Origin of the sequence: Duganella sp. (assembly GCF_039595735.1) — a bacterium.
In the GTDB taxonomy this organism is placed as follows: Bacteria; Pseudomonadota; Gammaproteobacteria; order Burkholderiales; family Burkholderiaceae_D; genus Rugamonas.
In genome coordinates, this window is the sequence record NZ_JBCNLB010000003.1 from 284752 (window position 1) to 400094 (window position 115343).

Below are 115343 nucleotides of genomic sequence, written 5' to 3' on the forward strand. Positions count from 1 at the left end.
CCGACCTGGCCATATCGCTTTATTTCAAGGACGCGCCGGCACGCCAGACCGGCCATCCGGGCGCGCGCACCACCACCTTCCTCGCCAAAGGCAACCGCATTAATGACGCGCAGTGGGACGACGCGGGCAAGACCACCCGCTGGTATGCGCTCAGCGATGTGGAGGTGCTGGCCCCACGCAAGGTCGGCGCGCTGGTGGCCATCGGCGACTCCATCACCGACGGTTACGGCGTACCGCCCGATACCAACACCCGCTGGACGGACGTGCTGGCAGCGCGCCTGCGCAACGAGAAACTGGCACTGGGCGTGGTCAATGCCGGCATCGGCGGCGGCCGCATGCTGCGCGATGGCCTGGGCCCTAACCTGGCGGCGCGCTTTGATCGCGATGTGCTGGCGCGCGCAGGCGTGACCCATGCGCTGGTGCTGATCGGCGTGAACGACATGGGCGGGCAGCACCGCAACACGCCCGACACGCCGGCCGACCGCCAGCAACTGCTGGCAGACCTGAAACTGGCGCACCGCCAGCTGGCCGAACGCGCGCATGCGCACGGCATCTGCCTGATCGGCGCCACCGTAACGCCATACGTTGGCAGTGATTATTACCATCCGGAGCCGGAGAACGAGGCAGATCGCCAGGAACTGAATCAATGGATACGCACCTCCGGCGTGTTTGACGCTGTAGCAGATTTCGATGCGGCCTTGCGCGACCCCGCCAGGCCGGATCGCCTCAAGCCGGTGTACGACTCCGGCGATCACCTGCACCCTTCCCTGGCCGGCTATCGCGCGCTGGCCGAAACCGTGCCGCTGGCGGCACTCAAAAAAAAATGTGGAGACAATAAATGAACGCAGTCCGTAGCGCGCTATCGGCGCTGATGGCGGCCGCCTCGCTGGCCGCGCCAGCAAGTGCAGCCACCTATACCAACCCGGTGCTCAGCGGCTTTCACGCCGACCCGAGCATCTGCCGCGTGGGCGGCGACTATTATCTGGCCACCAGCAGCTTCGAATACTTCCCCGGCGTGCCGATCTACCATAGCAAGGATCTGGTCCACTGGCGCCAGATCGGCCACGCGCTCACGCGCGCCAGCCAGCTCAATCTGAAAAAGACGCGCAGCTCGCAAGGCATCTACGCGCCCACCCTGCGCTGCCATAACGGCGAGTTTTACATGGTCACCACCAATATGGAGGGCGGCGGCGCCTTCTACGTCCACACCAAAGACCCCGCGGGTGAATGGTCGGAGCCGGTGTGGCTGAACGACCCAAGCTTCGCCATGGACCCGTCCCTGTTCTTCGACGATGACGGCAAGGTCTATTACACCCGCCACGGCGGCGGCGAACGCGGCGGCGTGTATCAGGCCGAGATCGACCTGAAGGCCGGTAAGCTGCTGGAAGCGCCGCGCCTGATCTGGTCCGGCACCGGCGGCGTGTGGCCGGAGGGGCCGCACCTGTACAAGCAAAATGGCCAGTACTATCTGATGATCTCCGAGGGCGGCACTTCGTATAATCACAGCCTGACCATGGCGCGCTCCACCTCGCCATGGGGACCGTTCACCTCCAACCCCGCCAATCCTATCCTGACGCATCGCGGCCATCCCGAGCTGCCGCTGCAAGCCACCGGCCACGGCGACCTGGTACAAACGCCGGAAGGCAAATGGTGGATGTCGCTGCTGGGCATCCGCCCGATCGACCATAAGCACCACCTCGGCCGCGAGACCCTGCTGACGCCAGTCGAATGGAACGAGCAAGGCTGGCTCACAGTAAACAAGGGCAAGCCGCTGGCGATTGAAATGTCGGCCGACGGCCTGCCGCCGCTGGCGCCATGGCCCGCCGAGCCGGTGCGCGACGACTTCACAGCGCCCAAGCTTGGTCTGCAATGGACGCAGCTGCGCGGCCCCGGCGACGGCCTGTGGTCTCTGAGCGAGCGTCCCGGTTACCTGCGTCTCAAAGGCAGCAGCGTCACCATGAACGACATCGCGCAGCCGGCTTTCATCGCGCGCCGCCAGGAACACATGCGCATGCGCGCCGCGACGCAGCTGGAATTTGAGCCGTCGGCCGCCAGCCATGCCGCCGGCCTGGTCCTGCGTCAGAACGAAAACAACTACTATGAATTGCGCATCACCGGCACGCCCCAGCGCAAGCTGGAACTGCTGGCCCGCGCGCGCGGCGTCACCACGCTGCAGGCCTCCGCGCCGCTGCCGCCCGGCCCTGTGGTGCTGCAAGTGGAATCGTGGGCAGACCGCTATGAGTTCAGCTACAGCAGCGCAGGCGCGCCGCTCAAGCAGATCGGCAGCGTGCCAACCGCGCCGCTGTCATCGGAATCGGCAACCGGCTTCACCGGCGTCTTCATCGGCATGTATGCCGAAGGCGCCCGTGAGCAGGCCATGCCCGCCGCGGATTTTGCATGGTTCGACTATCAGCCACTGGAAAAGTAAAACGAAATGAGACAACGCATCTTTGCCGCCGGGGCCATGTTATTGGCCCTGATGACGCACGCCCTGCCCGCGCAGGCGCTGGGCCAGAAAAAACTGGCCTGGTTTGACGCGCCGCCCGCCGATGCGGTGGCGCTGGCCCGCAATGGCCAGGCCGCCAGGCTGTATGTGGATCCGGCCGACTATCATGGCGTGCTGCGCGCCGCCGGGGACCTGCAGGCGGATATCGCCCGTGTCAGCGCCGTCAAACCGGCGCTGAGCACTACCGGTGCGCCGGCCGGCACGGACGTGGTCATTATCGGCACCATCGGCAAAAGCGCGCTGATCGACCGGCTGGTGGCGGACGGCAAACTGGATGTCTCGGCCATCAAGGGCAAGTGGGAAGGCTGGCAGGTCCAGACCCTGCGCAAGCCGCTGCCCGGCGTGGAGCGCGCGCTGGTGATCGCCGGCGCGGACAAGCGCGGCACCATCTACGGCATCTATGAGATGTCCGAGCAGATCGGCGTGTCGCCGTGGAACTGGTGGGCCGACGTGCCGGCCGCGAAGCATGCCAGCGTGTACGCCTCGGCCGGCGCGGCGGTGAGCGATGCGCCGGTGGTGCAGTATCGCGGCATTTTCCTGAACGACGAGGCGCCTGCGCTGACCGACTGGGTAAAACAGCGCTACGGCGGTTTCAATCATCAGTTCTATGAAAAAGTCTATGAGCTGATTCTGCGCCTGCGCGGCAATTATCTGTGGCCGGCCATGTGGGGCAAGGCGTTCTACGATGACGACAAATTGAACGGCAAAGTGGCTGATGACTACGGCGTCGTCATCGGCACCTCGCACCACGAGCCGATGATGCGCGCGCACGATGAGTGGCGCCGCTACGGCGGCAACAAGCCATGGGACTACAACCGTAGTGCCGACGCGCTGCGCGAATTCTGGACGCAGGGGCTGCGTGTCTCGCAGGGACAGGAAAAGCTGATCACGCTGGGCATGCGCGGCGACGGCGACGAGCCGATGTCGCGCGACGCCAATGTCTCGCTGCTGGAGCGCATTGTCAGCGATCAGCGCAGCGTCATCGCCAAAGAGATTAATCCCGACGTCACCAAGGTGCCGCAGGTGTGGGCGCTGTACAAGGAAGTACAGGACTACTACGAGAAAGGCATGCGCGTTCCGGATGACGTGACCCTGCTGTGGTGCGACGACAACTGGGGCAATATCCGCCGCCTGCCGACGCTGGATGAACGCAAGCGCGCCGGCGGCGCGGGAGTGTACTACCACTTCGACTATGTCGGCGGTCCGCGTTCGTACAAGTGGCTCAACGTGACGCCACTGCCCAAGGTTTGGGAACAGATGCACCTGGCCTGGCAATATCAGGCCAACCGCCTGTGGATCGTCAACGTGGGCGACCTGAAACCGATGGAAGTGCCGATCGAGTTCTTCCTCACCTATGCCTGGAATCCCGCGGCATGGCCAGCAGAGCGTCTGCCGGACTATCTGAAACTGTGGGCCGCGCGCGAGTTTGGACCGGAGCACGCGGACGATATCGCCGATATCGTCGCCAGGTACGCCAAGTACAATGGCCGCCGCAAGCCGGAGCAGCTGGAGCCCAATACTTATTCGCTGGTGAACTATAACGAAGCGTCGCGCATCGTCGATGAGTACAAGGCGATTGCGGCGCGGGCGGAAAAAATATCCGCCGCCCTGCCCGCAAACAAACGCGACGCCTTCTACCAGCTGGTGCTCTATCCCACCAAGGCCAGCGCCGTGGTGAATGAGTTGTACGTCACCGCGGGCCTGAACCGCCTGTATGGCATGCAAGGCCGCGCCGCCACCAACGACCTGGCGGCCAAGGCACGCTCGCTGTTTGCCGAGGATGCGGAGCTGGCACGCCGCTATCAGGAAGACATCAACGGCGGCAAGTGGAACCATATGATGTCGCAGACCCACCTCGGCTACACCTACTGGAACCAGCCGCCGCGCAATGTGATGCCGCCGGTGACCGAGATGCAGGTGCCGAAAGCCGCCGACATGGGCGTGGCGGTGGAAGGCAGCGAGCAGGTCTGGCCGGGTCCGGGCGGCGATGCGCTGGCCCTGCCGGCGCTGAATGTGTTCGAGCGCGAGGCGCGCTTTATCGACATCTTCAACCGCGGGCAGCAGCCGTTTGACTACAAAGTGGTCGCCAGCGAGCCGTGGATTACGCTGGACAGGCCTTCCGGCAAGGTGGTGCGCGAGCAGCGCGTGCTGGTCAACGTGCGCTGGGCCGACGTGCCGCAAGGCGTGCGCACCGCATCGCTGACCATTACGGGCGCTGGCGGCAAGACAGTGGTGAAAGTCCCGGTGCACAAGCCGGCCGGCGCCGCTGCGCTGAAGGGCTTTATCGAAACTGGCGGCGTGGTGGCGATGGAGGCCGAGCATTACACCCGTGCCGTTCCGGCCGGCCAGCGTACCTGGCTGAAGGTGCCGGATCATGGACGCACCCTGTCCGGCATGACGGTGCTGCCGGTGGACGCGCCAGCGGACGCCGCACCCGCGATGCGGCTGGAGTATGAGATGCAGCTGTTCAGCGCCGGCAAGTTCGAGGTACAGACCACGCTGGCGCCGACGCAGAAGTTCCAGCCGGGCGAAGGCCTGCGCTATGCGATCTCATTTGACGACGAGGCGCCGCAGATCGTCAACGTCCATGCGGACAGCAGCGAGAAGGCCTGGGAGCGCAGCGTCTCGGATGGCGCGACGGTGCTGGTGTCGCGCCACCAGATCGACAAGCCGGGCCAGCATACGCTCAAGTTCTGGGCGCTGGATTCGGGCCTGGTGCTGCAAAAGCTGGTGGTCAACGCCGGCGGGCAGAAGCCGAGCTACCTCGGCCCGCCGGAAAGCCCACGCCAGTAATCAGGCGCGCGGCGGCATCGCATTGATGGCCGCCGCAATCGCGTCGCGCAGCGGCTTGGCGCGCAGTTCGGCGTCAAACGGGGTAGGACGCATCTTCTGTCCATCGGTGCGCGGCGCCTCGTCCCAGCCCTGCAGCCAGCTGACGTGGTCCGCCATCCCCCACAGCAGGAAATCCTTGCACTGACGATAGCTGAGCGTCACATCCAGATAATCCTTGGCCAGCGCCGCCACACCCGCGTCGCGCACCTTGACGTCGGCCGGCAGCTTGCGGTCGTTGACGTCGAACTCCGTAATCAGGAGATCCAGCCCCATGCCCGTGACCTCGTCCAGGAATTTGCGCCAGTCCTGCTGATAGCGCGCGCTGCTGCTCTCGTCCCAGGAGCCGATATGGCTCTGCAAGCCCAGCGCATGCACCGGCGTGCCGCGCGACTTCAGGTCATGCAGCAGTTTCAGCACGCCCGCGCGATGCCTGGCGCTGCCCTCGTCACCGCGCATGTAATCGTTGTAGACCAGTTGCGCCTTGGGCGCCCGCTCCTGCGCCAGGCGGAACGACAGATCGATCTGCTCCAGCGCCCCCATGCGCTCGGTGAAGACGTTCGAACGCAAGCCGCCCGTCTTCGGATCGACCGCTTCGTTCACCACGTCGTAGCTATGAATGGCGCTGCCAAAATGATCACAGACCGTCACGATATGCTTGCGCAGCAGCGCTTCCGCCGCCTTGGCCGGCTGCGCGCCGAAGTCATATTCATTAACCCACTTCGGCAGCCACTTGGCCTCCTGCCACACCAGGTTATGGCCGCGCACCAGCATGCCCTGCTCTTTCGCCCACGCGTACATGGCGTCGGCGGGACCGAAGTTGTACTGCCCCTGGCGCGGTTCCAGCGCCTGCCACTTGCCCTCGTTCTCCGCCACCAGCATATTGCACTCGCGCGCCATCAGCGCCTTGTAGGCCGGATCGTGGAAGTAGCGGCCACCGATAGCGTTGCCGACATTCAGACCTTTGCGCTTGCCCAGCACCTTCAGGGGTTCCGGCATATCGGCGGCGTGCAGCGGGGCTGCGCTGGCGGCGGCCATCATGGCCATAAAGCTGCGACGGGAAATTTTCATGTTTTGTCTCACTCCTCGTTGGAATTGTTCACTAACATCGTGGCATAATGAAATGGTTACGCTATCATAAAATGGAGACATCATGCGGTTTTTCCTTCCAGCGGCCTTGATGGCGCTGTTGCTGTCGCTTGCATCGACAGTATTTGCGGCCGACGAAGACGGCTATGATTTGTGGTTGCGCTACCGCCCGTTGACCGGCGCAGCCCACGCAGCCGTCAAATCGCAGGCGCGCAGCATCGTGCTGCCCGGCGCCGCAACGCCAACCGCGGATGCGGCATTGGCAGAACTGCGCAAGGGCCTGGCCGGCATGCTGGGGCAGGCGCCATCGTCGGCCGCGCGCATCGGCGATGGCGCCCTGCTGCTTGCCACGCCTGCACGCCTGCCGGAACTGAGCGGCGCCGCGTCGCCGCTGCGCGCCGAACTGGCCGCGCTGGGCAAGGAAGGCTATCTGCTGCGCGCCACCCGCGTTCAGGGCCGCAGCGTCACCCTGATCGCCGCCAACAGCGACATCGGCCTGCTGTACGGGACCTATGCCTGGCTGCGCGGCGCCGCAACTGGCGCCAGGCCCGACGCGGCGTCCGCGCCCAAGCTGCAACTGCGCCTGCTGAACCATTGGGATAATCTGGACCGCAGCGTGGAACGCGGCTACTCCGGGCAGTCGATCTGGGACTGGTGGGGCCTGCCGGAGATCAAGGACCAGCGCTACACCGACTATGCCCGTGCCAACGCCTCGCTGGGCATCAACGGCACCGTGCTCAATAACGTCAACTCCAAGCCGGAAGTCCTGACCGCGTCATTCATCGCCAAGACCGCCGCCGTGGCGGACATCCTGCGCCCTTACGGCATCAAGGTTTACCTGTCGGCGCGCTTCTCGACGCCGCTGGAACTGCATGAGACCAGCACCGCCGATCCGCTCGCACCGGAAGTGCAGCAATGGTGGAAGAACAAGGCCGACGAGATCTATAAAGCCATCCCCGACTTCGGCGGCTTCCTCGTCAAGGCCAACTCCGAGGGCCAGCCCGGCCCGCAGGACTACCACCGCACCCACGCCGACGGCGCCAACATGCTGGCCGCAGCCGTGGCGCCGCACAAAGGCATCGTCATGTGGCGCGCCTTCGTCTACGCGCCCAAAGGCGCCCACCTCGACGACGACCGTGCCAAGCAGGCCTACGAGGAATTCAAGCCGCTGGACGGCAAGTTTGCCGCCAACGTGCTGGTACAGGTGAAGAACGGCGCCATCGACTTCCAGCCACGCGAGCCGTTCCACCCGCTGTTCGGCGCCATGCCGCACACGCCGTTGATGATGGAATTCCAGATCACCAAGGAGTACCTCGGCTACTCCACCGACATGGCCTACCTGGGCACCATGTATGAAGAGACGCTGGAATCGGACACCCATACCGGCAAGACCGTTGCACAGACCCTGAGCGGCATGGCCGGCGTGGCCAACATCGGCAGCGACCGTAACTGGTCAGGCTCCCACTTCGACCAGGCCAACTGGTACGCCTACGGCCGCCTGGCCTGGAACCCGCAGGCCAAGGCCAAAGACATCGCCGCCGAGTGGGCCGCCCTCACCTTCAGTCCGGACCAGCGCGTGGCCGCTCCTATCGTCGACATGATGATGATCTCGCGCGAAGCCGTGGTGGATTACATGACGCCACTCGGCCTGCACCACATGATGGGCACCAGCCACCACCACGGCCCGGCGCCTTGGGTCGATAACCTTGAGCGCCCGGACTGGAACCCGGTCTACTACCACCGCGCCGATCGCAATGGCATCGGTTTTAACCGCACCGCCAGCGGCAGCAACGCGCTGGCGCAGTATGCGCCGGAGATCGCGCGCCAGTACGCCGATCCACGCACCACGCCGGAACAACTGCTGCTGTGGTTCCACCACCTGCCATGGGACTATGTGATGCCGTCCGGCCGCACCCTGTGGGCCGAACTGTTGGCCCGATACGACAAGGGCGTCGCCGGGACCCGGCAGCTGCATGCGCGCTGGGTTGCCCTGAAGCCGCTGATCGACGCGCGCCGTTACGCGGATGTCGAGCAGCATCTCACGCGCCAGATCAATAACGCCGTCCTTTGGCGCGACGCCTGCATCGCCTACTTCCAGTCGGTGTCCGGACTGCCGCTGCCGCCGGGCGTGCAAGCACCCGCGCATCCGCTGGAATACTACAAGGCCTTGCGCTATCCTTATGCCCCAGGTCGTGGTTAAGTCCCGCTTGTGGTAAAGTCCGGGGCTTAACCTAGCTTTATATTATTGAGGACAGATGACGAAAACTAAGGTGAAACCGGCGCCCGTACCGGCCGTGCAGAGCCGCTCGCAGGCCCCCACCATGGCCGATGTGGCCAAGCTGGCGGGCGTATCCCCGATGACGGTATCGCGCGTGATGAACGGCGACACCAACGTCCGCGAAAAAACCCGCAACCGCGTCGACGCGGCCGTTGCTGCCCTCAACTACGTTCCCAACCAGGCCGCGCGCCGCCTTGCCGGCTCGCGGCCAATACGCGTCGGCTTCCTGTATTCGAATCCGAGCGCGGGCTACCTGAGCGAATTCCTGGTCGGCCTGCTGAACCAGGCCAGCCCGAATAACGTGCAGCTGGTGGTGGAAAAATGCGAAGCCGATGAACACGGCGTCGAACAGGCGCGCCGCCTGATCGCCAACGGCGTGGACGGCATCATCCTGCCGCCGCCGCTGTGCGACGTGCACAATCTGATCGACCTGATTGCCGCCTCCGGCACCCCTGCCATCACGGTCGCCTGCGGCCAGCCCGACCCGCGCGTCGGTGGCGTCAGTATCGATGACTACCAGGCCGCATATGCCATGACTTGCCACCTGATCGCGCTGGGTCACCAGCGCATCGGCTTCGTCATCGGTCATCCGAACCAGAGCGCCAGCGCGCGCCGCCTGGCTGGCTTCAAGGCCGCCATCGCTGAAAAGAATGCGCAGAACGCCAGGGAACTGACTGTCCAGGGCCTGTTCACTTATCGTTCCGGCCTGGATGCGGCGGAGCAGTTGCTGGGACTGGAGCAGCGCCCGACCGCCATTTTCGCCAGCAATGACGACATGGCCGCCGCCGTGGTGGCCATCGCCCATCGCCTCGGCCTGGACGTGCCGGGCGACCTGACGGTGGCCGGCTTCGACGATACCGCACTGGCCACCACCATCTGGCCCGAGCTGACTACCGTGCGCCAGCCAATTGCCGACATGGCGGAAAAAGCCGTGCAGATCCTGGTGCGCCTGATCCGCGCCCAGCGCAACGGCACGCCGGAAGCCCCCGAACACGTCGTTATCGAGCACGCACTGATACGCCGCCAGTCCGATGCTGCACCACGTTTGCGGCCCAAACACTAAAACCATATCGAGACAATGAACAAACTCCCCTTGCTGTTGATCGCCGCTAGTGTTATTTCCTCTTCCGCCTACGCCGCCAGCAGCACGCCGCGCATCAGCACCGCCACCGGCGCGGTGACGGGCGTGCAGGAGGCTTCGGGGGTCAAGTCGTTCAAGGGCATCCCCTACGCGGCGCCGCCGGTCGGCAAACTGCGCTGGGCGGCGCCGCAAGCGGCGGCCAAATGGAAGGGCACGCGCAAGGCCGATCACTTCGCGGCGCGCTGTATGCAGCTGCCGCTGTTCAGCGACATGGTGTTCCGTTCCGATGGGGTGAGCGAAGACTGCCTGTATCTCAACGTCTGGACCCCGGCCAAGTCAGCCAGGGAAAAGCTGCCGGTACTGGTGTACTTCTACGGCGGCGGCTTTGCGGCCGGCGACGGCTCGGAGCCGCGCTACGACGGCGAGAGCATGGCGGCCAAGGGTATCGTCACCCTGACCATCAACTACCGCTTGAATGTCTTCGGCTTCCTGGCACACCCGGAGCTGAGCAAGGAATCGCCGAATCATGCTTCCGGCAACTACGGCCTGATGGACCAGGCGGCAGCCCTGCAATGGGTGAAGAACAATATCGCGGCCTTTGGCGGCGACCCGGCGCGGGTCACCATCGCCGGCGAGTCGGCCGGCTCGTTCTCGGTCAGCGCGCAGATGATCAATCCGCAGGCCAAGGGTCTGATCGCCGGCGCCATCGGGGAAAGCGGTTCGCTGCTGAGCGCCATGGGCCTGGCCCCGCTCAGCTTTGCCGAGCAGGTTGGCGCCACCTTTGCAAAAGACGCAGGCGCGCCAACGCTGGCCGAACTGCGCGCGCTGCCGGCACAGCAGCTGCTGGACGCCACCAAGAAGCCGGGCACCTGGTTCTCCGCCATCGAAGACGGTTATGTGATCCCACGTTCGCCGGCAGCGATGTATGCCGCCGGCGAGCAGGCCAAAGTGCCTTTGCTGGCGGGCTGGAATTCGTATGAAGGCCACTACAGACAAATCCTGGGCGACGCCGAGCCCACTCCGGAGAACTTTGCCGTCGCGCTGCAGAAGCTCTACGGCGACAAAGCCGCCGCCGCACAGCAAGCCTACAGCGGCGACGTGAAGCAGGCCGCGACCGAACTTGCCAGCGACCGCTTCATCGGCTATGGCACCTGGAAGTGGATCGATGCCCACGCGCGCACCAGCGGCAAACCGACCTACCGCTATTACTACACCCGTCCACGTCCCGGCCAGGAAGGCGCCGGACACTCGGTGGAAATCGAGTACGCCATGGGCAACCTGGCGGGTAATAAAGTGTATGCGTGGACCGACGACGATCGCACCCTGTCGGCGCAGATGCAGAACTACTTCGCCAACTTCATCAAGACCGGCAATCCTAACGGTGCCGGCCTGCCGGAATGGCCGCAGGCCAGCGCCGGCGCGGGTTCCCGCCTGATGAAGCTGGACGTGCCATCGACCGCCATCAGCGCGACGGACGATGCCCATTACCGCTTCCAGGAAGAGTTCCACGCAGCCCAGGCCAAGCGCTGAAACCAGTTTAATTTTGCGTTTGTATTTTATTGTATCGGCAGGTAATCATCTGAAAACCTGCTATACAATTTATCCTCTTATCCAGAGGAAACAACCACATGCGCAAAAAAATTGGCTTCCTGGCCCTTTGCCTGACGGTGTCCGCTTACGCAGCGGAGCCGTTCGACGACAAATTCCGTCAACTCGACGAAATTCTGCCGACGCCTAACGTCTACCGCACCGCCTCCGGCGCGCCCGGCCACGCCTACTGGCAGCAGCGCGCCGACTACACCATCAGCGCCACGCTGGACGAAGCCAAGCGCGCCCTCACCGGCAGCGAGCAAATCACCTATCACAATAACTCGCCAGATACGCTGAGCTATCTGTGGGTGCAGCTCGACCAGAACATCTACAAGAAGGATTCCGACGCCCGCATGATGCTCACCCAGCCATCGCGCGAGGCGTGGGCCAAGCCATCGTCGCCGGACGACGGCTACAAGTTCGAAGGCATGCGCGCCATCCTGGCCGGCCGCGAATTCGATGGCGGCTTCAAAATCAAGAGTGTGGGCGCCAATGGCCAGCCGCTCAGGCACGTCATCAACCGCACCATGATGCGCATCGACCTGCCGACGCCGTTGAAGCCGGGTGAGAAGTTCATCTTCAATATCGACTGGTCCTACAACATCAACGAACAGCAGGTGCTGGGCGGCCGTTCCGGCTACGAGCACTTTGAGGAAGACAAGAACGACCTGTTTGAAATCGCGCAATGGTTCCCGCGCATGGCGGCCTACTATGACGTCTACGGCTGGCAGCACAAACAGTTCCTCGGCACTGGCGAATTCACGCTGGAATTCGGCGACTACGATGTGCAGCTGACCGTGCCGGCCGACCACGTTGTGGCCTCCACCGGCGAACTGCAAAACCCGGACGACGTGCTGAGCCCCGTGCAGCGCGAGCGCCTGGCCAAGGCCAGAACCGCGACCTCACCGGTGCTGATCGTCACGCAGGAAGAAGCCGCCAGGGCTGAAAAATCGCGCAGCAGCGCCACCAGAACCTGGCACTTCAAGGCCAACAACGTGCGCGATTTCGCCTGGGCTTCCAGCCGCAAGTTCATCTGGGATGCGCAAGGCTACAAGAAGGATTCCACCGACGTGATGGCGATGTCCTACTATCCGAAGGAAGGCAATCCGCTGTGGGGCAAGTACAGCACGCAGGCCATCATCCATACCATCGACAAGTACAACAAGTACAGCTTTGATTATCCATATCCAAGCGCGATATCTGTCAACGGTCCGGTGGGCGGCATGGAATATCCGATGATCTCCTTTAACGGCCCGCGGCCTTCCAGGGACAAGAAGACCGGCGCGCTGACCTGGTCTGAGCAGACCAAGTATGGCCTGATCGGCGTGATCATTCACGAGGTGGGCCACAACTACTACCCGATGATCATCAACTCGGACGAACGCCAGTGGACCTGGATGGATGAGGGCTTGAACACCTTCGTGCAATATCTGGCCGAACAGGAATGGGAAGACAAGTATCCGTCGCGCCGCGGCGAGCCGCGCAACATCGTTGACTATATGCGCAGCCAGAACCAGGTGCCGATCATGACCAACTCGGAGTCGCTGCTCCAGGTGGGCAACAACGCCTACGCCAAGCCGGCCACCGGCTTGAACATCCTGCGCGAAACCATTCTTGGCCGCGAGTTGTTCGACTATGCCTTCCGCGAATACGCGCAGCGCTGGAAATTCAAGCGCCCTACGCCGGCGGATTTTTTCCGCACCATGGAAGACGCTTCCGGCACGGACCTGGACTGGTTCTGGCGCGGCTGGTTCTACACCACCGAGCCGGTGGATATCAGCATCGACGGCATCAGCGAGTATGGCGTGAGCAGCAAGAATCCTGAAAAGGAAAAAGCGTGGAAGAAGGCGCAGAAGGAAGCGGAGCCTGTCTCGCTGTCCGAACAACGCAACAAGGCCCTGCCCAAACGCGTGGACGCCCATCCTGAGCTGAAGGACTTCTACAACGAGCATGACGAATTCACCGTCACCAACAAGGACCGCAACAACTACGCTGAAGCGATCGAGAAGCTGGAGCCATGGGAGAAAAAGCTGCTGGATCAGGGCAAGCACCTGTATCTGGTGGACTTCTCCAACCTGGGCGGCATGGTGATGCCGTTGATCCTGGAGATTGAACTCAAGAGCGGCAAAAAGTACGTCGAGCGCATCCCGGCCGAAGTATGGCGCTATAACTCGAAGAAGATCACCAAGTTGATCGTCACCGACGAGCCGATGGTCGGCCTGACCCAGGACCCGTATTGGGAAACCGCCGATATCGATACGTCCAACAACGCGTGGCCGCGCAAGGTAACCCAGTCCCGCCTTGAACTGTTCAAGACCGAGCGTGACAAGAATAACCTGATGCGCGACTTTAATACGCCGCTCAAGAAAGATGAGAAGAAGTGATGCGCTTACTGCGCCCTGTTGTGGCGATCATGCTGGCTGCGGCCAGCATGACGTCCCACGCCCACAACTTCCACATGGGCATAGCGGACATCAGCTACAACCAGCGCACCGGCAGCACCGAGATCGTGCACACCTATACAGCGCACGATCTCGCCACGCTGCTGACCAATCTGTATGGCCGTCAGTTCGATCTGGGCCGCGTCGACAGCGAGGCACCGCTGCGGCGCTACGTGGAAAAGCAGTTCACCGTTGCCGATATCAACGGCAAGCGTTTGCCGCTGCAATGGGTGGGTGTGAAAGTGGATGCGGACAGCGTCGTCATCTTTCAGGAAATACCAGCTACAAGACTGGCAAAAGGCAGCCGCATACACAACGCTTTGCTGATAGACTTCCTGCCTTCGCAAAAGAACACCGTCAACCTGCAAACCGATGGCACCATCAAAACTCTCTTCTTCGATCAAGACAGCATTGATCAGATCGCCCCTTAAGTACGCGCTGTTATTGGCTTTCGCTTCCGCGCATGCGGATGACCAGATCCTGCAAAGAGTGCTGGTGGATGGTTCGCGCACCAATCAGCTGGGCGTGGCCGACGCGGCCAGCGCCGGCACGGTGACGCAGGAGGAACTGGCGGCGCGCACGGTCTATCGCCCCGGCGAGATGCTGGAGGCGGTGCCGGGTCTGGTGGTCAGCCAGCACAGCGGCGAAGGCAAGGCCAATCAGTTCTACCTGCGCGGCTTCAATCTTGACCACGGCACCGACTTGCGCACCACAGTGGACGGCATGCCGGTCAATCAGCGCAGCCATGCGCATGGCCAGGGCTGGACCGACCTGAATTTCCTGATACCCGAACTGGCGGTGCGCCTCGATTACAAGAAAGGTCCCTACTCCGCCGAAGAAGGGGACTTTGCTTCGGCCGGCACGGCGTCGGTGGTGTATGCGAATCGCCTGCTGCAAGGTGTGGCCAGCGCCTCTATTGGCCAGAATGGCTACGGCCGCGCACTGGTGGCGAACTCGCTGGATACAGAGCGCGGCAGCCTGCTGTATGCCATCGAGGCGATGCACAATGACGGCCCGTTCACGCATCCCGACGACTACCAGAAACTGAATGCCGTGCTGCGCTACAGCGAGGGTTACGCCAACAACGGTTTCAATGTCAGCCTGATGGCCTACAAGGCTGACTGGAACTCAACCGATCAGATTCCGCTGCGTGCCGTGCAGGATGGCCAGATCGGCCGCTACGACGCCATCGACAATACAGATGGCGGCAAGGCCCATCGTTACAGCCTGTCTGGCGCATGGCGGCGCACCGCCGAAGATAGCGCATCCAGGGTGAATGCCTACATCATCGCCAACCAGCTGGACCTGTGGTCCAACTTCACCTACTTCATGGACGACCCGGTGCATGGCGACCAGTTCGCGCAGCCGGACAAGCGCGTCACCAGCGGCCTGAATGCATCGCACAGCTGGCATCATCACACCGAGACCGGAAACAGCGAAACCACCATCGGCGTGCAGCTACAGAACGATAATATCTTCAATGGCTTACACAACACGCAGGCGCGTCGCACGCTGTCGGTGACGCGGCAGGATCACATCGTCGAATCCAGCGCCGGGCTTTACGTGGAAAACAACACACGTTGGAACCCAGCTTTTCGCACCGTGGCTGGTGCGCGCCTGGACAGCTATCGCTTCGACGTGCAGAGCGGCCTTGCAGCCAATTCCGGCAAGGCGAATGATCATCTGGTCAGCCCGAGTCTTAGCCTGATCTACGGCCCCTGGCAGACGGCCGAGGTGTACGCCAACTTCGGCAGCGGCTTCCACAGCAACGACGCACGCGGCGCCACCATCACCATCGATCCCAAGACCGGGCTGGCAGCCGACAAGGTGACGCCGCTGGTACGCTCGCGCGGCATGGAACTGGGTGCGCGCAGCGCCTGGCTGCCGGGTTTGCAAACCTCGCTGTCTGTGTACCGTCTGGATTTCGACTCGGAGCTGGTCTACATCGGCGATGCCGGCGCCACAGCGGCCGGCCCGCCCAGCCGCCGTTATGGCGTGGAGTTCTCCAACTACTACAAACCGCTGAAATGGCTGTCCGTCGATCTGGACCTGGCCTATGCACGGGCACGCTCGCGCGGCTATCAGGAAGCCGGCAGCTACATACCCGGCGCGATTGAAGGCACTGGCCAGCTGGCGCTGACCGTGGACAATGGCGGACCATATTCCGCCTCGCTCAAGCTGCGCTACTTTGGTCCGCGTCCGCTGATCGAAGATAACAGCGTGCGCTCCGGATCGAGCATGACGCTGAACGGGCGCTTTGGCTGGAAGATCAGGAAGGATCTGGCGCTGGAGCTGGAAGCCTTCAACATCACCAACCGCCGCGACTCCGCCATCGACTACTACTATGAATCGCAGTTGAAGGGCGAAGCGGCTGCCGTAGCGGACATCCACTTCCACCCGATCGAATCACGCTCACTGCGTGCCACGCTTGTCAAGAACTTCTAGCATGGGCTTCCTGAAAAAGTCGGTGGCTCCTGCCTCTTTCAGATCGTCAGCCAATTTGAACACGTGATCTGCGAGGTAAGCTCGAAGCTTGCTTTCGTCCTCGTTCGCAAAAAACATCCGAATGACCTCCGCTGAGGCGGTGACTGGGCCATCAACATCGGCTTCCCCCGAAATGCAAGCCGTGGATGGGTATGGGTATGTATCCGCCTGCGCGTGCCGTTCGTGATCTTGCTCCGTATAGACTTGAAACTGCCTTATCGCCGCACACTCATAGGTATTGATAGCGACGTCATTGCCACGGCTGGCATGCCCTTTGGCGTAAGAGTCCTGGATCACGTGCAAAATAGCGCCTAACGCAGCCTTTCGCACAATAAAGTTATTTCCGTAAGTGTATTCAGCGCACGTTGCAGATCCCCAAGTGCAGGACAAAGCAAAAGGGGTCGACATCTGCCATGGCGAGCTGTCCTTTTTTTGACAGGGAAATTGGGCTCCGCCATCCAGATCTTGAGGAGACATCGCATTGACGAATTTTGACCTCGGCTCTTTCGCAAAGAATTCGCAATAGTCCTTATCGTTATAGTATCCCGACGAATCTTGCTTGTTGACCGCCACCCTGTATGCAAACACTGACCAGTCCAAGATCGCTTTCTGCGTCTCCTTCGCGGATTCTCCCTTCAAGCCTTCCATGGCATGCATGAATTGCAGACTTCCGTAGTGGCTAGAGCAACGGAGCCCATCTTGAATGCCCGCTCGATATTTCTTACATTGGTCTACTACCAGGCGAAAAGCCCACAAGGCAGCGCGCGGAATCTTCGTGACGCTCAACTCACGTACAGGATCATCGGGCCAAACTACCGCACGCCTCACATCGTCAACTGTCAGCAGATTCAATCCATTTACGCTGCCCAGGTAAACGTCTGGCGCTGTCGAAAAAGTCTTCCCATCACACGAAAATCGATGCTTCCCGGGGTTCGACGTAAAACACAAGAGCGCCTGCTCCGCCATCCGCTGATGCACATCGTCTTTGATATTCAGGAACTCAAATTGATAAGCAAAGGCGATTTCCGGGAACTGAACAGCAATGAGCAGGCAGAGTGTTTTTCTTATCATTTCCACCCTCGCTGGCGTGTGTTGATTAATACCAGATTTTCCTACAAACGGATTACCCGAAACATCACGAAATGTCACTCCCTTATGTCGCTCACAGCGCGTCGATAGCACCACGCTCATTCAACATGGCGAAGCCGCGCTGGTGCCATACCGGGTAGGCCGGCGGCACGTCGCTGGCCTGTTCCAGCAGCGCATTCTGCTCAGGCGTCAACGACCAACCGGTGGCGCCGATGTTCTCGATCAGCTGCTTCTCGTCGCGCGCGCCGATGATGACGTTGGAGACGGTCTTTTTCCCCAGCAGCCAGTTGAGCGCAATCTGCGGTATCGATTTGCCAGACTGCTCGGCCACCACATCCAGCGCTTCGATAATGCGGAACAGGCGCTCCTCTTCAAAGTGCGGCCCGGTGCCGGCGATATCGTGCGCGCGCGTGCCCGGCTTTGCCGGCTGGCCGCGACGGATTTTGCCGGTCAGCTTGCCCCAGCCCAGCGGACTCCATACCACCGCGCCGACACCCTGATCTTCGGCCAGCGGCGCCAGCTCCCATTCATAATCGCGGTTCAGCAGCGAGTAGTAGATCTGATGCGCGACGTGGCGCGGATAGCCGTAGCGGTCCGCTGTGGCGAGGGACTTCATCAAATGCCAGCCGGAGAAGTTGGAAGCGCCGATGTAACGCACCTTGCCGGCGCGGACCAGCTGATCCAGCGTGGACAAGGTTTCCTCGACTGGCGTGTTGTAGTCCTGTCCGTGCAGCTGCAGCAGGTCGATATGTTCCACTTGCAGGCGCTGCAGTGATTTGTCGACCGCGTCGATAATATGCTGGCGCGACGAGCCATAATCGTTGGGCCCCTGGCCGGTGGGGAAAGTGACCTTGGTCGAGATCAGCAAGCGATTGCGCTTGCCTTTGATGGCTTCACCGAGAATTTTTTCGGCCAAGCCATCCGAATACACATCGGCGGTATCGAACATGGAGACGCCATGTTCAAGGCAGACATCGATCAGCCGCGCGGCGCCGCCGGCATCGGTACTGCCCCAGGCTTTGAAGAAATCGTTACCGCCGCCAAAAGTCGCTGTGCCAAAACTCAGTTCAGGCACGCGCAAACCAGATTTTCCGAGACGCTTGAAATTCATCGCTACCCTCCAAAGAAAAACGCACCACGGCAGCGTGGTGCGCTGGACTTTGATTGTAGCGCGCTCTCAAAAAGCGTGCAGCACGCCCGCGTTAGAACTCTTCCCACTCATCGCCGGAGGAAGCCGCCTTGACTTTCGGCGTGGCCGGCCTGGCGGCGGGCGCAGCGGGCGGTTTGGCGCGTGTGGATTTCGGCAAGGCCGTTACCGTGGCCCGGCGCGGCGCCACAGGCGTTGCAGGCACGTAGGCTGCTTGCGATGCATTGATCTTGAACGCGCTGACGACTTGCTCCAGCTTGTCCGCCTGATCGCGCAGCAGCGTTGCGGCGGCGGCAGTTTGCTCAACCAGTGCCGCATTCTGCTGCGTGGTCTGATCCATCTCGGTGACCGCGCGGTGCACTTGCGCGATACCGTCGTTCTGCTCCTGTGTCGCAGCGCTGATTTCGCCCACGATGTCGGTCACCTGCTTGATGCTGGAGACCACTTCATGCATGGTGCTGCCGGCCTGCTCCACCAGCCTGGTGCCCGAGCCAACCTTCTCCACCGAATCGTCAATCAGCGCCTTGATTTCCTTGGCCGCGGCGGCCGATCGCTGCGCCAGATTGCGCACCTCGGTCGCCACCACGGCAAAGCCACGGCCCTGCTCACCGGCACGCGCCGCTTCCACAGCGGCATTCAGAGCCAGAATATTGGTCTGGAACGCAATGCCATCGATAACAGAAATGATATCGACAATCTTGCGCGACGATTCATTGATCGAACCCATGGTCACGACTACCTGTTCCACCACGGAGCCGCCTTGCGTAGCCACCTCGGACGCCGAACGTGCCAGTTGGTTGGCTTGACGCGCGTTGTCGGCGTTCTGGCCAACGGTGGACGTCAGCTGCTCCATGCTGGCCGCAGTCTGCTCCAGCGCCGCCGCTTGCGAGGAGGTACGCTGCGACAGGTCGCCCGTGCCAGCCGCGATCTGCTGCGAGGCCGCACCGACCGCGCTAGTGGACGCACGCACGGTTTCGATGACGCCTGCAATCTGCACCAGCAATTTGTTGAACGCTACCGCCGTATGGCCAATTTCGTCCATGCGCTCGACCTTGATCTGGTGGGTGAGATCCAGCGACTGGCTCACATCCTCCAGCGTGCCACGGATCGACTCCAGGCTGCCCTTGATGGTGACGTACAGCTGCCATGCCAGCGCGCCAGTGACCAGCACCGCCAGCACAATCACCGTCACCAGCAGGCGGAAGGCGAAGTTGTAAGCGGCCACACTCTCCTCGCGCACATCCTCGATCAGCTTATTGTTATAAGCGATATGATCGTCAAAGGCTTTTTTGACGGCAGCCGCCGAGGTGGCCAAAGGCGTACCCGCCTGCAGCGTCGCGCGCACCGCGTCCATGTCGCCAGCATGCGCACCGGCCAGGAACGGCACCAGCGCCTGGCGATAAGCAGCCATGGCAGCCTTGTCGGCGTCCAGCATTTTGCGGTCGGTATCGTCAACGATGCGCTCTTTCTCGTACAGCGCGACTACCTCGTCAAATTTGGCATGGGCGTCATTGTAGGCTTTATCCAACGCGGTTTTATCTGCCAGATTGGAGAACACCGACAGCCGATAACCAGCCAGACGGCTATCAGCAAGATAGCCCTTGGCCATATTCAAACCGGCGATGCTGGGAATCAGATTGGTTTGTACCTTGTCCAACCGCTGCTGCGCGCGTGAAAGCTGCGTAAGACCGGCGGCACCGACAAAGATCAGCGCCACCAGCGCCAACGACAAAGTTAATATCAGTCGCTTCGTAATAGTCATTGTGACTTTTCTCATGTAAGTGGAGGAGATTCGGCCGTCTATGCGGCCTGAATCGAGTATAACTTATGAGAAGTCAGTATCGAAGTCAAACGACGTGAAAGCCATGCGTGCTGTCGCGCCCAAGCTGCCCCACCAGCCCGAACTCCCAATCCAGGTAAGCCTGCATGGCTTCCGCGCGGTTATCCGTCCCTTCGTATGGCCGGCGATATCGGTCGATCAGCGGCGACGCCAGACGCGTTGCCCCCATCTCGACCGGCTTGCCTGCCGCCAGCCACGCCGCCGTGCCGCCGGTCAGCACCAGCACAGGCAGCTTGGTCAAGGTGCGCAGATCGGCGGCGGCATAGCGGGCCAGCAGGCTGCTGCCGCAGCTTAGTACGTAACGCTGCACACCATCCGGCAGTTGCGCCAGTGCCGCCGCCAGTTGCGACCGCAGCGCAAACCACGCCCCCGGAATATGCCGCTTCTGATAGTTGACGCCCGACGTGAAGTCCAGCACTGCAATCTGCTGCGGCGCCTGTTCCAGCCACTGCGCCAGCGTCTCGACGTTAATCTCCTCGACCTCCGGCTGCGGCGCCACCTCGTCCTTCCACGCGCCGGCGACACTGAAGTCTTCGGGCCGCAAGCCGTCGACCACATAGACGTCGTTATTCATCTGCCGCAGCCAGTGCGCGGTGAGGTTGGCACGCACGCCGTCGCTATCCGCCAGCACGATGCGTGCGCCGCGTACCGGTGCAAACTGTTCGGTCTCCTGCACCAGCTGGCCGCCCGGCGCGGAACGGAAATGCGGCAGATGACCGGCCCCATATTCGCCAGGGCTGCGCACGTCGAAGAAATAATTGGTACGGGTACGATCGGCATGCAGCGCCGCCAGCTGCGCGCGCTCAATCCGCGCCACGCCGGCACGATCGGCCAACGCGCGCGCATCGCGCGCCGCCGTCTGTCGATTGGCGTCTGACGCCGGCGGATAGCTGCGCGACTGGCCATGCTCCAGCTCCTGCTGCGCCAGCGTCCAGCCGATGGTGCCGTTGCGCAGCGCGGAGACCGGATTCGGCACGCCGGCATTAATCAGCGATTGGGTGCCAATGATGCTGCGCGTGCGGCCAGCGCAGTTGACAATGATGCGGGTCGAGGGATCAGGTGCCAACTCGCGTGCCCGCAAGGCCAGCTCGGCTCCTGGCACGCTGATGCTGCCGGGGATGCTCATGGTCTGATACTCGTCGTAGCGGCGCGCGTCCAGGATGACGATGTTCTCGCGCTTGTCGATCAGGGCTTTCACCTCTGGTGCGGACAAGGATGGCGTATGGCGCTCGTGCTCGACCAGCTCACCAAAGGACTTGCTGGGCACATTCACATCGCGGAACAACTCACCGCCGGCATCGCGCCAGCCGGTGATGCCGCCTTCCAGGATCGCCACATCAGTGTAGCCCAGTTGATGCAAACGCAGGGCCGAGGGCAGCGCCAGGCCTTCGCCATCGTCCAGCACCACGATAGGCACATCGCGGCGCGGCAGCTTGGTGCAGGCATCAATCTCGATGCGGCCATACGGGAAATTGGCGGCGAACAGCGGGTGCGCCTGCGCGTGCGGATCTTCCTCGCGCACATCCAGCAGCGCGATCTCGCGCCCCGCCAGCAGTCCGGCCCTCACCTGCTGGTAGCTGCGGTAAGGGACCTGCGGCGCGTAACCGGAGCGGAACGGCTTGACCTGCCCGTCCTGCGTGTAGACACTGCGGTCCACCGCGCCGATATCCGCACCGTAGACATGGATGCCGATCGATACGCGATCGCTGTAGCCATTGTAGACCTGATGGATGTCGCCCAGAGTGGGCGATACCGCGACCACGGTGCCTGTCTCCAGCCGCTGCGGCTCGCCATGGCGTTCCAGCCTGCCGTCGGGGGTACGGCGGAAGTCATGCGAAATCTCGGCGCCGCGCAGCAGGCCTATCAAGCCCCACACGGTATGATCGTGTATCGGGGTGGATTGCCCCGGTCCCCAAACGAAGCTGACCACCGAAAAGCGCGCGGCCGGGTCGCGGTACAGCAGGTACTGGCGATAGAACTGCGGGTGAGGCGCCGCAGCCTCCGGCGGCAACCAGTCGTCATGCGCAATCAGCTCACGCAACAGGGCCGAGCCGCGCTCGATGGTCTGTGCTTCATCCTGTCCGATCAGGCATTCCAGTTGGGTGACGAAATGCTGCAGGCGTGCCGGCAAATGTACTTCACTCATTGTGTCTTCTCCTTACGCGGCGTTCAGATTACCACGTAAGGTATCGTGCCGATATGCGATTGCGCTATATCCAAATTCGAAAGCGTTCCTTTTAATGGCTGGCGGCGACGGCGTACTATCAAGCGATAACCATCTTCAGGAGCTGATCATGCAACGTCGTACCGTGCTTTCCTTGTTGACCTTATTGCCGCTGGCGTCATGGGCGCAGAAGGGTCCGTCCACGCTGCGCATTGGCTATCAGAAGTCGTCGACCTTGCTGACGGTGCTGAAAGTGCGCGGGCAGCTGGAGCAGGATCTGGCACCACTGGGCGTAAAGGTGACCTGGCATGAATTCTCCAGCGGTCTTCCCTTGCTGGAAGCCCTGAATGTCGGCGGTGTGGATCTGAGCGCGGATGTGGCAGATACCGTGCCGGTATTTGCGCAGGCAGCCGGTGCGCAGCTGACCTACTTCGCGCAGGAGGCGCCCTCGCCCTCGGCACAAGCCATCATAGTGCGAGGCGACTCACCGATTAAGAGCATTGCGGATTTGAAGGGCAAGAAGATAGCCGTGACCAAAGCTGCGGGCAGTCATTACCTGTTGATCTCAGCGCTGGACAAGGCGGGTTTGCGCTTCAAGGATATCGAACCAGCTTATCTGACGCCAGCCGATGGCCGCGCGGCGTTTGAGCGCGGCAGCGTGGCCGCCTGGGTGACATGGGATCCTTATCTGGCTGGCGTACAGAATCAGTCACAAGTACGCGTCCTTGCCGACGGCCGTAACGTCGCGGACTACCAGCGCTATTATCTCGCCTCGACAGCATATGCGGAAGCGCGGCCGGACGTGCTGGCGGTGGTGTTTGAAGCGCTGCGCAAGACTGGGCGCTGGGTCAAGCAGTCCCCAAAAGAAGCAGCAGAGCTGCTGGCGCCAGCATGGGGTCTGGATGCGAAGACGGTGGAATTGGCTAACAGCCGCCGCAGCTACGACGTGCGCCTGGTAGTGAAAGACGCGCTGAGCGAACAACAACGCATTGCGGATGCATTCTACGGCGAAGGCCTTCTGCCCCGCAAACTTGACGCTACCGCCGTACCGCTCTGGCGCTTGCGCTGATTCACGATCGCCTGATACAGTCTGATGGAGCCCACTCCAAGGAATCAACGTGAAGACTTATCATGGCAGTTGCCATTGCGGGGCCGTCCGGTTTGAAGCAGACATTGATCTGAGCGCAGGCACCCTGCGCTGCAACTGCTCTATCTGCACCAAAATACGCTACTGGCCGGCCATCGTTCAGCCGGAGGCTTTTCGGCTTCTGGCCGGTAGTTCGGAGCTTACGCTGTACCAGTTCCACACCAGAACGGACCAGCATCTGTTTTGCCGCCATTGCGGCGTACGTTCTTTCGGTATCGGCCGCTCGCCACGATGGGGTGAGTTCTACTCAGTAAACGTCACCTGCCTGGACGACGTCACGCCGGAGGAATTGGCAAACGCGCCGATTACTTATCTCGACGGGAAGAACGATAATTGGGAAACGCCACCGGCCGAAACGCGCCATCTGTAATCAGCCAAGCAGGAACTTGAGGCGATCATCGGCCCTGGATGCGGAAATCTCCAATATCTCTGCATCCACCACCTTGGCGACGACGAAAGGATCTTGGGCAACGCGGGCTTGCAGTTCTTCCAGCGTCGCGCCATTGACGACAATTGCCCCGCCCCGGCGTGGCTGCAGACTTCCCGCCAGCAAGAAGACGCCGTCATCGAAACCTTTCTTCAACCAGGCGTTGTGGCCATCCATGTGGCTTGGAGCTTGATCTTTTTGTTCAGCGAATTTGAGCAGCACGATATGCATACAGTTCCCCTCCAATCAGTGTTTTCCCGCCGCGACGGCGGCAAGCCATAGATTCATTTGCTCGACTTCCGATTTGATGAACGCCTCGTCATGAAAGGCATTCGCCAGCGCCGCCACGCCCTGGCTGCGCGCCAGCAGGTGCATGGATAAGGCCTCAGCGTGCTTTTTACAGCCCATGGCACAGAACTGCTGCGCAAGCCAGCTGCGGAATAGCGTGAACAGGGAATTGGCCTGCGGCTGCAAGGCATGATCCAGCTTGGCCAGTTCTGCGGCCAGCGTGCCAACCGGGCAGCCATGCTGCATGATCTTCACGCGGTTGGCGATCAGCATCCGATTGAAGCAACGGATGCGCTCCTCTGGCGTGCCGCTTTCCTCAGCCCAGCGATCCAGCATGGTCTGCGTGCGCTCAAGGCGCAGCGCGATGACAGCTTCCAGAATGTCGTCCTTGGCTTTGAAATGATGATAGAAATTCCCCCGCGAGATACCCACGGCATCCGCGATATCGGCAAACGAGGTGCTTTCAAAACCGCGCTCATAGAAAAGCCGGTCGGCAGCGTCGACAATTTGTTCACGTTTTTGCATCGTGAACCGATATTAGGACAATTGTCCTAACTTGTCAATAATGCTGGATACCCTGCCGCCACAGCTTCGGACTCCAACTGGACGATGCGGTCGTAATCAGCATCAGGACGATGCTGGAAGGCTTTAATGCGGACTGCGGCCATGTGCTCGCGCAGTCGCGGGCTGGGTGCCAGCAAGGCGTGGCGCAGTTGTAATTGCACTTCTTTCAGCACGCTGCGCGCGGTAATCAGCGGCAGGCCAGGCGAGGATGCGGAGTACTGCAGGATCTTGATGCCGTCGGTGATCTCCGGCAGTTCATCGCGCAGATAGCCAAAAGTGACGCAGTCGATGGCGGCGATGTCCGCGTCCCCTTCGCGTACCGCGCCCAGGCTGGCGACATGGCTGCCAGTCCATTTCACCTTTCCGAAGAAGCGGCCGTTGCGAACCAGTGGCGCCACCGCGTGCCGCAGCACGTTCATGCCGCTGTTGGAGTGCCGGTCGTTGACGGCAGCGGTCAGGCCGCGCGCTTCGGCCAGCGTATTCACGCCATCCACAGCACGGGTGACGATGACACTGGCGTAGTTGCTGCCATCGCAGCCGGGGAAATCGAAACACGGCGTTGCCAGCAAAGTCGCCACGCCGCGCAGGAAGCTCACGTAGGGATAGCCGCAAGTGTGGCCGACCAGCAGGTCCGGGCGACGCCACAAGGCCGGCAGCTCCGGTTCGCGCAGCAGCTGCGCTTCATCGCGCACACCGGCATCGACCAGCAAGGTCGCCAGCAAAGCCTCATACTCCCGCTGCAAGCGCGGGGTGACGTTATACATAGGCAGGGAGACGGTCCAGCTCATGGCATGCGTGGATGTACAGGTGCGTCGATGGGACGAAAACCGTAGCGGCGCATCAGTTCTCCATAACCGTCGATCTGGAAGCCGCCGCTGCGCGCATTATAAGCCTCGCGCCGTCCCTCATACACAAGCGGCAGCAGATACCACGGCAGCGATGGCAGGTCATGGTGCACGAGGTGCAGGTTATTGTTCAGGAAGAGGATGCGAAATACCAGCCCGGCATCATTCAGCACAATGCGCTGCTTGTGGTCCTCGGCCGGACGATGCTCGTAGTAGGAGCGGATCATAGCCAGCGATTGCGCAGGATACGAAATCGCCAGCAGATACCAGATCGCGGATACGCCAAACGCGGCCTTCACCCACCAAAGCAAGGCGGCCAGCATCAACAGGTGCCGCAGCCACAGGCCGGCATGACGGAAGTCGCCGCGCAGCATCTCGCGCACAGCGCCGCCCCAGGTATTAGCAATCGACAGTGCGGGCCCGATGATCAGCCGGCCGCAGAAAGTCTTGTTCACCCAGTGCAACGCGCGCAGCGGACGGCGCATGGCTTGCCATTCGGCCGGCGACACATAGGTGCTTTCCGCGTCCAGCTCCGGCAGCGTGAGGTCGAAGTCGTTGTGGTGGCGCAGATGGCTCTCCCGGTAGATCTCATACGGATACCACACGGCCAGCGGCGCATAGCCAAACACGCGGTTCAGCCACGGCCAGGGCGTGGGGTGGCCATGTATCAGCTCGTGCTGGAGCGACATGTACCAGGCGCACCACCAGATCATCAGCAAGGTGGCCGGCGCGACGCCCAGCACGGGCCAATATGCCAGCGTGGCGAGCCAGCCGCCGTAAATCACCACGATCAGCAGCCAGGTCGGCCACTCGCCGCGCCACAAAAGGCGGCTGCGCTCCGTGCTGACTTCCTTCCGTTGTACGTCATCGATCCAGGCTTGCATATACAAATCTCCTATGGCCGAGTATATGCAAGCGAGGACCAGATTAAAACGAAGTAAAACAGCTTTCCTTATGCAGTTTTTAGACGCCAGGATCGCGCACTTTCTCCACCTGGTCGAACTCCACGTTGAACCATGCGCCGCCGACCGCTTCCGCCTTGCGGATGTACACCGTCTGCACGATATCGCGCGTGGCGGCGTCGATGCTGACCGGGCCCCGCACGCTGGTCCAGGCCATGCCCTTCATTGCTGCCAGCAGCTTGTCGCCGTTGCTGTCGCCGTTGGTCTGCTTGAGCGCCTGATACAGCATGTGCATGCCGTCATATGCCCCGACTGAATGGAAGTTCGGACGCATGCCCTTATTCGCCTTGGTGAAGGCATCGACGTAGGCCTTGTTTTCAGCAGACGGATGGGCGGCGGAGTAATGGTGGCTGCTCACCACGCCGGCGGAGGCCGGACCGATGCTGGTCATCAGATCGTCATCCAGCACATCGCCGGTGCAGATCAAACGGATGCCGGCAGCAGCGAGGCCGCGGTCGGTGAACTGCTTGAGCACCGCCGCGCCCTCGCCCGAGGGCACGAACACGAACAATGCATCCGGCTTCAAGTCCTTCACCTTCGCCAGGAACGGCGCGTAGTCCGGATTGCGCAGCGGCGCGCGCAGGCTGTCCACTACCTTGCCGCCCGCTTCAGTAAAGCCTTTGACGAACACCTTCTCGGCATCCAGGCCGGGACCATAGTCGCTGACGAAGGTCACCACGCTCTTGATCTTGTTCTTGCCGGCCCATTGCGCCATCGGAGCGGTGACCTGCGCCAGCGTAAAGCCGGTGCGCACGATGTAGGGCGAGCGTTGCGGGATGACCGAGGTGGCGGCGGCCATCACGATCATCGGCACCTTGGCCTGCGTGGCCACCGGCGCGGCGGCAAAGGCCAGCGGCGTCAGGCCGAAACCAGCCAGCACCTGCACCTTGTCGCGCGCCACCAGCTCCTGCGCCAGGCGCTTGGTGACGTCCGGCGAAACGCCGCCGTCGTCCTTCAGGATGATTTCCACCGGACGGCCGCCGGCCACACTGCCGTTCTGCTGCATGTACAGCTTGACGGCCGCTTCGATCTGGCGGCCGGTGGAGGCGAATGGGCCGGACATCGGCACGATCAGGCCTACCTTCAATGGTTCGGCAGCGCTGGCAATCGCCGGCAGCACGCCGGCCGACAAGGCGGCCGCGCCCAGCAGCAGTTGACGGCGTTGGTGGTTGATGTTGTTTTGATCCATGGTGTCTCCTCTTCTCTTTTTATAAATCCAGCAGCAGGGTGGCGCTTCTGGAACGCGAACAGCAAGGTGTGAACTGGTCGTTGGCTGCCTGTTCCTCTTCGGTGAGATACAGGTCGCGGTGGTCCGGCACGCCATCCAGCACGCGCGTGAGGCAGGTGCCGCAGACGCCCTGCTCGCACGATGCGGGCACGAACACGCCGGCGTCACTCAGCACTTTCAGCACGGTGACGCCGGCCGGGATGGTGTAGCACTTGCCGCTGGAAGCCAGCTTGACTTCAAACGGCTGATCGCCGTCCTGCGGCGCAGCAGCCGCCGCGCCGAAGTATTCGAGATGCAGCTGCTCATGCGGCCAGCCTGCCGCCGTGGCGCTGGCTTTCACGTGGTCGATGAAGCCGGACGGGCCGCAGAAGTAGATGTGCGTTTCGCGCGGAAGCCCGGCCAGCAATGCCGGCAAGTCGAGCGGCTGAACGCTGTCATGATGGAAGCTGACCTGTGGCGCATACGGCGCGCTGAGGATGCGGTCGCGGAAGGCCGTGCGTTCCGGCGAGCGGGTGCTGTAATGCAGTTCAAATTGCGCGCCCTGCGCCGACAGCGTCTCCGCCATCGCCAGCAGCGGCGTGATGCCGATGCCGCCCGCCAGCAGCACACTGCGCGGCGCTTCCACCAGCGGAAAGTGATTGCGCGGCGCGCTGATCGTCAGCTTTGCGCCAGCCTGGATTTTTTCGTGCATGGCTTGCGAGCCGCCGCGCGAGGCTGGATCGCGCAGCACGCCGATCAGGTAGCGATGCCGCTCGTGCGGCGGATTGCACAGCGAATACTGGCGCACCAGCCCCGGCGCGACATGCACGTCGATGTGCGCACCGGCGCTAAAAGGCGGCAGCGGCGAGCCGTCCACGCTCACCAGCTCGTAACTGCAGATGCCTTCCGCTTCATTGGTGCGGCGTTCCACCCGCACTTCCAGCAGTTCGCTACTCATGACTGCTTCTCCTGCTCCAGCCATTGATCAAGGATGCGGCGCGACTGTACGCCGCCGGCGTCGATATTCAACATCAGCAGCTTGCGCTCCGGGTAGCGCAGGATGTTCTGCTGCTGCAGTTCCAGCATCTCGCGGTCTTCAGCGAAGATCTTACCCTGTCCTTCGCGGATGGTGGCGGTCAATTCCTTATCTTCGGGCTTGAAGTTGCGCGCCATGCCCCAGAAGTACCAGTGCGAGGTTTCGGTCTCCGGCGTGATGAAATCGACCACGATGCTGGAAGCCTTGTGCTCCGGCGCGGCATCATAGCCGCCCTTGCCGGCGTGCGCCACGCCGACCTCGATCATCACATGGCTGGGCGGCGAGAAGCGGCAGATCTGCCAGCGGTCGACCGGCACGTCGTCGGCCAGGCCATTGCCGCGCAGGGCCGCGCGCCAGAACGGCGGCGCCATGATGTTTTCCATGTAGCGGCTGGTGATCACCTGCTCGCCCTCGACGCGCGTGTTCACCGGCGCCTCGTCGATTTCCTTCTGGCCGATGCTGGATGCGTGCACATAAGTCTCGTGCGTCAGGTCCATCAGGTTATCGATCATCAGGCGGTATTCGCAGTTGATGTGATACAGGCCGCCGCCATACGCCCATGCCGGATTGTCGGCCCATTCGAGATGGTGGATCAGCGCCGGATCGGCCTTCTCCTTGTCGCCGGTCCAGACCCAGATAAAGCCGTAGCGCTCTTCCACCGGGTAGCTGCGGATGCATGGGAAGCCGCGCACGCGCTGCCCCGGCATGCTGACCACCTTGCCGTCGCAGCCCATTTCCAGGCCGTGATAGCCGCACACCAGCTGCCCTTCGCGCACAAAGCCCAGCGACAGCGGCGCGCCGCGATGCGGGCAGAAGTCCTCGACTGCGGCCACCTTCCCTTCGGCGCCGCGATAGAACACGATCTTCTCGCCGCAGATGGTGCGGCCCAGTGGTTTGGTCTCGATTTCATCCGGGGTACAAGCCACGTACCAGGTGTTTTTTGGGTACATCTTTGTCTCCTTGTGATTTAATATTCAGTACACTGAATATAGTAGAGTATAGTGTTCCGGAGTACAAGCAGAGAATCTCACATGCCAGAAACCGAAAGCAAACTCATCAACCTTTACGAACATCCGGGCCACTTGCTGCGCCGCGCGCAGCAGATCTCGGTGTCGATTTTTTACGACGAAATGGGTTCCGAACTGACCCCGGTGCAGTACGCGATGCTGCGCAATCTGGAAGCGCATCCGGGCATCGATCAAGTGTCGCTTTCGGCCGCCAGCGGCATCGATACCTCGACCGGCGCCACCGTCTGCGCGCGCCTGGAAGAGAAAGGCCTGTTGGAGCGCAAAGTGATCCCGACCAATCGCCGCCAGCGTGCGCTCACCATCACGCCGGCCGGCGAGCGTTTGCTGGAGGAGCTGATTCCTGGTTCGCAGCGTTTGCGCCGCCGCCTGCTGGCACCCCTCACCGGCCCCGAACAGCTGCAATTCATGGAACTGCTGAGCAAACTCGTACAAGAAAACAACGAACAAAGCCGCGCACCGCTCGCGGCGCGCGATACAGTGCGCTAATCGCACAGTGGGGTGTTAATCGCATACCTGTTGCGCTAGCATAGTCCTTACCGGACATCCGGTGCCAGCCATATAAGACAGGAGACAACAATATGAAATTGACACACTTGGCCGCCCTCGCCCTGCTGGCGGCGGCGCCTGCCGTTTATGCCCAGGAGGCCGAGCGCGCGGCAGCCATTGCGCTGGCCGACAAGGCGGTCGCCAACATCCAGAAAAAAGGCGTGGAAGAAGCCTGCAAGGATTTTGCGGACCCCAAGAGCGGCTATATCCAGGGCGAGGTGTACGTGGTGGTGCAGGACATGCAGTGCAAGATGGTCTGCCATGCCACCATTCCGCGCATGAACGGCAAGGACATGATTGAGCTGAAGGACGCCAACGGCAAATACTTCACCAAGGAGATGCGCAATGTCGCGCAATCCGGCAAGCCAGGCTGGGTCGATTATGTCTGGCCGAATCCGACATCGAAGGTGCTGGAGCCGAAGTCCGCCTACGTGCGCAAGGCGGATGACAAGTACATGGTCAGTGTTGGTATCTATACGAAAAAATAGATCGAGGGGGACATCATGAAATTCAGCCATATCACCGCAGCCCTTGTGCTGGCTGCCGCCCTGCCCGCGTTTGCGCAGGACAAACAGGACGCCATCGCGCTGGTGGACAAGGCCGTCGTCAACATCCAGAAGAAAGGCATCGACGAAGCGTGCAAGGAGTTTGCTGATCCCAAGGGCGGCTATATCCAGGGCGAGCTTTACGTGTTCGTGCACGACGCGGCGGGCACCATGAAATGCCACGGCACCAATCCCAAGCTGAATAACAAAGACATGACGCAACTGCGCGACGCCAACGGCAAGTACTTCTCGAAAGAGATGCGCGACCTCGCCATGAGCGGCAAAACCGGCTGGGTGGATTATGTGTGGGTGAACCCGGTGAGCAAGGCGCTGGAGCCGAAGTCCTCTTACGTGAAAAAGGCCGACGACAAGTACTGGGTGGGCGTGGGTATCTACACCAAAAAATAAGCCATGTCGTTCCGGCGAAGGCCGGAACCCATGGAACGCATGCGATAACACAGCGTATATATTCCATGGGCCCCGGCCTTCGTCGGGGCGACATTCAGGCGACGGCGACCAGTTTATCCAGCTTGTCGCCGTCGGCCAGCAGACTGGCGCTGTCCGAGTCGTGCACGATGCGGCCGCGATCCAGCACGATGGCGCGCTGCGTCAGCGACAGCGCCAGGCGCGCATGCTGCTCCACCACGATCACCGACATGCCCTCTTCCTGCACCAGCTTGCGGATCACGCGCACCAGCTCCTGCACGATAATCGGCGCCAGGCCTTCCATCGGCTCATCCAGCAGCAGGATGCGCGGATTGGTCATCAGCGCACGCGCGATCGCCACCATCTGCTGCTCGCCGCCGGACAACTGGTTGCCCATGTTGTTGCGGCGCTCAAACAGGCGCGGGAAGATCTGATAAATCTTCTGCAGATTCCACGGTCCCGGCCGCGCCACCACCGTCAAATGCTCCTCCACCGTCAGCGACGGGAACATATGGCGTTCCTGCGGCACCCAGCCCAGGCCTGCGCGCGAACGCTTGTGGGTCGAGACGCGCGAGATATCGCCGCCGGCCCAGCGGATGCTGCCCTTGTGCAGGCGCGTCAGGCCCATCAGCGTCACCAGCAGGCTGGTTTTGCCGACGCCATTCCGGCCCAGCAGCGCCAGCGAATCGCCTTCCTTCAGGGTGAACGACACATCCTCCAGCACGATCGATTCGCCATACCCGGCGGTGACCTTATCCAACACCAGCAACTCAGTCATGTTCCGACTCCCCCAGATAAACTTCCTTGACGCGCGGGTCGGCGGCGATTTCCGCCGGCGTCCCCTCGGTCAGCACCTTGCCGCCCACCAGCACCGTGATGCGGTCGGCGAAGCGGAACACCAGTCCCATATCGTGCTCGATGAACAGCACCGTCACATCGCGCGGCAACTGCGCCAATACTTCAAACAGCTCCTTGCTCTCGGCCTGCGGAATGCCGGCCGCCGGTTCATCCAGCAGCAGGATGCGCGGCTTGGTCGCCAGCGCCAGCGCGATCTCCACCAGGCGCTGCTTACCGTAAGCCATGCTGCGCGTGATGCTGTTGGCCTGATCGCTCAGCTTCAGCGTCGCCAGCAGCGCCATCGCTTCCTCAATCACTTCAGGATGATTGGCCACCGTTTTCCACCACACGTTCTGCAAACCACGCCGCTCGCTGATCGCCAGCGCCACCGATTCCAGCACCGTCAGGCCGGCGAACAGGGTGTTGAGCTGGAAGGTGCGCGTCATGCCGCAGTGGACGCGCTCATGCTGCGGCAGATGCGTGATGTCCTCTCCGCCCAGATACACCTTGCCGCTGCTTGGGCTGAAGGCGCCGGTGAGCAGATTGATGAAGGTGGTCTTGCCGGCGCCGTTAGGGCCGATCAGCGCGTGGCGCGCGCCCGGTTCAAACGTCAGCGACACATCGCTGTTGGCCACGAACGCGCCCCAGCGCTTGCTCAGGCCTTCGGTACGTAAAGTGATATCGCGGCTCATGGCTGCTCCTTGCGTTGAGGTTTCACCAGTTGCAGCAGACGTTCCAGGCCGCCGAGGATGCCGCCGCGCGCAAACAGCACGATCAGCACCAGCAGCAGGCCGATATAGAACTGCCAGTAAGTCGGATTCAGGCCGGCGATGTAGTCCTGCGCCAGCATGAACACCGCAGCGCCAACCAGCGCCCCATACAGGCGGCCGGTCCCGCCCAGCACCAGCATGATGACCAGTTCAGCGGAACGCGGGAAGCCCAGCGAATCCAGGCCGACGAACTGCGTGGTCTGCGCCAGCAGCGCGCCGGCCAGGCCGGCCACCACGGCGCCCAGCGTGAACACGGCGACCAGGCGGCGATTCACGTTCACGCCCAGCGACGGCATGCGGCGCACACCTTCGCGGATACCGATCAGGCTCAGACCAAATGGCGACTTCACCACACGGCGCAGCACCGCAAACACGATGAACAGCACGGCAAAGCTGTACCAGAAGGCGACGTTGCCGTTCAGGTCAAACTCGAAAGTGCCAAACAGCTTGCCGACCATCATGCCGGACAGGCCATCGACGCCGCCGGTGATGAAGGCCGCCTTGTTGGCCGCTTCAAACAGCATCAGGCCAATGCCCAGCGTGACCATCAAACGGGTCAGGTCCTGCCCGCGCACCACCAGGAAGGCGGTCAGCAGGCCGGCAATGCCGGCCACCACGCCGCCGGCCAGCAGGCCGCTCAGCGGCTCGCCCCAGCCATGCACCGACAGCAGGCCGGCAGTGTAGGCGCCCAGACCAAAGAAGGCGGCATGGCCCAGCGAGACGATGCCCGCATAGCCGAGGATCAGATCGAGCGACACCGCGAACAGGCCGACAATCATGATCTGGCTGATCAGCACCAGATAGCCGGGAAAGGCGAAATACGCGGCAATCGGCAGCAGCCAGAAGACAATCTCCAATGGCTGCCAGCGGTCATGCGGCAATTTAGGGACAGGCAGCATGGCGGCGACCTTGGCGACAGGCTTGGTTTCAGTATCAGCAAAAGCGTTCATGCTTTCCTCCGCATCAGGCCAGCAGGGAACAGGATCAGCAGCACGACCATCAGCGCATAGATCACGAAGGCGCCGATTTCCGGCACATAGTATTTACCGGCGACGTCAAACACGCCGAGAATGGCAGCCGCCAGCAACGGGCCTTTGATGGTGCCAGCACCGCCCACCGCAACCACCAGCAGGAAGTAGACCATGTATTTGACCGGGAAGGTTGGATCCAGGCCCAGCACGTCGATACCCAGGCCGCCGCCCAGACCGGCCAGGCCGGAGCCCAGCGCAAAGGTCAGGCTGAACACCAGACTGACGTTGATGCCCAGACCCGCAGCCGCGGTCTGATTGTCCACCGAGGCACGGATTTGCGCGCCAAAGCGGGTACGCTCGATCAGCAGGCCCAGAGCGATGGTCACGATCACCACCACGCCGATCAGGAACAGGCGGTACGAACCGACATCAAGCCCCAGCAGCGACACCTGGCCGCGCAGCCAGTCCGGCAGCACCACCGGCTGTTGCGTCGGGCCGTAAATGTAGGTGGCGCCGGCCACCGCCATGAAGGTCAGGCCGATCGAGAACAGCACCTGATCCAGGTGACTGGCCTTGTACAGGCGGCGATACAGCAGGCGCTCCAGCACCAGCCCCACCACCGCCGAAGCGATGAAGGCCAGCGGCAGCGATGCCAGGAACGGCACGCCAAAGCGCGACAGCAGCGACACGCTGACGTAGCCGCCCAGCATGGCGAACGCGCCGTGCGCCAGGTTAATAAAGTTCATCATGCCCATCGTGACCGACAGGCCGACACTGATCAGGAACAGCAGACTGCCGTAGGCGATGCCGTCAAACAGCACACCGGCGAAATTGGCTAGCATGACTGCCTCCCGCTTTGATTATGTTTTTTCATTTTGTCTCCACTACTTCCTGCAACTAAAAACTACACTTTTTCGATAATCATCGCAATTCCCTGCCCCACGCCGATGCACATGGTGCATAGCGCGTAACGGCCGCCGGTGCGGTGCAACTGGTAAGTGGCGGTCGTCACCAGCCGCGCGCCGCTCATGCCCAGCGGGTGGCCCAGCGCGATCGCGCCGCCGTTAGGATTGACGCGCTGGTCGTCATCCTTCAGGCCCAGTTCACGCAGCACGGCCAGACCCTGCGCCGCAAATGCTTCGTTCAATTCGATCACGTCCATCTGCTCCAGCGTCAGGCCGGTCTGGCGCAGCAGCTTTTGCACTGCCGGCACCGGGCCGATGCCCATCACGCGCGGCGCCACGCCGGCGGTAGCCATGCCGACGATGCGCGCCAGCGGTTTCAGTCCGTGCTGTTTGGCCGCTTCGCCGCTGGCGATCAGCACCGCGCAGGCGCCGTCGTTGATGCCGGAAGCGTTACCGGCGGTGACCGTGCCATCGGCGCGCACCACGCCTTTCAGCTTGGCCAGCGCTTCGGTGGTGGTGGCGCGCGGATGCTCATCCTGCGCGAACACCACAGGATCGCCTTTTTTCTGCGGCAGAGATACCGGCACAATCTCCTGCTTGAACACGCCCGCTTCGATGGCGGCGGCGGTCTTGTTCTGGCTCGCCAGCGCAAACGCGTCCTGGTCCGCGCGGCTGATCTTGTAATCGGCGGCGACGTTTTCGGCGGTCTCCGGCATGGTCTCGGTGCCATACGCTTCTTTCAGCGCCTTGTTGACGAAGCGCCAGCCCATGGTGGTGTCTTCGATTTTGGCGCTGCGCGAGAAGGCGCTATCAGCCTTGCCCATGACATAAGGCGCGCGCGTCATCGACTCCACGCCGCCGGCGATAATCAGGCTGGCGTCGCCGGCCTGGATCGCGCGTGCGGCGGTGCCGATGGCGTCCATGCCCGAGCCGCACAGCCGGTTGATGGTGGTGCCCGGCACCTCTTGCGGCAGGCCTGCCAGCAGCAGCGACATGCGCGCCACGTTGCGGTTGTCCTCACCCGACTGGTTGGCGCAGCCGTAGAACACATCGTCCACCTGATCCCATTGCACGCCCGGATTGCGCTCCTTCAGCGCGCGCAGCGGAATCGCGCCCAGATCGTCGGCGCGCACATCCTTCAGCGCACCGCCGTAGCGGCCGATGGGTGTGCGGATCGCATCGCAGATAAATGCTTCAGTCATCTCATTGTCCTTTCAGCAGCGGCGCGCCGGTGGCGGCCTGCAATTCTTCAAACGTCAGGCCGGGCGCCATCTCGCGCACGGCCAGACCGTCGGACGTCACGTCCAGCACGGCCATGTCGGTGTAAATACGGTTGACGCACGCTACGCCCGTCAGCGGATAGGTGCACTCAGCAACGATCTTACTCTCGCCGGTCTTGGTCTGGTGTTCCATCATGACGAACACCTGCTTGGCGCCCAGCGCCAGGTCCATGGCGCCGCCCACCGCCGGAATCGCATCCGGCGCGCCGGTGTGCCAGTTGGCCAGGTCGCCCTTGGCCGATACCTGGAAAGCGCCCAGCACGCAGACGTCGAGGTGGCCGCCGCGCATCATGGCGAAGGAATCGGCGTGATGGAAGTAAGCGCCGCCGGTCAGCAGCGTCACCGGCTGCTTGCCGGCGTTGATCAGGTCATCATCCTCCTGGCCCGGCACCGGTGCGGGGCCCATCCCCAGCAAGCCGTTCTCGGAGTGCAGGAACACTTCACGGTCGGTCGGCAGATAGTTGGCCACCTTGGTCGGCAGGCCGATGCCGAGGTTGACGTAAGCACCTTCCTGAATGTCTTGCGCGACGCGGGCGGCCATCTGGTCGCGGGTGTAACGATTAGTGCTCATGCCGATTCCTTCACCACGCGTTGTACGAAAATGCCCGGCGTGACGATCACTTCCGGATCCAGCTCGCCCAGCGCCACCACATCCTGCACCTGGGCGATGGTGACCTTGGCGGCCATGGCCATGATGGGGCCGAAATTGCGCGCGGTCTTGCGGTACACCAGATTGCCCCAGCGGTCGCCGCGCAGCGCCTTGATCAGCGCGAAGTCGGCGTGGATCGGCGACTCCAGCACGTACTGGCGGCCGTTGATCAGGCGCGTCTCCTTGCCCTCGGCCAGCAGCGTGCCATAGCCGGTCGGCGTGAAAAAGCCGCCGATGCCGGCGCCGGCGGCGCGGATGCGCTCAGCCAGATTGCCCTGCGGCGTCAGTTCCAGCTCGATTTCACCGGCGCGGTACAGCGCGTCGAAGTGATGCGAATCGGTCTGGCGCGGGAAGGAGCAAATAATTTTGCGCACGCGCTTGGCCTTGAGCAGCGCGGCCAGGCCGGTTTCGCCGTTGCCGGCGTTGTTGTTGACGATGGTGAGGTCTTTCGCGCCCTGCGCGATCAGCGCATCGATCAGCGCCGACGGCATGCCGGCGTTGCCGAAGCCACCGATCATGACGGTGGCGCCGTCATGGATATCGGCCACCGCCCGTTCCAGTGATTCAAAAGTTTTATCGATCATATCTGCTTTCCAGTGCATGTTGTGCGATAATCGAACTAATGATTGATTACCGCACACCCAGTGTAGAACTTGCGACAGCCCCGGTCAAGAAAAAAACGCCAATTGAAACCAATGACTGCATTAAAATCACGCCATGTCTAAAGCCACCCCACTTATCGAAGCGGACGACGACCGCGAACCCACCATCGCCGAGCAGATCGACGCGATGACCGACCCCAGTTTCATGACCTCGCTGGCACGCGGTCTGGCGGTGCTGCGGGCCTTCAGCGACGCCCGCAAGCCGCAGACCATCGCCAGCATCAGCCAGAAGACCGGCATCCCGCGCGCGGCCGTACGCCGCTGCCTGCACACGCTGCGCGAGCTGGGTTACGTCGATGCGGAGCTGAACAACTTCTCGCTGCGGCCCAAGGTGCTGACGCTCGGCTATTCGTATCTGTCCTCGACGCCACTGACGGTGTCGGCCCAGCCCTACCTGAACAACATCAGCCGCGCGCTGAATGAATCGAGTTCGCTGGCGGTGCTGGAAGATGGCGAAGTGCTGTACGTGGCGCGCGCGGCCACCTCGCGCGTGATGTCGGTGGCGCTGAACACCGGCAGCCGTCTGCCCGCCTATTGCACCTCGCTGGGCCGCGTGATGCTGGCGCACCTGCCGCCGGGCGAGCTGGATGCCTACCTGGAGCACACCCGCCTGCGGCCGATGACGGTCAACACCATCGTCAACCCCAAGCGCTTGCGCGAAGTGCTGGCCGGCGTGCGCCGCGACGGTTATGCCATCAACGATGAGGAACTGGAACTGGGGCTGCGGTCGATCGCCGTGCCGGTGCGCGGTGCGTCCGGCACAGTGCTGGCGGCGCTGAACGTGGGCGCGCAAGCGGCCCGCGTCAGCGTGGAGCAGCTGCAGCATGAGTTCCTGCCGGTGCTGCAACGCGGGGCGCAGGAGCTGGCGGTGCTGCTGCCCTGAACGTCGTTCCGGCGCCTGCGCCGGAACGACGTGCCGGTCAGAAGGTGTGGCGGATGCCGGCCATCACGCCATTCTGCGATTTGCCGGCCCCAACCGAGCCGCCGGCATCCAGCGCCACCGCCGACAGGCCCGAGTTCTTCATGCGGCCCACACCACCATACACGGCGGTACGTTTCGAGAAGTAGTAGGTCGCGCGCGCCACCAGCATGGTGGCATCGTCGCCGCTGCGCTTCACATCCTTGCGCGCCCACTGCGCGTCCAGCGTGGTGAACGGCGTCACCGGATAGCTCACCCCAAAGTAGTACAGATCCGACTCGGTCAGGCCGGTTGCCGCGCGCGTGGTGCGGTCGATGACGCCGCCGCCCAGCTTGGCCTCGCCCACCTTCACATAACCGTTGGCGGTAACGCGCTTGTCGCTGTTATTGCTGCTGGTCAGACCCGCAGCCGCGCCGGTATTGCCGTACAAAATGTCATACGACATATTCAGGCCGTACGCCGCAGTCTCGTAACCAAACAGGCCGGTCACCTGGCGGCAAGCCTTGGCATTGCCCGCCACCTCGCCCGGGCAGCCGGTAGCGGCCGGGCCGCCGGCGCTGGATCCGTCGCGGCCGGTGCTGTAGGTGGCGCCGATCACAAAGTTATTGAAAGTGCCGTAGTAGCCGATGGCATTGTCGCTGCGCGCATTCGGCAGGTATGGGTCGATGCTGCCGATGGCGAACAGGTTCGGCCCCATCACGTCCGACTTCAGGCCGGAGATATAAGTCATGTTGATCTGGCGGCCCAGGGTCACGGTGCCGAAGTCGCCTTTCAGGCCGACAGTGGCCTGGCGGCCGAACAGGCGGTTGCCCTGCCCCATGCTGCCGGTATCGACGGCCAGGCCGGCTTCCAGCGTGAAGATGGCCGACAAGCCGCCGCCCAGGTCTTCCGTGCCGCGGAAGCCGATGCGCGAAGGGAAGGAACCCGTCAGCGACGGCATGCGGGTCACGCTGTCGCCGGCGGCATTGACGTTGGTGACGCGCTCAATGCCGGTGTCCAGCAGGCCGTACACGGTTACGTTGGATTGGGCCATGGCGGAGGAAGCGCCGAGGGTGCACAGCAGCGCCGCTGCGCCACGAATGGTGTTTTTCATTCCTAGTCTCCTGTTGTTTTAATGATGTGCGATTATCGAACAATCGGTTGTTAATCGCACATAGATTGGATACTATGGTTGCCACGGTATATTGTCAATCACCGGAAACAGAACAGCACAGGAGACAGGCATGAACATGAAAAAAGTAGTGAAAATAGCGACACTTGCAGCATTCACCTTGGCCACAGCACCCGCCGCATGGGCACAAGACACCATCAAGGTGGGGGTGATTGCGGCCTTTTCCGGTGCGTTTGCTGACTACGGCAAGCAAATGGAGGGCGGCATCAAGGCCTATATGGCGCAATACGGCGACACGGTGGCCGGCAAGAAGATCCAGATCATCGTCAAGGACACCACCGGCCCGGCGCCGGAAGTGGCCAAGCGCCTGGCGCAGGAACTGGTGGTGCGCGACAAGGTCGACTTCCTGGCCGGCTTCGGCCTGACGCCGGAGGCGCTGGCGGTGGCGCCAATCGCCCAGCAAGCCAAAAAGCCGATGATCATCATGAACGCCGCCACCTCGGTCATCACCACCAAGTCCGACTACATCGCCCGCTTCTCGATGACGCTGCCGCAGGTCTCGGCGCCGATGGCCACCTGGGCGGTGAAGAACAAGATCAAAAAAGTGGTCACGCTGGTGGCCGACTACGGTCCCGGCATTGATGCCGAAGCCGCCTTCAAGACTGAACTGGTCAAAGGCGGCGGCACGGTGACGGAAACCATCCGTGTACCGCTGCGCAATCCGGAGTTCGCGCCCTTCATCCAGCGCATCAAGGACGCCAAGCCGGACGCGGTGTTCATCTTCGTGCCGGCCGGCGAGCAAAGCATCGCCTTCATGAAAGGCTATCGCGAGCGCGGCCTGGCCGAAGCCGGCATCAAGGTTATCGCCACCGGCGACCTGACCGACGACCACGTGCTGCCGGCCATGGGCGACGCCACGCTGGGCGTGATCACCACCTTCCACTATTCGGCCGCCCACAAGTCGCCGGAGAATGCTGCCTTCCTGAAGAGCTTTGCCGCCGCCAATCCGAACGGCGGCCGGCCCAACTTCATGGCGGTCGCGGCCTACGACGGCATGGCGGCCATCTATGAAGTCGCGCGCAAGCTGAACGGCAAGATCGACGGCGACAAGGCGATGGAAATCCTCAAGACCATCAAGCTGAACAGCCCGCGCGGCCCGATCGCCATCGACCCGGCCACCCGCGACATCGTGCAGACGGTGTATGTGCGCAAGGTGGAAAAGGTTGGCAGCGAAGTCTATAACGTCGAATTCGATCAGTTCGCTAACCAGAAGGACCCCGGCAAATAAAGCCTTCTTGTAGGTGAGACAGCGTACAGCCGCAGCAACGTGCGGCGGGCAGAATCACCTGCATGGATACGCAAACGACAAACCGCCCCCGCCGCAAATTCCACCCCGCCGCCTATGCCATGCACAGGCAGATGCTGGCGGTGCGGCGGACGATGGCGGCAGCGACGGTGGAAGAATCCCAGGCGGCGGCGCGCTGGGCGCAGGCGTGGTATCAGCTGGTGCAGCGCAAGCTGGATCAGCTCCAGCAAGCGCCGCGGTATTTGCATTAGGCGGGGGAGTAGCAACCGCCGGCGCGGCGTTCCATGCCGTGGCGGTCGAGGATGGTGACGGTGCCGCGGCGGTATTCGATCAAGCCCTCTTCCTGCAGCTTGCCGGCGCAGCAGGTAATCGATTCGCGCCGCACGCCGAGCATGTTGGCGATCATCTCCTGCGTCACTTTCAATTCATTGGACAGCGAACGGTCCAGTCGTTCCAGCAGCCAGCGGCACAGGCGCTGTTCGATGCTGCCGTGACGCACGCCGGCCACGGTTTGCGCCAGCTGCGCGAACAAGGCGCTGGTGTGGCGCATCAGCTGCTGGGCCAGCGCGCCGCCGCTGAAGAAGGCCTGGCGCAGCACCGCCGATTTGATGCGGTAGCCATAACCGGCGGTCTGCACCACGGCGCAGCAGTTGGCGCGCTCGTTTTCATACATCGACACACCGACCACGCCTTCACGCCCGACCACCGCCACTTCAGCGGCGCCGCCGTCTTCCGTCACGTACTGCAGGGAAACGATGGCGTTGGTGGGAAAGTAGGCGTATTCCATCTGGTCGCCGGTGTCGAACAGATGCTTGCCGGCTTCCAGCGGCACCAGGTCAAGGTGGACAAACAAGTCCAGCAATTCTTCGCGCGACAGCGCGCGCAGCAGTTCATTCTGTTGGGCGCCGGTCAGGCTGATGGCTGGCGCAGGGGTGTGCTGCATCGCGCGTGGGATGCTGGCGGAGACGGATGTCTGTTTGGCTGCGTACATATCGTGCCTCATCAATATGGGTATCGGATGAACAGCACTATATCGCCGCGCTGCGCGCCGGCTTATAGGAGCACATACAGACCTTATGTAGGTTGGGAACATAGTGATTTGTCAGCCTTATCCTACGCTCAGCCAGCGCGTCGCCAGGCCCATGGCCTGCTCCCGGACCGGCAAACGCACCCGCCCGGCACGTGGCAACGCCACCGCGCGCGGCGCCGTCTCGCCCAACTGCAGCAGCAGGGCCGGCAGATTCAGACCGGCGCGCGCGGCGTGCAGCACCGAGTTTCCAAATTGCGGCTTGAAGTCCAATATGAAATAACTATCGCGCGCCGGATCGTAGCGCAGGTCCAGATGGCCGGCGCCGCTGTAATTACATGCCGCCACCAGCCGCTCGACATATTCACGCACGCGCCGGCTGGGGTAAAAAGTGCGCCCGCGCCGGGTCTGGCGCAGCACCGCACAGGCGGTCAACCTGCCCTGCCACGCCAGGAACGAGGCCGTCACTTTCCATCCTGTCACACACGACTGTGCGATCATGGGATAGCCGCCCAGCTGCCCGCGCGCCACGGCGCGTTCCAGCGCCTGATGGCTGGGGTGCCGCACCACGCCGGCGCCTGGCGTCAGCGGCGCGGTCACAATCGGGTACACCAGGGAATGCCCCAGCAATTGCGCGCTGTCCGTCAGCCGCACGCTGTGCGGCGCCGGCAAGTCCAGCGCCTGCAGCAGGCGCACCAGATGCCATCTGTCGTCAAAAGAAGCGGCGGTGGCGGCGGCCGCCGGCGCGGCGCAGGCCGGCAGCGGCGCATCGGCCAGCAGCGAGGCGGCAGCGGCATCGGCAGCCATCACTACATCGATGTGGGTGCTCTCGCACAGCGCGCCAAGCTGGGCGACGCCGTCGCGCCAGGGCAGATAGCGCCGGCAATCGGTGGTACAGCGCATGGGGGACCAGCTGGCACGGCCCAGCACGACAGGAGCATGGCCGGCACGGCGCAGGCAACGCGCTACCGACCATGTCAGCATCGGCGCAACGCCCGCCACCAGCACGGCTGGAGAGGCAACACGCATGACGAATCCTTGTGAAAAACCCGTCAAACAGCGTAGCCGTACAGTGCGCGCGTTATTAGATATAGGTCAACCGTGCGGGAATTTCTTTAGGGTATGAATTTATTCATGCGCGAGCCCTCTTCGATCGAGCGCTCGTCGCGCACCCGCAGACGGCCGGGGTTGCGCCGATGTTCCGGCTCGGAAATAACGCGCTTGATCACGCTTTCGAGCACCCCGCGATGGCTGAGGTACTCGACTGCGCTTTCAGGGCTCACCTGGTCGGCCAATTCTATGCCGGCCTCCACCACCTCGGACGACTGGTAGTCCGGGCGGAAAGTTTGCGTGGTAGACATCGCTGCCTCCTGAATGGACAAAATCCAATTCTGAAATTCTACCGCAGCGATCGCCGTTCGGTAACTCACTTAGTGGCAGCGGCGCAACTCTGCTAAGGCGCGGGCACACCTTGCGGCGGCTGACCATTGCGCGGAATCAACCAGCCGCCGTCGCTGAGCCAATCATGCAAGCGATCTGGCCAGTGGGCATCGGACAGCCGCTCGGAGCGCTGTCCCATATTGAAAGCGTGGTCGGTATCAGCATACAAGTGCAGCTCGGCCGAAACCCCGGCCGCGATCAGCTGCTGGTACAGATTGAGCGCAGGCGGCATGCAGCACTTGTCGTTGGAGCCGGCCACGATAAAGGCCGGTGGCGCGCCGGTCGCCGCCTTGGCCGGCGAACCGAGCGGGCCGGGATACACCAGCACCTGGAAGTCTGGCCGTGCGCTCAGCTTGTCGATGGCGTCCTGCCTGGCCGGCAGCGGCGGCTCGGGATTATCGGCCACCAGCGACACCAGTTCGCCGCCGGCCGAAAAACCCATGATGCCGACGCGCTGCGGATCGACGTTGTACTCGGCCGCATGCGCGCGCACCCAGCGCACGGCGCGCCGTAGGTCGGCCGCCGCATCGTTCTCGATGGAGTAGCTGGAACCCGGGTCGCGCGCCAGCCGGTACTTCAGCACGAAAGCCGTCACGCCCACGCGATTGAGCGACCTGGCCGCCACCATGCCTTCGTTCTGGAACACCAGCATGCGGTGGCCGCCGCCCGGCACAATCACCACCGCCGCGCCGTTGGCATGGCGCGGATTGGCGCGCACCACCGTCAGTGACGGATCGTGGATATTGCTGACGTAGGTGTTGTCCACCTTCTCCGCCTCGTTGTGACGCTTTTCGGCGCCGGGTGCGCCATTGGGCCACAGTTGCAGCTGTTGTGCGCCGGCGTGCGCGCACCAGGCCATCAGCAGGCAGGCGAGTTTATTGCGCATCGAAGCCTCCCGCCGCGTACAGCGAATGGTGGGTGAGGATGAACAGCGTGCGCTGGTCGGCGCCGCCGAAGATCAGTTGCAGCGGACGCTCAGGCACGTCGATGCGGCCGATCTCCTTGCCATCCGGCGCGTAGACAAACACCTGACCGTTAGCCACGTAGACATTGCCCTTGCCGTCCACCGCCGCGCTCTCGCCGCCGCGATTGGCCGCCAGCCTGAGGTCCGTGATGGCGCCGCCGGCGCCGATCACACCGCTGAAAGTACGATTTTCGGAACCGTTGGTAAATACCACGCGGCCGTTGGCGCCGGGAGTGACCAGGCCGTAGGTATCCAGCGTATCGGACCAACGCCAGCCCAGGTGGTCAGTCGGGCCTTGCTTGAACACGCGGTAGGCCGGCAGCACCAGGCTGCCGTCCGGCGACACGTACTCACGCTTCTTCGGCAAGGCCACGTCGCGGGCGAACATCTCGGCCAGCGTGGTGAATTCGTAGGTGTCGAAGTTAAGCTGATCGCGGAATTCGCCGTTTTGCCAGAAGTTGACCGGCACCAGCGTGCGCGCATTGGCATTGGCCTTGACCGGCGTTGGCTTGATGATGGTGACCGGGCCAGCCGGCTGCTCCGGGTTGAAAGAGTACACCGTGCCTTCAGGCCCCGCCGAGGACACCACCAGAATCGAACCGCTGTTGTCGACAGCCAGATTGACCGGATCGAGCGGCGCATCGCGTACCACCGCCAGCCCGGCCTCTTTCGACCAGCTGTAGATACGGTTGAAACGGCGGTCGACAAAATACAGCTTTCCCTTGCGGTCCACCGTGGCGCCGGCGATGGAGTAGAAATCGCCTTCCAGCTTCTCCACCTTAGCGGCAGCGAACGGGCCGGCCGGTGCGGCGACTGGCGCGGTGGTCGGGAACACCACTGCGGCCGGACCGGTGGCCGCACGAGCGGCGACGGCGACGTTGGCCGGCGTAGCCGGGCCGATGTCCAGCACCGCGAATTCGTGCTCACGCACCTCCTGCTTGTGCGTCAGGTCCTGCAGCGTGTTCTCGAACGGGTACTTGCTGGCGCGCAGATAGGTATCGCAGCCGTTTTCATCGCAAGTGGCGTAGCCGCTTTCAGCGTTGACGTGCACATTACGGAAGCGGATGTCGCCCGAGTTGGTGATCTTCACCGCCGACACGGCCGGCTTGATCGAACGCGTGACGCGATAGGTATGGTAGTTGGCGAAAGTGATGTTGCGCGAATTGCGGATCTCCAGCGATACCGCGTCCATGCCGTCCCGCACCTCCTGCTCCGTCTGCGGCGCCAGGAATTCCCAGTTCTCCACATTATCCAGCACGATCTCGGCGCGGATATGGTGCTCGGCCGACAGCTCGTACACCTTGCCCGGCGTCCTGGTGTTGGAGACGTAGAAGCCCGCCTGTGCAAAGGTGCTTGGCGACCAGCACGCGACGAACGTGCCGCCACCGCCATCGGTCACCCAGATGCTTGGGTACTGGCGGTCCCAGTGCGCGGTAGGATCGAAATTGGCCGATTTCTGATAAGGATCGCGGCGCTTGCCGTCATACAGGCGCGTGCCATGGCCGCCCTGGATGCGGATGTCATCCACCAGCGACTCGGCGCCAGCCTTCCACAGCAGCGCGGTCGCGCGTGGATTGACCTCGCCGGTGGCCAGCCCAAAACCGGTGACGATCGCATCGCCGCCCCTGGCACTTTCCAGCAGCGCCTTCGGACCGTCCGCACCGGCGTAGGCCGGAGAGCCATTGGGCAGCACCAGCTGCGTCACGCCCGGATGCAGGCCAATCAACACCGTGTCCGGCTTCATGCGGATGGTATCCTGCACCATGTAGAAGCCCTGCGGCAGATACACCACGCGCTTGCTGTCGATGGCTTTCTGCACCGCCGCCGTATCGTCAGTCACGCCGTCGCCCACCGCGCCGAAATCACGCACGCTGGCCCACTGCCTGGTGTCCGGCAGCGTGCGCATCACCGGCTTGCGCGGGGCTGGCAAGGCTTTCAGCGCCGCGCCCTTGACGTTGGTGGCGAACTTGCCGACGCTGCCGAGGCCCGGCAGCATCAGGCCATAATTGAATTCGCTGATCTGGTAGGCCGGGCCATAACCCTGCACCGTCTTGCCGCTGTCGCGGAAACGCGCGAACACCGGCGTGTTCCTGGCCACCGCGTTATCGAAACCGACCTGGGTGTAGACATTGTCCTCGTTGCTGATGACGACTGCGGCCTTGGAGACATTCTCAAAGCGCACGTCCTTGCCCCACAACCAGTCGCCATAGCCACGGCTGATCTCGATCCCCACCGGCGTGTTGCGGATGGTGGTGTTGACCAGCGTGAGGCCGGCCTCATGGCCGCGGATCGCCGCCTCGCGCTGGCCTTCAAAGGTGGTGTCCATCAGCGTGAACTGCCACGCCGGCGAGGTTTTCTCGGTCAGGATGCCGTAACGGCCGCCGTAGAACTTGAGGTCGAAACTCTCGTTGCCGACCATGTACACGCCCGCCAGGCCGGAGCCGATGTGGAAGTCCATGTGGCTCAGATAGGAGTGCTGCGCGGTGCGCAGGCGCACAGCAGCGGCGGCCGGATTGCCATCGCCAATTTCAATATCCACATTGCTCATCGCCGAGTAGAAGGTCGACGAATTCGCATCGCGCACGTTCTCGCTGTACGGGACGGCGCTCTTGACCGGCACCGGCACCTTGCCGACCGTGTACTGGTCGCCGCCGGTGAACACCACCATGTTCGCCACGCCCTTCTGGAAGCCCGGCGTATTCGCGCCCAGCACCAGCACCGGCCGCGTCGGGCCAACGCCGTACAGGCGCACCGCCAGCGGCACCAGCAGCGAGCGGCTGATGCGATAGCGGCCCGAAGGCAGGAACACCACCCCGCCCTCGCCGTGATTGGCGGCAGCGTTCAGCGCCTCCTGGATGGCGGCGGTGTCGTCGGCGCGGCCATCCGCCACCGCTTTCACTTTCACCGCGCGCGGGTCGTCCGGCATGGTCTGGTAGGCGGAGACTGATGCGGCCTGCGCCAGCAGGGGCGCGGCAAAAGCTGCCGCAACCAGCATATTCAAGATTGGTTTCATCTGTTTATCCTATAAAGGCAGAAAGAAGCAATACGAAAATGAGTCCGAACACGCCAACCAACGTCTCCATCAGCGTCCACGAACGGAAAGTGTCTTTCAGGGATAGCCCGAAGTACTCCTTGAACATCCAGAAACCGGAGTCGTTCACATGGCTGCACATCAAACTGCCGGCGCCGATCGCCAGCACCATCAGGCTCGGGTCGATGCCCGAACCCTGCACCACCGGCGCCACAATGCCGGCCGCCGTCAGTCCCGCCACGGTGGCGGAACCCAGACAGATGCGGATCAGGGTCGCAACCATCCAGCCCAGCACCAGCGGCGGCACCGGCAAGGCACCCAGCTGTGTGCCCAGTTGCGCGCTGACGCCGGAATCCACCAGCACCTGCTTCAACGCACCGGCGCCTGCGATCACCAGCAGGATCGGCGCAATATCGCGCATGGCATCCTGCGCGCCGGCCATCAGCACCTGCAGCTTCTGGCCGCGCGCCACGCCCAGCGTGAACACTGCCACCAGCAAGGCAAGCAGCATCACAATCATGGGATTGGCCAGGAACAGCACCAGCGACTTCAGCGCCGGAGCGGCAATCGGCAGCATGCTGGCGCCGGTGGCGGCGGCCAGCAGCCACACCGGCAGCAGCGCCGTGGCGAAGCTGTTGAACACCCCCGGCAGTTCCGCTTCGTCGCGCAGGCCGGCGCGGAACATCGGTGCCGGCTCGGCCTGGATGCGCTTGAGCGTCATGGCAAACACCGGACCGGCGATGATCAGCGTCGGCACCGCCACGATCAAACCGTAGAACAGCGTGCGCCCCATATCGGCATGGAACTGCGCCACCAGCGCGGTGGGCGAAGGATGCGGCGGCAGGAAGCCGTGCGCAATCGACAATCCGGCCAGCAGTGGAATCGCCAGCGCCACCGCCGGGCGGCCGCTCTGGTACACCAGCGAGAACACCAGCGGCACCAGCAGCACAAAGCCGACGTTGTAGTAGAGGGGAATCCCGGCCACGAAACCGGTCAGCGTCAGCGCCACCGGCATGCGCGCGGAACCGAACACGCCGATCAGATAACTGGCGATGCGCTGCGCCGCGCCACTGTCGGCAATCAGCTTGCCGAACACCGCCCCCAGGCAGACAATCACAATCAGCGAGCCAAGCAGATCGCCGATGCCCTTGTCGATCGATTTGGGGATATTCTCCAGCGGCACGCCAAGCAGCAGCGCGGCGATCAGCGCGGCCGCCACGAATGCCAGCAGCGGCTGGACCTTGGCCCAGGCAATGAGCAGCGTGAGCGAACCGACCGCCAATGCCACGGCAATCAGCGCCCACGCCGCCGGCGTCACTCCGAAGAGCGCCGCCAACGGAGTGGTGACAGTCATCGCTTAGAAGTTGTAGCGCAGACCAACACGGTACACACGGCCGATCACATCGTACAGGGCCGGGTTGATGCCGAAGCTCAGATTGGCCTGCGGCGCCGCGGCTGGATCAACATTGCCGATGTTATCGATCTTGAAGAAGGCCGTGGCCTTGTCCGAGAACTTCCAGCTGCCGCCCAGATCCACGTAGAAGGCACCTTTCATATGGTTGTTGTAGATGGTCGGATGGATCACGGTCGATACCGGGCAGTTGGTCTGGCACTCGATAAACTCGTTGCTGTACTTGCCGCTGCTGATCCAGCGCTCGCTCAGCGTCAGACTGTACTTATCGGTGTCCCACGACTGCGAGAACAGGCCCTTCCAGCGCGGCGTGCTGCCCAGGTTATTACCGGCGCCTTCCGATGGAATGGTGCCCACCACGCCTGGATCGGTCAGGAAGCTGATGTTACGGGTGATCAGGCCACGCACGGTGAAGCGGCCCGGCAGATTCCAGTCCTTCAGATTCAGGCGGTACGCGGCTTCCAGGTCATAGCCCTTGCTGTGCAGCGAAGCCAGGTTGAAGGCTTGCACGGTCACGTAGTTGTTGGTCGGGATCGGGTTACCAAGCGACATGGCGCCGCAGATTTCCTGGTTACCGGCCACGCACAGATCCACTTCCTGCTGCGCGGTCAGCGACGAGATCACGCCATTGACCTTGATGTCAAAGTAATCGACCGAGGCGCTGAAGCCCGGTGCCCAGCTTGGACGATCCAGCACGATGCCGAAGATGTTGTTACGCGCGATTTCAGGACGCAGCCTGGTATTCCCCACAGTACGCTGCTGGATGGTGACGGTGTTGCCCTGATACTGCACCACGTTGTTCACCACCACCGCTGCCGCATACAGTTCGCTCAAGTTTGGCGCGCGCACATCTTTCGAGGTGACCGCGCGGAAGCGCAGGCCGTCGATGCCGGTCTTCCAGTTGGCGCCCAGCTTCCAGCTTTCCACGTGGCCGGAGGTGCTGTACTTGGTGTGGCGGTCGGCCACGTTGATGTTGGCCTCGCCCCAGGTGGCAGATTTCAGCACCGGCACGTTCAGCTCCGCATAGGCTTCCTTCACGTTGTAGGTGCCGGAAGCGTTGTGGTAGTTACCTGCGTACCAGTTGTTGCCGACAGTGGAATTCAGGATCGGGTCAGCCGGATACTGCGCGGTGTTCGGGCTGTCCGGGAAGATGCCGTTGCCGTACGGGTCGCCGTTGACGCGGTACGACTCGCGGCGCCATTCGGCACCGGTTGCCAGCGCCACCGGACCGGCCCAGGTGTCGAACACTTCACCATTGATATTGAAGCTGCCCACGTCCTGCTGCTGGCGGGTATGCTGCTGCGGACCGTTTTCCGGCGCCACATAGCCCCAGGCGGCGGCGCTGACCGGCACATTGCCGATGATGTTCAGCGGGACGCAACCGGAAGCACGCGCCACCTCATTGCGGCAGGCGATGCTGCCGTCGGCCAGGCGTACCGCGTCGATGGCGGCGTTGTAGCGCGCATTCAGCGTCATGTCCTTGACGATGATGTCGGTGAAGTTGATGCCGCGCTCCACGTACGCGTCATAGGTCCAGTCCTTGCCGAAGGCCGGGAAGCGGCCGTTGGCGCCCAGCGTCAGGCGGCGCATCTCGCGGGTCGGATGAACGTTGATATTCTCCGGGAAGATGGCGTTGGCCGTACCGTACTGGAAGCTGGTGATGTTATTCGCCGCGCACGCCGCCGCGATCGAAGCCGGCAGATAAGGATTCGAGCACTGGATGGTCAGGTTGGCATTCTTGGCCGCGCCAGGATTGGGCGAGAACGCCGACTTCACGCGGCCGAAGTTGGCGGTCATGTAGATCTCATGATCCGGATTGATCTCAAAGCCCACGCGGGTATAGCCCACCTGGCGGGTCAGATCCATCGCCAGATTGGTGCCGGCGCCGACGCTGCCGCTCAGGTCCCCGCCGATGCAGAATGGATTGACGCAGCCGGTCACCGCGCCGGTGCCGGTTGGCACGCCGTTCGAGCCATACTGGAACTGGTACGGCTGGCCGTTGGCGCCAAACGCCGTGCCTTGCAATGGGCCGCTGGTAATCAGGCCGTATTTCGCGTACTGGTACTGCTGCGCGTGTTCGATCACCGTGTACTGCGGCTTGCCGTCATTGGTCTGCGACAGAGGGCGGATCTGATACGCCGGATTCTTGTACCAGGTACGGCCATTCGGCCCCACTTCGCCAAAGCCCGGCGACTCGATACCCTTCTCGCGGCCGTATTCAACGCTGGCCGTCACGTGCAGGCGGTCATCCATGAAGGCCTTGCCGAAGGCCGCCTGGAAAGTGCCGTTCTTGTCGTCGTGATAGGTGGTCTGGCCGCCTTCGACATTGAACTTGGCGCCTTCGAATTTCTTATCGGTGATGAAGTTAACGACACCGCCGATGGCGTCCGAGCCGTAGGAAGCGGAAGCGCCGCCGGTCACCACGTCCACGCGCTTGACCAGCAGCTGTGGGAACTGGCTGACGTCCGTCACGCCGGTGACATTGGCGCCCACCACGCGCTGGCCGTCCAGCAGCGTCAGGGTGCGGATCGGCCCCAGGCCGCGCAGGCTCAGAGAGCTCAGGCCCTGGATGCCGCTGGAAGTGCTGTTGGTGCTGGTGGTGCGGCCGGTGCTGCCCTGCAGTGCCGGCAGTTCCGCGATCGCGTTGAACAGATTAGGCTTGGCGGTCTTGGCCAGATCATCTGCGCCCAGCGTGGTGGTCGGCGTCGGCTGGGTAAAGCCGCGTGCCGAAATGCGCGAGCCGGACACAGTCACCACATTGTCAACCTTGGCTTCCGGTTCAGTGGCGGCGGCAGGCGCGCCTTGTGCGTCCTGCGCGGCGGGTGCGGCTTGCTGCGCAGCGGCGGCGACCTGCTGGGCGTGGGCCGCCGAAATGGCGATCCAGCTGCAGGCGCTGGCCACAGCCAGGCGCATGATGGTGTTACGGGTAGCGAGTGTAGTCATTGTCAGTCTCCGTCTAGTTATTGTGATTGCTGCGTACTGCTTACTTCTCTGCGCGGATCTGCGTTACCAGATCCGCGGGGGGTGTTTCGATATCCAGCGTGACGCCGGCTTCGTCCTGCTGCAGCGGTTCCAGATCGCGGAACTGGCTGTCCAGCAGCGAGGGCGGCATGTAGTGGCCGACACGCGCCCGCATGCGCGCCTCGATCAACGCCTTCGGTCCGTTCAGATGCGCAAAGCGCAGGCCCGGATCGCCCTGGCGCAGCAGGTCGCGATAGCGGCGCTTGAGCGAGGAGCAGGAAATCACCAGCCCCTCGCCACGCTGGCGCGCCGCGCTGATCTGCGCCTGCAGAGCCAGCAGCCAGTCGGCGCGGTCATCATCGTTGAGCGGCACCCCGGCCGACATCTTGGCCACATTGGCCGGCGGGTGATACTGGTCGCCCTCGACAAACGGCACACCGTTCGCCGTCGCCAACGCCTGCCCGACAGTGCTCTTGCCGCAGCCGCTGACGCCCATCACCACCCAACGGATACTCTGCATCCATGTCTCCAAGATTAGTTAGCGCTAACATTGCCGATCGCTAAAAACAGGCGCCTGACAGCAGCACCTATTAATCAGGTATCGGGGAATTCGGGTCAGCGCCAAGATAGCGTTATCATTTGTATGGACTTTAGCTTACCGTAGGAATTTGTAAAGACATATTCATGCTGCAGCGCAGCGTCGCGGCACCTGGAAATCGCCGGTTACACCGTTGCCGGAGCGGGTCTGCGGCGGCGCAACATAAACCGCTGCACAAAAGCCACACTTCGGGTGCTATGCTACGTCTGCCCTACCCGATCAACCAGACAACAACACAATGCACAACAACGAGACCATCCGTCCGCTGACGGGCCAGGATTACAAAACCCTGTCGCTGGCCGCCCTGGGCGGCGCTCTTGAGTTCTACGACTTCATCATCTTCGTTTTCTTCGCCAACGCCATTGGCCAGCTGTTCTTCCCGCCCGAAATGCCGGACTGGCTGCGCACCCTGCAAACGTTTGGCATCTTTGCGGCCGGCTACGTAGTGCGGCCGCTGGGGGGCATCGTCATGGCCCACTTTGGCGACCTGCTGGGCCGCAAGCGCATGTTCACGCTATCGATCCTGATGATGGCCGTGCCGACGCTGGCCATCGGCCTGCTGCCGACCTACGCCAGCATCGGCCTGGCGGCGCCAATACTGCTGCTGTTGATGCGCGTATTCCAGGGCGCGGCGGTTGGTGGCGAAGTGCCGGGCGCCTGGGTATTCGTCTCCGAACACGTGCCGGCGCGTTACACCGGCTACGCCTGCGGCGTGCTGACGGCCGGCCTGACCTTCGGCATCCTGCTTGGCTCCCTGGTCGCGACCGGGTTGAATACCGCCTACAAACCGGATGAAGTGCTGGCCGGGGCATGGCGCATCCCGTTCCTGCTGGGCGGCGTCTTCGGGCTGGGCGCCATGTACCTGCGCCGCTGGCTGCATGAAACGCCGGTATTTGCCGAAATGGCGCAGCGCAAAGCGCTGGCCGCCGAAATGCCATTGAAGTCCGTGCTGCGCAGCCATCGCGGCGCGGTGACGGTATCGATGCTGCTGACGTGGATGCTGTCGGCCGGCATCGTGGTGGTGATCTTAATGACCCCAGCCCTGCTGCAAAAGGTCTACCACATCGATGCGCGCACCTCGCTGGTGGCCAACACCGTGGCCACGTTGGGCCTGGCGTTCGGCTGCATCGTCTACGGCGTACTGGCCGACAAGCTGGGCGCCAAGCCGGTGCTGTTTGTGGGGGCGCTGCTGCTGGCGATCTGCACCTACGTGTTCTACACCACATTGCGCGCGCAGCCGGAACTGCTGCTGCCGCTGTACGGCCTGACCGGCTTCTGCGTCGGCGTGGTGGGTGCAGTGCCGAGCGTGCTGGTACAAGCCTTCCCGGCGCAGGTACGCTTCTCGGGCTTGTCGTTCTCGTACAACCTGTCCTACGCCATCTTCGGCGGCCTGACGCCGGTGGTAGTGACGCTGATGCTGAAAAACGATCCGCTCGGCCCCGCATGGTACGTGATCGGCGTGTGCGCCATCGGCATGCTGACCGCCCTCTTCATCCGCCCAATTCGGGGTCAGCTCTGACATTCGGACAGTCGCACAGCACATCTGACATAAATCAATACATTCATCTCAAACATTGATCTAGCCAAAATTTCGCCCAAAAATACTTGATGCCACAAAATCGCAGAGCGACTTGAGATATCTCAATTGTGTTCTTCGGCTGTCCGAATGTCAGAGCTGACCCCGAATTACAGGTCCTCATGGTGGCCGGAAGCGCCCTGCTTCCAGTACGCTGAGATGCGGGCCGCCTCGCGCGGGTGGCGCTTGTCGCCAAACACGGCGTCGCGCACTTGCGCGGCCGCCGACGCTTCACCCGCAAACCAGAAGAAGCCTTCGCCCGCCGGCAGTTGCAGCGCGCGGATGGCGGCCAGCAGTTCGGCGCTGCCGGGGTGGCGTTGCAGCTGCACTTGCGCGGCGCTGTCGAAGCTGAGCGCCGCCGCTTCCTCACCCGCCACCAGCACCTGCACTTTGGCGCCGGCCGGCAGTTCTTCCAGACGCCGGCGGATCGCCGGCAGCGCAGTCGAATCGCCAGCCAGCACGTGCCATGCGTAATCCATCGGGATGATCATCGAACCGCGTGGGCCGCCGATCAGGGCGGACTGGCCGGGCGCCGCCTGGCGCGCCCAGTCCGACGCCGCACCGGTGGCGTGCAGCGCGAATTCGATGGTCAGCTCGCACGTTTCGTTGTTGTAGCTGCGCGGCGTGAAATCGCGGCGCTCCTCGTCGCTGATCAGGAATTTCACATGGTCGTCATAGGAAGCCGAGACGAAATCGTGTAAGGTCTCGCCTTTGAATGTTACGCTGACGTAGTTCGGAGCCAGATGCTGCACCTTCACCACTTCCAGTTCTCGCCGTTTGAGTTCGTGCCGTACGCGTTGTATGCGATTTGCCATCATCTGCTCCTTAGTTGATAATGTCACCTATTATGACCAAACAAGTTAATAAAGTCAACCAATCCGAGCAGGTGTTCGACGCCATTCACTCGGTCATGCATTTGTACCGGGCGCGCCAGCTGCGCGGATTGCGCGATACGCCGCATGAGTTGACCCACATGGAATACAAGGCGATGGGATTTTTTGCCCGTCATCCGCGAGCGACGCAGGGTGATCTGGTGGCGCATTCCGGGCGCGATAAGGCGCAGCTGGCGCGCCTGCTGAAAGGCTTGCGCGACAAGCAGCTGCTCGATGCGGAGGCCGATGAAAATGACCGCCGCATCACGCGCCTGTCGCTCAGCGATGAGGGCAAGCGCATTTTCAACAGCCTGCACGATCTGGGCGTGCAGGCTTCCAGCGCGGCGGTGACGGGGATGAGCGCGGAGCAGCTGGCACAATTGCAAACCTTGCTGCAGCAGATACGACAGAATCTTGAGGCGGATTAGCGCCACCGTCATTCCGGCGACGGCCGCAATGACGTGGCGCTATCTCACAATGGCACGTTGCGCGTGGCGGCGCTGATCTGCTCCAGCGGCACCTTCGGCGAGCGATCGGCGTTCAGCAATCCATTGGTCTCCTGGAAGGTGTCGGCAAACTGCGTGTAGCAGAAGCCACTGAACATCACCGTCTCGTTCACCACATGCAGCAAGGCGCGGTAGCGTTCCAGATAGGTGGCCGCGTCGCCAGCACGCGAATAGCCCCAGGTATGCCCTTCCGGCGCGTTCGGATCGTAGGCGATGCCGCCAAACTCGGTCAGCACAATCGGCTGGCCGCGATGCGGGAAACCATCCAGCGTCAGGATACGCCCGCCCGGACGGCGCTGATCGAACAGCTGCCGCACCGGATCGTTGACCGCATAGCGTGCGCCCAGCTTTTCCGGATCGCCATCGTAATCGTGGATGCCGAGAATGTCGGTGGCCGAAGCTTCCCAGCCATCGTTGCCGATCACCGGCCGCGTGCCGTCCAGCATGCGCGTCAGGTGGTACAGGGCTTCCACCGCATTGCGGTGTGCCTGCGTCGAGGTCAGGTTCGGCACGCCCCACGATTCATTGAACGGCACCCACACGATCACGCACGGATGGCTGTAATCGCGTTCGATCACCTCGGTCCACTCCTTCACCAGCCGCGTCATGGAACGCGCACCGAAGGCATAGGCGGACGGCATCTCGCCCCACACCAGCAGCCCCAGCCGGTCGGCCCAGTACAGGTAACGCGGATCTTCCACCTTCTGGTGCTTGCGCACGCCATTGAAGCCCATGGCCTTGGCCAGTTCCACGTCGCGCCGCAGCGCATCGTCCGACGGCGCCGTCATCAGCGACTCCGGCCAGTAGCCCTGGTCCAGCACCAGCCGCAGATGATACGGCCGGCCGTTGAGCATGAAGCGGTCACGGTTGATCGCCACCGAACGCAGCGCCGTGTACGAACGCACCACGTCGACGATTTCATCGCCGTGGTATAGCGTCAGCTCGGCGTCCAGCAGCGTGGGCCGCTCGGGGCTCCACAGCAGATCATTGCGCGAATCATCGATGCCGGGATCGGACAGCACGATCTTGCGGTTGGCCTCCTGCCCCACCAGCAGGTAGCGGTCGGCCGCCAGCAGCACGCCATTGTGCGACAGCCGCACCTGCACCGACAACTGCTGGTCGATGTCGCCGCCGGCCAGCACTTCGCAGCCGATCTCGAAGTTGTCGAACATCGGCGTCCAGCGCAGCGAGCGGACGTAAGTGCTGGGCAGCGGTTCCAGCCACACGGTCTGCCAGATGCCGGTGGTGCGCGGATACCAGATCGAATGCGGCTCCAGCTGCCAATCCTGCTTGCCGCGCGGCTTGGCCAGGTCGCTTGGATCGTCCTCGGCGCGCAGCACCAGCGTTTGCTCGGCGCCCTCCACCAGCGCATCGGTGATGTCGGCGCGGAACGGCGTATGGCCGCCCTCGTGCTCGGCCACCAGCACGCCATTCACCCACACCTGCGCGCGGTAATCCACCGCGCCGAAGTGCAGCATGGTGCGCGCGCTGCGCGTGTCCAGCGTGAACACCCGGCGATACCAGCACACCGTATGGAAGCCCTGGTCGCCGATGCCGCTCATCTCGCACTCGGGCGCATACGGCACTTCAATGCGCCGGTCCCAGTCAATGTCATCGCCGGGATGACGGTAGCGCCGCTCATCGTCGTACGTGAAATCCCAACTGCCGTTCAGGCACTGCCACGCGTCGCGCTGCAATTGCGGACGTGGATATTCAAACTGACTCATCTTCACCTCGCGCTCGGAATCGGTAGTGCATGCATCGTAACAATGATTAGCACAAACGGCCGACATCATCCAATTCCGCGTGGAAAAGTGTGGCGCAAAAGCAGTCTTGCTTAACAGTATTGGACACGAAGAACACTGTGAACATTGCTAGCATGGTTTAACAGTTCCGGTCGGCATCGCTATCGCACGCCAACGAGCCCGACCATAAAGCCAACGGCGTGCACCAAGGGGAGCGACCTTATGTCGTCGAATTGCGCGCCGTTTGCCAGCTACTGGCAAGCCGGCTACGAAGGAGCAGACCACGTCAACCATGCGGGCCGCCCGCAGGATATGAATCTGGTCACCGGCCACCTGCAGCAGGCCCACGGCGACTACGCCCTGCTGCAGCCGTTCGGCATCCGCACGGTGCGCGAATCGGCCGGCTGGCGCCTGTGCGAACGCGATGGCCAATTCGATTTCAGCATCCTGGATAGCCGCCTGCAAGCCGCGAAAACGCTCGGCCTGCAAGCGTGCTGGACCTTCTGCCACTACGGCTGGCCGGACGATGTGGACATCTACAGCGAAGAATTTGTGCCGCGTTTTGTGCGCTACTGCACCGAACTGGCGAAATATTTAGCGCCCCATGTGGGACCGGCGCCGGTCTACTCGCCAGTCAACGAAATCTCGTTCCAGAGCTGGGGCTTGTCGGTGCATATGTTCCGTTGCAAGAACATGCACCACCCGCGCGCCGGCGAGGAAGGCAAGCGCCAGCTGGTGCGCGCCAGCATTGCCGCCATCGACGCCATCCGTGCCATCACGCCGGGCGCCCGCTTCCTGCAATGCGATCCGCTGATCCATGTGATTGCCCCGCCTGACCGGCCCGACTGGCGCGAACAGGCCGCCGGCTGGCGTTCCTCGCAATTTGACGCCTGGGACATGCTGTGCGGCCGGCGCGAGCCGGAGCTGGGCGGCGATCCGCGCTACCTCGACATCATCGGCGGCAACGTCTATCACAGCAACCAATGGGAAAGCGGCACCAACCTGCGCCTGTGGTGGCATCTGGACGACCCGCGCCGATTGCCCCTGCATCAAGCCCTGATCGAGCTGCAGCAGCGCTACAACCGGCCGCTGCTGCTGGCCGAAACCAGTCACGTCGGCAGCGGCCGCGGCATCTGGATCCGCCAGATGGCCGAACAGGCCGCGCTGGCGGTACAGCATGGCGTCGATTTGCGCGGCGTCTGCCTGTACCCGGCCATCGACCGGCCTGACTGGGACAAACCCGACCACTGGCACCGCAGCGGCCTGTGGGACGTTGACCTGCACAGCGCGCCGCCACTGGCGCGGCTGCCGGTGCCGGTGTATGCCACCGCGCTGCACCAGGCGATCCGCCTGACCGACCATTTGTGTCCATCACCAACCACTAACAGCCCGCACGGGCAAAGGGAGAGCGCTATGCAAACCATGATCGTTTTTTGTCACCTGCGGTGGGACTTTGTCTATCAGCGCCCACAGCACCTGCTGTCGCGCCTGGCCCAACACTACCGCATCCTGTTCGTCGAGGAACCGGTATTCCATGAGGGCGCGGCCTTCATGAAGACCTCCAACCCGGCGCCCAACCTCACCGTGTGCCAGCCGCACACGCCGGTGCAGGCGCCCGGCTTCCACGACGACCAGATTCCGCTGCTGCAGCCGCTGCTGGCCGAGCTGCCCGGCTATAACGAGCAGCCGCTGGTGTGGTTCTACACGCCGATGGCGCTGCCGCTGCTGCCGCCCCATGCCGGGCTGGTGATCTACGATTGCATGGACGAACTGTCCGCCTTCAAGAATCCGCCCAAGCAGCTGTTGCAGCGCGAAACCGCCCTGCTCAAGCGCGCCGATCTGGTGTTCACCGGCGGCCCCAGCCTGTACGAAGCCAAGCGCAGCCGCCACGACAACGCCCATTGCTTTGCCAGCAGCGTCGACGCGGTGCACTTCCACCAGGCGCTGGACCGCAGCAACGGTCATCCGCTGCATGGCGACATTCCGCACCCGCGGCTGGGTTACTACGGCGTGATCGACGAGCGCTTTGACGCCGATCTGGTCGCCGCCATGGCCGACGCCCATCCGGAGTGGCAATTGGTACTGGTCGGTCCCATCGTCAAGATCGATCCGGCCTCGCTGCCGCAGCGCCAGAACATCCATTACCTGGGCCAGCAGTCCTACCAGGTGCTGCCGCAGTTCCTGGCCGGCTGGGATGTCTGCCTGCTGCCGTTCGCGCTGAATGAAGCCACCCGCTACATCAGCCCGACCAAGGTGCTGGAATACATGGCGGCCGAACTGCCGTCGGTCAGCACCGCCATCACCGACGTTGAACGCCCGTACGGCGACATCGTCGCCATCGGTCACGACCACGCCGAATTCATCGCCCACTGCGAAGCGGCGCTGGCGCTGACCCCGCAGCAGCGCGCCGAGCTGGCGCAACGCATGCGCGCGGTGGTGGAACGCACTTCGTGGGAAAACACTGCCGAGCAGATGCACGCGCTGATGCAGCGCACGCCACCAGGCGGCAGCGCCACGGCCACGCCGCCAGGCGCCGCCGCCACCGGTGCCGCACCGGCCGCCAGCATCAACGCCATGCGCCCTGCCAGCCCGGTCGGCTGCGTGATCATTGGCGGCGGCCCGACCGGGCTGTCGGCGGCCTACCACCTTGGCGCCGACACGGTTCTGCTGGAGCGCCACGCCACTGTCGGCGGCTGGTGCCGTTCGATCAAGGACAAGGGCTTTACCTTCGACTACGCCGGTCACATCATGTTCTCCAATGACCCGTATGTGCTGAAGCTGTACGACATCCTGCTGGGCGATAACCAGCACTGGCAGATGCGCGAGGCCTGGGTGTACAGCAAGCAGGTCTATACCCGCTACCCGTTCCAGGGTGCGCTGTACGGCTTGCCGCCATCGGTCATCAAGGAGTGCATCGTCGGTGCGATTGAATCGCGCTACGGCCTGGCTGGCGGCGCCCCGCGCTGCGACAGCAAAGAAGTCGAGGATTGCTGCGCCGACGGCACCGCCGATGTCGCCAACAGCGACGGCGGCAGCGCCGAAGCGCAGGCCGAGAACTTCGAAAACTTCATTTACCGCGTGTGGGGCGCCGGCATCGCCAAGCACTTTGCCATCCCCTACAACAAGAAGATCTGGACCGTGCCGCTGAAGGAAATGGAAACCTCGTGGCTGGGCGGCCGCGTGCCGCTGCCGGATCTGGGCCAGATCATCGAAGGTGCGCTGGAACCGGTGGCCAAGCCGATGGGGCCGAACGCCCGCTTCGGCTACCCGCTGCGCGGCGGCTTCCAGGCGCTGATGAACGGCTTCCTGCCGCACATCCGCGGCAAGATCGAGCTGGACGCCAACGTGGTGCAGGTGCTGCCGCAGGAGCACACGGTGGTGCTGGCCGACGGCCGCCGCCTGGCTTACGGCAAACTGATCAGCACCATGCCGCTGCCGCTGCTGGTGCAGCGCTGCGGCGACAGCGTGCCGGAAAATGTGCGCAAGGCGGCCCAGGGTCTGCGCCATGTGTCGATCCGCTGCGTCAACATCGGCGTCAACCGCCCGGACATCACCGACAAGCACTGGATCTACTACCCCGAGGACAGCATCTTCCACCGCATTTTCGTGCAGGGCAACGCCAGCCCGGAATGCAACGCCCCTGGCGGCTTCGGCTTCACCTGCGAGATCTCCTACTCGCCGTGGAAGCCGCTGCCGGTGGACGGCGAAGAACTGATCCAGCGCTGCATTGCCGATTGCATCAAGGTCGGCTTCATCCGCGCCGAGGACGAGGTGGTGGTGGCCAACCAGGTCGACATGCCGTATGCCTATGTGGTGTATGACCATGCCCGCGCGCGCAACGTCGCCACGGTGCGCGGGTGGATGGAACAGCACGATATCGTGCTGGCCGGCCGCTACAGCGAGTGGGAGTACTACAACTCCGACCACGCCTTCCTGGCCGGCAAAAAAGCCGCCGAACGGGTACGCGACGCCAAGGCGGTAAAAGCCGGTTAAGCTCATCCATAATTGGCGGTCGTTCGATGCCGGTGCTGTCTTACATCAAGGGAGCACCGGCGCCGATAGGCGGTGCGCATCACGCCGCCTAACATGGATCTTCAACCCACCCAAGGAGGATCGTCATGTTCGCTCATAACAAACGTCTGCAGTACACCGTGCGCGTCAGTGAAACCAATCCAGGCCTGGCCAACCTGATGTTGGAACAATTCGGCGGCCCGCAGGGCGAACTGGCGGCGGCCTGCCGCTACTTCACTCAGGCGCTGGCCGAGGACGATCCGGGCCGCAAGGATATGCTGTTTGATATCGCCACCGAAGAGCTGAGCCATCTGGAAGTGATCGGCAATATCGTGGTCATGCTGAACAAGGGCGCCAAGGGGCGGCTGGCCGAAGGGGTGGACGAGGAAGGCGAACTGTATCGCGCCATCACCGGCGCCGGCAACGACAGCCACCTGACCCAGGTGCTGTATGGCGCCGGCGCGCCGCTGGTCAATTCGGCCGGGGTGCCGTGGACGGCGGCCTACATCGATACCATCGGTGAACCGACCGCCGACCTGCGCTCCAATATTGCCGCCGAGGCGCGCGCCAAGATCGTCTACGAGCGCCTGATCAACCTGACCGACGACCCCGGCGTGAAGGAAGCGCTGGGCTTCCTGATGACGCGCGAAATCGCCCACCAGAAGTCGTTTGAAAAAGCCCTGTACGCCATCCAGCCCAACTTCCCGCCGGGGAAAATGCAGGGCCGCCCGGAATTCACCAGCGTCTACTTCGACATGTCGCAGGGCGGACCGGAAGTACGCGGCTCCTGGAACGACGGCCCGAAATGGGACACCGTCAGCGACCGCGAGCAGCAGTTCGCGGTGGACGGCGGCGATGGCTCGGCCACGGTGGCGCTGGACAACGAGGAAGAAGCGCTGCTGAGCCAGATGGCGGCCCGCACCATGTCCGATCCGGAAGCCGACCCGCTCACCGGCGCTGAGCTGGGCGAAGCCCTGAGCGACGCCGTAACGGCCGACGACCAGGCCGACGGCGGCAGCGTGCTGCGGTAAGCGCCGATGCATAGCCCTCCCCTGCGGCAAGTCCCGTCCAGCTGGCGCACCTGGCTTTCGGTGCGCCGCTGGCGCGTGCTGGCCGGGGCCGTCATCGCGCTGGCCGGCCTGCTGCTGTTGCTGCGCGATGGCGCCCTGCTGCTGGCCGATCTGCCGCCGCCTGCACGCATGGCGCTGGTGGGGGGCTGCTGGGCCGCCGCGGCCACCGCCGCCGGCACCCTGCCCATCCTGCTGTCCCAGAATTTCTCGCAACGCAGCTATGACGCCGCCCTCGGACTGGGCGGCGGCATCATGCTGGCCGCCACCTCCTTCTCGCTGGTGCTGCCGGCGCTGTCCGCCAGCCGCGCGGCCGGCGCCGGCGCCATCGACGCCAGCCTGACGGTGGGCGGCGGCATCCTGCTGGGGATGGCGCTGGTGATGCTGCTCGGGCACCTGGTGCAGTCGGACCGGGTGCTGCAGGACGCCAACGTGCGCGCGCCGCAGGCGATGACGCGGGCCTGGCTGTTCGTGGCGGCGGTGGCGATTCATAACCTGCCGGAAGGGGTGGCGATCGGCGTCGGCTACGGCGGCGTGGATGCCGTCAAGGCCCATACGCTGGCCACCGGCATCGCCATCCAGGACATACCGGAAGGCCTGGTGGTGGCGCTGGCGCTGCGCGCGGTCGGCTACGGGCGCGGCTTCTCGGCGCTGCTGGGGGCTGTTTCGGGGCTGGTGGAGCCGCTCGGCGCGGTGGCCGGCGCGCTGCTGATCGAGGCCAGCACCAGCTTCCTGCCATGGGGATTGGCCGGCGCCGCCGGCGCCATGCTGTACGTGATCTGCCATGACGTGGTGCCGGAAGCGCAGCGCCACGGCCACTGCAACACCGCCGCCTGTTCGCTGGTGATCGGCTTCATCGTCATGATGGTGCTGGACACGGCGCTTTCCTGACGTTTCCTGTCGGCCTGATCTTACGCTCACACAAGAATAGCACCGATGCAAGACCCGGCTGGCGCCGTTGATAATTTTATCTACGACAACCAGCCACCGACAGGATTCCCATGCTACAGCTAGCGCTCGCCGCTCCCGCCGCCGCCGCAACCACCGGCGCGGCCGGGATTTATCACGCCCTTTATGCCGGTCCGCCGGATGCGGCCACCCTGGACAGTGCGCGCAGCTTCCTGGCGCAGCGCCTGCAGGCGGCGCGCCAGCTGCACCACGACCTGCCGTCCACACCGGAACAGCTGGCATCCTGGACCGCCAGCCGCGCCTTCACGGTCGGCATGGAATACCAGGCCTATCTGCAGGCCCGTCGCGACGGCGCGCCGCGCCGCTACTTCAGCAACCAGTCGCACGCCCTGTACTTCCTGCGCCATGTGGCGCCCACCAAGCTGGTCGATGGCGCCTGGCTGTACGGTCTGCTGGTGCGCTGGGACGATCCCGATTTCCGCCCGCTGATCCAGACCTACCTGGAAGAGCTGGGCGACGGCGTGCCGGAAAAGAACCACGTGCTGCTGTATAAAAAACTGCTGGCCGCGCACGACTGCGACGACTGGCAGCAGTTGCCCGACACCTATTTCGAGCAAGGCGCGATCCAGCTGGCGCTGGCCTATGACGCCGAGCGCTACCTGCCCGAGATCATCGGCTACAACCTCGGTTACGAGCAGCTGCCACTGCACTTGCTGATCACCGCCTACGAACTCAATGAGCTGGGCATCGACCCGTACTACTTCACGCTGCACGTCACCGTGGACAACGGCAGCACCGGCCACGCCCACAAGGCGGTGCAGGCGCTGCTGCAACTGCTGCCGCGCTTTGGCGAGCATCCGGCCATCTGGCAGCGCATCCAGGACGGCTACCGCCTGAACGACCTGGGCGCCTGCACCACCTCCGTCATCGACGGCTTCGACCTGCAGACGGAACTGATCGACCTCCTGGCGGCCAAGAGCCACACCGGCTGCAATATGCACTCGGACTACTGCCGCCTGGCCGGCCGCAGCATCAACGAGTGGCTGAGCGATCCGCAGCAGATCGCGGCCATGCTGACCGAGCTGGAAAACGCCGGCTGGATCCAGCGCGGCCAGGCGCCCGAGCACAGCCGCTTCTGGCGCCTGATCCAGAGCGAGCGGGCCGAGATGTTCGGCGTGTTCAGCGCCTACGAGCAGCAAGTGCTGCGCGACTGGATCGTCACGCCGGCGCGCGTGCCCAGCTACCGCGCGCGCCAGCGTTCGCTCGACACCCTGGGCCTGCACCATGCCCAGCGCCAGGGACCGCCGCGCGGCATCGTGCGCCATCACCGTGCCGATGATGATGCCAACCCGCTGCGCCGGCTGGAACAGCAGATCGCCACGCTGGGCAGCAAGCAGGCTGCCATGCAACTGCTGCAGGGGCTGATGTCGCCGGCCCAGCATCACCGTCCGCTGGGCCTGATGGCCACGCGGATGTATCGTCAACTTATTGATTGAACACCATGAACCAAAGCGGAAGTTTAATGATCATCGGCGGCGGCGAAGACCGGACCGACGCCAAGGATGTGCTGCAAAAATTCGTCGCGCTGGCGGGCGGCCCGCAGCAGCTGATTGTCGTCATCACCGCCGCCAGCAAGGTGCCCAACGACGTCTGGGAAATGTACCGCAGCGCCTTCGACGCGCTGGAAGCGACCAAGGTCAGCCACGTCCGCATCAACCATCGCGGCGAGGCGGAAGACGAAGACCTGGCGCAGCGCATCGCACACGCGGGCGGCATTTTCATGACCGGCGGCGACCAGAAACGCCTGGTCACTTTCCTCGGCGGCACCCGGCTGGAGCAAGCCATGCGCACCGCTTACGAGAACGGCGCCTGCATCGCCGGCACCAGCGCCGGCGCTTCCGGCATGTGTACCCACATGCTGGCCGAAGGCAAGGCCGAACTGGCGCCGGAAAAAGGCGCGGCGCGGCTGGGCGCGGGACTGGGCTTCATCAGCCGCGTCATCATCGACCAGCATTTTTCCGAACGCCACCGCATCAACCGCCTGCTTAGCGCCATCGCCCAGAGCCCCTTCCTGCTGGGCGCCGGCATCGACGAGGACACCGCGCTGATCGTGCATGAAGACAGCATCGAAGTCGCCGGCCAGGGCAGCGTGACGGTGGTTGACTGCCGCCACGCGCGCACCAATGTCGCCGATATCCCGGCCGGCGCCGTACCGCACATGCTGGACGTGCGCCTGCACCTGCTGCCGTCCGGCAGCCGTTTCGCCCGTGCCGACCAGGAAGGCGTGCTGGCCGACTTCATTTCGTATTTAACCGACAGGACTTTAGAGCATGATCATCGTTAAACAACACGTATTACGCGGCCCAAATTTGTATTCCAATCAGCCTTGCCTGCTGACCGTTATCGATCTGCAGACGCTGAGTGAGCGCGACAGCGTCAGCATCGCCGGCTTCACGCCACGCCTGCTGGAGCTGCTGCCGTCGCTGTACGACCACCGCTGTTCGGTAGGCCAGTACGGCGGCTTCGTGCAAGCCTTGCAGCATGGCGCCAACCTGGCCCACGTGGTCGAACATGTGACCATCGCACTGCAATGCCTGGCCGGCACGCCCACCTACCTGGGCCGCACCCATGCCGTCAGCGATACGCCGGGCCAGTACCGCGTGGTGTGTTCGTTTGAACTGGAGCAGGTGGCCATTGAAGCCTGCGAGCTGGCGCTGTCGCTGGTGCACGGTTTGGCCACTGGCGCCGCCGGCCTGCCGGAACTGCTGGAAAACGGCGTAACGGCGCTGCGTGCCACCGCCGAACGCCACGCCATCGGCACCAGCACCGGCGCCATCCTGCGCGCGGCGGCCAAACGCGGCATCCCTTATCATCGCCTGACCGAAGAGGCCAACCTGTTTGTGCTGGGCTGGGGCGCACAGCAAAAACGCCTGCAGGCCACCATCACCGGCGACACCGGCCACATCGCGGTCGGCATCGCCAGCGACAAGCAGCTGACCAAGGCGCTGCTGCAGGAAGCCGGCGTGCCGGTGCCGGAAGGCGTCAGCGTGCGCACGCTGGAGCAGGCGCAACGCGCGGCGCGCGAACTGGGCGGACTGGTGACGATCAAGCCGCTGGACGGCAACCATGGGCGCGGCGTCACCACCCGCTGCGGCACGCCGGACGAAGTGCAACTGGCGTTTGAGCGCGCGCGCGAACATGGCCGCACCATCATTGTGGAGCGCCACATCCCCGGCGACGACTATCGCATCCTGGTGGCCGGCGAGCGCGTGGTGGCGGCCGCGCTGCGCCGTCCCGCCGCCGTGGTGGGTGACGGCGTCTCGACCGTGCGCCAGCTGGTGGAACAGGAAAACCGCAACCCGGCGCGCGGCGAAGGCCATACCAATATCCTGACCCGCATTCCGCTCGACGGCCATGCCGAAACCACGCTGGCCGCGCAAGGCCTCGATTTCGACAGCGTGCCGCCGGAAGGCCAGCGCGTACTCATGCGCGGCAACGCCAACCTGTCCAGCGGCGGCACGGCGGAAGACGTGACCGGCCGCCTGCCGCCCTCCACGCTGTCGATGTGCGTGCGCGCCGCGCGCAAGATCGGACTCGATGTGGCAGGCATCGACCTGGTATGCAGCGACATCACGCAAACGCTGGATGGCCGCAACGGCGCCGTCATCGAGATCAACGCGGCGCCTGGCATCCGCATGCATGAATACCCGAGCGCCGGCGTGCCACGCGATGCCGGCGCGGCGATTGTCGATTCGATGTTCGGCCAACACGACGGCCGCATCCCGGTGCTGGCCATCACCGGCACCAACGGCAAGACCACCACCACGCTGATGATAGACCATATTCTGCGCCAGGCCGGCATCGTCACCGGCTGTACCACCAGCGAAGGAGTGTTCATCAACGGCGAGCAAATCAAGCGCGGCGACTGCAGCGGCTACTGGTCGGCGCGTACCGTGCTGTCGGCGCCGGAGGTGGAATTCGCGGTGCTGGAGACGGCGCGCGGCGGCATCCTCAAGCGCGGCCTGGCGTTCGACCGCTGCGATGTGTCGGTGCTGCTCAACGTCGCCGAGGACCATCTCGGCATGGACGGCGTCGATACGCTGGAGCAGCTGGCGGAGGTGAAAGCGGTGGTGGCGCAGGCCGCCTCCAACGCCGTGGTGCTGAACGCCGAAGACGCGCTTTGCCGCGCCATCGGCGCGCGCCTGGACAGCGCGGTGGAACGCATCTACTTCAGCTGCGACGCCAACCAGCCGGCATTGCTGCAGCATCTGGCCAGCGGCGGCCGCGCCACCTGGCTGCAGGATGGCGCGCTGATGGCGACCGACGGCAGCGGCAAGCCGGTGCGTCTGCTGGCGGCGGCCGAGATGCCCGCCACCATGGGCGGCTGCGCGCGCCACAATATCGCCAACGGACTGGCCGCGGTGGCGGCGCTGATGGCCTGCGACGTCGGCAATGGCGCCATTGCGGCGGGCCTGCGCAGCTTTGTTTCGGACGCACGCCACAATCCTGTACGCGGCAACCTGTATGACGTCAACGGCGTGCAGGTGATCGTCGACTTCGCCCACAACCCGGCGGCTTTCCAGGCGCTGGCCGGCACCGCACGCGCCATGACGGACGGCCGCAGCGTGGCGGTGGTGACCTCGCCCGGCGACCGCCGTGAACGCGACTTCGCGCAAATCGGCAGCATTTGCGGTGCCGGCTTCGATACCGTGGTGTTTTATGAGTGGGACAGCGAGCATCGCGGGCGGGCGCCCGGCGAGCGTGCCGGCATCATGCTGGCCGCGGCCAAGACGGCACGCGGCAGCGAGCACGGTGTCCTGCTGGAACGCGAGCCGGCGCAAGCGCTGCGCCTGGCACTGGCGCAATGCCGTCCTGGCGATGTGCTGGTCTATGCTTGCGGCGCTTCGGTGTCCGAGCTGGTGGATGCCCTGCGCCCGGTTGATCCGGTCAACGCCGCCCGCATCGACGCCACGCTGGTGTAACTGCCGCGCTCAGGCCGCGGGTGCGGCCTGCTGCGCCAGCTGTTCGGCGGCTGGCGCGTCGATGGCGCGGATGGCGTCGATCAGGGTGGCCACCTCGGTGCCGCAGGCGAACACCATTACGTCCCCCGGCTGGCAGGCGCGATACGCCGCCTGCACCGCCACGTCGGCCGCCGGATAGGTGCTGACCACAGCGCCGCCGGCTGCGCGCGCGCCGGCGCTGATGATCTCCGCCGCGCCGCCCTGCGCGCGTCCCCTGCTCTGCGATTCATATACATACAGCTGGTCGAAATGGGCCGCGCAGGTGGCGCCGGTGCGCGTCAGATCCTCGTCACGGCGGTCACCGGGCGCGGTCACCACCGCCAGCGCACGGCCGCCGGGACCGGCAAGGCCGCGCGCCAGCGTCGCCACAGCCGCATAGGCGGCGGCATTGTGCGCATAATCCAGCACGATGCGCACCGGTCCAAGTTCAAACACATTGGAACGCAACGGGTTGGTGGCCGCATCCGATTCAAAGCTGGCCAGCCCCGCCGCGATCTGCGCCGCGGTGAAGCCGGCCGCCGCCAGCGCCGCCGTTGCCGCCATGCTGTTGGCGATGTTGTAGCGCGCCAGCCCGCCGCAGGTGGCGGGTATGTGCGCGGCCGGGATCACCCGCTGCCGCACCTGCCGCTGGCTCAGCATGATGGCGTCATGCTCCAGCCAGACCGCGTCGCCGCCCTGCTCCAGTTGCGCCAGCAGCACCGGATTATCCGGCCGCATGGAAAAATAGATGGCGCGGGCGCCGGGCGCCAGCCGCGCGCGGGCAGCGACGCAATGCGCGTCGTCGGCATTCAGCACCGCCACCTCGGCCACCTGCACCACCAGCGATTTCACGCGCGCCAATTGCTCCACCGTGTGCACGCCATCCAGGCCCAGATGATCATCCGAGACATTCAGCATCACGCCGACGCTGCAGCGGTCATACGCCAGCCCGCGCTTGAGCAGGCCGCCGCGCGCCGTCTCCAGCACCGCGAAATCGGTCAGCGGCGACGCCAGCAAACTGCGATGCGACCAGTAACCGGTGCAGTCGCCGTCCGCCAGCACCGTGCCATCCAGCGTGATGCCCTGCGTGCTGGCACAGCCGGTGCGATAGCCCGCCAGTTGCACCGCGTGCGCAATCATCAGGGTGGTGGTGGTCTTGCCGTTGGTGCCGGTAATGCCGATCACCGGGATGCGCGCCTGCGCCGGGGCCGCGCGCAAGGCCTGCGGCAGCATGCGCTGTCCATCGCTGGGCGGCGCGGCCCCCAGCACCGCATCCACCACGTAACCGCGCCATGCCGGCAGCAGGTCCACCTGCGCATGCGCCAGCCCGAGGACGGCGGCGGCGCGCTCGCACAACAGCCGCACCGGCGCCAACGCATGCTGGGCCACGCCATCCAGCACCTGCACCCGCAAGCGCTCGCCGGGCTGGCGTTGCGGATGATCGAAGTCTTCCGGCGTCACCGGCAGCTGGGCCTCGATCAGCAGGGAGCGCATCGGCTGGCGCCGGTGCAGCAAGGTGTTGGTCAGCAGCCGGTTGTCGTCGCCGGCATCGTCCAGATAACGCCACTGGCGGCTGCCCCATCCCAGCCGTATCAGACCGCCATGTTCGCTGATGCGCTGCACCGGCACGCCCAGCGCGGCCGCCTCGCGCATCAACGCGCGGGTGGCCGGCGGCAGTTGCATCGAAGCCGCCATTGCACGCAGCTGGTCCACCGCGCGCGCCACCTCCGGCGGTACGCCGTGCAGGGTGGCGGCGATCAGCTCGACCGCCTCCCTGAGCGCGGCTTGGCCGAGATGCTCAAGCCCGTACTGCACCACCACGCGCCAGTGCGCGGGCGCATCGTCTACCGTTTCGGCATGGATGAACTCCACCGCTTCACCACAGGCCTGCTGCAGATAGCGCGTGGTGTAGGCCAGTTGCCAGCCGGCGTCCGGCAGCGTTGATTCGATCAGCGCGGTCAGGCACGGATTGCGGCTATACAGGTTGGCGCCGCGCAGCAGGCGCTGTTGCAGGATGCGCATGTTCAGATATCCCTGGTGGCGACCAGCCACACGGCGGCAATGCGGTCGGCGCCCGCATAGGCCGGGGTCTCCAGCTCTTCCCCGAACACGTCGGGGTCGATCTCTTCGTAGGTCCAGCGCAGGCCTGCCTGATCCAGCAGCGCTGCCGCCTGGCGCAGGAACGGGTCTTCGCCGCCGGTCATGGCCACGCCGGTGTACAGCCACAGGGCGCCGCCCGCGCTCAGCCGCGCGATGGCCGCCTGCACGATCTGCAGCGACAGGCCTGCGCCCAGCGCGCCGCCGCCATGGCGGTAAGCGCGTTCGGCGGGGTCCAGCAGGTATGGCGGATTGGCCACGATCAGATCAAACTTGCCGTCCAGGTGATGCAGCAGATTGCTGTAGCAGCTGCGCGCATTGGGCAGCCCGGCCAGACGGATATTCAGGTCGGCCATGGCCACCGCGCGCTCGTTGATGTCGGCGGCAATCACCTCGGCATGCGGGAAGCGGCGCGCCAGCGTGATGGCGGCGGCGCCGCTGCCGCAACCGATATCGACGATGCGCTGCACCGGCTGCGGCCCAGCGGTCTGCTCCATGGCGCGCACAAAGCGGCAGGTGTCCGGGCCAAAGAACACCGCGTCGGCCTGGCTGGTGGGATAAGCCGAGTGGAACAGCCACTCGCCGGCCAGCGTCGACATGCGCAGGGTGCTGCGCAGCAGCCCGTCCGACGTTTCCAGCACCCCGGCCGCGCGCATGCAGGCCAGCAGTTCGGCGTCGATGGCGGCGGCGGTGAACGGCCGGTTCCAGCCAAAGACATCACGCAGCGTGGCCGCCTGCGGCGCGTGCGGACGCGCCAGCACGCGTGCCTGCGTCAGGGGCGTCACGGTGGAGAATTGATATTGACGGGCGCGCAGCGCGGCGCCCAGCGCCAGCAAGGCCTGCTGCTGGGCGGGTGGGATGTGGTACGGGATCACGGACTCTCCTGTAAAACATCCATACTGACCTACCCGCCGGGCGCACTGGGTGCGCCACCGCACTTATAGCGCTTTTAGCGCGCGTATCAGGTCGCTCAGGCGGTAAGGCTTGGCAAGCAGTTCAAAATTGCCGATGTCCGGCATCTGGTCGCGCAGCGCCGCCTTGACGTAGCCGGACGCCAGTACGATTTTCAGGTCGGGGAATTCGCGCCGCGCGATCTTGCCCAGCTCTACCCCGTTCATGCCCGGCATGACCACGTCGCTGAACAGGATGCCGATGTCCGGATGCTGGCGCAGCGTTTCCAGCGCCTGGGTGCCATTATCGGCCGACAGCACTTCATAGCCCAGGTGGGTGAACAGGCTGATGGCCGTTTCCAGCAAGTCCAGCTGGTCATCCACCAGCAGCACTTTCTGGGCGCGGGGCGTGGTTTGATCGACCTCGTGCGACCGCGTCACGGCCGGGAAGTACAGCGACACCACCGTGCCCTCGCCCACGCGCGAATCCAGCGTCAGCGCGCCCTGGCATTGCTGCATCATGCCGTACACCTGGCTCAGGCCCAGCCCTGTACCCTTGCCAACCTCCTTGGTGGTGAAGAACGGTTCCAGGGCGCGCGTCATGGTTTCCGGCGTCATGCCTTCGCCATTGTCCTTGACCATGACGCGAATGTAATGGCCGGCCGGCAGCCGCTCCACTTCATTCTCCGTCAGCTTCACGACATCGACATCGACCAGCACTTCGCCATCGTCCTGCATGGCGTCGCGCGCATTGACCACCAGGTTGAGCAGCGCCGACTCGAACTGGGTGGGGTCGATCATGGCCTGCGGCAGGTCCGGCGCGATGTGCAGGTGCAGGTGCATGTAGTCCGTCAGCGCGCGCCGTAACACCGCCTCGAACGAGCGGATCACGCGCGCGACGTCATGCGCCTCCTGCCGCAACGGTTGCTGGCGGGCGAACGCCAGCAACTGCTGGGTGAGCGAGGCGCCGCGCTGGGCCGCGCGCGACATGGTGTCCACCGACTTGGCAATCGCGGCGGGGTCCTTGGACATGCGCAGCAGTTCCAGCCCGTTCATGATCACGCTCAGCAGATTATTGAAGTCGTGCGCGATGCCGCCGGTCAGCTTGCCGATGGCTTCCAGCTTCTGCGACTGGAACAGCGCCTCGCGCGCCCGCTCCAGCTGCTCGGCGGCGACGCGGCGCTCGGTGATGTCGCGCGTGATCTTGGCAAAGCCCAGCAACTCGCCGTTTGGATCGACAATCGGGTCGATCACCACGCTGGCCCAGAAGCGGCTGCCGTCCTTGCGCACGCGCCAGCCCTCGTCCTCGAACTTGCCGGTGGTGCGCGCCAGCTCCAGCGCGCGCGCCGGGCGGCCGCGCGCGCGGTCTTCCTCGGTGTAGAACATGGAGAAATGGCGGCCGATGATTTCTTCCGGCGGATAGCCCTTGAAGCGCTGCGCGCCGGCATTCCACGTCACCACCGTGCCATCCGGCGACAGCATGTAGATCGCGTAGTCGGTCACGCCCATGATGAACTGGCGAAACCGCTCCGCTTCGATCGCATCTACGCTGGACAAGGCACTTTGCTGCATGGTTATCCTTCATGACTGGTTGATCCAATTTTACTTGAGAGGCGGGCGTTCGGGCGCACTTATTGATCAAGCGCAGGCCGGCCATGGCGGCAATGGCTACACTGGCCGGGTTGCCGTTGCCGGGTGCCGCCATGCGCGTCTGCTTCACAATCGATACGGAGTTCAGCATTGGCGGGGCGTTTGCCGACCCTGCATTGCCGCCGGTGGGCGTGCCGATGGTGCGCTGCGACGTCGATGGCCGCTCGCAGGGGCTGGAGTTTCTGCTGCACTGCTTCCAGCGGCACCATATACAGGCTACCTTCTTTGTGGAGACGGTGCAACGGCATTACTTCGGCGATGATCCCATGCGTGCGCTGACGCGGCGGATCGCTCAACACGGGCACGAACTGCAACTACATGTACATCCTTGCTGGTCGGTGTTCCGGCACGCGGACTGGCCGCAACGGGTGGCGCGCGCGCCGCGTCAGGACGACCTGGCCGGGCGCGAACCTATGTCCACCATTGCCCTGCTGCGTGATGGACTGGCGGCGTTCGCGCAATGGGGGCTGCCGCCGCCGCAGGTGTTCCGCGCGGGCAGCCTGCAGCACGACGACAACCTGTATCGCGCACTCGCTGTCCTGGACATACCGTTTAGCTCAAACATTGGCCTCGGCATCTACGACAGCGGACTGGCGCACTACCAGCTATACGCAGGGCGCCATATGCTGCAAGGCGTGCTTGAATGCCCGGTGTTGTCCTATGCAGATTGGCCTGGACACCGCAAGACCGTGTCCATCTCGGGCAGCAGTTTCGCGGAGCTGCGCTGGTTGCTGGAGCAGGCCTGTGCCGCAGGGCTGGAACTGATGGTAATCCTCAGCCATCCATTTGAATACGTGCAAAGCCGTGGCGATGGCTTCCGCCGGCTGCGGCGCCACGCGGTCAATCAGTCGCGCCTCGAACGGCTGTGCGCCTACGTGGCGGCGCACCCGCAGCGCTTCCAGGCCAGCGGCCTGGCCGCGGCAGCCGCACTGCCAATCACACCGGCGTCGTCGCGCAATCCGCTGCTGCGCGGGCGGCCATGGCATACCGCCGCCCGCCTGGCCACCCAAGTGATCTACGACCGCTACGGCCAGTTGCTGCTGGCCTGCCTGGCCGCGAGGAAAACATGAGCATCCGCGTAGCAACAGCGGCGCGCTATGGAAGCTGGCGCGGCGCCGTGCGCCTGCTGCTGGCCCGCCTGGCCCTGCGCTGCGGGCTGCTGCGCGCATTCCGTCTGCGTCATCCGCAGCGCGTGCGGCGCGTGGTATTCGTCTGTCTCGGCAACATCTGCCGCAGCGCTTATGCGCAATGCGTGGCGGCCGGCATCGGCATGCCGGCGGCGTCGATCGGACTGGCCACCTGCACCGGCGCCTTGTCGCCGGCCGCCGCCGTGCATGCGGCCCTGCGCTGCGGCGCGGATCTGACCATGCACCGCGCCACCGATATGCGCGACTTCGGCATCCTGCCCGGTGATCTGTTCATCGCCATGGAAATCCGCCAAGCGCGCGAGCTGCGGCGCCGCCTGGCCGGGCGCAATGACATTCAGATCGCCTTGCTCGGCCTGTGGTGCACGCCGGCGACGCCGCACCTGCACGATCCCTATACCCTGTCCGACGCCTACTTCGACCACTGCTTCGCGCGCCTTCATCAGGCAGTCCACGCCCTGCACCACACCTTGAAACAAAGCGCCCCATGAACCGCTCATTCTCCCTCTACCTCGACCTGGTACGCGTCATCAGCGCACTGCTGGTGGTGCTGTACCACGCGAACCTGCGCTCGCTCAGCGTGGACAAGATGGCGTTCAGCAACCACGGACACGCCGCCGTGATCGTGTTCTTCGTCTTGTCCGGCTACGTGATCGCCCACATCACCGCCACGCGCGAGACCACGCCGCAGGAATACTGGGCCAGCCGCCTGGCGCGCCTTTACTCGTTGGCGCTGCCCGCAGTGCTGCTCACCCCCCTGCTGGACCTGCTGGGAGAAGCCATGGCGCCGCAGTTCTACGATGGCCGCACCACGCACGACCTGGGCTGGCTGCGCATGCTCACCAGCCTGGCCTTCATGAACGAGGCATGGACACTGTCCATCATGTCCTTCTCGAATGTGCCATATTGGTCGCTGTGCTACGAATTCTGGTACTACGTGCTGTTCGCCATCCTGACATTCACGCGCGGGCGCAGGCGGCTGCTGTGGACTGGCGCGGTGGCGCTGCTGATCGGTCCCAAGATCCTGCTGCTGGCGCCAGTCTGGGCCGCCGGCGTGCTGCTGCACCGCTGGGACGCCTTGAAGCGCATCGACCGCCGCTCCGCCGCCGCCCTGCTGCTGGCGTCCTGCGCCGCCTACGCCCTGTTCCACAAGCATGGCCTGACCGAGGCAGGCAGCGCATGGCTGCGCCAATGGATCGGTGCCGACTGGCATCGCCAGCTGGCGTTCTCGCGCTACTTCATCACCGACTACCTGCTTGCCCTGATCGTGGCCTGCCACTTTGTCGCCATGCGCGCGCTGGCGCCGCCGCTACACGCCGTGGCGCCGCTGGTGCGTGCCGCTGCCGCCTGCACATTCAGCATCTATCTGCTGCATCAGCCGCTGATCCAGTTCTACGCGGCGCTGTTCAATGGCGATCCCGCCAGACCGGGCTTTTACGTCATCACCATGCTGGCCGTCATCGCCACCACCGTAACCGCCGCCGTGCTGACGGAACGCCTGCGCCATCAATGGCGCCTCCGGCTGCGGGCATTGCTGACGCCGCCGCCACCCCAGCCACTGCCGGCCGTGGTACTGGGCATCGACACGCCCATCGGCCTGGCCATCATCCGTGACCTGGGCCGGCACGGCGTGACGGTGTATGGCATCGCACGCAGCGAGGGCGCACCCGGATTGGCATCGCGCTACCTGCACCGCGGCCTGCTGCGCGCCGACGACGTGCTGGCACAGCTGCGCCGCCTGAGCGATGAGATAGGCCCGGCAGCCTTGTACGCCATCGCGGAAACCGACATCCTGGCCCTGAACCAGGCGCGCGCGCAGTTGCCCGCTTACCGCTGCATGTTTGCTGACGCGGTGCGCATGGAGCGCGTGCTGCGCAAGGATCTGACCTACGCCGCGGCGACGTCGGCCGGCGTGTTCGTGCCGCGTACCTGGCATCCGGCCAGCATCGACGACGGCGCCACGGCCGCGGCACAGGCGCACTACCCGGTGGTGCTGAAATGGGCCGATCCGAACGCCATGATGCCGCTCCTGCGGCAGGCCGGCATGGCCCTGCGGAAGGTCGAATATTGCGCGGACGCGCCAGCGTTGATGGCCTGTCTGCGCCGCTACCAGCCGCTGGGCCGCTATCCCATGGTGCAGGACTACTGTGGCGGTCATGGGCTCGGGCAGTTCGTGTTGATGAGGGATGGACAGGCGCTATGCCAATTCCAGCACCAGCGCCTGCACGAGTGGCCGCCGGAGGGCGGCACCTCGACCCTGTGCATGTCCTTGCCGCCGCAACGTCATGCGGACCTGATGCGGCGCTCGGTGGCGCTGCTGCGCGCGCTGGCATGGGAAGGGGTGGCAATGGTCGAATACCGTTACGATCCCGCCACCGGGCGCGCCGCCCTGATGGAGGTGAATGGACGCTTCTGGGGCAGCTTGCCGCTGGCCTGCCAGGCCGGCGCGCATTTTCCCTGGTACTGTTACCAGGCATTCGGACTTGGATTGGAGGTGGACGTCAGGCCATATGCGGCGGGCGTGCGATGCAGGTTTATGACCGCCGAGACGCGGCGCTTGCTGCGCGTACTGTCGTGGCGCGAACTGGCCGGCTATCTGTGGGAGTTTGTACGGCCCCGCTCAGGCTACTTCATCTTCGACTGGCGGGACCCGATGCCGCTGTGGCGCGACCTGCGCCACAGCGTGCTTCAGCGGGTGCGGGAGCACCGCTACCTGGCCAAGGCCAGATGACTTACTTGCCGATCACCGTGACCTTGGCGGAACCGCCGCCACTCAGCTTGCCGGCCGCGTCGTCCCATTTCAGGACGGTGACGGTCGACTTGCCCTTCTCGTAGTCATAGCTCACGCCATCGTCGTCATACAGGCGGAACTCGCCGTTCTTGCCCGGGTAGACGTTGATGCCGGCGATCGCCTGTTTGGTGGCGGTGGACTGCACTTCGGCGCCGATCGGCACGATCGATCCTGCTTTGACGAACACCGGAATCTGGTCGATCGGCGCGGCCACTTTGACCCAGCGGCCGCCGGACAGCTTCTCGTTGGTCCAGAAGTTATACCAGTCGGCGCCGGCCGGCAGGTACACATCCTTCTCGGTCTGGCCCTGCTCCGTTACCGGCGCCACCAGGAAGGCCGGGCCGAACATGTACTGGGTGCCGATGTTGGCCACGTTCGGATCGTTGGCAAAGTCCATCCACAACGGACGCATGAACGGCGCGCCGGTATCGTGGGTGAACTTGGCTTGCGAGTAGATGTAAGGGATCAGCTGATAGCGCAGCGTGTCGAAGCGCGCCATCACCGCCTCCGCCTGTTTGCCGAAGGCCCAGATCTCGGCCGCCTTGCGTTCGCCGTGCAGGCGCAGCGTCGGCATGAAGGTGCCGTACTGGAACCAGCGCGTCAGCAATTCCGGATAGTCATGGTAATTGCCCACCACATCGCGTGCATCGGATGGATCGAGCAGCGGCGGTTTGACGGCCGACGACTCGCGCGGCAGATTCTGCCAGCCGCCGATGTCATTGCCCCAGTAGGCGATGCCGGATGCGGTCATGTTCAGGCCAGTCGGCACCTGGCGCGCCAGCGCTTCCCAGGTCGGATGAATATCCGAGGACCAGAACAAGGCGCCGGTACGCTGCGAGCCCAGATAGGCGGCGCGCGAAAGAATCAGCACGCGCTTGTTCGGCTTCCAGGCGCGCATGTTCTCGGCCACGCCTTCCACGTGCAGCAGCGGGAACAGGTTGTGATAGCGGTCGCCCGAGCCGATCGAGTAGAAGAAGCCGCTCGGCACCAGATCCGGCTCGGTCTCGTCCAGCCACGGATAGTCGAAGCCCTGCGACAGGATGTTGTCGCGCGCCTTCTCCCAGAACCACTTGCGCGCGGCCGGATTGGTCGGGTCGATCAGGCCGCCGGTGCGGTCGGAGCGGAACGGCAGGCCATCGACGGTCTTGCCATCCTTGTCCTTCAGCAGATAGCCCTTGGCATCCAGCTCATTGAAGTAGCGGCCCGAAGTTTCATAGCGCGGCCAGATCGAGATGATCGACTCCATGCCCATGTCGTGCAACTGCTTGTTCATGCCTTTCGGGTCCGGGAACTGCGCTGGATCGATGTCCATCTGGCCCATGCGGGTCCAGTAGAACCAGTCCAGCACCATCACGTCCAGCGGATACTTCTTCTCGCGGTAGGTCTTCGCCACGCGCATCAGTTCCTGCTGGCTGTCGTAGCGGGCTTTCGACTGAATCAGGCCGAAGGCGGACTTCGGCGGGATAGGGGTCTTGCCGGTCACGCGGGCGTAGCCCGAGTAGATCTCTTCCGGGGTCGAACCGGTGATGATGAAGAAGCTCACGCGCTCGCCCACATTCGACTGGAACGAGGTGCGGCCATTCACGCCGGCCACGAAGCGGGTGACGGACGGGTTGTCCCAGACGATGCCATAACCCTTGGAGGACACCATGAACGGCACGCAGACGCTTTCGCCGGCCGGCGCATCGTACCAGTGTTTGCAATCGAGGACGCGGCCGCGCAGGTCCAGCTGGCCGAGCGATTCCTGGTTCTGGCCCATGCCGTAGTAATGCTCATCGCGCGCCACCGAGAACGAGGCGCCGACCTGGAAGGTCTTTTCGGTGTTGACGGTTTGCGGCGACATCTCCCAGCCATTCATGCTGACGATCTGCTCGCCCTTGGCGTTCAGCACCTGCAGGCCGACCGGCGCCAGCGACGGCGCGAAGTATTTCTGGCCCTGGGTAGGAACCGATGGCGGCGGCGCCGGATTGACCCGCACCGTCATGGCGGAGGACGTGAACACGTCGGTCTGGCGGTTGCCGCCGGTGTGACGGAAGGCGCTGTTGTCGCTGTTCTTGGGCAGGATGCCGTAGCCCGGGCCTTTCAGCACCTCGGCCTTGTCAACGGCAATGGTGACGTGCACCACGTTAGGGCCATAGGCCTCTATCGATACGAAAGCGCCGTCGCGGTCCAGGGTGGCGATCGGGGCGGCAAATGCGGAAGCGGAAAATGCAAAAATCGATGCGAGCGCGGTAAATACCGGCGTAGGGGCGAGCAGTCTCATAATCCTCTCTTATAGTGGAGTTGTGCACCGCATTGTGCGTCTTCATTTTCGAAATATCAATTACGAAAATCACCAAGTCCGGCTATGAAAAGAGTGATGCAACGAACAGAACCCGCCGCCCCGCCAGCCTAGCATGGAGCACTTTAGCCTATCTGACAGGAGAGCGGTTTGAATATCCAACGCTATCTCGCGCCATTTTCCAATGTCGACGGTGAAGAGCTGCTGCTGGCGGCCGGCGCCACCGTCATCACCTTTGTGGCGATCTACGCCTTCCTGCGGCTGCTGCGCAAGCGCCTGTGCCGCCACGACGAAGCCGGCCGCTCGGACCGCCCCATGGTCCAGCTGATGAAGGAAACGCTCAACCGCACCAGCATGCTGGCGGTGCTGGCGATCTCGCTGCTGGTCGGCCTCAAGACGCTGGAACTGACGCCGCTGTGGGAGGACCGGCTCGGCCACCTGTGGTTCATCGTGCTGGGGCTGCAGCTGGTGCTGTATCTCGACCGTGCGGCCACCCTGGGGGCGCGCCGCTACTTTCGCAACCATGCCGAAACGCCGGATTCCCCCACCACCGTCGCCAATACCCTGATGGTGTGGGCGCTGAAAACCACCTTGTGGGTCATATTCCTGCTGGCGGCGCTGTCCAACCTTGGCATCAACGTGTCCGCGCTGGTGGCCAGCCTGGGCATCGGCGGTATCGCGGTGGCGCTGGCGGTGCAGAATGTGCTGGGCGACCTGTTTGCCTCGTTGTCGATTGCTGTCGACAAGCCGTTTGAGGTGGGTGACGCCATCGCCATCACCAACGTGTCAGGCACGGTGGAACATGTGGGGCTGAAAACCACCCGCATCCGCTCCGACTTTGGCGAGCAAATCGTGATCGGCAATTCGGAGCTGCTGAAGAACGTGGTGCGCAACTACAAGCGCATGCAGAACCGCCGCGTGCAGTTCTCGCTGCGTATCAATCCCTCTACGCCGGCGGCGCTGGCGGCCAAGGTGCCGGAAGCGCTGATGGGCGTGATCAGCCGCCAGCCGGACGTGCGCGCCGACCGTGTGCACCTGAAATCGGTCAGCCAGGATGCGCTGGAGTTCGAGCTGGTGTTCTATGTGCTGAACTCCTCCTACCTGAACTACATGAATGCCCAGCAAGCGGTGCTGCTGGGCGCCCTGGAGGTATTCAGCGAACTGGGTGTCGACGCCAGCGCGCCGACGCGCCGCCTGCAGTTTGAACAAGGCGCGCAGGCCGCCAACGAGATGATGCCGGACCGGCGCCAGCAGGCGCGCCCGCACTAAGGGCATCAGGGCTTGAGCTTTTCGTCCTCCGCCTGGGCTTCTTCCATGGCGGCGGGCTCCAGCTCCTCGGCCGAGCGGTTAAGGTAAACGAACACGCCCCATGCCGCCAGCAGGACGCCGACGCCGGCCACCAGCGCCGCCACGTACAGCAGCTCGCTGGCATCGTCATGCACGGCGCGGAAGGTGGCCACCAGGCCTTCGATCGCCAGCGCCACCACAACCACCACGAAAAAGCGCGACAGGAAGCGGCGCACGCGGGTGGGCGCGCTGATATCGGCATCGCGCACCACCTCCTCCTCGATGATGGTCTCGGCGATCTGCAGCGCCACCACAGCGGCGGCCAGGATGCCGATCGCCTCGATCACTTCCTGCGCGGCGGCCAGGCCGCTGTCGGCATGCGCGGCGTGCCATCCCAGCTGCGCGCCCAGCACAATCAGGAACAAAGCGCCTGCGGTGAACAGCAAGGCGATCATCGCATGCACAACGCCAAAGGCCAGCATCAGGTGTTTCATGGTCGGCTCCACGGAATTATTTTGCGCATTGTAGAGCGCCCGCCGCACGCTGATTGTGCGCCACTGCACAGTTAAAATTTCTAATCGTGACTTTTCAAATCCTTGATCTGAATCAAAGTTTTTGTCCATGGACGGGTGGGACAATGCGCATGGCTTTCATCAAGGACAAACAAGATGTACAAGATTTCGGCTTATCTCGATCAGGATCACCGCCGCTGCGACGAGCAGTATGCGGTGGCCGAATCGGATGTCAACCTGCGTAACTGGGACGCAGCCCGCAGGAACTTCCGTATTTTCCACGAGATGTTCGAATGCCACCTGGACAAGGAAGAGCGGGTGCTGTTCCCACGCCTCGATCACGCGCTGGGCAATGGCTACGGCTCCTCGGTGGTGATGCGGGAAGAACACCGGCAAATGCGCATCATGGTGGCGCAGTTACAGCGCGCCATCGCGCGCCAGGACTACGACGCCTTCCATGAACATTCCGGCAATCTGCGCGCGCTGACGCGCCAGCATCACCTGAAAGAAGAACGCCTGCTGCATCCCCAGGCCGATTTCCTGCTGGCGAAGCAGGCCGACGCCATCATCGCGGTCATGGACAATCTGTACCACGTTGACGCGGCATGACCACCGGGCTGTATATCAGCGCCTGCCTGCGCCAGGCCAGGCCGCGTCTGAGCACCCTGCTCAAACTGATGTTTGGCGAGGCCCTGGCCTTCGGCCAAAACACACTGTGGCTGGGCAGCGTGATTGAATTGATCGAGCCACTCGGCTTCCAGGAACGCACCATCCGCACCGCCCTGTTCCGCCTCGCCAGGCACAACATCATTTCCATACAACGCCATGGCCGCCGCAGCGCGTGCAGACTGACGCCGGAGGCGGCAAGCGCGGTGCTGGAGGCGCGCCATCGTCTCAGCCAGCCGGCCGTGCGCAGCTTCGACGAGAAATGGTCAATGGTGGTAAACACCGGCGACATCAGCGCGGCGCGTTTCGCCAGCGCGCGCAAGCACTTACTGGAGCAGGAATACTGCCTGCTGGCGCCCAATCTGCTGGCACGCCCGGCCTCCTACCTCGCACAGCACGAAGTCCTGGACCTGGCCCGGTTTGACGTCAGCGGCAGCCAGCTGGCGGCGGCCGCGCGGCAGCCGGACGTCGGCAACGATCTGGAAACGCCTGCCGCCATGTACCAGCAGTTCCAGCAGCGCTTCCTGCCGCTGCGCCAGATGCTGGGTCAGCGCGGCGCCTTCAATGACGAACAGGCTTACGTGGTGCGGATGCTGGTCAGCCACGCCTACCAGCACTGCCGCCGCAGCGATCCGCTGCTGCCGCGCGAGCTGTTGCCGGAGACCTGGCCGGCCAGCGCAGCCCAGCAAACCTACGTCGCCCTCTACAACGGCTGCGCCACGCAGGCGCGGCGCCACACCATTACGAAAAACCAAGCATGAAGCCCACCCTCAGCGTCACCACCAACCGCCAAGGCGCCCGCATCCACCGGATCATCGACGACATCACCTACCCTACCCGCACCAGAAAACCGGAGATCCGCCGCGACCCGATGGTGGCCGCGCTGTTTGGCGCCGCATCGGTGCCGAAACAGGCCGGCGACGCCGATTTCCATTCAAAGCCACGCGGCTGAGAATATCAAGTTGACATACATGGTCGTCACGGACACACTGTATGCATGCTTGCCTCTCTTTTTCGATCCGGTCTGGCGAAAAGCCTGCTGTGCGCCACCCTGGCAGTGCCCGGTATTTGCACCGCAGAGAGACTGGTAATCGATTACGTGGTGTCCAACACCCCGCAGCGCAGCGCCTGGATCGGCATCATCAACCAGTTTGCCGCCGCCAACCCGGACATCCAGATTTCGCACCACGGCTATCCGCAGGAACAGTACAAGCGGGACTTCGGCGCCCGCCTCCAGAACAATCCCGCCGACGTGGCGTTCTGGTATGCCGGCGAGCGTCTGCGCGACGCCGCCAGAAATAAACTGCTTGCACCGCTGGATGCCGACATGGTGGCGCTGCTCAGGAAGCAGAAGTTCGTCACCAACGCGATTGAAGGCACGCGCATCGACGGCGAGGTATACGGTTTTCCGCTGTATTACTACACCTGGGGTTTCATCTACCGCAAATCGCTGTTCGAGCGGGTCGGCGTGCGCCCTCCGGTCACCTGGACCGAATTCCTGCAGGTGTGCGAACAGCTGAAAGCAGCAGGCGTGACGCCGCTGGGGCTGGGCGCAAAAAGCGTGTGGCCGGCGGCCGGCTGGTTCGACTACCTCAACCTGCGCCTCAATGGCCTGGACTTCCACCACAAGCTGCTCAGCGGCGAGGCGCGCTTCAGCGACGCGCGAGTGCGGCAGGTGTTCGATACCTGGGGCGAGCTGCTGCGCAAGGGCTACTTCCTGGACGCCACCATCGAGCAGGAATGGGACCGCGTGCTGCCCTACCTGTACCGCAACCACGTCGGCATGATGCTGATGGGGAGCTTTGCCGCCGCGCGCTTCCCGCAGTCCATGGCCGCCGACATGGGCTTCTTTGCCTTTCCTGCGCTGACGCCGGCAATGCCCCTGTATGAGGAAGCGCCGCTGGATGTGCTGGTCCTGCCGGCCAATGGCGCCAACCCCAAGGCGCGCAAGCGCTTCCTGACCTACCTGGCCGAGAGCGACGCGCTGCGCAGGATTGCCGATGCCGATCAAACACTGCCCGCCAGGACCGGAGCTTCGTCCCACAACGTCCTGCTGGCGGAAACCACCGCCGCCACGGTCGCCAATGCCGCCGGCCTGACCTACTTCTTTGACCGCGACGCCAGGGCGGAGCTGGTGACGCCGGTGTACGAGGGCTTCCGCCAGTTCCTGAAAGCGCCGCACGACGCTGAACAGGTGATCCGTTACATCGAGCAGGCGCGCCGCAAGGAACCGCTGTGATCTAGACTGGGTGCACGATCCACATCCAGGCGCTCAGCGTGAAGAACGAGATCACCATGCAGATCAACAAAGCGGCGGCGCTGCGGTCGGCTTCGCCGTAAGCCAGCGCCAGGATGGGATAGATGCTCAACATCGGCATGGCCGCCATCAGCAGCGCCGCCGCCCGCAGATCCGGCGTCATCGGCATCACGCCCAGCAGCGGCAGCAGCGACGCCACCAGCAGCACCGCCAGCGGATGGCCGATCAGCTTTGCCGCCACCAGCGGCAGCACCCGCTGCCAGCCGCTGGCCAGCGGCAAGCCATACAGCGTGCCGCCGATCGCGAACAGCGACACACTGCCGCTGGCCTGCGCAAACAGGTTCACGGTACGCACCACGGGCTGCGGCAGCTTCAGTTCCGCCAGGCTCACCACCAGCCCCGCCATCACCGCCAGCACCAGCGGATTGCGCGACAGGCGGCGCACCGATTGTTTAAGGGTTTGATGCCAGGTGCCGCCACTGCCGCCGGCGCGCGCGCTTTCCGCCATGGCCAGCAATATCGGCAGCATCACCAGATTCTCGACGATGACATTCAGTCCGAGCGCCACGCCGGCCACCGGCGCCACCGTCAGCATCAGGATCGGAAAACCGATAAAGCTGCTGTTGGAGCAGGACACGCCCATCGCCAGGAAAGTGCTGCGGGTGCGGTTCAAGCCGCCCAGCCGGCGGCCCGCCGTATAGGCCAGCGCCAGCATCAGCAGGGAGCCAGCCAGGTAGGACAGCAAATAGCCCGGATGCAGGATCTCGCCGATGCGGCGTTGCGCCAGCGCGTTGAAGATCAGCGCCGGCAAGGCCAGGTTAAGGACAAACTTGCCAAACACCTGCATGTCGGCGCGGGCGAACAGGCCCATGCGGGTGGCGAGATAGCCCGCAAGAACCACAAGATAAATCGGCCCGGTGATGGCGAGGATGTCCAGCATGTCTTACCCGTTTAAGCAAAGGGTGAACATATTGCCACACCTGGCCCTGGTCTGCCAGCCGCCGCCTTTCCGCCGCACGCTATGGGCGGTCGACAATGACGTAATGTTTCCTGACTGGTTCGACCACTTCAAACACGCCCTTGAAGTTAGCGGGGATCACCATGGCGTCGCCGGGGCCGGCCTCGGCGGCGTGACCGTCTGCGTCAATCACACGGCAGCGGCCTTCAAGCACATAGAAATACTCATCCTTGTGCGGCCCGAAGGCGATGCGCCAGCTGCCGCGCTCGCAGGCCCAGATGCCGGCGCTGACTTCGCCGCTGGCACTGGTAAAGTGATTCCACGTGGTGCGCTGCGGATTCCCCACCAGGCGCCGCTCCGCGCGCGGATGATCAAACTCCGGCTCAGGCGATTGCAGGCGGAATGTGGTGATGGCGGGCTGCATTTCAGCGCACGTCCAGCAGTTCGACGTCGAAGATCAGGGTGGCATTGGGCGGGATCGGGCCGGCGCCGCTTTCGCCGTAGCCCATGGCGGCCGGCACGATCAGCGTGCGCTTGCCGCCCACTTTCATGCCTTTGACGCCTTCATCCCAGCCGGGAATCACCTGCCCCGCGCCCAGCGCGAAGCTGAACGGGCCGCGGCCGTTGGACGAATCGAACTGCGCGCCGTGCTGCTGCGGCGAATTCGGCTCGTACAGCCAGCCGGTGTAGTTCACCACTGCGGTGGCGCCGGCCACGGCTTCCCTGCCCTCGCCGGTGACGGTATCGATTTTCTGGAATGGCACCGCGGCGGCAGCCGAGGCGGAAGCGGCAGCCGGCGCCTTGGCGCGCTCGCAGCCGGTCAACGCAAAAGTCAGGCTCAGGCCGATAACACAGGTGGAAAGCAGTCGTTTCATAGCGGTCTCAACGTCAATGGGGTCCTGAATATAGGCGAAACCACACGGTTTGTCGATACCTGACTGCGGTCCGCGCCGGGCGCCAGCCCGCTTGCCAGCAGCTGCCCCGGCTGGTGCAGTTCCTCAGGTAAGCTGCAGGCCCTCCAGCGCCTGCCGCAGCTCCTGGCGCAGCGCCGTCAGCTGCGGCGCCACCGCCTCCAGCTGGCCGGCGTCGGCCAGTTTTTCAATGCGGGCGCAGCGCGTGTGCAGGCTGTCGACGCCCAGATAGGCGGCCGCCCCCATCAGGCTGTGCGCGGCCAGCGCCACCGCCGTGGCATCACCGGCCGCCAGTCCCTGCTGCGCCACGTCCAGCAGGCGCGGTCCCTCGGCCAGGAAGGTGGCGCGCATGGCGCGGTACAGCTTGTCATTGGCTTGCGGCGCCGGCACCCCGGCCGCCGACGGCGGCGCCACGCCAAACATGGCGTCCAGCTCCGCCAGCGCCGGCCGCGGTTGCGCCGCCGCGCGCTGCTCGCCGATCAGCGTGCGGCCCCGGGCCTGCAAGGCGGCCAGCTGGCGCGCAATTTCGGCGTGCAGATCGTGCTCGTCGATGGGCTTGGCCAGGAAACCGCTGGCGCCGGCCGCCAGGAAACGCTGGCGGTCGTCGGCGGTGGCGTTGGCGGTCAGCGCAATCACCGGCAAGGCGGCGTCGCGCACGCCATCCAGGCCGGCGCGCAGGCGCTGCAGCGCGGCCAGGCCGTCCATGCGCGGCATGCGGCCGTCGAGGATGACCAGGTCGTAGTCGCGCGCGGCCAGTTCTTCCAGCGCCGCCACGCCATCCTCGACGATGGTGATCAGATGGCCCATCTCGCCCAGCAGCTCACGCAGGATGATCTGGTTGGTGCTGCCATCTTCCGCGCACAGCACGGCCAGCCGCGCCGCATGCGGCCGCAGCGGTTCAGGCGGGCGTTGCGGTGCCGGCGTGCCGCGCGCCAGCGGCAGGTGCACGCGGAACACGCTGCCCACGCCAGGCTGGCTGCTGGCCTCAATGTGGCCGCCCATGGCCGCCACGATGTTCTTGCAGATGGCCAGGCCCAGCCCGGTGCCGCCGTATTTGCGCGCGGTGGCGGCGTCGGCCTGTTCGAACTTCTGGAACAACCGCCCCAGCGCGTCGGCCTCGATGCCGATGCCGCTGTCGCGCACGCTCAGCAGGATGCCCTGCCCGGCCTGCTCGCTGACGCTGACCCGCACTTCGCCGCGCTCGGTGAACTTGATGCCGTTGCCAACCAGGTTGACTACCACCTGCCGCAGCCGGGTCGGATCGCCGCGCCACCAGGCCGGCAAGGCCGGGTCCAGTTCGGCGATCAGCGAGATGCCCTTGGCTTCGGCGCGGTCGGCCAGCAGGTCGACCACGTCGTGCAGCAGGGTGGCCAGGTCAAAGTCCAGCGTTTCCAGCGGCATCTTGCCGGCCTCCAGGCGCGAGAAGTCGAGGATGTCGTTGATGATCTGCAGCAGCACCTCGGCATTGCTCAGGCTCAGGCGCAGCTTGTCGTGGGTGTTGGGCGCCAGCCCGCTATCCTTCAGGGCCGAACGCAGCATGCCGATCACCCCGCCCAGCGGAGTGCGCACCTCGTGGCTGATCATGGCCAGGAAGTCGCTCTTCAATTGGTTGGACACTTCGGCCGCGCGGCGCGCCGCCAGCGATTCGGCGTTGCGCGCGTGGATGGCGCGCTCGCGCACCAGCGCCCCGGCCAGGCCATGCAGCAGATAGGTGCAGGACACGCTCAGCACCGCCGACACCAGCAGGAAATTCAGGCTCAGGATGGCCCAGTGCGCCAGCGGGCTGAGCGTCATCACCGCCATGCCCGGTTCGATGCCGCCCAGGTAGCCGGCCAGGAACAGCGTGGCGCCGCACCACAGCAGCGCCAGCATGGCGGCGGTGGCGCCGATCAGCACGGTGCACAGCACCGGCACCGCCAGCAGGTATATCTGTGACAGCGGCCCCAGCGAAAACAGCAGCACCACCGCGATCAGGTAAGCGATCGCCAGCAGCGCGCCGGCGCGCCAGCGGTAGGCCAGGTCGCGCCGGTAGTGCAGCACGGCGGTGCCGGCCAGCGCGGCCACGTCGGCCAGCGCCAGCGGCCAGTGCCCCTGGCGCACGCTGCCCCACATGCTGGGCAGCACCGCCAGCAGACCGAGCCAGAATGCCACCGCGCACAGCCCCTCCAGCAGCCGGCTGCGCCAGCCCTGCAGGTCGTGCTGGCCCTGCGCCCGCGCTTGCGCGCGGCGGTACAGGGCGGCGCCCCAGGCGCCCAGCGGCAGGCGGTCCTTCAACACCGGTCAGCGCGCCTGGTTCAGCGCCGAGCGGTGGCGGGCATAGGTGAAATACACCACCAGGCCGATCGCCAGCCAGATCAGGAAGGCGATCCAGGTCACGGCGCTGAGGAACACCATCAGCGCGCCGCAGAACAGGATGGCCAATGCCGGGATCAGCGGCACGCCCGGGCAGCGGAAGGCGCGCGGCAGGTCGGGACGCTGCTTGCGCAGCACGATCACCGCCACCGACACCAGGCAGAACGCGGCCAGCGTGCCGATATTGGCCAGCTCGCCCAGCACCTGCAGCGGCACCAGCGCGCCCAGCAGGCCAAACACCAGGCCGACCAGCCAGGTGGCCACGATCGGCGTGCCGGCGCCGTTCAGCGCCGACAGCCTGGGCGGCAGCAGGCCGTCGCGCGACATGGCGTACAGCACGCGGCTCTGGCCAAAGGCCATCACCAGGATCACGGTGCTCATGCCAAGGATGGCGCCGAGGTCGACAAAACCGGCAAACCAGTTTTCACCGGCAAACTGCAGCGCCAGCGAGACCGGGTGGTCGACGCCCTTGAACTGGGTGAACGGCACGATGCCGGTCATGATGCCGGTGACGATTACGTACAGCACGGTGCACACCGCCAGCGAGCCGATGATCCCGATCGGCAGGTCGCGCTTAGGATTTTTCACCTCTTCGGCGGCGGTGGTCACCGCGTCGAAGCCGATGAAGGCAAAGAACACCAGCGCGGCCGCGCTCATCACGCCATTCACGCCATACGGCATGAAGGGATGCCAGTTGGCCGGCGCCACATGGCGCGCGCCCACCAGGATAAACAGCAGCACCACGCCGATCTTGACCACCACCATGATGTTGTTGATGCGGGCCGACTCGCGCACGCCCAGCGACAGCATCACCGTCAGCACCATCATGATGACGAAGGCCGGCAGGTTGAAGAAGGTGGTCACGCCGGGAATCGCGCCGGGCGCGGCCGACAGCGCCAGCGGGATGTGCAGGCCAAAGCCGCCCAGCAGCGACTGGAAATAGCCCGACCAGCCGACCGACACCGCCGAGGTCACCAGGCCGTATTCAAGAATCAGGTCCCAGCCGATCATCCAGGCGACGATTTCACCAAGAATGGCGTAACTATAAGTATAGATACCGCCAGCTACTGGCAGTATGGAAGCAAATTCGGCATAGCACAGCGCGGCAAAGCCGCAGGCGAACGCCGCCACCACGAAGGACAGCGCCAGCGCCGGGCCGGCGGTGGTGGCGCCGCTGCCGGTCAGGACAAAGATGCCGGTGCCGACAATCGCGCCGATCCCCATCAGGACCAGGTCGACGGGGCCAAGGACCTTGCGCAAACCGCCCGGCGTGGCGCTGGCCGCGCGCATGGCGTCGAAATCCTTGGTTCTGAAAATACTCACTGCTGCCTCCATTGCTTGTTAAAACTGCACCATCTTGTTGAAGCGCGGCAGTATGACACAAGTCGCCGGTGTTGGCCGGAAAGTGGCGGCGTCCTGGCGTGCCGCCGGCAATTATGAATTTCACCAACCTGCACAATAATTCTTCTGCAAGTACGCTGCCGGGCCCGCTCTTGGGCAATAATGCGAGCCGGGTTCTTTACTGTGAGCTATTCATGACCGCTTTTTCGACTCTCGATTCCATTGTTTTCCTGGTGTATTTCGTCCTCGTGGCCGGCTACGGCCTGTGGGTGTACAAGCGCCGCCAGAGCACGTCCGGCCTGGCCTCGCACGACTACTTCCTGGCTGAAGGTTCGCTGACCTGGTGGGCGATTGGCGCCTCCCTGATCGCGTCCAACATCTCCGCCGAGCAGTTCATCGGCATGAGCGGCTCCGGCTACCGCATCGGCATGGCGATTGCCGTGTACGAGCTGATGGCGGCCGCCACGCTGGTCATCGTGGCCGTGTTTTTCATGCCAGTGTATCTAAAACACCACATTTACACGATGCCGCAATTCCTGGAGCAGCGCTACGGCAAGGCGGTGGCCACCACCATGGCGCTGTTCTGGCTGGGCCTGTACGTGGTGGTCAACCTGACCTCCATCCTGTACCTGGGCGCGCTGGCGATCAGCAGCCTGTCGGGCATTGCCCTGCTGCCGTGCATGCTGTTCCTGGCCGTGTTTGCCGCCATCATCACGCTGGGCGGCATGAAGGTGATCGGTTATACCGACGTGGTACAGGTGACCTGCCTGGTGGTCGGCGGCCTGGTCACCACCTGGCTGGCGCTGGACATGGTGGCTGCCCTGGCCCAGGGTCACGGCGCCATGCGCGGTCTGACCGAGCTGTACGCCAGCACCCGCGACCACTTCGACATGGTGCTCAAGCGCGACAACCCGAACTATATGGACCTGCCGGGCCTGTCCATCCTGCTGGGCGGCATGTGGATCGTCAACCTGAACTACTGGGGCTGCAACCAGTACATCACCCAGCGCGCGCTGGGCGCCGACCTGCCGACCGCACGCAAGGGCCTGCTGTTTGCGGCCTTCCTCAAGCTGCTGATGCCGGTGATCGTGGTGCTGCCAGGTATTGCCGCGTTTGCGCTGGACCGTGCCGGCGTGCTGGGCGACGCCATGCGCCAGGGCGGCGAGCTGAATCCGGACCGCGCCTACCCTATCCTGCTGGGTCTGCTGCCGTCGGGCCTGAAAGGCGTGGCGTTTGCCGCCCTGACCGCGGCTGTGGTGGCCTCGCTGGCCGGCAAGGCCAACTCCATCGCCACCATCTTCACGCTGGACATCTACAAGAAGCTGTTCAACCGTGAAGCCAGCGAGCAGCGCATGGTGTGGATCGGCCGCCTGACCGTGGTGGCGGCCATGCTGCTGGCGGTGCTGATCGCCCCGCTGCTGGGCATCGACAAGCAAGGCGGCTTCCAGTACATCCAGGAATACACCGGCTTCGTGTCGCCAGGCATCCTGGCCATGTTCCTGATGGGCTTCTTCTGGAAACAGACCACCTCCGGCGCGGCCATGTTTGCCACCGTGGGCGGCCTGATCGGTTCGATCATCCTGAAGTTCCTGCCGACCATGATGGACCTGTCCTTCCTGGTGCCGATCGGCTTTGCCAAGGCGAACGCCGCCGGCGTGCCGGAAATCCCCTTCCTCGACCGCATGTTCATCGTGTTCTTCGTGGTGGTGGCCGGCATGGTGCTGATCAGCAAACTGTCGCCGCAACGCGGCGCCGACAGCAAGGGCCTGGAGATCGACACTTCGCTGTTCCGTGTCGACCGCGGCTTCGCCTTCGGCACCGCAGTGATCGTGGCCGTGCTGGTGGCCGTGTACGCGCTGTGGTGGTAAGCGTTTGAGATCGCAGGGCCGGCCGCTGGACGGCCGGCCCTGCAGGATGGCGGCTATTTGCCCTTGTAGATCCCGGCTTCCAGGATCACGTCGCCGTGCTTGACGAAATACGTGCTCTTCTTTTCAATCTCGCCGGTCTGCGGATTGTTGTAGCGATAATCCACCCAGCCCTTGCCCTCCGTCTGGGCGCGGTCAATAATTTCCTTCCTGAACAATTTCCCGTCGGCATCCGGCAGCGGCACGGCGTTTTTGCCGACCAGGCGCGGATTGGTGGGATGGGCCAGCTGCGTGCCGTCCAGCGCGCGCACCGTCAGATAGGTCTGGGGATTCACAAACTCCGGATTTTTGGCGTTGACTTCCTTGATCAGGGCGTCCTTGCCATGCTTTTTCAGGTAGGCGGCGCCCTTGTCGACCATGGCCACGGCGACGGCGGTGTCATCCGCCGCCTGCACCAGCGGCGCGGCCAGCGCCAGTGCGCAAACGATTCCAGCGATGTATTTCATGTCATCCTCCTTGGGCAGTATGCAACCCTACCTTAGAGCAAAATCGCACCGCGCTCAATAGCCGGCCCGGACCGTGTTGCGCGACGGCGGCTCAGCCTTGCCGCTGTGCGGCCCGGCGGGCGCGGGCGGCGTGCAGCTTGCGGTAGCTGTCCAGCAGGCGCTGGTGGCGCTCCAGGCCTTCCAGCCGCATGCTGGTCGGGGTCAGGCCGTGGAAGCGCACGCTGCCGTCCACCGCGCCCAGCACCGCGTCCATGCGGGCGTCGCCAAACATGCGGCGGAAGTTGTGCACATAATCGTCCAGTTCCAGCTCCTCATCCAGCACCACTTCCAGCACCACGTTCAGGGCCTGGTAGAACAGGCCGCGCTCGACGGTGTTGTCGTTGTATTGCAGGAAGGCGCCCACCAGCTCGTGCGCTTCCTCGAACTGCTGCAAGGCCAGATTGATCAGCAGCTTCAGTTCCAGCACGGTGAGCTGGCCCCATTCGGTGTTTTCGTCGAACTCGATGCCGATCAGGGTGGCGATGTCGCCGTACTCGTCCAGTTCGTTGTTTTCCAGACGGTCCAGCAGCGCGGCCAGCTGCTTGTCGTTCAGGCGGTGCAGGTTCAGCACATCTTCGCGGAACAGCAGCGACTTGTTGGTGTTGTCCCAGATCAGGTCTTCCACCGGATAGACTTCCGAATAGCCCGGCACCAGGATGCGGCAGGCGGTCGCGCCCAGCTGGTCGTACACCGCGGTGTAGACTTCCTTGCCCATGTCGGCCAGGATGCCCAGCAGCGTGGCGGCCTCCTCGGCGTTGGCGGCGTCGCCCTCGCTGGTGAAGTCCCACTCGACAAATTCATAGTCGGCCCTGGCGCTGAAGAAGCGCCACGACACCACGCCGCTGGAATCGATGAAGTGCTCGACGAAGTTGTACGGCTCGGTCACGGCTTCGCTGGCGAAGGTCGGGCGCGGCAGATCGTTCAGGCCCTCAAAGCTGCGCCCCTGCATCAGCTCGGTCAGGCTGCGCTCCAGCGCCACTTCCAGGCTTGGATGGGCGCCAAACGAGGCAAACACGCCGCCGGTGCGCGGGTTCATCAGCGTCACGCACATCACCGGGTATTGACCGCCCAGCGAAGCGTCTTTCACCAGCACCGGGAAGCCCTGCTCTTCCAGGCCTTTGATGCCGGCCACGATGCCGGGATACTGGGCCAGCACCTCTTGCGGCACGTCCGGCAGCGCGATCTCGCCTTCCAGGATTTCGCGCTTGACGGCGCGTTCGAAAATCTCCGACAGGCATTGCACCTGCGCTTCCGCCAGCGTGTTGCCGGCGCTCATGCCGTTGCTGGCGTACAGGTTCTCGATCAGGTTGGACGGGATGTACACCGTCTCGCCATCCGACTGGCGCGTGAACGGCAGCGCGCAGATGCCGCGCTTGACGTTGCCGGAGTTGGTGTCGATCAGATGCTTGCCGCGCAGCTCGCCGTCGGCGTTGTAGATGGCCAGGGTGTAATCGTCCAGCAGGCCGGCCGGCAGCTTGTCTTTTGCCGCCGGCTTGAACCATTTCTCGTCCGGATAGTGGACAAAGTCGGCGTTGGCGATGTCCTCGCCCCAGTAGGCGCCGGCGTAGAAGTGGTTGTTGCTGATGCGCTCGATGTACTCGCCAAGCGCCGAGGCCAGCGCGCTTTCCTTGGTCGCGCCCTTGCCGTTGGTGAAGCACATTGGCGAATGGGCGTCGCGGATGTGCAGCGACCACACGTTCGGCACGATATTGCGCCACGACGCGATTTCAATCTTGATGCCCAGCTCCGCCAGCAGGCCGGACATGTTGGCAATGGTCTGCTCCAGCGGCAGGTCCTTGCCCAGGATGTAGGTGCTGCTGTCGGCCTGCGGCTTGACGGTCAGCAGGGCTTGCGCGTCGGCGTCCAGGTTGGCCACTTCTTCAATGATGAAGTCCGGCCCCTCCTGCACCACTTTTTTCACGGTGCAGCGGTCGATCGAGCGCAGGATGCCCTGGCGGTCTTTCTCGGAAATGTCTTCCGGCAGCTCGACCTGGATCTTGAAGATCTGCTTGTAGCGGTTTTCCGGGTCGACGATATTGTTCTGCGACAGGCGGATGTTCTCGGTCGGAATGTTGCGCGTGTTGCAGTACAGCTTGACGAAGTATGCCGCGCACAGGGCCGACGAAGCCAGGAAGTAATCGAACGGGCCCGGCGCCGAGCCATCGCCCTTGTAGCGGATCGGCTGGTCGGCAATCACCGTGAAGTCATCGAATTTGGCTTCGAGACGGAGTTTATCGAGGAAGTTGACCTTAATTTCCATGAGAGGTGTATTGCCTTAAAAATCAAAGGGTTAGAAGTTTAACACAGTTCCAACCCTTTGACCGGCATGTCACCGCAGCGGTTCCAGCAGCACCGCCGCGCCGCCGGCCGTGCCCATGTGCAGCGACAGCACATCGCCGGGGCCGACTTCGCGCTCGCTGCGCCGCAGGGCGTTGGGCTGGTCGCCGTCTTCCCACAGCGTGGCGCGGTAGCGCCCGGCCGGCAGGAAACGCAGCGGCACCTGGATGGCGCCCGGCTGTTCGGCCGCCGTCATGGCGCCCAGATACCAGCTGCTGCCCTGGCGCCGCGCCAGCAGGATGTCGCGGCCCGGCTCGCCGGCCAGGAAGCGGGTTTCGTCCCAGGCCGTCGGCACGCGGCGGATGAAGTCAAAGCCGTCGGCGTCGCGGTAGGCGTCCGGATCATCGGACACCATCTGCAACGGGCTGTCGTACACCACGTACATGGCCAGCGCCTGGCCGCGCGTGCTCTGGGTGAGCGGCAGCACTGCGCGCACGCTGTAACTGGCCGGGGTGCCGTTGCGGAAGCCGCCCGGCGTATAGTCGATCGGCCCGGCCAGCATGCGCGTGTATGGCAGCGTCAGGTTGTGCTGCGGCGTCACGCGCTTGTCCAGCTTGTTCCATTCCGCGCCCAGCACGCCCTCTTGCGTGATGAAGTTGGGATAGCTGCGCTGCAGGCCGTCCGGCACATAGGCCGCGTGCAGGTCGAGCAGCATATGGCGTTTGGCGGTGGCCTCGGCCAGCTGGCGGTAGAACGCCACCATGTCCTGATCGTCGCGGTCCATGAAGTCGACCTTGACGCCCTTGATGCCCCAGGCCGCGTAGGTGTCCAGTACCTGGTCGACGCGCTGCGCCACATGTTCCCAGTGCGCCCACAGCAGCAGGCCGACGCCCTTGCTCGCGGCGTAGCGCACCAGCGCCGGCATGTCGACGCCGTCGGCGGCGCGGGTGATGTCCGTGCCCGGCAACGCCGCGCAGCAGCCGCCCGAGCCCCAGGCCCAGTTGGCATCGATCAGGTAGTACGGGAAGCCGGAGGCGGCGGCAAAATCAATGTAGCGGCGGTAATTGTCCATGGTCGGCTGCATGCCTTCCAGCGGGCCGGACCACCAGTCCCAGGCCGCCTTGCCGGGACGTACCCAGCTGAAGTCGCCCTGCGGCGGGCGGTTCAGGTTGCCGATCAGATGCGACGCGATCAGGTCGCCGTTGCGGTCGCCCAGCATCACCACCCGCCAGGCGGTGCTGAGGCCGGCCTGCGACACATACGCCGGCCCGGCGCGCTTGGGCACGGCTGACAGCCTGACCCGCAGCGCCTTGCCCTCGCGCCATAGCGAGGCGCCGGTGTAGCCGCCCAGGTCGGCCTGGGTGATGGCGTAGGTGGTGCGGCCGGAGGCGGTGCCGCACACCAGCGGCACATCGTAACCGACGCCTTCGCGCAACTGCGACCATTGCTGACGCGTGAACTCGGTTTCGTGCGCGCCATTGGCCACCGCGACCAGGCAGGAGGGATCGCCGGCCGGCACAAAGGCGGTGCGCTCGCCGCGCAGGCGTACCGGCCCGGCCTGCTCCATGCGGTAGCGGAAGGCGACGCCGTCATCGTAGGCGCGCACATCGATCAGCAGGCGGCGGCGGGCGGCGCCGCGTTCGCGGAAGGTCAGCGTGGCGCCCCGATAATGGTCGCGCGCGCTGGCGGCCTTGGTGGCGATCAGTGGAATCACCTGGTCCACCTTGCTGTCCTGGCGCCGTTCCATCACCAGCCCGGCCAGCGGCGGCGCATCCTCCAGGTCCAGTCCCAGCGGTGAATCTTGCAGCACCACCTCCCCTTGCCGCGCCACCGTGTAGCGGCTGGCATCGGCAGCGATGCGGATGGTGGTGCGGCCGTCAGGCGAAGTGAGCACGGCATCGGCGGCGGCTTGCGCCGTCGGGCTGCGGCCCGCCAGCATCAGCAGGCACAGCCCGGCAAGGGCGATGGGACGGCGTCGGCCGGCCAGGTGAGGGATGAGCAATCTGATCTCCTAATGGTTGTTATGGTTAACGCCAACCACATCCACCGCCGTGCCCGGCAGTTGGGTGGCCAGCGTCATGCGCCGCACCGGCCGTTCATGGCACGGCGCGCGTGCTGATGGCGCTGGCAGGTCCGTCCAGCTCCAGCGCGATGATGGTGTCGATGGCGTCGCGCTGCGCGGCGGGCAGGCCCAGCGTGACGCCCTGGCCGCTCTGCTGCAACTGCACCGTGCCGCCCGTCAGCGCGGTGGCGCGCAGCACCCTGGCCGGGATGGCCGGCAACACCAGCTGGCCCTGCGGCCATTTCAGCACGTGCACATAAATCGTCTTGCCGTGGTGGGTGGAGACGCCATACTCGCCCGGCAGGAACGGCCCGCCGCGGGTGGCGTAAATGCTGTTGCCGTATTTGCCCAGCCAGCCGCCGATCTCGCGCAGGCGCTGCGCCTGCACCGCATCGATGCGGCCATCCGGATCGGGGCCGACGTTGAGCAGCAGGTTGCCGTCGCGCCCCACCACATTGACCAGCAGGCGGATGTAGTGGTCGAGCGGGCGCGGCATCATGCCCGGCTGGTAGCCCCAGGCGCCGGCAATGGTGCTGCACAGTTCCCATGGCTTGCGGTTGTCGAACGCGCCCAGCGCGCCCTCGCCTTCGCGCGAATGGAAATCTTCCTGCATGTCGGCACGGCCGTTGATCAGGATGTCGGGCTGCTGGCGCCGCAGCATGTCATACACCTGCTGGTGCTGCCAGTTGAAGCCGCCTTTGTAGTGCTGGCCCCACGGACGCTTGATCAGGGTGGCGCCGGCATCCACCGCGGCCCAGTCGCCGCCAAAGCTGAGCCAGTCCGCTTCGCCGCCGTCAAACCACAGCACGTCAATCTTGCCGTAGTTCGACATCAGCGCCTTGACCTGGCGGTGATATTGCTCGCGCATGCTTTCCGCATTGGCGCGCTGCAGATCGGGGAAAAAGAAGCCGGGATAGCGCCAGTCCAGCGGCGAGTAATACAAGCCGACGCCAAGACCGGCCTGGCGCGCGGCCTTCACATACTCGCCCACGAAGTCGCGCTGCGCGGCGGTGTTGACGCTGGTGAAGGGATTGCCGCCGTCATCAAACATGGCAAAGCCGTCGTGATGGCGCGCGGTGAACACCATGTACTTCATGCCGGCCGATTTGGCCAGCTCGGCCCAGGCGTTGGCGTCAAACCCTTTCGGATTGAACTGCTGCGCCAGCTTGGCGTACTGATCGACCGGAATCTGCTCGTTCCACTGCACCCACTCGCCGCGTCCCGGAATCGCATACAGGCCCCAGTGCACAAACATGCCAAAGCGCGCCTCGCGCCACCAATCGACCCGTTCCCGGTCGGCGGCACCGGCCATTCCGGCCATCACCATGGCCAACGCCGCCAGCAGGCGGCGCGCATAAGGTGTGCAGGCAATTCTCAAGTCATCTCCCGGAGGCGGCAGTGCCGATTTGTTTGGCGATAAAGGTGGCGTGGCTCGGCATGGCGCCGGCCGCGCGCTGGATAGTGTCGCGCAGGCGCGCGAAATGCAGTTGCAGGGCTTGCACGTCCATCAGGTCAATCAACGGATCGCCGTCCTTCGGCGTCACGCCCAGCCCCATCAGGATGGAAACGTGGGACGAGACCGAGAAGCCCTGCGGGTCGTAAATCACCACCCGTCCGGTTTCACGGAACAGTTCGATCTGGTGCCGCAGCGTGTCCGGCACCGGCATGTTGGCGCAGTAGCGCCAGAACTCGCTGTCGTCGCGCTGGGTCACCTTGTAGTGCAGGATGACGAAGTCGCGCACGAATTCATAGCGCTGCGCCACCAGGCGGTTGAACTCTTCCGCCAGCGCCGGGCGGAATTCGCGGTCCGGGAAATACTGCAGCAGCCAGCCGACCGCGTTTTCGATCATATTGATGCTGGTCGATTCCAGCGGCTCCAGGAAGCCGCCCGACAGCCCGATCGCCACGCAGTTCTTGATCCATGATTGGCGCCGGCGGCCGGTGGTGAAGCGCAGCTGGCGCGGCTCGTCCAGCGCCCGTTCGTCCAGTCCCGACAGCAGTATGCGGGTGGCTTCGGTGTCGCTGATAAAGCTGTTGCAGTACACATGGCCGTTGCCGGTGCGGTGCTGCAGCGGGATGCGCCAGGTCCAGCCGGCGCTGCTGGCGGTCGAGGTGGTGTACGGCGTCAGCGGCTCGACCCGCGCGCACGGCACGGCCTGGGCGCTGTTACACGGCAGCATGGCGCTCCAGTCATCGTAGCCGGCCCGATACACGCCCTCGATCAGCAGCCCGCGGAAGCCGGAGCAATCGATGAACAGGTCGCCCTCGACGCGGCGGCCATCGGTCAGCCGCACCGCCGTGATGAAGCCGGTCTCGGGATGCTGATCGACACCGTCGATGGTGGCTTCGATGCGCTGCACGCCGCGCGCCACCGCGTATTCGCGCAGATAGGCGGCATACAGGCTGGCGTCGAAGTGGAAGGCATAGGAATAGCTGCTGGTGACCGTGCCCGGCTCGCCATAGGGCGGGATGAAGCGGTTGCTGCGCGCCATGGCGGTGGTCATCGACCAGTCCTCGTAGGTCGGCATGTCCGGGAACTGACGGGCCAGGCGCAACCAGTACATATAGGCCGGGCGGTTCTCGATGGCCGGGCCGAAATCGCCGAAGCCATGAAAGAAGCGGTTGCCGCGATGGCCCCAGTCCTTGAACTCGATGCCGAGCTTGAAGGTGGCCTGGGTGCGGCGCACGAAATCGGCGCCGTCCAACCCCAGTGCCAGGTTGTAGTAGCGGATCGAGGGCAGCGTGGCCTCGCCCACGCCGACCGTGCCGATGTCGGCCGACTCGATCAGCGTGACCTGGCACGACTTGCCCAGGCGTAGCGCCAGCGGCGCGGCGGTCATCCAGCCCGCCGTGCCGCCGCCCACAATGACAATCTTTTGAATAGCCTTGTCGGACATCTCAGGCCATCAGAAGCTGTACTGCGCCTGCAAGGTGTAGCTGCGGCCGGTGTAGAACGCGCCCTTTTCCTTGAAGCCGATGTTTTGCTGCATGTACTGCTTGAACAGGGCATTGGTCAGGTTGCGCGCCTCGAACGCCAGGTTCAGGTTTTCGGCAATCTTGTAGTGGATACCCATGTCGACCTGGCCGTAGGCGCCGCCCCACACCGGCAGCGCATAGTTGACCGACGATACCTGGCCGGTGGTGCCGCTGTTCGGATTGGCATCGACACCGTCGCTGCCGTTGGCACCGTAAGCGTTGGCCGCCTGCAGGTACTTGGAGCGCCAGCTGTAGGCCACGCGTGCCGACACCGGCCCGCGGTCATACAGCAGCGCCAGATTGAAGGCATTCTTCGACATGCCGGTCATCGGCAGGTTGGTGGCGTTCAGCACGCGGCCGTCGGTGTCGCAACCGCCGATGGTGGCCGCCAGCGACGAATCCAGATCCCCCTTCGGCGTGCACCAGATGCGGTTGAGCGGCTTGTACATGCTCTGGCGGCTGTCGATGTAGGTGTAGTTGCCCGAGACGCCGAAGCCGCTCATCCACCCCGGCAGCTTGTCGAAGTACTGCTGGTAGCCGATTTCCAGGCCGGTGGCGCGGCCCTTGGCGCCATTGACCGGGGAGGTGATCAGGAAGTCATGCGAGGCGCCGGTGGTGTCCTTCAGCGCGACCGAGGTGGTCTGGCCGATGATGATGTCCTTGATCTGCTTGTTGAACAGCGCCACCGTGAACGAACTGCTGCGGCCAAAGTAATACTCGCCGGTCAGGTCGAAGTTGTTGGACAGCGTGGGCTTGAGCAGCGGGTTGCCCTTGGCGCTGCCGGTGTAGTCGATCGAATCGAGCACCGGCTGGCCGCCAGGGTCCTGGTGGGTGTGGACGTTCTGGCTCAGCGTGGTGTAGGTCTGCATCTGCCAGAAGTCCGGGCGCGTCATGCCCTTGGACAGGGCGGCACGGAATTGCAGCTGCTCGCTGGTCTTCATGCGCAGGTTCAAACTTGGCAGCACATTGTTGTAGCTGTTGTCGAAGTCCTGGCGCTGCGATTGCGCCGGAATCACCGGCACCCCCACCACGGTCGAGGTCGGCGGCGAGAACAGCTGGTAGCCGCCGGCCGTCATGTCGGTGTGCACCACGCGCACGCCGACATTGCCGTCCACCGGATACTGCCATTTGTCGAAGCCGAAGCGCAGCTGGGCGTAGGCCGCCTTGGTGCGTTCATGCTGCTCATTCAGACCGGTGGCGTCGCCATACGGCGCCGGCGTCCACACTGCCTGCGAGCACGGGGTCTTGCACACCAGCTGGGTGTAGTTGTGCAGCATGGCGAAGTTGGTCGGCACGTTGGTGGTCAGCGCCATGTTCGGCACGATCACCGCCGGCACGCCGAACTGGCCGCCGAAGAAATTCGAGAAGCCCTGGGTGCCGGTATTACCGGTGAAGCGCGGGTCGCTCAGGTAAGCGAACTGGCTGAGCGGCTGCCACGAGCCGGGCGCATTGCTCACCGCCCATGGCTGGCTGATCTGGGTCCATTCGGTATCGTGGGTGGAGCGGGTCAGCGCTTCGCGCTCGGTGGCGCGCAGGCCGAAGCGCAGGTCGTTCAGCACCGGGTCATCAAAGGTGTACTTGGCGTCGATGCGGGCCGTCTTGAGGGTGCCGTCGGCCTTGTCGCGGTGCTCCTGGGTGAAGCCCCAGTAGTAGTTGGCCGGATTCAGCAGGGCCGCGCGGTCGCTGTCGTCAAACGAGACGGCGATTGGCGAGGCGCCCAGGTTGAGGGTCTCCTTCGGAATGAAGCCGCCCAGGCCGACGGTGTTGTCGTAGCCTTCGGTGGTGGCCTTGACCTGCTGCAAATCGGTGCGCAGAGTCCACTGGCTGGACGCGCGCCAGCTCAGGTTCCACGAAATGTCGCGGGTGTCGGCGGTGCGGCCGGTGGCGCGCGCGGCGGTGCCGACGTTGACGCCGCCCTCGCTCGGGTCGCGCAGCACGCCGGTCAGCAGCGCGCCCTGATCGTCAAAGGTGGCGCCCGGGTCCAGCGTGGTGACGCTGGCCTGGCCGCCCTGGAAGAAGGAATTCTCGGTCGTGTTGATCTTGTATTTGGAGCGGAAGTAGGTCAGCGACGACGACAGCGTGTCCTTCTTCCATTGCAGCGCGCCGTACAGGCCGTCGCGGTCGCGCGCAAAGTTATTGGTGGTGAAGCCCATGCCGCCCGGCGCCCAGCGCGTCTTGCCGCTGGTGTCGCCCACCACGATGTTGTTGCGCGGGATGTAGGGGCCGACCGAGATGCCGTCGCTGCGGGTGTTGATGCGCGAATGGGCGACGTCGATCAGCGCGCCAAACTGGCCCAGGCCGGTGTCCCAGCGGTCCGACAGCATGCCGGAGAACGACGGCGAGGTCTTGCCGCGCAAGTCCGAGCGCGCCGCCTCCACCGACAGGGCGCCCTTGCGGCCCTTGAAGTCGAACGGCAGCGCGGTGCGCAGGTTGACCAGGCCGCCGATGCCGCCCTCGACCTGCTCGGCCGACGGATTCTTGTAGACGTCGACGCCGGCCATCAGCTCGGGCGGCACATCCTCAAAGCTGAGCGAACGGCCGCCGTTGGCCGAGAACGAATCGCGGCCGTTCAGTTCCGAACGCACATAGCTCAGCCCGCGAATCGACACGCCGGTGCCCTCGGCGGCAAAGTGCTGGATGCCGTCGCCCACACCCTGCTGCGGATCGACCCGGTTCATGGTGCGGTCGATGGTGACGCCGACAATGCGCTGCAGCACCTCGGTCACCGATTTGTCGGGCAGCTTGCCGATGTCGTCGGCCACCACCGAGTCGACGATCTCGTCGGCGTTCTGTTTGATTTTCTGCGCGGATTCCAGCGCGGCGCGCTGGCCCACCACCGTCACTGTGGTGGGCTCGGACTGGGCAAACGCGATGCCGCTGGCCATCAAGGCCAACTGCGCCGCGCCCAGCGCGATGGCGGTCTTCTTAAGCTGTTTCACTTGATCGTCTCCGGTATTGTTATGGACTAGGTTCATTGATTGTAGGAACAGCAGCTGTCACTCACAATTATGAAAAACGTTAAAACAACAGACAAAATTCGCCAGCTACGGCCTCAGCCGCAGGCCAGCATGCGCTCGCCCAGGGCCCGCTCGCGGTAGGCGCGCGGGGTGCAGCCCAGCTCGCGCTTGAACACCAGATGCAGGTATTGAATCGAGGTGAAACCACTGCCCAGCGCCACCTCGGCAATGCTGCGTTCGCTTTCCAGTCCGGCCTTGGCGGCATCCAGCTTGTAACGCAGGATGACGTCGTGCACGCTGCAGCCGAGCTCGCGGCGGAAATAGGTTTCCAGCGACGAGCGCGACACGCCGACATACTCGGCCACCTGGTGGGTCTTGATGCCCTGGCAGGCGTACTGGCGGATGAAGTGGCGCGCCCGCATCACCTGCGGATGGCGGATCAGTTGATGCTGGCTGGAGGCGGCGGCCTGGATGCCGGCCGGCGGCACCAGCACGCGTGGGCTGTCCAGCGTCACGCCGTGCAGCATGCGGTCCAGCAGGCTGGCCGCGGTGCGCCCCATTTCCTGCGCGCCCTGGATCACCGAGCTGAGCGGAATGCGGGTCAGCATGCGCACCAGCGGATCGTTGTCGATGCCGATCAGCGCCACCTGCTCCGGCACCTCGATGCCGGCCAGCAGGCAGGCCTGCAGCAGCTGGCGCGCGCGCGCATCGTTGACGGCAATGATGCCGATCGGTTTGGGCAGGCTGCGCAGCCAGTCGACCTGGCCGCGCACCGCCTCATCCCATTCCTGCACGCTGGTTTCGCAGCCGCGGAAAATCTCGGCCGGCATGCCATCGCTGTCCATCAGGCAGCGGAAGGCTTTCTCGCGTTCCTGAGCCCAGCGGTTCTGCCCCGATTCAGGCAGGCTGAACATGGCGAAGCGGTGCAGGCCGGTGTCCACCAGGTGGGTGTAGGCCGCCTTGATCAGGGCGAAATTGTCGGTGGCCACATACGGCACCCCGGCCGGGTAGTCGCCGGGGGCGGCGTAGGAGCCGCCCACCGCCACCACCGGCACCTTGCAGCGCGCCAGCGCGGCCGCCACCGACGGATCATCCATGTCGGCAATGATGCCGTCGCCCTGCCAGTGTTCGATGCCGCCCAGGCGCAGGCGGAAATCCTCCTCCAGAAACAGTTCCCAGGTGGTGCGCCGGCTGGACAGGTAGGCGGCGATTCCCGAGATCACTTCGCGGTCAAATGTCTTGTTCGCGTTAAACAGCAGCGCGATCCGATGGGCTTTGCTGGTCTTCATGATGCATGTCTCCTCCTTTTTGTTTTAGCGCGGCAGGGGTTTGCCGTTGACGTCGTAGCTGGCCTCCTGCAGTCGTACCACTACGCTGGCGGCCGGGTCGGCGCCTGCGTCGGCAGCCAGCGTCAGGCGATAGTCGCCGGCTGCCACTTTCCAGCGCTTGCTGGCCGGGTCATACATGGCCAGCAAGCGCGGATCGATCGAGACCGAGGCCGTGGCGCTGGCGCCCGGCATCAGGTCCACCTTCTTGAAGCCGGCCAGGCGCTTGGGGGCTTCCCATTGCGCGCCCAGCGGCGCCACATACACTTGCGCCACTTCCTTGCCGCGCAGCTTGCCGCTGTTGCGCACCGTGAACGAGGCGCTCAGCGTGCCGTCGCGGACGCTGGCGCGCAGGTCGGACAGGGCAAAGCTGGTGTAGGACAGGCCATGGCCAAACGGGAACAGCGGCTTCATGCCTTTCAGGTCAAACCACTTGTAGCCGACCGCCGCGCCCTCGTGGTAATCGACATCGAAGCGGCGGTCTTCCACCTGCGGATAGCCATCCAGCACCGGACGCGGCAATTGCGCTTCCGACACCGGGAAGGTGGCCGGCAGGTGGCCGGACGGATTGACTTCGCCAAACAGCACGCTGGCAATGGCTTCGCCGCCGCTGCTGCCCGGATACCAGGCTTCCAGCACGGCCGGCACCTGGGCCAGCCACGGCATGCTGACCGGGCCGCCGGTTTGCAGCACCACCACCGTGCGCGGATTGGCGGCCGCCACCGCCGCGATCAGCGCGTCCTGCTGCTGCGGCAGCTTCAGGTCAGGCATGTCAAACGCTTCACCGGTCCACTGGGTGGCAAACACCAGCACCACGTCGCTGTCGCGCGCCAGGCGGGCAGCGGCGGCGGCATCGGCGCCGTCGGCAAAGCGCACCTGCGCCTGCGGCAGGCGCTGCTGAATGGCCTTCAGCGGCGACGAGGGGTAATACATCACCGGTCCCGGCCAGGTCTTCGGTTCCAGTCCCGGTACCGCGTTGCCGCCTTCCGGATACACCAGCGAGGAGCCGCCGCCGGCCAGCACGCCGCGGTCGGCATAGCCGCCGATCACCGCCACGCGCTTGACGCTGCGCGCCAGCGGCAGCACGCCGTTCTGGTTTTTCAGCAGCACCATGCCATCCTGGGCGTCACGCAGCGATACCGCCGCGTTGGCCTTGGTGTCGATCGCCGGCGCCGCCGACTCTTCCATCAGGCCGTGCGCGAACATCGCATACAGCACGCGGCGCGCCATGTCGTCCAGGCGCGACTGCGGCACCCAGCCGTTGAGCACGGCTTCCTTGAGCGGCGGACCGAAATAATCGGCCAGGTCGAACGGCATGCCGGATTGCTGATCGAGACCGGCGTTGGCGGCCGGGATGGTGCTGTGGGTGGCGCCCCAGTCCGACATCACCCAGCCCTTGAAGCCCCAGTCCTGCTTCAGCACCTCGGTCAGAAGGTAAGCGTTTTCGCAGGCATACACGCCGTTCAGGCGGTTGTACGAACACATCACGGAACCGGGCTGGCCCTGCTCGTTGGCGATCTGCAGCGCCAGCAGATCGGACATGCGCGAAGCCGCCTCGTCGATCTTCACATTCAGGGTGGTGCGGCCGGTTTCCTGATCGTTCAGGGCGAAATGCTTGAGGGTGGAAACCACGCGGTTGGACTGGATGCCGCGGATCTGGGCGCCGACGATTTGGCCGGCCAGCAGCGGATCCTCGCCGGCATATTCAAAGTTGCGGCCGTTGCGCGGCTCGCGCATCAGGTTGACGCCACCGGCCAGCATGACGTTGAAGCCACGCGCACGCGCCTCGGCGCCGATCATGGCGCCGCCGGCGTAGGCGCCATCCAGGTCCCAGCTGGCCGCAGTGGCCAGGCCGGACGGCAGCGCCGTGCCCGAGCGGGCGTTCGGGCCGGCCTGGCTGGCAACGCCAAGGCCGGCGTCGGTGAGCCGCAGGTGCGGAATGCCCAGGCGCGGCACGCCGTAGACGAAACCGGCCGACTGGGTGTGCGATTCGGGCGGCCGGGTATATTTTTTGGACGCCATGTCGGCGCCAAGATAACCAAACACCAGCTTGAGCTTCTCGTCCTGGGTCATGGCGGCCAGCGCCAGGTCGGCACGCTGGTCGGCGCTCAGCCGGGTATCACTCCAGGGGTGGGCCGTCTCCGCGGCCGACAGGGTGGTGCAGCACATGGCCACGATGGCCGGCCACATCCGTATTGTAGTTTTAAAACGCATGCGTCTCCTCGGTTAGCAACAAGATCAACTATCCGGAGGATAGTGAGAACCTGTCGCGCCAAGGTAACGCTGAGAGTGAAATTGCTACTAAAAACCCGTTTGTTTTATTTTTCCGGACATTAGTGTTAGCCGTAAGCCTCCCCTTCTTTGACGCCGTCGGCAGCATCGCCGCCGCGCTTGCAGGCGTCGCGGAAGGCCTTCGGGGTGTAGCCGTATTCTTCCTTGAACAATTTATTAAAGTAGGAGACATTGCCATAACCGACCGAGTAAGCGATCTCGGCCACGGCAGCGGTATCCTTTTCAGCCAGCAGGCGGGCCGCCTCGGTCAGGCGCAACTTGTTCACATAACCGCTGAAGGTGTAGCCCAGTTCGGCTTTCAGCAGCTCGCCGATCTTGGTCCGGTTGACCCCGGTCTGTTCGACCACGGTATCGAGCTCCAGGCCGGGATCGGCGTATTTACTGCCGATAAACTGCAGGATGGCGGTTTTTTCCTTGTCGCGGTGCGGCTCCAGCGACAATTGCTGATACGCGACAAACGGCAAGTCTTTTTGCAGCCGCTCGCGCACATCCTCGGTCAACACGCGGGTATGACGCAGGAAAAACCACAGACCGAAGCCACCCCAGGCCAGGCACAGCGTCACCACCAGCAAGCCCAGATAGCGGTAGTCGCGCCCTTCCAGTTCCAGCTCGGTGATCTCGACTGTCGACGGCGTGCCGCGCGGACTCTGGAAGGTGGTGCCGATGCTCAGCTTGGCCACCTTATCAAGTTTATATGCCTGGCGCGACAGGTCGAGGTTGACCAGGTAGAACCACCAGTGCGGGGTCTCCAGCCGGGTCAGATCGATCTCCACCTTGGAGCTGCTCTTGTTGCAGGAAAAATACGCCAGCCCCGGGCGGTAATTGAGGTATTCCTGCCCCTTGATGACGCGCTCGAAGTTCATGGCGCTGAACGTCAGGGTGTTGGCCGGCGCACAGCGGACCCGCAGCGACAGCGCGCTGTAGCGCGACAGATCAACCTGCACCGGCACGCCCTTGCGGTCGCGGAACACCAATTCAGCCGCCACAAACGGTTGTTCGGCGGTGTCGAAAATACTGAACTCATACTTCAGCTGCTGCGGATCGTCCTGGATGCGCAAGGTGGCCGGCCCGCCCGGCCGGGCTTCCCAGCTTGGCGCGGGCTGCCATGAGAGCGGGCTGTCCCGGATGGGCAACATCGGCAAATGCAGATAACTTTGCGCCAGGCAGAAGTAACTGAAAAGCAGACTGGCGACCAACAACAACAAACACGCAATCAGCGCTTTTTTATAAAATGCATACATGCGGGCGATTCTACGCGCACGCAGCAGTCAAGACAATGCATGAAACCAACAGAACGCTGCTTGCCAATCGTACAAAAAAAACAGGCGGCCGGAGCCGCCTTAACCACCGCAAGACGGCAGCATTGCGAACAATGGAGAGTCGGCATGCTTCACTGGAAGCGGCCCGTTTCGCCGCACCCAGCAACGCTATTGTGAAAGCCGCGGCGGCGCCCGGCAATTCTTAAAATTGCCAAATCCGTGCATGAAAATGCACAAGCGCCGATGCCGGGGGTGGAATGGCACAAATCATACGTGGCGTCGGCAAATTTCATAATTGCCATCGCCGCCCGGCACACCGCACAATCGACCTCTCTGCAACCAGCGAGGAAATCCCATGCCTATACGGAGACTACGGCAACTGGTGCTGGCCTGCGCGCTGGCCGCGTGCCTGGCCGCCCACGCCGACAGCCCCACCCCGCCGCCCTTCCCGACCGTGCTGTACGGCGCCGCCTATTATCACGAGTACATGCCTTATGAGCGGCTCGACAAGGACATCCAGATGATGAAGGCGGCCGGCTTCAACGTGGTGCGCCTCGGCGAATCGACCTGGAGCCTGTGGGAGCCGGAAGATGGCCGCTTCGAGTACGCCTGGATGGACCGGGTGGTGGATGCCATGGGCAAGGCCGGCATCAAGGTCATCATGGGCACCCCGACCTATTCGATCCCGGCCTGGATGGCCAAGCAGCATCCGGAAATTTTGGCGCGCAAGTTCAACGGCGTGCAAAACACCTACGGCATGCGCCAGAACATGAACACCGACGCCCCGGCCTACCGCTTTTACGCCGAGCGCCTGATCCGCAAGATCGCCGCCCGCTACAAGGACAACCCGAACGTAATCGGCTGGCAGGTGGACAATGAGACCAGCAGCTACGGCGCCGCCAACGACGATGTGTTCGTGCGCTTCCAGCACTACCTGGAAAAGAAATTCGGCACGCCGGAAAAACTCAGCCAGGCGTGGTTCCTGAACTACTGGGGCCAGGACCTGCACAGCTGGGTCGACCTGCCGCGTCCGGACGGCGCGCAGGCCACCGGCTACAAGCTGGAGTGGTCGCGCTGGAGCCAGATGCGGGTAACCGATTTCCTTCACTGGCAGGCGCAACTGATCCGCGCATGCGCCTCGCCGCGCCAGTTCGTCACCCACGACTTTGCCGGCGCCATGCACAACGACGTCAACGAGGAAGCGGTCGCGCGCGGGCTGGACATCCCGGCCGTCAACATCTACCACTGGGGCACGCAGGACGGCTACAACGGCGCTGACCAGGCGATCCAGGCCGACTTCACGCGCTCGCTCAAGCGCGGCAACTTCCTGGTGACCGAGACCAATGCCCAGACCACCGACTGGAGCTCGTCGTTCCAGTATCCGCCGTATGACGGCCAGTTCCGCGCCGACGTCTACACCCACCTGTCCAACGGCGCCAACATGGTGGAATACTGGCACTGGGCCTCGATTCACGCCAACCAGGAAACCTACTGGAAAGGCGTGCTGTCGCATGACCTGGAACCAAACCGCGCCTACGCCGAAATGAGCCGCACCGGACGCGAGCTGCAGAAGATCGGCCCGCGCCTGGTCAACCTGCGCCTCCACAACGACGTCGCCATCCTGTGGAGCCGCGATTCGCTCAACGCCCTGAACGACATGCCGTTTGCCAAGGAGACCCAATGGGGCAATGGCGGCAGCAAGGCCGACTACGGCTCGCTGGTGCGCCAGATGCACCGCGCGCTGTACGACCTGAATGTCGGCGCCGATTTCGTGTTCCCGGAAAGCGGCGACTTCTCGGCCTACAAGGTGCTGATCGTGCCGGCGCTGTACATCGCCGATGACGCCCTGCTGCAACGCATCCGCGACTACATCCGCAACGGCGGCCGCGTGGTGATGACCTTCAAGAGCGGCTTTGCCAACGAAAACGCGGCGGTGCGCTGGACCATGGCGCCCGGCCCGCTGCGTGAGGCGCTGGGCTTCCGCTACCAGGAATTCTCCAACCTGGCGCAGCCGCTCAAGCTGAAGGACGATCCTTACCAGGCCGGCGCCGACAACCAGGTGCGGTACTGGGCCGAATTCCTGCAGCTGGACACGGCCACGGCGCTGGCGTATTACGACCATCCGTTCTTCGGCCGCTGGCCGGCCGTCACCAGCAATGACTACGGCAGCGGCAAGGTGGTGTACCAGGGCACGTATCTGTCGGACAAGCTGCAGAAGTCGGTGCTGCAATCGGTGCTGCAGGAGCGCGGCCTGATCGGCCCGGACCAGCAACTGCCGCCGCAGGTGCATACGCGCAGCGGCGTCAACACGCAGGGCCGCACCGTGCGCTACTACTTCAACTATTCCGGCGCCGCCGTCAGCTTCAGCTACCGCCACCAGCCCGGCACCGACCTGATCAACGCACGCCCGGTGCGCGCCGGGCAGGAACTGAGCCTGGCGCCGTGGGACGTGGCGATCATTGAGGAAGACGCGGCGCGCTGATCACGCGCCAGGCCCGGCGGCGCGACGGAACAGCTGCCGGGCATAGTGGTACAGATTGTCCGCCCAGCTTGGGCGGTCATGGCCGTGTTCATCCACATTCCAGACATGCGGCACGCCCTGCTGGCGCAGATAGCGGTGCAGGTTCTGCGACACGCCCAGCAGGCCGTCCTGATTGCCGCAGGACAGATACAGCAGCCGCAGGCGGCTGGCCGCCGCGGCATCGGGCAGCAGCGCGGCCGGGGCGCGGGTATTCGGCGCGGCCGAGAAAGCGCCGATCCAGGCGAAGGTGTCGAGATGCCCGAGGCCGATGTTGAGCGGCTGCCCGCCGCCCATCGACAAGCCGGCAACCGCCCGCTGTTCGCGCACCGCCAGGGTGGGATAGGCGGCATCGATGGCGGGTATCAGCGTCTCCAGCAACTCCCGTTCAAACTGTTCGAAGCCGGAGCAGGTACAGCACCGGCTAGCGCTGCGTCGTCGTGTAGCCAGGCGGCAGGTAGACGTTGGCGCTGCGCCGGGTGCCGGTCACCGGCGAGTCGTAGCCGAACGCCACCACCGTGCCATGCGGGCGGCCGGGATGATCGCCGGCAAAGCCGGCCGGCGCCGCCAGCCGCAAGATGGTATGCATGGGATCTCTCCTTGCTGATGATGAATGCAGCCTCAGGCCGTCAGGCGCAGCAGCACCGCGGCATGCGGCGCCAGCGCCTGGCGGATCACGCCGCGCGCCGGCGCGCCATCCTGGCGGCGCCACAGGTCGCGCACTGCCACGGTCTGGTCGCCCAGGTTCAGGCGCGACAGGTCGAAGTCGATGGTCGCCGGCGCGTCCTCGGTGTTGAACAGCGCCAGATAATGCACCTGCCCGGCGCCCGGCGCGCGCGCGCTCCAGATGCGCGTGCCGGCATCGGCCCGGTGCGGCCGGTTCTGCAGGCTTTTCTGGTTCACCGCCAGCACTTCCGGATTGGTCAGCAAGGCCAGCGTGGCCGGGTCCAGATGGCGCAGGTCGCCCCCCATGATCAGCGGCGAGCGCGCGATCGACCACAAGGTCATCAGGGTCTGCTGTTCATCCGGGGTGAACTTGGTGTCGCGCGAGCCCATCGCCAGGCGGCCCAGCGGCAGCATGTCGGCGTCCGGCCAGGAGTTCGGCCCCATGACCGGATTCCAGTTTTCCAGCCGCTGGAACTGCTCCTTCAGCAGTTTCCACTCATCCCAGAAATCGTCCGAGATGCGCCACATCTGCGCGTAGTGCGGCACGTGGGCAGCCCACTTGAGATCGGTCTCGCCAGGCGACAGGCTGAGCGTGATATCGCGTCCGCTGGCCACGATGGCCTTGTGCGCGCCTTCGATCTCGCGCCAGTTCCTGTCATACGGGCGCGACATGTCATCCATCTTGATGAAGTCCACGCCCCACGAGGCGTACAGCTTGAACACCGAATCGTAGTACGCCTGCGCGCCGGGCCTGGTCATGTCGACGCCATACATGTCGCCATTCCACTCGCAGATGGAGCTGGTGTCGGCGATATCCTGCGCGCGCCACTTGGTGCCCAGGATCGGCGTGTTCAGGCGCACCGCCTGGCGCGGGATGCCGCGCATCAGGTGGATGCCGAATTTCATGCCCATGCGGTGGATCTGATCGGCCAGCCCCTTGAAGCCGCGTCCCTGCGCAGCCGAAGGGAAACGGTTGGGCGCCGGCAGCAGGCGGCCATACTCGTCCATGGTCAACTGGGCGTCCTTGCGGTACTCATAGCCGGTGGCATTGGCTTCATACCACTGGATGTCGACGGTGAAGATGTCATAGCCGGACGGCAGCAGCTTGTCCGCCATGATGCGGGCGTTTTCCAGCGCCTGCGCTTCGGTGATGGTGGTGGCAAACGAATTCCAGCTGTTCCAGCCCATCGGCGGAGTCGGCGCCAGCGGCTTGCGGGCGGCGGTTTTCCTGGCCGCGGCGGCCAGCGCCGTATGCGGCAGGGCCAGGGCAGCGGCGGTGGTCATGGAGGAGGCAAGCAACAGGCGGCGAGGCAGATTGATCATATGCATGAAAGGCAGGGTTGAATTGCTCTGCATCATAGCGCGGCAGCCCATCCGCCGGCAGTTATGAAAGCCGCCAAAACAGGCAACGAAATTTCGCACCGGCTTGCCCATGCGAACGATACTACTTAACCTAACGGGCACTAACAATTACCTGGAGACTCCCATGCCGACCCGCCGCACCGCGCTGCTCGCGCTTGCCGCCCCCATGCTTGCCCTGCACCTGCCGCTCCTCGCTGCCGACGCCGCCGACACGCCGGTCCAGCTGAGCACCGTGCCCGGCCCCTTCCGTCCCGATGCCGGCTCGCTCAAGACCTATCAGGCGCCAGCCTGGTTCCGCGACGCCAAGTTCGGCATCTGGTCGCACTGGGGTCCGCAATCCGTGCCGCGCGCCGGCGACTGGTATGCGCGCAATATGTACGTGTATGGCAGCGATCAGTACAAGCACCATCTGGCGAAGTACGGCCACCCATCCAAGTTCGGCTACAAGGACATCATCCCGCTGTGGAAAGCGGAAAAATTCGATCCCGAGGCGCTGATGGCGCTGTACAAAAAGGCTGGCGCGCGCTACTTCGTCAGCATGGGTGTGCACCACGACAACTTCGACCTGTGGGACTCGCGCTACCACGAATGGAATGCCGTCAAGATGGGGCCGCGCCGCGACATCGTCGGCGACTGGCAGAAAGCCGCGCTCAAGGCCGGCCTGCGCTTTGGCGTGTCGGAGCACCTGGGCGCCAGCTACAGCTGGTTTGCCACCAGCCACGGCTACGACCAGATCTGGCCGATGCTGGGCGTGGCCTACGACGGCGCCGATCCCAGGTATGAATCGCTGTACCACCGCCCGCACAACCAGCCCTATCGCAACAGCGCCAGCTGGTACACCACCGACAAGCGCTTCCAGCAGGAATGGTTCAACCGCATCACCGACCTGGTCACGCGCTACCAGCCCGACCTGCTGTACACCGACGGCGGCATCCCGTTCGGCGATGTGGGCCGCACGCTGGTGGCCAACTTCTACAACGCCAGCATCGCCAACCACGGCGGCAAGCTGGAAGCGGTGTACGACCACAAGGAAATCGGTTCCGGCGAATTCATCCGCGAGGCCGGCGTGCAGGACGTCGAGCGCGGCGTGATGGAAGGCATCAATCCGCTGCCGTGGCAAACCGACACCTCGATCGGCGACTGGTTCTACAGCGAGGGTTACAAGTACAAGACCACCACCGAAGTGGTGCACATGCTGGCCGACATCGTCAGCAAGAACGGCAACCTGCTGCTGAACGTGGTGCAGTATCCGGACGGCAGCCTGCCGCCCGAGCCGCTGCAGTTCCTGAAGGAGATGGCGGCCTGGATGGAGGTCAACAGCGATGCCATCTACGGCACCCGGCCATGGAAAATCTTTGGTGAAGGCCCGACCAAGGCTGCCGCCGGCCACTTCCAGGAAAACACCGCCTACACGCCGCAGGACATCCGCTTCACCACCAAGGATGGCGCGCTGTACGCGATCACCCTCGGCACGCCGACCAGCGCGGTGCGCATCCAGTCGCTGGGCACCAAGGCCGGGCTGGAAACACGCCCGGTGAAGGCAGTCACGCTGCTCGGAAGCAACACCCCGCTGCGCTGGGAACAGAGCGGCGAGGCGTTGACCATCCAGCTGCCGGCCACCCTGCCAAGCAAGATGGCCTCCAGCTTCCGTATCAGCTACTAGTTGGTGTAGAACAGCCCGCGGCCGGTGCCGGACACGTAGATCCTGCCATACGTGTTCCAGTCGGCCGCCATCACGCCGATGCCGCCGAACTGGTGGGCATCGTCATTGAAGCGGGTCCAGCTGGCGCCGGCGTCATCGGAGCGGTACACACCCCACACACCGTTGATCACCCCCACCACATACACCGCCGCCGAGTAGCTGGCGCCACTGGCCGCCTTGCCCAGCGCGATCACGCTGGCGCCGGCGATCCCATTGGCCGGAGCAAAGTTGTTGATCCGGGTCCAGCTCGCCCCCGAATTCACCGAGTGGTAGACCGCGCTGCCATCGGCCAGCCAGATGTCGCCCTCGGCATTGGGATTGACCGCCATGCTGGTGTCGCCCCAGGCATTCGGCGCCAGATTGGCCGCCACCGAACCCTGGCTGAGCGTGAAGGTATGGCCGCCATCGGTCGACACGTACACCTTGCCGGCCGTGGCCCAGGAGGCGCCGCCCGAATCATAGGCATACACCTTGTTCGGGTTGTTGCGGTCCGCCGCCAGGCGGTAGCCGCGATCCCAGCCCTGGCCGACCACCGGCAGCGCCGGCAGATTGGTGGCGGTCCAGCTGGCGCCGCTGTTGGTGGTGTAGGACGGCACCGAGTTGGCCGGCGCCCACACCGCGTTGTTGCGGGACGTGACCGCGATATTGCCGGTGTGGCTGGTGTTGGCCTGGGCGCCGGCCGGCAGGCTGGCGAAGTTGTTCCAGGTGCTGCCGCCGTCGCCGGACCAGAAGCCGAAGCCGCCGGCGCCCGACCAGTTGGCCACGCCGGTGCCGGCGATGTAGAGCGGATCGGACCATGCCAGGTCGGCGGCGTTGCCGTTGCTCCAGTTGCTGTTGGGGCCCTTGGTCGGCCGCACTGCGAGGTCAGTCTGCAGCCAGGTGCCGATGTCGCCGGCGCTGTTGATGAACTTGTACGGCGTGCCGGCTGGCGGCGTCACCACCGCCAGGGTGGCGGTCTCCTCCAGGTTGGTGACCGACAGGTTCCAGGTCGGTGAGGCCGCCGAAGCGTTGCGGGTTTCCCACACGCCGCCGCCGTAGACGTGCGAAATGTGGTCGCGGTTGGACGGATCGATCTCGACGTCGTCCAGCCAGCCGCTGGCCGTCTCGTTGGGGTTGTGCGGCATGCCGACCTCGATCTCGCGCCAGCTGGCGCCGCCATTGTCGGACAGCTGCAGCGCCTGGCTGGTGTTGTTCCAGCCGGTCACGCTCAGGGCGATGCGGGCGGTGGCGCCGGTGCCGGACACCGACACGCCGCCGTAGCCGGCCGAGCTTGAACTGTTGAGCAGGGTCCAGGTATTGTTGTAACTGCCGCCAAACTTGTACAGATAGGCCGGGCCGCTGGCGCCCTCGCCGGCGTGCTTGTTGAACACCACGTAGAAGGCGCCGTCGTTGGTGCGCACGATGTGCGGCATGTAGTAGCCGGCCACCTGGCTGGGCACCGCGACCGGGGTCCACGAGTAGCCGCCGTTGGTGGATTTGTACAGCGTCGAGCTCAGGCCCGCCGCGTTGGCGTAATCGGGCGCGATGGCGGCCCACATGATCCAGGTCGGCTGGCCGCCGCCCACGCTTGAATTGTCAAACATCAGCGCCTCGACGCCCATCGCGCTGCCGCCCAGGGCATTCACCTGGTCCTGGGTCAGCTTGACGGACGACAGCGAGGTCACCTGGTTCCAGGTCTGGCCCGAGTCCGTGCTCTTCCACAGGCCGGCCGTGCGCGAGCCGTAGAACAGCGTCGATGGATTGGTCGGATCGACCTTCAGGCGTTCGCCGATGGCGCGGCCGGAATTGTTGCCGCCCACCGGAAATGGCAGATCGACGTGGGTCCAGTGGTCGCCGCGGTCGCTGGAGCGGTACAGCCGGCCGTTGCCCTCAAAAGTGTACATGCCGGTGACCATGTAGACCAGCTGGTCATTGGTCGGATCCAGCGCGATGCTTTCCACGCCGTGGTATCTGGCCTCGGCGGCGCCGAAGCCGATGCCGTCGGTGATCGGCGTCCAGGACGAGTTGGCCTGGTTCCAGCGGTAGGCGCCGCCGATGTCGGTGCGGGCATACTGGACGTTGGCGGAGGTTGGATGGTAGATCAGGCCGGTGACGTAGCCGCCCCCGCCCCACTTCACGCTGGTCCAGGTGGTGGCCGCGGCCGCGGCCACGCCAGCGGCGGTGCTGCCGGCCAGACGGTTGGGCGACGCCAGGCGGGCAGCGGCCGTGTTATCCGCGCTACCGCCGCAGCCGGCCAGCAGCAGGGCCAGCAGGGCCGGGACAACGACATTGCAGTGTTTGTTCATGAATCGTCTCCTTTGTTGTGGTGAGCA

General features: G+C 64.2%; 89 protein-coding genes (1 of these 89 running past the window's edge). 36 read left to right on the top strand and 53 right to left on the bottom strand.

Translation table 11 applies throughout. The annotated features are described in order from the left end of the window. The 3 genes in view from ABDW57_RS08750 to ABDW57_RS08760 are tightly spaced (at most 6 nt apart) and all read left to right on the top strand, a layout consistent with a single transcriptional unit that may run on beyond the window. A protein-coding gene (locus ABDW57_RS08750; RefSeq protein WP_343729819.1) for an SGNH/GDSL hydrolase family protein crosses the window boundary here: on the top strand, positions 1-842 show its 3' portion. The gene continues 358 nt to the left of window position 1, outside the view; 842 of the gene's 1200 nt are visible here — the last part of the coding sequence; its start codon lies beyond the left edge, outside the window; it ends in the stop codon at positions 840-842. Next, positions 839-2428, top strand: a complete 1590-nt coding sequence (locus tag ABDW57_RS08755; protein ID WP_343729820.1) for a glycoside hydrolase family 43 protein — start codon at positions 839-841, stop codon at positions 2426-2428. The genes ABDW57_RS08750 and ABDW57_RS08755 overlap by 4 nt, the downstream gene beginning before the upstream one ends. Before the next feature lie 6 nt (positions 2429-2434). Next, positions 2435-5299, top strand: a complete 2865-nt coding sequence (locus tag ABDW57_RS08760) for a glycosyl hydrolase 115 family protein (RefSeq protein ID WP_343729821.1) — start codon at positions 2435-2437, stop codon at positions 5297-5299. Here the strand turns inward: ABDW57_RS08760 and ABDW57_RS08765 are convergent, their stop codons facing one another. Continuing rightward, positions 5300-6406 carry an endo-1,4-beta-xylanase gene (locus ABDW57_RS08765; RefSeq protein ID WP_343729822.1) on the bottom strand — a complete coding sequence of 369 codons (1107 nt, stop codon included), beginning with the start codon at positions 6404-6406 and terminating at the stop codon, positions 5300-5302. An 82-nt stretch (positions 6407-6488) separates the two neighbouring features. Between ABDW57_RS08765 and ABDW57_RS08770 the strand changes: the two genes are divergently transcribed. The 6 genes from ABDW57_RS08770 to ABDW57_RS08795 all read left to right on the top strand — a co-directional run bounded on the left by ABDW57_RS08770 (position 6489) and on the right by ABDW57_RS08795 (position 16259). Continuing rightward, positions 6489-8624, top strand: a complete 2136-nt coding sequence (locus ABDW57_RS08770; protein ID WP_343729823.1) for an alpha-glucuronidase family glycosyl hydrolase — start codon at positions 6489-6491, stop codon at positions 8622-8624. Positions 8625-8679: 55 nt separating this feature from the next. After that, the gene (locus ABDW57_RS08775) at positions 8680-9765 is read left to right on the top strand and encodes a LacI family DNA-binding transcriptional regulator (RefSeq protein ID WP_343729824.1); all 1086 of its coding nucleotides are present in this window, start codon (positions 8680-8682) and stop codon (positions 9763-9765) included. A 15-nt stretch (positions 9766-9780) separates the two neighbouring features. Then, positions 9781-11313, top strand: a complete 1533-nt coding sequence (locus tag ABDW57_RS08780) for a carboxylesterase family protein (RefSeq protein ID WP_343729825.1) — start codon at positions 9781-9783, stop codon at positions 11311-11313. A gap of 98 nt (positions 11314-11411) precedes the next feature. After that, positions 11412-13757 (top strand): M1 family metallopeptidase, encoded by a 2346-nt coding sequence (locus tag ABDW57_RS08785; RefSeq protein WP_343729826.1) that lies wholly within the window; start codon positions 11412-11414, stop codon positions 13755-13757. Further along, positions 13757-14245 (top strand): DUF6702 family protein, encoded by a 489-nt coding sequence (locus ABDW57_RS08790; RefSeq protein ID WP_343729827.1) that lies wholly within the window; start codon positions 13757-13759, stop codon positions 14243-14245. The genes ABDW57_RS08785 and ABDW57_RS08790 overlap by 1 nt, the downstream gene beginning before the upstream one ends. Beyond that, positions 14187-16259, top strand: a complete 2073-nt coding sequence (locus ABDW57_RS08795; protein ID WP_343729828.1) for a TonB-dependent receptor — start codon at positions 14187-14189, stop codon at positions 16257-16259. The genes ABDW57_RS08790 and ABDW57_RS08795 overlap by 59 nt, the downstream gene beginning before the upstream one ends. Here the strand turns inward: ABDW57_RS08795 and ABDW57_RS08800 are convergent. From ABDW57_RS08800 to ABDW57_RS08815, 4 genes are all read right to left on the bottom strand, one after another. Then, positions 16227-17489, bottom strand: a complete 1263-nt coding sequence (locus ABDW57_RS08800; RefSeq protein WP_343729829.1) for a hypothetical protein — start codon at positions 17487-17489, stop codon at positions 16227-16229. The two genes, ABDW57_RS08795 and ABDW57_RS08800, sit on opposite strands and share 33 nt — an antisense overlap. Then, positions 17461-18498 carry an aldo/keto reductase gene (locus ABDW57_RS08805; protein WP_343729830.1) on the bottom strand — a complete coding sequence of 346 codons (1038 nt, stop codon included), beginning with the start codon at positions 18496-18498 and terminating at the stop codon, positions 17461-17463. The genes ABDW57_RS08800 and ABDW57_RS08805 overlap by 29 nt, the downstream gene beginning before the upstream one ends. A gap of 91 nt (positions 18499-18589) precedes the next feature. Then, positions 18590-20296 carry a methyl-accepting chemotaxis protein gene (locus tag ABDW57_RS08810; RefSeq protein WP_343729831.1) on the bottom strand — a complete coding sequence of 569 codons (1707 nt, stop codon included), beginning with the start codon at positions 20294-20296 and terminating at the stop codon, positions 18590-18592. 85 nt (positions 20297-20381) lie between these two features. Beyond that, on the bottom strand, positions 20382-21941 hold the full coding sequence (locus ABDW57_RS08815; RefSeq protein WP_343730012.1) for a rhodanese-related sulfurtransferase: 1560 nt from the start codon (positions 21939-21941) through the stop codon (positions 20382-20384). Between the two features lie 727 nt (positions 21942-22668). Here ABDW57_RS08815 and ABDW57_RS08820 point away from each other — a divergent pair. Both ABDW57_RS08820 and ABDW57_RS08825 read left to right on the top strand, forming a co-directional pair. Further along, a complete protein-coding gene (locus ABDW57_RS08820) occupies positions 22669-23607 on the top strand; it encodes an aliphatic sulfonate ABC transporter substrate-binding protein (protein WP_343729832.1) in 939 nt (312 codons plus the stop codon). Positions 23608-23656: 49 nt separating this feature from the next. Beyond that, positions 23657-24055 (top strand): GFA family protein, encoded by a 399-nt coding sequence (locus ABDW57_RS08825; RefSeq protein WP_343729833.1) that lies wholly within the window; start codon positions 23657-23659, stop codon positions 24053-24055. On the opposite strand, the gene ABDW57_RS08830 is transcribed toward ABDW57_RS08825, so the two are convergent. The 7 genes from ABDW57_RS08830 to ABDW57_RS08860 form a co-directional block, all read right to left on the bottom strand. Next, entirely contained in the window at positions 24056-24343 is a 288-nt protein-coding gene (locus ABDW57_RS08830) for a YciI family protein (protein WP_343729834.1), read from the bottom strand. It lies immediately after the preceding gene. Between the two features lie 15 nt (positions 24344-24358). Next, entirely contained in the window at positions 24359-24925 is a 567-nt protein-coding gene (locus ABDW57_RS08835) for a helix-turn-helix domain-containing protein (RefSeq protein WP_343729835.1), read from the bottom strand. Between the two features lie 26 nt (positions 24926-24951). Further along, positions 24952-25752 (bottom strand): PhnD/SsuA/transferrin family substrate-binding protein, encoded by an 801-nt coding sequence (locus tag ABDW57_RS08840; protein WP_343729836.1) that lies wholly within the window; start codon positions 25750-25752, stop codon positions 24952-24954. After that, positions 25749-26693 carry a fatty acid desaturase gene (locus tag ABDW57_RS08845; RefSeq protein WP_343729837.1) on the bottom strand — a complete coding sequence of 315 codons (945 nt, stop codon included), beginning with the start codon at positions 26691-26693 and terminating at the stop codon, positions 25749-25751. The genes ABDW57_RS08840 and ABDW57_RS08845 overlap by 4 nt, the downstream gene beginning before the upstream one ends. Before the next feature lie 79 nt (positions 26694-26772). After that, complete coding sequence (locus ABDW57_RS08850) at positions 26773-27960, bottom strand: ABC transporter substrate-binding protein (RefSeq protein WP_343729838.1); 1188 nt, start codon at positions 27958-27960, stop codon at positions 26773-26775. A 19-nt stretch (positions 27961-27979) separates the two neighbouring features. Further along, positions 27980-28936 (bottom strand): PDR/VanB family oxidoreductase, encoded by a 957-nt coding sequence (locus tag ABDW57_RS08855; RefSeq protein WP_343729839.1) that lies wholly within the window; start codon positions 28934-28936, stop codon positions 27980-27982. Further along, on the bottom strand, positions 28933-29964 hold the full coding sequence (locus ABDW57_RS08860; RefSeq protein ID WP_343729840.1) for an aromatic ring-hydroxylating dioxygenase subunit alpha: 1032 nt from the start codon (positions 29962-29964) through the stop codon (positions 28933-28935). The genes ABDW57_RS08855 and ABDW57_RS08860 overlap by 4 nt, the downstream gene beginning before the upstream one ends. 81 nt (positions 29965-30045) lie before the next feature. On the opposite strand from ABDW57_RS08860, the gene ABDW57_RS08865 reads away from it, so the two are divergent. From ABDW57_RS08865 to ABDW57_RS08875, 3 genes are all read left to right on the top strand, one after another. Continuing rightward, complete coding sequence (locus tag ABDW57_RS08865; protein ID WP_343729841.1) at positions 30046-30528, top strand: MarR family transcriptional regulator; 483 nt, start codon at positions 30046-30048, stop codon at positions 30526-30528. Between the two features lie 92 nt (positions 30529-30620). Beyond that, positions 30621-31076, top strand: coding sequence for a cache domain-containing protein (locus ABDW57_RS08870; protein ID WP_343729842.1), 456 nt, complete (start codon positions 30621-30623; stop codon positions 31074-31076). Positions 31077-31091: 15 nt separating this feature from the next. After that, entirely contained in the window at positions 31092-31541 is a 450-nt protein-coding gene (locus ABDW57_RS08875) for a cache domain-containing protein (RefSeq protein ID WP_343729843.1), read from the top strand. A gap of 94 nt (positions 31542-31635) precedes the next feature. Here the strand turns inward: ABDW57_RS08875 and ABDW57_RS08880 are convergent, their stop codons facing one another. The 7 genes from ABDW57_RS08880 to ABDW57_RS08910 all read right to left on the bottom strand — a co-directional run bounded on the left by ABDW57_RS08880 (position 31636) and on the right by ABDW57_RS08910 (position 37555). Beyond that, the gene (locus ABDW57_RS08880) at positions 31636-32337 is read right to left on the bottom strand and encodes an ABC transporter ATP-binding protein (RefSeq protein WP_092272584.1); all 702 of its coding nucleotides are present in this window, start codon (positions 32335-32337) and stop codon (positions 31636-31638) included. Then, positions 32330-33088, bottom strand: a complete 759-nt coding sequence (locus ABDW57_RS08885; protein ID WP_343729844.1) for an ABC transporter ATP-binding protein — start codon at positions 33086-33088, stop codon at positions 32330-32332. Before ABDW57_RS08885 ends, ABDW57_RS08880 begins: the two co-directional genes overlap by 8 nt. Beyond that, positions 33085-34116 (bottom strand): branched-chain amino acid ABC transporter permease, encoded by a 1032-nt coding sequence (locus ABDW57_RS08890; RefSeq protein ID WP_343729845.1) that lies wholly within the window; start codon positions 34114-34116, stop codon positions 33085-33087. Before ABDW57_RS08890 ends, ABDW57_RS08885 begins: the two co-directional genes overlap by 4 nt. Continuing rightward, positions 34113-34979, bottom strand: coding sequence for a branched-chain amino acid ABC transporter permease (locus ABDW57_RS08895; protein WP_343729846.1), 867 nt, complete (start codon positions 34977-34979; stop codon positions 34113-34115). The genes ABDW57_RS08890 and ABDW57_RS08895 overlap by 4 nt, the downstream gene beginning before the upstream one ends. 62 nt (positions 34980-35041) lie before the next feature. Then, a complete protein-coding gene (gene pcaF / locus ABDW57_RS08900; protein ID WP_343729847.1) occupies positions 35042-36244 on the bottom strand; it encodes a 3-oxoadipyl-CoA thiolase in 1203 nt (400 codons plus the stop codon). Between the two features lies 1 nt (position 36245). Further along, positions 36246-36893: a CoA transferase subunit B gene (locus ABDW57_RS08905; protein WP_343729848.1), complete on the bottom strand. Its 648-nt coding sequence runs from the start codon at positions 36891-36893 to the stop codon at positions 36246-36248. Then, positions 36890-37555, bottom strand: coding sequence for a 3-oxoacid CoA-transferase subunit A (locus ABDW57_RS08910; RefSeq protein ID WP_343729849.1), 666 nt, complete (start codon positions 37553-37555; stop codon positions 36890-36892). Before ABDW57_RS08910 ends, ABDW57_RS08905 begins: the two co-directional genes overlap by 4 nt. Positions 37556-37688: 133 nt before the next feature. On the opposite strand from ABDW57_RS08910, the gene ABDW57_RS08915 reads away from it, so the two are divergent. Continuing rightward, on the top strand, positions 37689-38516 hold the full coding sequence (locus ABDW57_RS08915) for an IclR family transcriptional regulator C-terminal domain-containing protein (RefSeq protein WP_343729850.1): 828 nt from the start codon (positions 37689-37691) through the stop codon (positions 38514-38516). 37 nt (positions 38517-38553) lie between these two features. Here the strand turns inward: ABDW57_RS08915 and ABDW57_RS08920 are convergent, their stop codons facing one another. Next, on the bottom strand, positions 38554-39645 hold the full coding sequence (locus tag ABDW57_RS08920; protein ID WP_343729851.1) for a porin: 1092 nt from the start codon (positions 39643-39645) through the stop codon (positions 38554-38556). A 130-nt stretch (positions 39646-39775) separates the two neighbouring features. Between ABDW57_RS08920 and ABDW57_RS08925 the strand changes: the two genes are divergently transcribed. Together ABDW57_RS08925 and ABDW57_RS08930 are read left to right on the top strand one after the other, a co-directional pair. Next, entirely contained in the window at positions 39776-40951 is a 1176-nt protein-coding gene (locus ABDW57_RS08925; protein WP_343729852.1) for an ABC transporter substrate-binding protein, read from the top strand. 62 nt (positions 40952-41013) lie between these two features. Next, entirely contained in the window at positions 41014-41220 is a 207-nt protein-coding gene (locus tag ABDW57_RS08930) for a hypothetical protein (protein ID WP_176644484.1), read from the top strand. Here ABDW57_RS08930 and ABDW57_RS08935 read toward each other — a convergent pair. The 8 genes from ABDW57_RS08935 to ABDW57_RS08970 all read right to left on the bottom strand — a co-directional run bounded on the left by ABDW57_RS08935 (position 41217) and on the right by ABDW57_RS08970 (position 52323). Then, the gene (locus ABDW57_RS08935; protein ID WP_343729853.1) at positions 41217-41960 is read right to left on the bottom strand and encodes a Crp/Fnr family transcriptional regulator; all 744 of its coding nucleotides are present in this window, start codon (positions 41958-41960) and stop codon (positions 41217-41219) included. The genes ABDW57_RS08930 and ABDW57_RS08935 overlap by 4 nt on opposite strands. A gap of 117 nt (positions 41961-42077) precedes the next feature. Then, positions 42078-43025, bottom strand: a complete 948-nt coding sequence (locus ABDW57_RS08940; RefSeq protein WP_343729854.1) for a hypothetical protein — start codon at positions 43023-43025, stop codon at positions 42078-42080. A gap of 86 nt (positions 43026-43111) precedes the next feature. Beyond that, positions 43112-43357: a hypothetical protein gene (locus tag ABDW57_RS08945; protein ID WP_343729855.1), complete on the bottom strand. Its 246-nt coding sequence runs from the start codon at positions 43355-43357 to the stop codon at positions 43112-43114. A 92-nt stretch (positions 43358-43449) separates the two neighbouring features. Continuing rightward, positions 43450-44322 (bottom strand): alpha/beta hydrolase, encoded by an 873-nt coding sequence (locus ABDW57_RS08950; RefSeq protein ID WP_343729856.1) that lies wholly within the window; start codon positions 44320-44322, stop codon positions 43450-43452. Next, positions 44312-47413 (bottom strand): glycosyl hydrolase family 28-related protein, encoded by a 3102-nt coding sequence (locus ABDW57_RS08955; protein WP_343729857.1) that lies wholly within the window; start codon positions 47411-47413, stop codon positions 44312-44314. Before ABDW57_RS08955 ends, ABDW57_RS08950 begins: the two co-directional genes overlap by 11 nt. Before the next feature lie 4 nt (positions 47414-47417). Then, positions 47418-48785, bottom strand: a complete 1368-nt coding sequence (locus tag ABDW57_RS08960; protein ID WP_343729858.1) for a gluconate:H+ symporter — start codon at positions 48783-48785, stop codon at positions 47418-47420. A 3-nt stretch (positions 48786-48788) separates the two neighbouring features. Continuing rightward, on the bottom strand, positions 48789-51785 hold the full coding sequence (locus tag ABDW57_RS08965; protein WP_343729859.1) for a TonB-dependent receptor plug domain-containing protein: 2997 nt from the start codon (positions 51783-51785) through the stop codon (positions 48789-48791). A 40-nt stretch (positions 51786-51825) separates the two neighbouring features. Beyond that, positions 51826-52323: a gluconokinase gene (locus ABDW57_RS08970; RefSeq protein WP_343729860.1), complete on the bottom strand. Its 498-nt coding sequence runs from the start codon at positions 52321-52323 to the stop codon at positions 51826-51828. Positions 52324-52639: 316 nt separating this feature from the next. Here ABDW57_RS08970 and ABDW57_RS08975 point away from each other — a divergent pair, with 316 nt between their 5' ends. Continuing rightward, the gene (locus ABDW57_RS08975) at positions 52640-53920 is read left to right on the top strand and encodes an MFS transporter (protein ID WP_343729861.1); all 1281 of its coding nucleotides are present in this window, start codon (positions 52640-52642) and stop codon (positions 53918-53920) included. Between the two features lie 167 nt (positions 53921-54087). On the opposite strand, the gene ABDW57_RS08980 is transcribed toward ABDW57_RS08975, so the two are convergent. Beyond that, complete coding sequence (locus ABDW57_RS08980) at positions 54088-54792, bottom strand: siderophore-interacting protein (protein ID WP_343729862.1); 705 nt, start codon at positions 54790-54792, stop codon at positions 54088-54090. Between the two features lie 32 nt (positions 54793-54824). Here ABDW57_RS08980 and ABDW57_RS08985 point away from each other — a divergent pair, with 32 nt between their 5' ends. Next, positions 54825-55277 (top strand): MarR family transcriptional regulator, encoded by a 453-nt coding sequence (locus ABDW57_RS08985; protein WP_343729863.1) that lies wholly within the window; start codon positions 54825-54827, stop codon positions 55275-55277. Positions 55278-55321: 44 nt separating this feature from the next. Here ABDW57_RS08985 and ABDW57_RS08990 read toward each other — a convergent pair whose 3' ends face one another. Continuing rightward, a complete protein-coding gene (locus tag ABDW57_RS08990) occupies positions 55322-57082 on the bottom strand; it encodes a glycoside hydrolase family 2 TIM barrel-domain containing protein (protein ID WP_343729864.1) in 1761 nt (586 codons plus the stop codon). A gap of 240 nt (positions 57083-57322) precedes the next feature. On the opposite strand from ABDW57_RS08990, the gene ABDW57_RS08995 reads away from it, so the two are divergent. The 6 genes from ABDW57_RS08995 to cphA all read left to right on the top strand — a co-directional run bounded on the left by ABDW57_RS08995 (position 57323) and on the right by cphA (position 68069). Then, positions 57323-61093: an NAD(P)-binding protein gene (locus ABDW57_RS08995; RefSeq protein ID WP_343729865.1), complete on the top strand. Its 3771-nt coding sequence runs from the start codon at positions 57323-57325 to the stop codon at positions 61091-61093. A gap of 125 nt (positions 61094-61218) precedes the next feature. Beyond that, entirely contained in the window at positions 61219-62142 is a 924-nt protein-coding gene (locus ABDW57_RS09000; protein WP_343729866.1) for a manganese catalase family protein, read from the top strand. Between the two features lie 6 nt (positions 62143-62148). Next, positions 62149-63069 carry a ZIP family metal transporter gene (locus tag ABDW57_RS09005; protein WP_343729867.1) on the top strand — a complete coding sequence of 307 codons (921 nt, stop codon included), beginning with the start codon at positions 62149-62151 and terminating at the stop codon, positions 63067-63069. 110 nt (positions 63070-63179) lie between these two features. Continuing rightward, the gene (locus ABDW57_RS09010) at positions 63180-64583 is read left to right on the top strand and encodes an iron-containing redox enzyme family protein (RefSeq protein WP_343729868.1); all 1404 of its coding nucleotides are present in this window, start codon (positions 63180-63182) and stop codon (positions 64581-64583) included. A 26-nt stretch (positions 64584-64609) separates the two neighbouring features. Continuing rightward, positions 64610-65431, top strand: coding sequence for a cyanophycinase (locus ABDW57_RS09015; protein ID WP_343729869.1), 822 nt, complete (start codon positions 64610-64612; stop codon positions 65429-65431). Positions 65432-65456: 25 nt separating this feature from the next. Continuing rightward, positions 65457-68069 (top strand): cyanophycin synthetase, encoded by a 2613-nt coding sequence (gene cphA / locus ABDW57_RS09020; protein WP_343729870.1) that lies wholly within the window; start codon positions 65457-65459, stop codon positions 68067-68069. Positions 68070-68078: 9 nt separating this feature from the next. On the opposite strand, the gene ABDW57_RS09025 is transcribed toward cphA, so the two are convergent. The 3 genes from ABDW57_RS09025 to ABDW57_RS09035 all read right to left on the bottom strand — a co-directional run bounded on the left by ABDW57_RS09025 (position 68079) and on the right by ABDW57_RS09035 (position 72646). Beyond that, complete coding sequence (locus tag ABDW57_RS09025) at positions 68079-70109, bottom strand: Mur ligase family protein (protein ID WP_343729871.1); 2031 nt, start codon at positions 70107-70109, stop codon at positions 68079-68081. A 2-nt stretch (positions 70110-70111) separates the two neighbouring features. Continuing rightward, positions 70112-71059 (bottom strand): class I SAM-dependent methyltransferase, encoded by a 948-nt coding sequence (locus ABDW57_RS09030; RefSeq protein WP_343729872.1) that lies wholly within the window; start codon positions 71057-71059, stop codon positions 70112-70114. A gap of 63 nt (positions 71060-71122) precedes the next feature. Then, the gene (locus tag ABDW57_RS09035; protein WP_343729873.1) at positions 71123-72646 is read right to left on the bottom strand and encodes a PAS domain S-box protein; all 1524 of its coding nucleotides are present in this window, start codon (positions 72644-72646) and stop codon (positions 71123-71125) included. A gap of 83 nt (positions 72647-72729) precedes the next feature. Between ABDW57_RS09035 and ABDW57_RS09040 the strand changes: the two genes are divergently transcribed. Genes ABDW57_RS09040 through ABDW57_RS09050 form a run of 3 tightly spaced genes read left to right on the top strand, consistent with a single transcriptional unit; the run spans position 72730 to position 76600 of the window. After that, positions 72730-73794, top strand: a complete 1065-nt coding sequence (locus ABDW57_RS09040) for a hypothetical protein (protein ID WP_343729874.1) — start codon at positions 72730-72732, stop codon at positions 73792-73794. Further along, positions 73791-74360 carry a hypothetical protein gene (locus tag ABDW57_RS09045; RefSeq protein WP_343729875.1) on the top strand — a complete coding sequence of 190 codons (570 nt, stop codon included), beginning with the start codon at positions 73791-73793 and terminating at the stop codon, positions 74358-74360. Before ABDW57_RS09040 ends, ABDW57_RS09045 begins: the two co-directional genes overlap by 4 nt. Further along, positions 74357-76600 carry an acyltransferase family protein gene (locus ABDW57_RS09050; RefSeq protein WP_343729876.1) on the top strand — a complete coding sequence of 748 codons (2244 nt, stop codon included), beginning with the start codon at positions 74357-74359 and terminating at the stop codon, positions 76598-76600. Before ABDW57_RS09045 ends, ABDW57_RS09050 begins: the two co-directional genes overlap by 4 nt. Before the next feature lies 1 nt (position 76601). Here the strand turns inward: ABDW57_RS09050 and ABDW57_RS09055 are convergent, their stop codons facing one another. Beyond that, complete coding sequence (locus tag ABDW57_RS09055; protein ID WP_343729877.1) at positions 76602-78923, bottom strand: glycoside hydrolase family 31 protein; 2322 nt, start codon at positions 78921-78923, stop codon at positions 76602-76604. A gap of 168 nt (positions 78924-79091) precedes the next feature. Here ABDW57_RS09055 and ABDW57_RS09060 point away from each other — a divergent pair, with 168 nt between their 5' ends. Further along, entirely contained in the window at positions 79092-80210 is a 1119-nt protein-coding gene (locus ABDW57_RS09060) for a mechanosensitive ion channel family protein (protein WP_343729878.1), read from the top strand. 5 nt (positions 80211-80215) lie between these two features. Here the strand turns inward: ABDW57_RS09060 and ABDW57_RS09065 are convergent, their stop codons facing one another. Then, a complete protein-coding gene (locus ABDW57_RS09065; RefSeq protein ID WP_343729879.1) occupies positions 80216-80722 on the bottom strand; it encodes a hypothetical protein in 507 nt (168 codons plus the stop codon). Positions 80723-80896: 174 nt separating this feature from the next. Between ABDW57_RS09065 and ABDW57_RS09070 the strand changes: the two genes are divergently transcribed. The 4 genes from ABDW57_RS09070 to ABDW57_RS09085 are packed head-to-tail and all read left to right on the top strand — an operon-like array spanning position 80897 to position 83645. Continuing rightward, positions 80897-81349: a hemerythrin domain-containing protein gene (locus ABDW57_RS09070; protein WP_343729880.1), complete on the top strand. Its 453-nt coding sequence runs from the start codon at positions 80897-80899 to the stop codon at positions 81347-81349. Next, positions 81346-82167: a PaaX family transcriptional regulator C-terminal domain-containing protein gene (locus ABDW57_RS09075; RefSeq protein WP_343729881.1), complete on the top strand. Its 822-nt coding sequence runs from the start codon at positions 81346-81348 to the stop codon at positions 82165-82167. The genes ABDW57_RS09070 and ABDW57_RS09075 overlap by 4 nt, the downstream gene beginning before the upstream one ends. Continuing rightward, positions 82164-82358, top strand: a complete 195-nt coding sequence (locus ABDW57_RS09080; RefSeq protein ID WP_343729882.1) for a hypothetical protein — start codon at positions 82164-82166, stop codon at positions 82356-82358. The genes ABDW57_RS09075 and ABDW57_RS09080 overlap by 4 nt, the downstream gene beginning before the upstream one ends. Before the next feature lie 45 nt (positions 82359-82403). Further along, on the top strand, positions 82404-83645 hold the full coding sequence (locus tag ABDW57_RS09085; protein WP_343729883.1) for an extracellular solute-binding protein: 1242 nt from the start codon (positions 82404-82406) through the stop codon (positions 83643-83645). A 1-nt stretch (position 83646) separates the two neighbouring features. On the opposite strand, the gene ABDW57_RS09090 is transcribed toward ABDW57_RS09085, so the two are convergent. The 5 genes from ABDW57_RS09090 to ABDW57_RS09110 form a co-directional block, all read right to left on the bottom strand. Further along, complete coding sequence (locus ABDW57_RS09090) at positions 83647-84603, bottom strand: AEC family transporter (protein WP_343729884.1); 957 nt, start codon at positions 84601-84603, stop codon at positions 83647-83649. 79 nt (positions 84604-84682) lie between these two features. After that, positions 84683-85045, bottom strand: a complete 363-nt coding sequence (locus ABDW57_RS09095) for a cupin domain-containing protein (RefSeq protein WP_343729885.1) — start codon at positions 85043-85045, stop codon at positions 84683-84685. A 1-nt stretch (position 85046) separates the two neighbouring features. After that, positions 85047-85496: an FKBP-type peptidyl-prolyl cis-trans isomerase gene (locus tag ABDW57_RS09100; RefSeq protein WP_343729886.1), complete on the bottom strand. Its 450-nt coding sequence runs from the start codon at positions 85494-85496 to the stop codon at positions 85047-85049. Between the two features lie 123 nt (positions 85497-85619). Continuing rightward, the gene (locus tag ABDW57_RS09105; RefSeq protein WP_343729887.1) at positions 85620-87809 is read right to left on the bottom strand and encodes an ATP-binding protein; all 2190 of its coding nucleotides are present in this window, start codon (positions 87807-87809) and stop codon (positions 85620-85622) included. Positions 87810-87812: 3 nt separating this feature from the next. Continuing rightward, positions 87813-89207 (bottom strand): amino acid permease, encoded by a 1395-nt coding sequence (locus tag ABDW57_RS09110; RefSeq protein ID WP_343729888.1) that lies wholly within the window; start codon positions 89205-89207, stop codon positions 87813-87815. Positions 89208-89419: 212 nt separating this feature from the next. Here ABDW57_RS09110 and ABDW57_RS09115 point away from each other — a divergent pair, with 212 nt between their 5' ends. Further along, positions 89420-91093, top strand: coding sequence for a sodium/solute symporter (locus ABDW57_RS09115; protein ID WP_343729889.1), 1674 nt, complete (start codon positions 89420-89422; stop codon positions 91091-91093). A gap of 53 nt (positions 91094-91146) precedes the next feature. On the opposite strand, the gene ABDW57_RS09120 is transcribed toward ABDW57_RS09115, so the two are convergent. The 9 genes from ABDW57_RS09120 to ABDW57_RS09160 form a co-directional block, all read right to left on the bottom strand. Next, positions 91147-91596: a cache domain-containing protein gene (locus tag ABDW57_RS09120; protein WP_343729890.1), complete on the bottom strand. Its 450-nt coding sequence runs from the start codon at positions 91594-91596 to the stop codon at positions 91147-91149. Positions 91597-91687: 91 nt separating this feature from the next. Continuing rightward, positions 91688-93895, bottom strand: a complete 2208-nt coding sequence (locus ABDW57_RS09125; protein ID WP_343729891.1) for an OsmC domain/YcaO domain-containing protein — start codon at positions 93893-93895, stop codon at positions 91688-91690. A 69-nt stretch (positions 93896-93964) separates the two neighbouring features. Next, positions 93965-95914, bottom strand: coding sequence for a glycoside hydrolase family 97 protein (locus ABDW57_RS09130; RefSeq protein WP_343729892.1), 1950 nt, complete (start codon positions 95912-95914; stop codon positions 93965-93967). A gap of 94 nt (positions 95915-96008) precedes the next feature. Next, a complete protein-coding gene (locus ABDW57_RS09135) occupies positions 96009-97352 on the bottom strand; it encodes an alpha-L-fucosidase (RefSeq protein ID WP_343729893.1) in 1344 nt (447 codons plus the stop codon). Between the two features lies 1 nt (position 97353). Further along, the gene (locus ABDW57_RS09140) at positions 97354-98871 is read right to left on the bottom strand and encodes a tryptophan halogenase family protein (RefSeq protein ID WP_343729894.1); all 1518 of its coding nucleotides are present in this window, start codon (positions 98869-98871) and stop codon (positions 97354-97356) included. A gap of 9 nt (positions 98872-98880) precedes the next feature. Then, positions 98881-101889, bottom strand: coding sequence for a TonB-dependent receptor (locus tag ABDW57_RS09145; RefSeq protein ID WP_343729895.1), 3009 nt, complete (start codon positions 101887-101889; stop codon positions 98881-98883). Positions 101890-102002: 113 nt separating this feature from the next. Further along, a complete protein-coding gene (locus ABDW57_RS09150) occupies positions 102003-103196 on the bottom strand; it encodes a DNA-binding transcriptional regulator (protein WP_343729896.1) in 1194 nt (397 codons plus the stop codon). 24 nt (positions 103197-103220) lie between these two features. Next, entirely contained in the window at positions 103221-105446 is a 2226-nt protein-coding gene (locus ABDW57_RS09155; RefSeq protein WP_343729897.1) for a glycoside hydrolase family 3 C-terminal domain-containing protein, read from the bottom strand. Positions 105447-105571: 125 nt separating this feature from the next. Next, positions 105572-106660: a helix-turn-helix transcriptional regulator gene (locus tag ABDW57_RS09160; RefSeq protein WP_343729898.1), complete on the bottom strand. Its 1089-nt coding sequence runs from the start codon at positions 106658-106660 to the stop codon at positions 105572-105574. A gap of 478 nt (positions 106661-107138) precedes the next feature. Between ABDW57_RS09160 and ABDW57_RS09165 the strand changes: the two genes are divergently transcribed. Beyond that, on the top strand, positions 107139-109265 hold the full coding sequence (locus ABDW57_RS09165) for a beta-galactosidase (protein WP_343729899.1): 2127 nt from the start codon (positions 107139-107141) through the stop codon (positions 109263-109265). Here the strand turns inward: ABDW57_RS09165 and ABDW57_RS09170 are convergent, their stop codons facing one another. From ABDW57_RS09170 to ABDW57_RS09180, 3 genes are read right to left on the bottom strand one after another with little or no spacing between them, the layout of a single operon-like run. After that, positions 109266-109751: an alpha/beta hydrolase-fold protein gene (locus ABDW57_RS09170; protein WP_343730013.1), complete on the bottom strand. Its 486-nt coding sequence runs from the start codon at positions 109749-109751 to the stop codon at positions 109266-109268. Continuing rightward, positions 109726-109890 (bottom strand): hypothetical protein, encoded by a 165-nt coding sequence (locus tag ABDW57_RS09175; protein WP_343729900.1) that lies wholly within the window; start codon positions 109888-109890, stop codon positions 109726-109728. The genes ABDW57_RS09170 and ABDW57_RS09175 overlap by 26 nt, the downstream gene beginning before the upstream one ends. A 32-nt stretch (positions 109891-109922) precedes the next feature. Further along, positions 109923-111290, bottom strand: coding sequence for a glycoside hydrolase family 27 protein (locus ABDW57_RS09180; RefSeq protein ID WP_343729901.1), 1368 nt, complete (start codon positions 111288-111290; stop codon positions 109923-109925). A gap of 163 nt (positions 111291-111453) precedes the next feature. On the opposite strand from ABDW57_RS09180, the gene ABDW57_RS09185 reads away from it, so the two are divergent. Further along, positions 111454-112992, top strand: a complete 1539-nt coding sequence (locus tag ABDW57_RS09185) for an alpha-L-fucosidase (RefSeq protein ID WP_343729902.1) — start codon at positions 111454-111456, stop codon at positions 112990-112992. On the opposite strand, the gene ABDW57_RS09190 is transcribed toward ABDW57_RS09185, so the two are convergent. Further along, the gene (locus ABDW57_RS09190) at positions 112989-115316 is read right to left on the bottom strand and encodes a dockerin (RefSeq protein WP_343729903.1); all 2328 of its coding nucleotides are present in this window, start codon (positions 115314-115316) and stop codon (positions 112989-112991) included. The two genes, ABDW57_RS09185 and ABDW57_RS09190, sit on opposite strands and share 4 nt — an antisense overlap. Between the last annotated feature and the right edge of the window lie 27 nt (positions 115317-115343).

What these genes read in the sequence shown, in the direction of transcription:
- ABDW57_RS08835 (WP_343729835.1), bottom strand. Translation starts at nt 24,925, where the DNA reads ATGCAAAAACGTGAACAAATTGTCGACGCTGCCGACCGGCTTTTCTAT.
- ABDW57_RS09035 (WP_343729873.1), bottom strand. Translation starts at nt 72,646, where the DNA reads ATGCAGCAAAGTGCCTTGTCCAGCGTAGATGCGATCGAAGCGGAGCGG.
- ABDW57_RS08975 (WP_343729861.1), top strand. Translation starts at nt 52,640, where the DNA reads ATGCACAACAACGAGACCATCCGTCCGCTGACGGGCCAGGATTACAAA.
- ABDW57_RS08940 (WP_343729854.1), bottom strand. Translation starts at nt 43,025, where the DNA reads ATGCGTGTTGCCTCTCCAGCCGTGCTGGTGGCGGGCGTTGCGCCGATG.
- ABDW57_RS08775 (WP_343729824.1), top strand. Translation starts at nt 8,680, where the DNA reads ATGACGAAAACTAAGGTGAAACCGGCGCCCGTACCGGCCGTGCAGAGC.
- ABDW57_RS09180 (WP_343729901.1), bottom strand. Translation starts at nt 111,290, where the DNA reads ATGATCAATCTGCCTCGCCGCCTGTTGCTTGCCTCCTCCATGACCACC.
- ABDW57_RS09140 (WP_343729894.1), bottom strand. Translation starts at nt 98,871, where the DNA reads ATGTCCGACAAGGCTATTCAAAAGATTGTCATTGTGGGCGGCGGCACG.
- ABDW57_RS09155 (WP_343729897.1), bottom strand. Translation starts at nt 105,446, where the DNA reads ATGCGTTTTAAAACTACAATACGGATGTGGCCGGCCATCGTGGCCATG.
- ABDW57_RS09015 (WP_343729869.1), top strand. Translation starts at nt 64,610, where the DNA reads ATGATCATCGGCGGCGGCGAAGACCGGACCGACGCCAAGGATGTGCTG.
- ABDW57_RS09165 (WP_343729899.1), top strand. Translation starts at nt 107,139, where the DNA reads ATGCCTATACGGAGACTACGGCAACTGGTGCTGGCCTGCGCGCTGGCC.
- ABDW57_RS08785 (WP_343729826.1), top strand. Translation starts at nt 11,412, where the DNA reads ATGCGCAAAAAAATTGGCTTCCTGGCCCTTTGCCTGACGGTGTCCGCT.
- ABDW57_RS08850 (WP_343729838.1), bottom strand. Translation starts at nt 27,960, where the DNA reads ATGGATCAAAACAACATCAACCACCAACGCCGTCAACTGCTGCTGGGC.
- ABDW57_RS08800 (WP_343729829.1), bottom strand. Translation starts at nt 17,489, where the DNA reads ATGAGCGTGGTGCTATCGACGCGCTGTGAGCGACATAAGGGAGTGACA.
- pcaF (WP_343729847.1), bottom strand. Translation starts at nt 36,244, where the DNA reads ATGACTGAAGCATTTATCTGCGATGCGATCCGCACACCCATCGGCCGC.
- ABDW57_RS08860 (WP_343729840.1), bottom strand. Translation starts at nt 29,964, where the DNA reads ATGTACCCAAAAAACACCTGGTACGTGGCTTGTACCCCGGATGAAATC.
- ABDW57_RS09000 (WP_343729866.1), top strand. Translation starts at nt 61,219, where the DNA reads ATGTTCGCTCATAACAAACGTCTGCAGTACACCGTGCGCGTCAGTGAA.
- ABDW57_RS09055 (WP_343729877.1), bottom strand. Translation starts at nt 78,923, where the DNA reads ATGAGACTGCTCGCCCCTACGCCGGTATTTACCGCGCTCGCATCGATT.
- ABDW57_RS08955 (WP_343729857.1), bottom strand. Translation starts at nt 47,413, where the DNA reads ATGAAACCAATCTTGAATATGCTGGTTGCGGCAGCTTTTGCCGCGCCC.
- ABDW57_RS08830 (WP_343729834.1), bottom strand. Translation starts at nt 24,343, where the DNA reads ATGCATATCGTGCTGCTCAAATTCGCTGAACAAAAAGATCAAGCTCCA.
- ABDW57_RS08890 (WP_343729845.1), bottom strand. Translation starts at nt 34,116, where the DNA reads ATGAACGCTTTTGCTGATACTGAAACCAAGCCTGTCGCCAAGGTCGCC.
- ABDW57_RS08770 (WP_343729823.1), top strand. Translation starts at nt 6,489, where the DNA reads ATGCGGTTTTTCCTTCCAGCGGCCTTGATGGCGCTGTTGCTGTCGCTT.
- ABDW57_RS08790 (WP_343729827.1), top strand. Translation starts at nt 13,757, where the DNA reads ATGCGCTTACTGCGCCCTGTTGTGGCGATCATGCTGGCTGCGGCCAGC.
- ABDW57_RS08870 (WP_343729842.1), top strand. Translation starts at nt 30,621, where the DNA reads ATGAAATTGACACACTTGGCCGCCCTCGCCCTGCTGGCGGCGGCGCCT.
- ABDW57_RS08820 (WP_343729832.1), top strand. Translation starts at nt 22,669, where the DNA reads ATGCAACGTCGTACCGTGCTTTCCTTGTTGACCTTATTGCCGCTGGCG.
- ABDW57_RS08880 (WP_092272584.1), bottom strand. Translation starts at nt 32,337, where the DNA reads ATGACTGAGTTGCTGGTGTTGGATAAGGTCACCGCCGGGTATGGCGAA.
- ABDW57_RS08950 (WP_343729856.1), bottom strand. Translation starts at nt 44,322, where the DNA reads ATGCGCAATAAACTCGCCTGCCTGCTGATGGCCTGGTGCGCGCACGCC.
- ABDW57_RS08985 (WP_343729863.1), top strand. Translation starts at nt 54,825, where the DNA reads ATGACCAAACAAGTTAATAAAGTCAACCAATCCGAGCAGGTGTTCGAC.
- ABDW57_RS08795 (WP_343729828.1), top strand. Translation starts at nt 14,187, where the DNA reads ATGGCACCATCAAAACTCTCTTCTTCGATCAAGACAGCATTGATCAGA.
- ABDW57_RS09065 (WP_343729879.1), bottom strand. Translation starts at nt 80,722, where the DNA reads ATGAAACACCTGATGCTGGCCTTTGGCGTTGTGCATGCGATGATCGCC.
- ABDW57_RS08755 (WP_343729820.1), top strand. Translation starts at nt 839, where the DNA reads ATGAACGCAGTCCGTAGCGCGCTATCGGCGCTGATGGCGGCCGCCTCG.
- ABDW57_RS08935 (WP_343729853.1), bottom strand. Translation starts at nt 41,960, where the DNA reads ATGTACGCAGCCAAACAGACATCCGTCTCCGCCAGCATCCCACGCGCG.
- ABDW57_RS09080 (WP_343729882.1), top strand. Translation starts at nt 82,164, where the DNA reads ATGAAGCCCACCCTCAGCGTCACCACCAACCGCCAAGGCGCCCGCATC.
- ABDW57_RS09115 (WP_343729889.1), top strand. Translation starts at nt 89,420, where the DNA reads ATGACCGCTTTTTCGACTCTCGATTCCATTGTTTTCCTGGTGTATTTC.
- ABDW57_RS08925 (WP_343729852.1), top strand. Translation starts at nt 39,776, where the DNA reads ATGAACATGAAAAAAGTAGTGAAAATAGCGACACTTGCAGCATTCACC.
- ABDW57_RS09095 (WP_343729885.1), bottom strand. Translation starts at nt 85,045, where the DNA reads ATGCAGCCCGCCATCACCACATTCCGCCTGCAATCGCCTGAGCCGGAG.
- ABDW57_RS08840 (WP_343729836.1), bottom strand. Translation starts at nt 25,752, where the DNA reads ATGAGCTGGACCGTCTCCCTGCCTATGTATAACGTCACCCCGCGCTTG.
- ABDW57_RS08980 (WP_343729862.1), bottom strand. Translation starts at nt 54,792, where the DNA reads ATGGCAAATCGCATACAACGCGTACGGCACGAACTCAAACGGCGAGAA.
- ABDW57_RS08905 (WP_343729848.1), bottom strand. Translation starts at nt 36,893, where the DNA reads ATGAGCACTAATCGTTACACCCGCGACCAGATGGCCGCCCGCGTCGCG.
- ABDW57_RS08990 (WP_343729864.1), bottom strand. Translation starts at nt 57,082, where the DNA reads ATGAGTCAGTTTGAATATCCACGTCCGCAATTGCAGCGCGACGCGTGG.
- ABDW57_RS08920 (WP_343729851.1), bottom strand. Translation starts at nt 39,645, where the DNA reads ATGAAAAACACCATTCGTGGCGCAGCGGCGCTGCTGTGCACCCTCGGC.
- ABDW57_RS09120 (WP_343729890.1), bottom strand. Translation starts at nt 91,596, where the DNA reads ATGAAATACATCGCTGGAATCGTTTGCGCACTGGCGCTGGCCGCGCCG.
- ABDW57_RS08915 (WP_343729850.1), top strand. Translation starts at nt 37,689, where the DNA reads ATGTCTAAAGCCACCCCACTTATCGAAGCGGACGACGACCGCGAACCC.
- ABDW57_RS09085 (WP_343729883.1), top strand. Translation starts at nt 82,404, where the DNA reads ATGCTTGCCTCTCTTTTTCGATCCGGTCTGGCGAAAAGCCTGCTGTGC.
- ABDW57_RS09125 (WP_343729891.1), bottom strand. Translation starts at nt 93,895, where the DNA reads ATGGAAATTAAGGTCAACTTCCTCGATAAACTCCGTCTCGAAGCCAAA.
- ABDW57_RS09050 (WP_343729876.1), top strand. Translation starts at nt 74,357, where the DNA reads ATGAACCGCTCATTCTCCCTCTACCTCGACCTGGTACGCGTCATCAGC.
- ABDW57_RS08855 (WP_343729839.1), bottom strand. Translation starts at nt 28,936, where the DNA reads ATGAGTAGCGAACTGCTGGAAGTGCGGGTGGAACGCCGCACCAATGAA.
- ABDW57_RS09090 (WP_343729884.1), bottom strand. Translation starts at nt 84,603, where the DNA reads ATGCTGGACATCCTCGCCATCACCGGGCCGATTTATCTTGTGGTTCTT.
- ABDW57_RS08930 (WP_176644484.1), top strand. Translation starts at nt 41,014, where the DNA reads ATGGATACGCAAACGACAAACCGCCCCCGCCGCAAATTCCACCCCGCC.
- ABDW57_RS09040 (WP_343729874.1), top strand. Translation starts at nt 72,730, where the DNA reads ATGGCGGCAATGGCTACACTGGCCGGGTTGCCGTTGCCGGGTGCCGCC.
- ABDW57_RS09070 (WP_343729880.1), top strand. Translation starts at nt 80,897, where the DNA reads ATGTACAAGATTTCGGCTTATCTCGATCAGGATCACCGCCGCTGCGAC.
- ABDW57_RS08865 (WP_343729841.1), top strand. Translation starts at nt 30,046, where the DNA reads ATGCCAGAAACCGAAAGCAAACTCATCAACCTTTACGAACATCCGGGC.
- ABDW57_RS09010 (WP_343729868.1), top strand. Translation starts at nt 63,180, where the DNA reads ATGCTACAGCTAGCGCTCGCCGCTCCCGCCGCCGCCGCAACCACCGGC.
- ABDW57_RS08875 (WP_343729843.1), top strand. Translation starts at nt 31,092, where the DNA reads ATGAAATTCAGCCATATCACCGCAGCCCTTGTGCTGGCTGCCGCCCTG.
- ABDW57_RS08960 (WP_343729858.1), bottom strand. Translation starts at nt 48,785, where the DNA reads ATGACTGTCACCACTCCGTTGGCGGCGCTCTTCGGAGTGACGCCGGCG.
- ABDW57_RS08995 (WP_343729865.1), top strand. Translation starts at nt 57,323, where the DNA reads ATGTCGTCGAATTGCGCGCCGTTTGCCAGCTACTGGCAAGCCGGCTAC.
- ABDW57_RS09190 (WP_343729903.1), bottom strand. Translation starts at nt 115,316, where the DNA reads ATGAACAAACACTGCAATGTCGTTGTCCCGGCCCTGCTGGCCCTGCTG.
- ABDW57_RS08765 (WP_343729822.1), bottom strand. Translation starts at nt 6,406, where the DNA reads ATGAAAATTTCCCGTCGCAGCTTTATGGCCATGATGGCCGCCGCCAGC.
- ABDW57_RS09185 (WP_343729902.1), top strand. Translation starts at nt 111,454, where the DNA reads ATGCCGACCCGCCGCACCGCGCTGCTCGCGCTTGCCGCCCCCATGCTT.
- ABDW57_RS09160 (WP_343729898.1), bottom strand. Translation starts at nt 106,660, where the DNA reads ATGTTGCCCATCCGGGACAGCCCGCTCTCATGGCAGCCCGCGCCAAGC.
- ABDW57_RS08805 (WP_343729830.1), bottom strand. Translation starts at nt 18,498, where the DNA reads ATGAATTTCAAGCGTCTCGGAAAATCTGGTTTGCGCGTGCCTGAACTG.
- ABDW57_RS08810 (WP_343729831.1), bottom strand. Translation starts at nt 20,296, where the DNA reads ATGACTATTACGAAGCGACTGATATTAACTTTGTCGTTGGCGCTGGTG.
- ABDW57_RS08945 (WP_343729855.1), bottom strand. Translation starts at nt 43,357, where the DNA reads ATGTCTACCACGCAAACTTTCCGCCCGGACTACCAGTCGTCCGAGGTG.
- ABDW57_RS09075 (WP_343729881.1), top strand. Translation starts at nt 81,346, where the DNA reads ATGACCACCGGGCTGTATATCAGCGCCTGCCTGCGCCAGGCCAGGCCG.
- ABDW57_RS09025 (WP_343729871.1), bottom strand. Translation starts at nt 70,109, where the DNA reads ATGCGCATCCTGCAACAGCGCCTGCTGCGCGGCGCCAACCTGTATAGC.
- ABDW57_RS08910 (WP_343729849.1), bottom strand. Translation starts at nt 37,555, where the DNA reads ATGATCGATAAAACTTTTGAATCACTGGAACGGGCGGTGGCCGATATC.
- ABDW57_RS09005 (WP_343729867.1), top strand. Translation starts at nt 62,149, where the DNA reads ATGCATAGCCCTCCCCTGCGGCAAGTCCCGTCCAGCTGGCGCACCTGG.
- ABDW57_RS08885 (WP_343729844.1), bottom strand. Translation starts at nt 33,088, where the DNA reads ATGAGCCGCGATATCACTTTACGTACCGAAGGCCTGAGCAAGCGCTGG.
- ABDW57_RS09100 (WP_343729886.1), bottom strand. Translation starts at nt 85,496, where the DNA reads ATGAAACGACTGCTTTCCACCTGTGTTATCGGCCTGAGCCTGACTTTT.
- ABDW57_RS08780 (WP_343729825.1), top strand. Translation starts at nt 9,781, where the DNA reads ATGAACAAACTCCCCTTGCTGTTGATCGCCGCTAGTGTTATTTCCTCT.
- ABDW57_RS09175 (WP_343729900.1), bottom strand. Translation starts at nt 109,890, where the DNA reads ATGCATACCATCTTGCGGCTGGCGGCGCCGGCCGGCTTTGCCGGCGAT.
- ABDW57_RS09150 (WP_343729896.1), bottom strand. Translation starts at nt 103,196, where the DNA reads ATGAAGACCAGCAAAGCCCATCGGATCGCGCTGCTGTTTAACGCGAAC.
- ABDW57_RS08970 (WP_343729860.1), bottom strand. Translation starts at nt 52,323, where the DNA reads ATGCAGAGTATCCGTTGGGTGGTGATGGGCGTCAGCGGCTGCGGCAAG.
- ABDW57_RS08895 (WP_343729846.1), bottom strand. Translation starts at nt 34,979, where the DNA reads ATGCTAGCCAATTTCGCCGGTGTGCTGTTTGACGGCATCGCCTACGGC.
- ABDW57_RS09045 (WP_343729875.1), top strand. Translation starts at nt 73,791, where the DNA reads ATGAGCATCCGCGTAGCAACAGCGGCGCGCTATGGAAGCTGGCGCGGC.
- ABDW57_RS08760 (WP_343729821.1), top strand. Translation starts at nt 2,435, where the DNA reads ATGAGACAACGCATCTTTGCCGCCGGGGCCATGTTATTGGCCCTGATG.
- ABDW57_RS08965 (WP_343729859.1), bottom strand. Translation starts at nt 51,785, where the DNA reads ATGACTACACTCGCTACCCGTAACACCATCATGCGCCTGGCTGTGGCC.
- ABDW57_RS08845 (WP_343729837.1), bottom strand. Translation starts at nt 26,693, where the DNA reads ATGCAAGCCTGGATCGATGACGTACAACGGAAGGAAGTCAGCACGGAG.